Raw genomic sequence first — 114,920 nt, forward strand, 5'->3', positions numbered from 1 at the left:
GCCGACCCATTCGGCGGTGAACGGCGCCTCGCCGGCGGCGAGGTTGCGCTTTAGCCGCACCGCAATCTCGCATTCGACACCGACACGGACATAGTCGGCGACCGCGAGCTCCACGCCGCTGTCGTGCACACCCGTCTGGAACACACCCCCGCCGCAGGGGTGCGGAATGCCGATATACTCCTGCATGACCTGGCTGGTGCAGCCGATCTTGTAGCCGACCAGCGGCCCGACATGAGGCAGCAGGAGATCATGCAGCGCACGCTGGACCTGATAGCCCGCGGCCTCATCAGCAGGCGGAACTTCGAGCGCCGCGAGCGGCGCATGGTTGCGGCGCGCCAGCGCGATCGCCTTTGCGGCTTCAAGAATTTTGTCCATCGGCGCCGCCTCCCACGCGACCACAAGCATGGCCGGCACTTCAGCATCCCCGCCGGAGCCTGACAAGCGCCGGAGGCATGCGCCCATGCGGGTGGATTGCGCGCTGACGGATGCGGCCGACGGCCTCTTATCCGCCTTAAGGAAATATTGAGCTGGTCCAGGCTTCATGGGGATGCGCGTTGCAGCCTCGCACGAGGCCGGATTGCAGCGAGGCTTGATGCAGCTTGATCAGAGTCTCAGCATGCGAGTCGATCTCCTTGATGCGACTCGCAAAACCTCCCGCACCTGAAGCGAAGGCTATGTCTCATGTGAATTCACGTGAGCTTGCAGCAATGGACTCTAGCCCATTGATCGCGATTCGCTTTTCGCCATCGCGTACCCGTCAAGCACGCCGCGGCAAGCGATAGGCACAGCGCAGATTACGGCGCGAAACGGCGCGCCTTGCGTCCAAAAACGAAGAGCCGCATCTCTGCGGCCCGGACTCTATTCGTCGCGATAGACCTTCTCGCGTTTCTCGTGGCGCTCCTGCGCTTCCACCGAGAGCGTCGCGATGGGCCGGGCCTCGAGCCGCTTCAGAGAGATCGGCTCGCCGGTGTCCTCGCAATAGCCGTAGGTATTGTCCTCGATGCGCTGGAGCGCGGCGTCGATCTTGGCGATCAACTTGCGCTGGCGGTCGCGGGCGCGGAGTTCGATAGCACGGTCGGTTTCCGACGATGCCCGATCGGCAAGATCGGGGTGGTTCACGTTCTCCTCCTGCAGAGCCTGCAGGGTGAGCTTGGACTCTTTCAGGATCTCATCCTTCCAGGCGAGGAGCTTCAAACGGAAGTACTCCTTCTGCCGGTCGTTCATGAAAGGCTCTTTTTCGGTCGGTCGGTAGTTTTTCAACTTTTCCAAGGGCGGCCTATCTATTTAAGCAACGACTCGCAACGAAACGGGTCCGTTGAGCCGGGGCTTATATAGCTACCCCTTGTGACAGACAATATTTCCTTAATGGCGCAGTTACCGCCCCCAAGCCCTTGCACAGGAACGTTTATCCGCAAATACCCGGGGGGCGGCCAAAAGCCTAGTAGCCGACCGTGAAACGCTGCCGCAGATGCGCCGGCTTCTCGATCTCGTCGGCAAGCGCGATGGCGTAATCGGCGAAGCTGATCCAGCTCTTCCCGTTCGCATCTGCGAGAAGCTGGTCGGTGCCGAGCCGGAACTGGCCCGTGCGGGCCCCCTCGACGAACAATGCGGATGGCGAGATGAAGGTCCAGTTCAGATCGTTTTCCTGCCGCAACAGGTCGAGGAAGACGCCGCCAGCTTCCGCCTCGGCCTTGTACTGGGCCGGAAAACCCGGGGTTGTGACCAGTTTGACACCGGGAGCGACCTCCAGACTGCCAGCGCCGCCAACGACCAGATAGCGGCCAACTTTCGAATCCTTGGCCGCGCGGATCAGCTTGTGCGGGTCGCTCGCCAGGAAGTGGACGGAGCTCACCGCAACGTCATGCCCGGTCCAGAGTTTGGCGAGACCGACCTGGTCGAGCACATCGCCCTTGGTCGGCGTGACGTTTGGCAGTGCCGCAATCTTCTCGGGGTTCCGGGCGATGGCGGTAACCGCATGGCCGCGGCGGGACAGTTCCTTGGTGATTTCCGAACCGGCCCGGCCCGAGGCGCCGGCAACTGCGATTTTCATGGAAGGCTCCTTTGCTTCTAATAGTAACCACTGGTGACTAGATATCGCAAAGAATGCTGGTGTTAAGAGAGCACTTTGTGCTTACCTGCTTACGCGGGAGTAACCGAAGCCGAGCCAGGCGAGCGCAAGGAACCGAGATGAAACCCAATGTCTATGCCGCCGAGTGCCCGACACGCCAAATCCTCGATCGAGTCGGCGACAAATGGGCCGTGCTGATCCTGTTGCTGCTGCGCGAGGAGCCGATGCGCTTCAATCGGTTGCGCCGCACGATCGAAGGTATCTCGCAGAAGATGCTGAGCCAGGTTCTCAAGTCGCTCGAACGCGACGGCCTGCTCAAGCGCCGCGCCATCGCGACCGTGCCGGTGACGGTTGAATATTCGATCACGCAACTCGGCGTGACACTCGCCGCCGCGGTAGATCCATTGCGCGACTGGGCCGAGGAGAATCTGAAAGACGTGCTCGCCGCCCAGCGCCGCTACGACGCGCAGCAGCAGGAGGAAGCGGCGTAAAACGTGAGGCAGACCGCTAGAGGACCGTCATCCTGAGCTGCGAGTGGCGCGATGCAAAGCATCGCGCCGGGAGCCTCGAAGGATGAACGGCCGAGATACAGCCGGACCGTCGCCCTTCGAGGCTTGCCCTGCTTTGCAGGCGAGCACCTCACAGGGTGACGGATAACGACTACGCCTGCCCGGCCTTCGCCAGCTCGACCTCGACGCGCAGCTCGATCTCGGACAGCACGGAATCGAGACCGGGATCGCCGGAGGACGATTTCAGGTTTGCCGCCGCATCGCGCAGCCGCATCACCGTCGAGGCGTCGAGATTGCCGGACAACAGCCCCATCTTGAGATCGTCGAGCACGTCGAGCGCGGTCTTGCCGCGGGCGACCGAGCGCTTGCGGCGCTCGATGGGATCTTCCACGATGCCTTGCAGCGCGAGCAGCCCGTCGATGTTGGCGGTGGCCTTCGGTGCGGCGGCGCTGCGTGCCTCCTGCGCCGACGAGGTGTCGGGCAGCACGAAGGTGCCGGAGCTCGTTCGCCTGGCCTGGCTGGCCGGAGTCCCAAGCGTGGTGCCATTCGGTCCGTAGATGCGCATCGGAGCAATCCGGGTGATCGATGCGCCACATTCGCCGCTTTATGGTTAACGGGGCGTAAACGGCCCGGCAATATCTGCCGACAGGCGGCAGTTTCGCTCCTCAGGGCGAACGGCGGCTAGCCTCGATCTAAAGAGATTTATTCAACCTTTTCAATCGCCTAGTCCCTCTGCTCCGGGTTGGCACAGTGCTCGCAGGGAAAGCGCCGGACCAGCTCGTCATGGGAGTGTCTGGCAGGTCCGAGGTGTGAGGAGGCTCTTTGAGGAGCCTTGGGGAGCAGAGGATGCCAGGCGTTCGTTGGGTGAGGATTTTTGGGCTGGCCTGTGCCGCGCTGTCAGCGCTGGCCATTTCGGCCGCGTCCGCAAACGCGACCTCGCGCATCAAGGATCTCGCCAATATCGAAGGTGTGCGGCAGAACCAGCTCATCGGCTATGGCCTCGTCGTCGGCCTCAACGGCACCGGCGACACCCTCAACAACATCCCCTTCACCAAGCAGTCGCTGCAGGCGATGCTCGAGCGCATGGGCGTCAACATCCGCGGCGCCACCATCCGCACCGGCAACGTCGCCGCCGTGATGGTCACAGGCAACCTGCCGGCCTTCGCGACGCAAGGCACGCGCATGGACGTCACCGTATCAGCGCTCGGCGATGCCAAGGATTTGCGCGGCGGCACCCTGCTCGTCACCCCCCTGCTCGGCGCCGACGGCAACGTCTATTCGGTCGCGCAGGGCTCACTCGCGATCTCCGGTTTCAATGCCGAGGGCGAAGCGGCGAAGATCGTGCGCGGAGTTCCGACCGTGGGCCGCATCGCCAACGGCGCCATCATCGAGCGCGAGATCGAGTTTGCGCTGAACCGCCTGCCGAACGTGCGGCTCGCGCTGCGCAACGCGGACTTCACCACCGCCAAGCGCATTGCGGCTGCGATCAACGACTATCTCGGCGTCAAGAGCGCCGAGCCGATCGATCCCTCGACCGTGCAGCTGACGATCCCGCCGGAGTTCAAAGGCAACGTGGTCGCCTTCCTGACCGAGATCGAGCAGCTCCAGGTCGATCCTGACCTCGCCGCCAAGATCATCATCGACGAACGTTCGGGTATCATCGTGATGGGCCGCGACGTTCGCGTCGCCACAGTCGCGGTCGCGCAGGGCAATCTCACGGTCACGATCTCCGAGAGCCCGCAGGTGAGCCAGCCCAACCCGCTGTCACGGGGCCGCACCGTGGTCACGCCGCGCTCCAGCGTCGGCGTCACGGAGGACGGCAAGAAGTTCGCCGTGGTCAAGGACGGCGTCTCGCTTCAGCAACTCGTCGACGGCCTCAACGGCCTCGGCATCGGCCCGCGCGACCTCATCAGCATCCTCCAGGCGATCAAGGCCGCCGGTGCGATCGAAGCCGACATCGAGGTGATGTGATGCAGACGGGCATGCTCAACAGCGCGCGCGTCACCGCCGCCCTCTCCTCGAATCCGGCCTTCTCGGTCGAAAGCCGCAACGGCCGGCCCGACTTCGAACTCGCTGCCGCGCTTCAAAAGGTTTCGCCGCAGCAGCAAGCCAAGGCACAGAAGACCGCCACCGACTTCGAGGGCATGTTCCTCAACAGCATGTTCGCGCAGATGACTTCGGGCCTGAAGGGCGAAGGCCCGTTCGGGGATACGCCGGGCACTGGCGTGTGGCGCTCGATGCTGACCGAGCAATATTCCAAGAACTTCGCCAGCGCCGGGGGTGTCGGTATTTCCCGCGACGTGTACCGCACCCTGATCATGCAGCAGGCCAAAACCACTCTTCGCACGGCATAGGGTCAAACGAGATGAACCACTTCAACGCGTCACGTCAGCCGATGCCCGCACAGCGCCCGAACGACGCGCAGGGCAACGCCGAGGCGCGCAAGCTCGCCGAAGACCTGATGGATGCGATGAACGCCCTGCTCGGCTTGATCGAACGTGAGACCGAACTGGTCCGCGCCGGCAAGGTCCGCGAGGCGATGACGATGGAAGGCAAGAAGCAGGAGCTGTCGCGGCGCTACGTCGGGGCCGTCAGCCAGTTGAAGGCCAACCAGGACAGGCTGGCGAAATCCGCGCCCGAGCTGCTCTCGACACTGCACCGCCACCACGACGCTTTCCGTGCCATGCTTCAGGTCAACCTCACCGTGCTCGCGACCGCGCATGCGGTTTCCGAAAGCGTCGTGCGCGGCGTCAACGCCGAGATCCAGAAGCGCAACGTGCCGAATACCTATACTGCAGCGGGACGCCGCGCGACGCCCGGCCCGCGTCACATGACGCCGCTCGCGGTCAGTCGCACGCTCTGAGCGCGCACACAGAACTGTCTCCAATTTTACGAAAAACCGCACGCCAAAAGCGTTGCGCGGTTAGGTACGTTTCCTTACTGGATGTTCAATCCTGGTGTTCCATGGTTGCGTATTGAGAGGGGTTGGGATTTGACTCACATAAGGCAACCAGGAGGCTGCCATGAGTACAGATTTCAGCATCAGGCCGGTGGGGATACCGGCCCCCGTACAGATCGTAACGACGTCGAATTCGGCGGCGAACGATGCCGTACAAACCGATTTGCCGGTGAGCCAGACGGTCGCCGCAGGCGATACGACCGCGCCTGCGCGCAATGATCTTCAAAGCAGCAATGAGAACATTTCGCGGCAGGTCGTGTTCGACCAGGCGGCTGCATCCATGGTCTTCCAGGTCGTCAATGAAAAGACGGATGCGGTGGTGAACCAGTTCCCCGACGAGGCGATGCTGCGCCGGCGCGCCTATTTCCACGCAATTGATTTGAAATCGGAACCCAACCGTCCGCTCAATACGGACCTCAGCGCCTGACGATCAGGTACCGAGCGTGGCCTGCGCGGTGTCGAGATAGGTCGAGCCGGTCGCGGGATCGGTGACGACGTTCTTGATCTGCGCCTTTCCGACATTGGTCAGCGTGAACTTCGTGTTGCCGAATCGGAACGAGTTGTCCTTGATCAGCACCTGCTGATACTGCGACGTGCCGTTGCTCTGGTAGCGGATCTGCGCCCGAAATCCGTTGACCTGCGAGATGTTGAGCGAGAACTTCTTGCCGTCGGAATAGGTGCCGCTCCAGCTTCCCTGATAGAGCGTCGGGTCGACCGCCACATACCTTGTCTTGCTCGGCGCAGATACGCTTGCCGACTTGTACGCGCTCGACAGGATGCTCATGACGTCGGCCATGGCTGCGCTCCGCTCAGGGACGGCCGGACAGACCGGCAGCGATGTTGCGGTTGATCTCGATCAGCGGGCGGAAATGATCGAACTGCGGGCTCATCTGCAGCGCTGCGGTCTGGCTCAGCACGAACACGCTGATATTGGCGATCTTCTGCCGGACGTCGAGCGGCTGCGGATTGTTCTCGCGCATCGCTTCGCTGAGGAAGATGGTCCAGAGCTTGCGATTGAACATCAGCGCCTGTGTGGTCTGCTCGCTGAACGGATCGGCGGCGTTGATCGCGTCCTGGAGCTTGTTCGCGGCCTTCAACAAGGTCTGCGCCTCAACGTCGCGAGGAGATGCGGTGGTCGTTGCGACACGCGCGTAGGCCGAGGCAGCGGAATTCGACATCAATCACACCTTGGAATCTTCCTAGCCCGTTGAACGGACTTAAGGATTTCTTTCCCAACCCTATGCAGCGCCGCTTAAGATTTGCTTACATGTGCGCCTGGAAGCTCTCCGGATTATTACGGGTCACTTCCTGAGCGCGATGATAGAAGCGCAAGACGCAAGCTGTAAACCTGCACTGCATCATGCCCAGCGATCGCAGCTAATCCAGTCTTAGCGAACTCCCTCAAAACAACGGCGGGGCGTGGCCCCGCCGCGACTCATCGGCCGGCGATCTCGCGGCGAAATTACTTGAGCAGCTGCAGCACGCTCTGCTGCGACTGGTTCGCCAGCGACAGCGCGGAGACCGCGATCGACTGACGGGTCGACAACGCCTGGCTGTTGGCCGCTTCCTCGTTGGTGTCGGCCAGCGTCAGGTTGGACGAGCCGGTTTGCAGCACGTTGATCAGGTTCTTCGAGAAGTCCTGACGCACCTGCACGATCGACAGATTGGAGCCGAGCGCCGAGCCTTCCGAGCGCAGCGTGCTGGAGGCGGCGTTCAGGCTCGCGAGCACCTTGTTGGTCGCGCCATTGTCGATGAAGTCGACGCCGTTGACGAGGTTGCTGAGGCCGAGACCCGCCGCGTTGAACACCACGCCGTTGATGTTGAGCGTCGAGCTGCCGGTCTCGTTGAAGATGAGCTTCAGCGTATCGCCATTGAGCAGGTTGACGCCGTTGAAGGAGGAGTCCTGCGAGGTCGTATCGATCTGCGCCAGAATGTTGTTGAATTGGCCGACGAGACTTGAACGCGCCGTCTGCGCGACCGGATCCTGGATCGGCGGCTGCGCGGTCGTGAACGTGAGCGAGCTCGTGATGGTACCGCCGACCGCACCGCCGGCGATCGTGGAACCCAGCGTCGAGGACGCGTATTCGTTGACAGTGGAAACCGTAAGCACGCCATTGGCGTCGATGGTTGCCGTCAAGTGGTTCGCCTGAAGCTGCGCGTTGAGCTGGTCGAGCGTCTTGACCGTGCCGTTGGTGCCGTCACCGAACGTGACGTTGACCGGCGTTCCGCCGTTGAACGAGGTGAAGGTCAGGGTCTTGCCGCTGACGCCGCCAACGCCGCTCTGGCGGGCCGCGGTGAAAGCCGACGCGGTGCCGGTGTTGCCGGCCAGTCCGAGCGCGGCCAACGAATTCCCCGTGCCCGTGATCGATAGATCAGCATTGATGCCGGTCGACAGCTTGAGCTGGCCGGAGGTATTGATCGACGAAGCGCTCTGCCCCGACGCGGTCGCAAGCGTACCACCGCCACTGCCGTTCAGTGTGAAGGTCTGCACGCCGGTCGCGAAGTCGATCGCCTTCAGCACATCGGCGATCGTGCCGGTCTGTAGATAGACCGTCGAGTTGCCGTTGCCGTCGGTCTCGACGTGACCGCTGACGCCGAAGCCGCTCGGAACGGCCGGAGCATTCGTCGAACCCGGAACCGGTGCGTTCTTGAAGGTGATGACGTGCCCGTCGACATTGAGCGTCGAGCCGTCCTGGATCAGCGAACCGAGGGAGCCGGGAGCGGTCGCGCGCGCGATATTCAGCGTCGCGTTGCCGCCACCCGTTGCAGTGGTGAGGCCCAAGGCGTTGAGGAAGTCGGCCTTGCCCGTGATGGACACGTCGGCGCCCGTCGAGGTCTCGATCGTCGCGATACCGCTGGCAAGAGACGAAGGCGTCGCGCCGGAGGCAACGCCGATGGTCGCAACACCGCTGTTGTTGATCGAAGCGGTCTTCACGCCGCTGGCGAGGTCGATCGCACTCAGCAGGTCATTGACCTTCGCAACCGGTGCACCCGTCGTGCCGAGATAGACGGTCGAATTGCCGTTGCCGTCAGTGAGAATCGTGCCGCTGGCGTTGACGCCCGATCCGGCCGGAATGGCCGTGCCGGCCGGAGCAGAGCCGGCGCGGAAGGTAATCGTGTGACCGTTGACGGTCATCGTATCGCCGTCCGAGGGAGACGAGCCGACGAGGGTTGAAGCACCGCCGACGCCGATCAGGGTCGCAGTGCCGGCCAGCAACGTCGAGTTGTCGGAAGCCTTCACCGCAGACGCAGCGGGGGTGACGTAGCTGCCCTGGGTGGCGCTGCCCAGCAAGGTCGTCGCCAGAGCAGCCGTCGTACCACCGGCCGTGCCGTCGAAGAGAACATTGCTGGACGCCGTTGCGCTGCCATAGCTCGTGGTGCCGCGCAGGTCCGCAGGCGTCGCGCCGGGGATCGTGGTCGAAATGTTCGACTTCGTGGAATAACCGACGGTGGTCTGGAGCGCCTGATTGGCGATCGATTTCGCGCTGTCGATCAGCTTCTGCAGCGAAGTGATGCCGGTGTTCGCCGCCTGGAGCACCTGCACACCGTTATTGATGCCGTCGAGCAGGTTGCTGATGTCGCTCGCCCGGTTGTCCAACCCCTGCGCCGTGAAGAAATTCGTCGGATTGTCCAGCGCCGAGTTGACCTTCTTGCCGGTCGAAAGGCGCGACTGGGTGGTGGCGAGGAGGTCGGCCGTTGATTGCAGCGACAACAGGTTCTGGCGAACTGACGCCGAGAGAACGATGTTGGACATTGGCGGTCTTCCTTTTGAACCGGATACGAATCGGGCTCGCCGATCTGAAAGCGGGCTTTGGTCGAGTTTTAGGGTCTGTCCTTTAAAGTATGGTTAACGGCGACTTAAGGGATAGGGTTAATGCCGGGTTAGCGCCCTGCCCGCCAATTGGAGGCAACAAAAAGCGGCGGGACTGAAGCCCCGCCGCTCTCTTTTATGTTGTAATTTCAGTTGCTTACTAGCGAAGCAGCTGGAGCACGCTCTGCTGCGAGGTGTTGGCCAGTGACAGCGCGGACACCGCGATCGACTGGCGGGTCGACAGCGCCTGGCTGTTGGCCGCTTCCTCGTTGGTGTCGGCCAGCGTCAGGTTGGACGAACCGGTCTGGAGCACGTTGATCAGGTTCTTGTTGAAGTCCTGGCGCACCTGCACCACGGAGAGGTTCGAACCGAGGGTCGACGCTTCCGACCGCAGTGTGCTCGATGCCGCGTTCAGGCTGGTGAGCACCTTGTTGGTCGCGGAGTTGTCGATGAAGTCGGTGCCCTGCACCAGGCCAGCCAAACCCAGACCCTTCGAGTTGAAGGTCACGCCGGTGATGTTCAGGCTCGACTTGCCGGTCTCGTCGAACACCAGCTTGAGCTGATCGCCATTGAGCAGGTTTACGCCGTTGAAGGACGAGTCGACCGAGGTCGTGTCGATCTGCGACATGATGTTGTTGTACTGCGCAACCAGGTTCGAACGAGTGGCCTGAGCAACCGGATCGACGGTCGGAGTGGTCGCATTGGTCCACGTCAGGGCTGTGGTAATCGTGCCGCCGATCGCACCACCGGCAACAGCCGAGCCGATTGTCGAAGACGCATAGTCGTTGGTCACGGACACCGTGAGCAGGCCGTTGGCGTCGATCGTGGCGGTCAGGTTGTTGGCCTGAAGCTGCGTGTTGAGCTGATCGAGCGTCTTGACCGTGCCGCCGGTGCCGTCGCCGAAGGTGACATTGACCGCCGTACCGCCGTTGAAGGAGGCGAAGGTCAAGGTTTTGCCGGAGATGCTGCCGGGTGCGGCGGCACGGCTCGCGGTGAACGCTGTGCCGGTGCCGGTCGAACCGGTGAGACCGAGCGAGGACAGTGCGTTGCCAGAACCGGTGATCGACAGATCCGAGTTCGCACCGGTCGAGATGTGCAGCGCGCCGGCGACGATCGAGGAGTTCGTCGCGCCCGCGGTGGTCTGCAAGGTCGCCGTGCCCGAGGTGGTGGACTTGATCGTCTGCACGCCGGTGGCGAGGTCGATCGCGGTCAGCACGTCGGACACCTTGCCCGCCTGCAGATACACCGTCGAGTTGCCGTTGCCGTCGGTGACCACGTTGCTGCCGGTGCCGGCAATGCTGGAGCCGGTCGGAACGTTGGCCGCCGCAGGCACCACCGCGTTCTTGAACGTGATGGTCTTGCCGTTGACGTTCAGCGTCGAACCATCCGAGATCAGCGAGCCGAGGCTGCCCGAGGCGGTCGTTCGGGTCGCGGTGACCGTGGCGTTGCCCGAGCCGGTCGCACTGGTCAATCCGAGGGCACCCAGCAGGTCAGCCTTGCCGACGACATTCAGATCGCCGCCCGTCGAGGTCTCGAGCGTGATCTTACCGCCGGTGATCGAGGACGCAGTGTTGCCCGTCGGGGTCGAGAGAGCGGCAGTACCGGCGGTCGTGTTCACCACAGCGTTCTGCACGCCGCTCGCGAGGTCGATGGCGTTCAGAACGTCGCCCACTGTCGCGGTGGAGTTGGACGCACCGGAGCCCAGATAGACGATCGAGTTGCCATTGCCGTCGGTGGCGATGTTGCCGGTTTGGCCGTAACCGGCCGGCAGGGTGTTGGTCGACCCCGTAACACTCGGAAGGTCGCCGGACTTGAAGGTGATCGAGTGACCGTTGACCGTGAAGCTCGTGCCGTCCGTGAACTGCGTGGCTCCGATCAGTGACAGACCCGCGTTGGCTGGCGTGCCGCCGCCGGTGCCGTACAGCAGGGTGCCGGTGGTGATGGCCGTTGCCGTGGTCTGGTTGTCCTTCACCTGGCTGCCGGTCGTCGCGCCGATGGTGCCGCCGAGCGTGGTGCTGCCCGCAGCCGCCGTCGTGCCACCGGCGGTGCCGGAGAACAGCACGTTCGAGAGCGCGGTCGCGCTGGAATAAGTGGTCGTGCCGCGCAGATCTGCCGCGGTTGCGCCCGCGATCGTGGTCGAGACGTTCGACTTGGACGAATAGCCGACCGTGGTCTGCAGCGCCTGGTTGGCGATCGACTTTGCGCTGTCGAGCAGCTTCGACAGCGAGGTGATGCCGGTGTTGGCGGCCTGAAGCACCTGCACACCGTTGGCGATGCCATCGAGCAGGTTGTTGATGTCGCTGGCGCGGTTGTCGAGCGACTGGGCCGTGAAGAAGTTGGTGGGGTTGTCGAGCGCCGAGTTCACCTTCTTGCCGGTCGACAGACGGGACTGGGTGGTGGCGAGCAGGTCGGCGGTGGACTGGAGAGACAGCAGGTTCTGACGAACCGACGCAGAGAGAACGATACCGGACATAACTCTTACCCTTCTGGTTTACGCGTCTTCGTTCGATCGCTTCGGATCGAGTGACGCGCACAGCCTGCGCGGACATGGCTAACAAAGGGTGAAATCCAATCTCGAACCGTAAGCGCCGATTCACCATAAGGCGGCGGAAGTCCTTTTCACGCGATGATGATCCATTTGAAATCTCTCGGCTTTCTCTCGCGTTTGCTCCCCGTTAACCATAACCAGCGGTTACTTTTTGGCAGCTGCAAAAGCGCGTTTCGATTGCATGCGCACAAAGAAAACGGCGGGACCGAAGCCCCGCCGTCGATTTTCTTTCGTGATGTCAGCCGCTATTAGCGGAGCAGCTGGAGCACGCTCTGCTGCGACTGGTTGGCCAGCGACAGTGCGGAGACCGCAATCGACTGGCGGGTCGACAGCGCCTGGCTGTTGGCGGCTTCGACATTGGTGTCGGCCAGCGTCAGGTTGGACGAACCGGTCTGCAGCACGTTGATCAGGTTCTTGTTGAAGTCCTGACGCACCTGCACGACGGAGAGGTTCGAACCAAGGGTTGAAGCTTCAGAACGCAGCGTGCTCGACGCCGTGTTCAGGTTAGCCAGCACCTTGTTGGAGGCTGAGTTGTCGATGAAGTCGGTGCCCTGCACCAGCGAGGCCAGACCCAGACCCTTCGAGTTGAAGGTCACGCCGGTGATGTTCAGGCTCGACTTGCCGGTCTCGTCGAACACCAGCTTGAGCTGATCGCCATTGAGCAGGTTCACGCCGTTGAAGGACGCGTCCTGTGAAGTCGTGTCGATCTGCTGCAAGATGTTGTTGTACTGGGACACCAGGTTGGTACGGGTGGCCTGGGCAACCGCGTCAGCAACCGGCGCGGAGGCGTTCGACCAAGTCAGCGACGTCGTAACCGTACCGCCAATCGTACCACCGGCGGAGGCAGAGCCGATCGTCGAGGACGCATAGTCGTTGGTCGCGGACACCGTGAGCAGGCCGTTGGCGTCGATCGTGGCGGTCAGGTTGTTGGCCTGAAGCTGCGTGTTGAGCTGATCGAGCGTCTTGACCGTGCCGCCGGTGCCGTCGCCGAAGGTGACGTTGACCGCCGTACCGCCGTTGAAGGAGGTGAAGGTCAAGGTCTTGCCGGAGATACCGCCGGCTCCAGCGGTGCGGCTCGCGGTGAACGCTGTGCCGGTGCCGGTCGAACCGGTGAGACCGAGCGAGGACAGTGCGTTGCCCGCACCGGTGATCGACAGATCCGAGTTCGCACCGGTCGAGATGTGCAGCGCGCCGGCGACGATCGAGGAGTTCGTCGCGCCCGCGGTGGTCTGCAAGGTCGCCGTGCCCGAGGTGGTGGACTTGATCGTCTGCACGCCGGTGGCGAGGTCGATCGCGGTCAGCACGTCGGACACCTTGCCCGCCTGCAGATACACCGTCGAGTTGCCGTTGCCGTCGGTGACCACGTTGCTGCCGGTGCCGGCAATGCTGGAGCCGGTCGGAACGTTGGCCGCCGCAGGCACCACCGCGTTCTTGAACGTGATGGTCTTGCCGTTGACGTTCAGCGTCGAACCATCCGAGATCAGCGAGCCGAGGCTGCCCGAGGCGGTCGTTCGGGTCGCGGTGACCGTGGCGTTGCCCGAGCCGGTCGCACTGGTCAATCCGAGGGCACCCAGCAGGTCAGCCTTGCCGACGACATTCAGATCGCCGCCCGTCGAGGTCTCGAGCGTGATCTTACCGCCGGTGATCGAGGACGCAGTGTTGCCCGTCGGGGTCGAGAGAGCGGCAGTACCGGCGGTCGTGTTCACCACAGCGTTCTGCACGCCGCTCGCGAGGTCGATGGCGTTCAGAACGTCGCCCACTGTCGCGGTGGAGTTGGACGCACCGGAGCCCAGATAGACGATCGAGTTGCCATTGCCGTCGGTGGCGATGTTGCCGGTTTGGCCGTAACCGGCCGGCAGGGTGTTGGTCGACCCCGTAACACTCGGAAGGTCGCCGGACTTGAAGGTGATCGAGTGACCGTTGACCGTGAAGCTCGTGCCGTCCGTGAACTGCGTGGCTCCGATCAGTGACAGACCCGCGTTGGCTGGCGTGCCGCCGCCGGTGCCGTACAGCAGGGTGCCGGTGGTGATGGCCGTTGCCGTGGTCTGGTTGTCCTTCACCTGGCTGCCGGTCGTCGCGCCGATGGTGCCGCCGAGCGTGGTGCTGCCCGCAGCCGCCGTTGCGCCGCCGGCGGCGCCGGAGAACAGCACGTTGGTCAGCGCAGTCGCGCTGGTGTAGGTCGTCGTGCCGCGCAGGTCGGACGCGGTCGCACCCGCGATCGTGGTCGAGACGTTCGACTTGGTCGAATAGCCGACCGTGGTCTGCAGCGCCTGATTGGCGATCGACTTTGCGGAGTCGATCAGCTTCGACAGCGAGGTGATGCCGGTGTTGGCGGCCTGAAGCACCTGCACACCGTTGCCAATGCCATCGAGCAGGTTGTTGATGTCGCTGGCGCGGTTGTCGAGCGACTGGGCCGTGAAGAAGTTGGTGGGGTTATCGAGCGCCGAGTTCACCTTGTTGCCGGTGGCCAGATGGTTCTGGGTGGTGGCGAGCAGATCGGCGGTGGACTGGAGGGAGAGCAGGTTCTGGCGAACCGAGGCGGAGAGAACGATACCGGACATACTGTTACCTTTCTGGTAGCTACGCGTCCTGTCTGACCGACATTGATCAAACGACCGGCGGACGGTGCCTTCGAGCCTCTAACAATCCGTGAAATGAAACCGGTGGTTTGTCCGAGTCGACCTGCCGAATGCTCGCAGAACGTGCGACGACGGCATCAAAGAGCAGTAGACACCATTGAAATATTTGATGTTTCTGCCGCCGCCCAAATCGTTCACGACCCGTTAACTATGTTGCGCAAGGATTGGCTCCAGATCAGAGCTGATCGCCCTCGCCATCCGAGCCGCCGATCGGTCGTTAAGAACGAGTTGATGGAGAACAGGCATGGCTCTCAAGGTCGAGCTCAAACCGCACGAACGCATCATCGTCGGTAACTGCGTGATAACCAACACCGACCAGCGCGCCCGCCTTCTGATCGACGGCGAGAACGTGCCGATCCTGCGCGAGCGCGACATCCTCACCCCGGAGACCGCCGATACGCCTGCCAAGCTCGTCTATCTAGCGGTCCAGTTGATGTACATCTCGCCGGATCCGCAGACCCAGCACGGTACCTATTTCAACCTGGTACGCGACATCGTCACCGCGGTGCCGAGCTCCTGGTCGATCATCGAGGGCATCAACAACAACATCATGAGCGGCGATCTCTACCGCGCGCTGAAAGAAGCCCGCAAGCTGATCGCCTACGAAGAGAAGCTGCGGGACCAATACAAGGCCACGCATCCCGAGGCTGACGTGAGCTCTGCCGCCTGATCGCAAACCGCCTCAACGACGACGGCCCCGGCTCATCTCCGGGGCCGTTGTCGTTTCAGCCCAGCGCTGTCATTGCGCGGCGAGCGGCGGCGCCTCGACCTCGATCAATCCGCCTGTTCGCTGCGCGCCGAACTTGATCACGGCCGCCACCAGCGCGTCGATATCGATCTCCGCGGTGCGATGATTGACGATCGCGGCGCGGATCGCGAACTTGCCATCCAGCGTCGTGCTCGACGGCGCCGCGATGCCGGACTCCTGGACATCGGCGACGATCTCGCGATTGACCGCGTCCTCGGCGCGGTAGCGGAAGCAGACGATGTTGAGATTGACGGGCGCGAGCAGCTCGAGCCGGGGCTCGGCGAGCACACGCGCTTCCAGATATTTCGCGAGCGCGCAGCTTCGCGCAATCACCGCGCCCAGCCTGTCTGTGCCGAACGTCTTCAGCGTGAACCAAGTCTTCAACGCGCGGAAGCCGCGCGACAGATCGGGACCGAGATCGCACGGCCATACCGCGCCGGCCGCAAGCCCCCTCGCCTCGCGACCGAGATAGGCCGCCGGTTGCGCAAAGGCCTCCCTGTGACTTTCGCCGTCGCGCACCAGCAGAAAGCCGGCGTCATAAGGCACCTGTCCCCATTTGTGGAAGTCGAGCGCAATCGAGTCCGCAAGCTCGATGCCCTCGAGCATCGGCGCGAGCTCGGGCGAGAGGATCGCGAGTGCGCCGAAGGCACCGTCGACGTGAAACCAGATCCCCTCCTCACGACACAGCTCTGCAACCGCCTTGAGATCGTCGATCGCACCGATGTCGACGGTGCCGGCAGATGCGGTGACCAGGAACGGCTTGAGGCCGACATTGCGATCGACGGCGATCTGCGCGCGCAGCGCGGCGATGTCGATGCGATGATCGGCGTCGACATCGATCTTGCGGAGTGCATCGGTGCCAAATCCTGCAATGTCCATCGCGCGGGAGATGCAGCCATGCGCAGCCTTCGACGCATAGGCCGTGAGCAGCGCGCCATCGTTGCCGATGCCGTGCTGCCGTGCCGGCGCGCCGAGCGCGCTCGTGCGCGCCACCAGCACGGCCATCAGATTGGCCATCGACGTGCCCGTGACGAAGATACCGCTCGCACCTTGCGGAAAGCCGAACAGGCCGCCCATCCACGCGACGATCCGGCGCTCGACTTCGATCGGCATGTGATCGCGCCCGCCGAGATTGGCGTTGAGGCCGGCCGCAAGCATTTCCGCAACCATGCCGACGGCGGTGCCGCCACCATGCACCCAGCCCATGAAGCCGGGATGAACATTGCCGGTCGCGTAAGGCGCAACGTGCTCGGAGAATTCGCGATAGACCTCCGCGACATCGCTTGCCTCGCGCGGCAGGTCGGTTCTCACAGCGGCGCGAACCGCGTCGGGGATGGGTTGCCAGACCGGACGCCCGCGGACATTGGCGATGCCGTCGATCGCTTCGTCCAGCATGCGATGCGCCAGCGCGCGAAACTCGCTCCAGTCCTGCGGATCGAGCGATCCGTTCGCGACGCCGGTCAGCGTGTTGCGGATGATCTCGTTCATGCTGCGCTCACGGCGCCGGCCTTGTCAGTCGGCTTGGCATGCCGCGACAGCATCGCGGTGAATGCGGCAAAGATCTTGCGCATCTGCGGCGGCTTGTAGGGAAACACAAGTGGCGAATCCATGTTGTGGACGACCGCGGTGTTGTCGGCTTCGAACACCAGAAGCTCGCCGCTCTGGTCCTCGGCGCAATCGACGATGAAATAATCGAGCCCGACGCGCCGGCTCATTTCGTCGAGCGCGCCTTTGTGGCGTACCGCGAAGGAGTTGTCGAAATCCTGCATGAAGACCGCTTCTTCAGCGCGCTTCTCTTCACTGAACGCCATGTAGGCGTTGAGATACCAGATGTCCCAGCGATCGGCGATCGCCATGTGACAGGCATAGGGCTTGCCGTCGACCATGGCGAGCCGGATCTTGCGATAGAGGCCGTCGGGACCCGCATAGTCGACGAAACGTGCGACGAAAAAATCCTGCTCCTCCCGCGCGGCAAGATAGGCCGCGAGCGCCGCCGCATCGTCGAGCTTCGCAAGTCCGACGCCGGCATGGGTGCCGCGCGGCCGCGCGATCATCGGAAAGTGCAACTCGCCCGTGATCTCGTTGCAGGCGATCCGCCCCTCCGAGAGAGCAGTCAATTGCCCGCGGGTGGCGTGGGCGGTGACGGGAATGTCGAGACCCGGGATATCAGCCAACAGCCGAAACAGCTTGTCGCGATCGAGATTGCCGATCCGTTCCGGGCGATTGAGCAGCGGTCGCGGCCAGCGCGGCGCAGCCTTTTCGATCAGCGCAAGCGGTTCGCGGCATTCCTCGGAATCGGACGCAACCACGATGGCAACGTCATGATCGGGTAGCGTATCCGGCAGTCCGCTTGTCTTGGTCACATAGAGCGTCAACAGCTCGACATCGGAGCCTTCGAGCAGGAATTCGATCGGCGTGTTGCCGCCCATGTCGATGTCGGCCGCCAGCGCAAGCAGGCGCAGGCCCGGCTTCGGCGCGCTGGACGGCGTACGAAACAACTGATGGAAGGAGAGCACCTCGGACTGGATCAGGAGCCCGGCCTCCTTCTCGCCCTGAAGCTGGGCAATCAGCGACAGATCGAGTCCCTCGCCCGCCTGCGCCGTCCCCTCCGCGATCCGCGCCAGCAGATGCGCGCGCAAGGGGTGCAGATCGACGCCCTCGAAGGCCTGGCGCGTCAGATGCGCAAAGCCGATACGATCGGCATAATCAGGCGCGGCAAGCGGATGCAACATCTCACACCTCAAACAAGGCTATGCCGGCACGGCGGCGGTACGGTCGAGCAGCAGCTCGATCTTCACCAGGGCATGGGCGATGCGATCGAGAATGTGCTGCACATTGCGTTGCGCCTGCGCGCCGTCGGGCGACCAGGCGTCGGTTAGGAGCCGCGCACCGACGCATAGCCGCAGAGCAGCCCGCGGAACGCCATCGGGTTGCTCCAACCGCACCGGCTGGCCGAGGAGATAGCGCTGCGCTGCCACCTGCCGGTCGGCCGCGCTGCCGCCGATGGCATCATTCATATCGCGCGCCAACGCACGGTGAACAGCGCTGGTGTCGGCGATGGATACCGGCTTGCCATCGCGCAACGGCGTGAACGGAAAGATCGAACGCTGCGCAAATTCTTCATCATCCGGATCAGCGGTGTCAGCGGGCGCCGGGATGGCGAGCAGCGACGGCGATAACGCGATCATGCTCTCGATGCCGGACGCAAGCGCGGCGAGCGTCCTGGTGCGGAACGCGCCGGGCACGGCATAGTAGCTGCCGATCTCGGCGAGCGCCGCTTCCCAGCGCAGCCATTGGCCGAAATTCGGACGACGCTCGAAGCGCGAGCGTAGCGGCGTCCAGGCTATCGGCCAGTCGCAACGGCCCGCATAGTCGAGGAAACCAGGCGCGATCCCCTCGATCCGGTCGAGCGCCCGGGACAGTCCCTTCGGCATCAGCAGCGCGCCGCTGAAGGCGGGGCCACCAAAGAATTTCGAGCCCGTGATCAGCACCATGTAACCGCGATCGAGACAGGACCGCAGCCGCCGACGGCCGAGCCGCGCCTGGCAGGCATCGACGACCACCTGAACCTTGCGCGGCCAGCGCTGCGCGATCTCATCGAGACAGGCGGCGCTCGGCGCGCGCCAGCCGAGCTTTGACGAATCCATGACGTGCAACAGAACGCGCCGGCCTTGCTTCAGGCTGCTCTCGATGGCACGCATGACTTCCGCATCCGCGTCAATACGCATCGAACGGCCGGAGGCTGCATCGAGCAGCGGGATCGCGATGCTGTCGCCGGCGAGGCCCGCGATCGCAGCGTCCTTGCGCACGATGATGCCGCTCGCCGTCATCGTGCTGAAGTGGTGCCCGCGCGCGCTATGAACGGTGCCAGTGCCGGTCTGGTCGGCGCCAACCACGATCGTTACCGGCGCCGCACCGAGCACCGCGCGCGCGAGGAACAAGGCATGAAGCTGAGAGTCCGTGCCCGACGCCGAGAACACCACGTCAACGCTCGACGGCAGCTGAAAGTGGCCGCGCAGCTCGTCGCGCACATCCTCGCAGCGCCGATCGAAGGCGATCTCGACTTCGTCGAACAACGATTTGTGCACCAGCTCCTCGCGTGCCAGCGCGGCGCGGTCATAGGCCGCCTGCGAGATCGGCGATGCCGTCGACGAGGCGAAATTCCAGATCGCGGGTTCCGGCGACGCCGCGCAGCCATAGGCATTGACGCGGTCATGGGGGTCGAGCGCCAGTCGCCGATCTCCGCCGGAGACGAGCAAGGTATCCAGCGGAGTGAAGAGGTCGCGCAGGCGATAGCGCGAGCCGCGCTCGGACGCGCGGTCGATATCGGGGGGGCGGGACGCGCCGATGCTCATCCCGACACACTCACGCCGCGTCGGCCGCCGCCCCGGGGGCTGGCGCAAATTGCGAGGCGATATCGCCATGGAATACCGACGGCCCGACATGATCGAGCGAGCTCTGGATATCGGCCCAGATCTCGCCGCCGATATCGGTCCAGCGCTTGCAGAACGCGAAGTCCTCGGAGAGATACGTGCCGGTCGCAGGATCGATCATGCACTCGAACAGCGCGAACCGGTTCTGGCTCGCGGCGAGCGAGTCATGGGAATGCTCGCGGAAGAATTGCAGATTGGCGTAGTCGGGATGGCGGCACATCACCTCCAGCGCCTGGCGGCGGATCATCAGGAAACCCGTCCCGGCATAACGCACGCGGGTAAAGCCGTTGACCACCACGATGCGATCAGGATCCTCGATCTCGAGCACGTAGTCGAGCGAGGCCGCCGTCACGTCGGTGCGGCCGGCCTGGATCGCTCTCTTCGCCTTGTCCCAATTGACCCGCTTGATCGGATAGCAGCCGGCGACGACATCGGCGCCGGATTCGATCAGCCGGAACACCTGCTCGGGCCTGAAGCCGATGTCGGCATCGATGAACAGGAAATGCGTCGCATCGGGGTCGTCCAGGAACATCGCGACCAGATTGGCCCGTGCGCGCGTGATCAGCGCATCGCCGTCGCGCAGCAGCACCTTGAGCCCGAGATTGGACATGCCGTGCACGGCGCGCTGGAGCGCGAAGATGGAGCTCGCGTAAATGCTCGACACCTGGCCGCCGAAGCAGGGCGTGGCCACCACCAATTGCATCTTGTCCGACATTGACGGCTCCGCGCCCTGCTTAAATCCTCTCCAAGAGGTAAACAGGCATGGTTAATGGCGCCTTAATGCGCCGCTACAGGTACTTGACCAGCGAGAGCTGCGCGAGATTGGCGGTAGTTTGGTAGGACGCCTGCAGCGCGTTCTGAAGCGACAGGATTTCGCTCGCGACCTGATCGGGCGATGCGGACTCCGCCTGGTCGACGATGGTCTGCAGCTGCGCTTTGGCCTGGGTCTGGCGCGTGGTCGCGTCCTTCATGGTGTTCTGGGCCATCGCGATGTCGGTCTGGATGTCCTCGATCTTCTGCTGGCCCTGCTGCGGCGTCAGCGCCTGCGTGGTGCGCAGGCTCAGGGCTGCGACCGCCCCACCCGAATATTGCCCGGTCGGCGAGGTCGAGAACGTGCCGTACACGGCGATCGCCTGCAATTGCTTGCGGATCGCGTCCTCGTCGGCCTGCGCGCCATATTGTACCGTGACCGAATCGTCGACCCGTGCCACCGCGGTCGAGCGCGCCGAGCCCGGCCCGTCATTGCCGGTGTACCATTTCACCGTTGTGGCCGAGCCGTTCACCAGCGTCGTCGCCGAGCTCGCCGGCGATGAGCCGACCCGCAACGGCGGTTGCGTCGCGGCGATCGGCGAAGACGCGAAGCCCAGCGCGCCGAGCGCTGCGGTCGCGCCCGCCGTCGACCCGGAGATGCTCAAGGTCGCGGCATTGTCGGTGTTGATGGTGATCGAGCCGCCATGGATTGCCGATGGCTTCGAGGTGCCCGTGATCTGGTCGATCTTGCTCATCAGGGTCTGGATGCTGTCGGTGACGTTGAGCTGGTTGCCGGTCGCGCCTGAGGCAACGAAGCTCACCGTGGTGCCGTTGATGGCGATGCTGTCGCCGGCCGAGAAGCCCGGCGAGATCGAGTCGGAGGGCGCCGTGCCCGAGAGCGCGGTGGTGCCGCTGATCGGTGCCGCAGGGCTTGCCTGGTTGTTCTTGGCAGCGCCGATCGCCGAGCTGTCGGTGTTGAAGAAATTGTCGCCGGCGGTCACGGCCGATGCCGCCACCAGCGACGTGTTGGCGAGCTTCGTGATGGCGGTGTTCAGCGCGGTGTTGAAGTTCGTCGCCGTGGTGACCGGGTTGGGCGCAACCGGCGGAACGGCCGAGGGATTACCGGTGTCGACCGCAAAGCTGCCGACCGGCACCGGCGTTGCGGTGCTCGCGGTCAGGTCGACCTGCTCGGTCGAACCATCAGGCAGCGAGAACTGCACACTGATCTTGTCGCCGTTGCTGGGAGGCGTGGCGCCGAAATTGACCGAGAACGACACCGGCGAGCCGCTCGGACCTGTGACCGTTGCGCCCGTCAGGTTCGAGGAGACCGCTGAGATCTTCAACCCGAACGGCGATGCCGGGCTGTCCTCCGCCACCTGCACCGAGGTGGTGGTCGGTTGCGACTGCACCAGCCGCCCCATGCCGTTGGCGCCGAGATCAGCGGCCTGGCGTTCCGCCATCACCGTCTTCAGGCCCGCCTGCGTCGTGGTGCCGTTGATGATGTCGCCGGCATTGGCGACCGATTGGGTATCGTAGGCGGTGCCGGAGAACAGATAGCGGTTGCCTGACTGCGTGTTGAGCACGCCGACCATCGAGCCGAACTGCGCGGCGGCGGTGTTCTGCGCCACCGTCTGGCCGTTGACGTTGAGATCCTGCGAGCTGGTGGCCGAGCCCGTCTGCACCGTGTTGCGGATCGTCGTCAGCGACTGCAGCGCCGTGTTGGCGAGGTTGATGTTGACGTTGACGTTGGTGATCGTGTCGGTATAGGCGGCGATGTTCGAAAGCTGCGCGCGCGAGGCGATCGCAAAGCCCTCGTTGGTGCCCATGCCGGAGTAGTTCTGCGACAGCTTGCCGGTCGAGAGCTGCGTCGACAGGTCGGTGAGCTGCTGGTTGATGTTGCGGATCTGTGCGCCGAGGACCGACGAGCCGTAATTGATGCTGCTGATCGACATGTTTCAGAGCCCTACTGACTACCCTTGAGCCTGGATCAACGTATTCATCATGCTCTGCACCACCGACATCACGTGAGCGTTGGCGGCATAGGCATTCTGAAGCTGGATCAGGTTCGACATCTCCGAGTCCAGATTGACGCTGGAGGTCGAGTTGAACTTGGCCTGCAGCGTCGAGACGACGACGCTCTGGCCCTGCTGGAGCGCGGTCGCCTGGGTCGAGGCATTGGCCTGGACGCTCAGGAACTGCTGCAGGTAATTCGAGATGCTGCCGGTGAACGGCTGGCTCGCGGAGCCGAGACCGGTCTGCGGCGAATAGGAATAAGTCGTGGTGGTAAGCTGCGAGTAGAGATAGTCCGATCGTGTCGTATCGCCCGTGGGCGTCACCGGCGAGGTGCTGTAGATCGACAGCCTGGTGGGGTCGGCGGTGAGCTGCGTGTTCACGGCGATCCGGCCGGCAAGGCCGGTCATCTGCGAGCCGGATCCCGTGATCGCCCCGGTATAGAGTGCCTGGCCGCCGTCGGTGAACAGCGGCAGCTGCGGACCGCCCGAGGTCAGCGACGAGACCGTCTTGCTGCTCGACGCCGCTGTAACCTTGGCAAGGCCGGAATTGTCATCGGTGACGCGCAGCGTCGTCGCACTCGCAGGCGACGGCGCTGGGGAAAACGACAGATGCGAGCCCGGGAGCGCGCCGTTGAGCGCCGCTGCTATGGCGCCCATGCCGCCTGAAAAATTGATTCCGATCTGCACCGGATTGGCATTGGTGCCGTTCGGCAGCGGCAACGCCGTCGGATCGGTCACGTTCACCAGGGTAACCTGGCGCTGGGTGTTGGTGGAGTCGGTATAGGTGATGTTGACGGTGTTGCCGGGCTGCGCGCCGGCGAGATCGATATCGAAGCCGGCGGGCGGTCCGGCGACGGTGGTGCCCGCCGTGGTCTTGTCCGACAGCGCGCTCGACATCGTCGCGGCGAGCTGGTCGACCTGGTTCTGCGCCTGCACCAGCGTCTGGTCGCGCAGCTTCAGGTCGGCCGCGATCTGGCCGGAGGAGACGACATTGTTGCCGGCGACGTCGATGGACGAGCCGTTCGGCAGCTTGATGGTGAGCGCGCCGACCCCGGACTTGGCCGGGTCGACGTTGTAGAGCGACGTCGCCGACAGCGCCCCGACGGATGCGAACGAGAATTGCGAGGCGAGCCCCGCGCCGACCAGCTGGATGCCTGTGGTGGTGTAGATGTTGGCCTGGTTCGACCCGTCGGTGGTGACGCGGACATCGACATATTTCGAGAGCGAGTTGATCGCCTGGTCGCGCTGGTCCATCAGCGTCGCCGCGGACGGGTCGGTCGGCGCGAGGCCCTGAAGCTTGGTATTGATGTCGGCGATCTGGTTCAGCGCGGCATTGGCGGCTTGGGACGAGGTGCCGAGATCCTGCTCGACGTTCGAGCGCAGCGACTGGATGCCCTTGGTGGTGACGTTGAGCTGCGTTGCCAGTGACTGCGCCGCACCGAGCGCGACGGTCTGCGCCGACGAGGAGCCGGCATTGGTAGAAAGCGCCTGCAGCGAAGAGGTGAAGTTGTTCAGCGCGTTTTCGAGCGTGCCGCTGTTGCCGGGCGTGCCGTAGACACTCTGAAGCTGCTTCAGAATGTTGGCCATCTGATCGGCGTAGCCGCTGCCGCCGGTCTCGGTGCGCAGCTGGTTCTGCACATAGCTGTCGATGTCGCGGCTGACGCCCGTCGTCTTCGCCGTCGAGCCGAAGTCACCGGTGGTGACTTCGATCTGGTTCGGCGTCTGGGCGACGTAACCCGGCGTCTGCGAGTTTGCGACGTTCGACGACACGATCGAGAGCGCAGCCTGGTTGGCGCGCAGACCGCTCATCGCACTGGCAAGGGCTGAACTCAAACCCATCTTACTTGCCGCCTTCGGTTACGTTGCGCGCCGATCAGCGCAACACGTTCAGAAGATCCTGGACCATCGAATTCGCCGTCGTGATCACCTTGGTGTTGGCCGAATAGGCCTGCTGGGTCACGATCAGCTTGGTGAACTCGTCGGCGATGTCGGTGTTGGATCCTTCCAGCGACGAACCGCTGATGGTGCCCGAAGCACCGGCGATCGCCGGTCCCGACTGGTCGGTCACGGCATAGGCACCACCATCGAGTGCCTTGAGGTAGTTGGTGCCGTTGAAGTGCGACAGCGTGACCTGGGCGAGGTCGAGGTTCTGGCCGTTGGAGAAGGTGCCGACCACGATGCCGTTGTTGTTGACGGCGACCGAACGAAGCTGACCGGCAGCGTAGCCGTTCTGCGTGATGGTGTTGATGGTCACCGCGCCGCTGGTGCTCGCATATTGCGTCAGCCCGCCCGAGGAGATGTTGAAGGCGACCGAGCCGAGCGACTGATTGTCGACGGAGACATTGTTGAGGGTGATGCCCGAGCCGCCCGGCGAGGTCAGCGAACCGTCGCTGGCAAAGGTGAAGGCCTGGCCCGCGTTCGTCCATGCAGGATCCGCGCCGGTCGTGTTGCTCTGGTAGAACAGGTTCCACGTGTCAGCATGACCTGCACCCAACGAGGCACTATCGGTTTTGGCCCAGCGTAGTTGCAGGTTTACCGGCGTGCCCGCAGCGTTGTAGGCGGTGACGGCGCCGCCGCTAATGGATTCCTTCGTGAAGGTCGCAACCTCGCTGCTGAGCACAGTGCCTTGACCGGAGCCACCGCCGCCGCCACGATTCTTGGAGATGGATGACGTGAAGCCGAGGGCGGCGAAGGCAGCACTGGCGGTGGCCGAGCCAGACACCGATACTGACAGGTTATTGACCGTGCCGGTGTTCAGCGTAACGACCCCGCTAGAATTGACCGAGGATCCATTCGCACCGCTGAGCGCGTCGATCTTGCCCAGCAAGGTGTTGATGTCATCGCCGACGTTGATCTGGTTCGCCCCGGAGGCACCCGACGCCATGAAAACCAATGGTTTGCCGTCGACCGTAATCGTATCGCCCGCCTGAAAGCCCGTTGAGAGGACTTCCGGACCGCCGGCGGTCGCAGTACCGCTCAGCAACGTTGTGCCGGTGATCGCTGGATTGGACAGAACATTGCCGCCGCGCGTCACAGTGCTGAGGCCGAGCGTGGTTGCGGCCTGGCTGCTGAGGACTGTCACATCGGTGGCGGTGCCGGTAGCGATCTGGATCTTTCCACCGGCGGTCATCGTCACGTTGCCGGCGGGGACGCCGGCGGCTGACGCGATCGCACTCAGGACGTCTGACACCTTCGCGCCAGTGCCTGCGCCGAGGCCGATCGTGGAGCTTGTGCCGAGCGAGACGGTGGTGGTGTTGTTGAATTGTATGGTGTTGCCGTTAACCGTCAGCGTCTGACCAATGAGCGAGCTGAGGTCAAGATGCGGGGTCGTTCCGGTATCGAGGGACGTGCCGCTATTGGCTGCGGCCGAGGCGCTGTCCTGAAGCGCGACAGCCCCCGTCGCGGTGGTGGACGTATAGGCTGAGCGCAAGTTGCCGGTGGCAGCCGACCCGGTGACCGCCACGCTCGTATAGGGCGCGGGGGGCGTGCCAAAGATCAACGGGTTGTTTGTGAAATCGGATGGATTCAGCCCACCGGCCGCAAGCAACGACCCGCTCGCTCCCGTTGAGCTCGCCGGCGTGTTCGGCTGAGTCGGCAGGTTCGCCGCGTACTGGATCGACGACGTCGCCTGCGCCGGGACGAAATTATTCTGGAATTGCAGCACCGTCGGCACGTTCCCAGTCGGGTTGCCGGTCTTGGGGTCGACCGCGACGCCCATCAAATAATAGCCGGCGCCGTTGACGAGGTTGCCGTTGGAATTGATCTGGAAGTCGCCGCGACGGGTGTAATAGGAGACGCCGTCGAACACCGGCGCGTTGTCGACGGTGCCGGTGGCCTTCTGCACCGAGAAGAAACCGTCGCCCGTGATCGCCATGTTGGTGGCGACGGAGGAGGACGAGATCGTGCCCTGGGTGGTGATGGTCGCCTGCGCGTGCGCGGTGACGCCGCCGGCAACCTGCTTGCTCGGCACGGAGGCGTCGGGAATGAGATCCTCGAAGCTGGTCCCGATGCCCTTGTAACCGGTGGTCGACGAGTTCGCGATGTTGCCCGAGATGTTCTGAAGCGCGTAGGACTGCGCCTGCAGGCCACCCACCGAGGTGTTCATTGCATCGAAGATACCCATAACTTTGTCTCCAAATCCGATCTCGGCGGCCGGCAGACCAATGGCCGCAGTCGGAGGAGACGTCGCAAGGCCTATGCCAATGCGGGTATTCTCATGAAATCAACGACTTAAATAGATATGCCCCGATCCGATGACCGGGGCATAATTGCCGGACCGGCAACAATTGCCGGGAACAAACCTCAGGTCGCCGACGGCGTCGCGGGGTGGAAGACCAGCCCGAAACCGTCGATGCAATAGCGCAATCCCGTCGGCTTCGGACCGTCATCGAAGACGTGACCGAGATGGCCGCCGCAGCGGCGGCAGTGCACCTCGGTGCGCACCATGCCGAAGGTGCGGTCCTCGGTCTTGCCGACATTGCCCTCGATCGGCTGGTAGAAGCTCGGCCAGCCCGTGCCGCTCTCGAACTTGGTCTCGGACGCAAACAGCGGCAGGTCGCAGCCGGCGCAGGCGAAGATGCCCTTGCGATGCTCGTTCAGCAGCGGGCTGGAGCCGGGCCGCTCGGTGCCCTCCTTCCGAAGGATCTCATATTGCTGCGGCGTCAATTGCGCACGCCACTCGGCGTCGGTCTTCTCGATCTCGAATTTTTGCGCGGCTTTCTCCCCAGCCTGCGCCGGCGTTGCTCTCAGCCAGCGGAAGGCCGAAAGGCCAAACAGGCCGGCGACGGTCGTTAGCAGGATGCGGCGGTCAAACATCTCATTCTCCGTGCGCAGGGAGTCCATGCCCTGAGATACGGGCCCTAACGGCCGATGTTACACGTCCAGGCGGAATTTTTCGCGCCCTTATTGCGAGACGCCCTGCTCCTGGGCAACCGGTTCCGCTACCTCCCGCGCAGCCGGCTGCGGCGCCGGCGGGGCCACACGCGGCCGAACCCCTGAGGGTTGACGGCGCGGACCGATGCCAGCAGCCCGGTTGGCCTCAGCGAGCCTGGCCTCGCGTTTCCGGTCCTTTACCCGTGCCCGCTCGCGATAGCGCGCAAGCGACCCCGCGGCAGCGGAACTCGCCCTGCCCCATAGGCCGACCAATTGGCCGGCAACCCGCCCGGCGCTGCCGCCGGCCCAGACCAGTTCGAATGGCGAAAACAGTTTCCATCGGTCGTCGCCCGACAGGATGCCGCGCGCGATCAGCTGCCCGGACATGGCTGAAATGTTCATGCCCTGGCGGCCGAACCCGCTCGCCACCCACAGACCTTTGCGCAATTCTCCGATCTGCGGCATGCCGTGCACGGTCTGCCCGGTGGCGCCGCCGAACGTTTCTGATATCTCGACGTTGCCGAGCTCAGGGAAGATCGACCGGATCCGTCGCTTGACGCTGCCCGCAAAGCGCTGCGGCCGCACGGCCCAGGTCGTCTCCGGGCTCTCCCACATCAGGCGGTCACCATCGACGATGCGAAAATGATCGATGCCATCGGAATCCATCACCGATCCCTTGAAGCCGATGATCTCGTGCACGCGATCGCCGAGCGGCGCGGTGATGCCGGCATAGCGCCAGACCGGCAGCAGCGTCTCCGACAGCCGCCGCAACGGCGCGCCGAGATGAATGTTGCCGGCGAGCACGATCTGGCTGGCACGCAGCCGTGCCGAGGGCGTCACGATGCGCTTGCGGATACCGGAATGATCGATGCTGACGACGGGCGTATCCTCGAAGATGCGCGCACCCGCGCGCCGCGCCAGCGCGGCGAGGCCGTGGACATATCTGCGGCCGTCGACCTGGAACGCTTTGGGGTAGTGGACGCCGTGGAAATAACGATCGGTCTTGAGCGCCGCGCGAACGCGATCGACCTGCCAGCCCTCGGCCTCGGTGTCGAAATCCTCATTCAGCATCTGCAGCCGGCTGATCAGCCGATCGCCGGCATCGACGTTGGAGACCTCGAGCACGCCGTCGGTGAGGCCGATATCAGGCATGTTTTCTTCGCTGGCATTGGCGCGCACGAACTCGGCGCCCTGCTTGGAGAGCATCCACAATTCGATGGCGTCCTCGAAGCCGATGCGCTCGATCAGCTCGGTGAGCGGCAGCGCAAAACCGGGCATCACCGTGCCGAGCTGGTTGCCGGAGGCGTTCCAGCCGATATGGCGGCCTTCGAGCACCGCGACGCTAGCCCCGAGCCGGGCCGCCTCAAGCGCGATGGAAAGGCCCGCGAGCCCTGCCCCGATAATGCAGATATCGGCGTCAAGATCGAAGGACAGCCGGACACGCTCGCGAAAGCCGGCTTCTTCCTGGGACACGCTTGTGAAAGTCTCGCTCATAGCGTTTCTTAAGATACCAATCGGGCGCTTGTCACCTTGTCCTCAACGGGCGCCTGTACATTATTCAAGATGTGGAACGATTCGAGAATGCCATGCGCCGTTTGATGCTGCTGCGTCACGCCAAGACCGAGACGGACGCGCCGAGCGGCCGCGACCAGGACCGCCGGCTCGACGATCGGGGCCAGCGGGATGCCGCCGAGATGGGCGACTGGATCGCTGCCCATCAGCCAGTCCCCGAGATGGTGCTGGTGTCGCATGCGGTCCGCGCCCGGCAAACCTGGGACATCGCCTGGGAGGCAATGAAGGACCGCGTCGCAGCGCCTGAGGTCGAGATAATGCCGGAACTCTACGGCGCGGACCCCGCGCGGATTCTCGAAACCGTTCGCACCGCAACCGTCCCGGCCAACCCAAGGCAATTGCTGCTGGTCGGGCATAATCCAGGCATGCACGAGGCTGCCCTGATGCTGATGGGCGGCGGCGATCCGGCAGCCGCCAAGTCGCTCGCCGACAATCTGCCCACCGCGGGGCTTGCGATCCTGGACTTTGCCGTCAAGGATTGGAGTGACGTGGCCTACCGCCGCGGCAAACTGGTGCTGTTCGTCAGCCCCAAGTTGCTTCGACTGGGGTGAGACGCGCTGGCGCCTTCTCCATGTTGATCCAGCTTGGTCATTAGGGAGGCGCAGATGTTCAAGTCCATCCTCGTACCCATCGACCTCGCCGACACCGATCTGGCAAAGCCTGCGATCGCGACCGCGACGACGCTGTCGCAGAACTGGAACGGATCGATCCGGCTGCTCAACGTGCTGCCGATGACGCCCGTGATGCTGGCGGAATACGTCCCGGCCGATTTCGACGAGCAGCAGCGCCAGACCTCGGAGGAGGCACTCGCCATCGTCGCGCGCGAATCCGGCATCGACGCCTCCCATATCTCCAGCGTCGTTCGCCAGGGCGGCATCTATCACGAGATCCTGGAGGAAGCCGCGCAGATGAAGGCCGATCTGATCGTCATGACCTCGCACCGGCCTGCGATGCGCACCTATTTCCTCGGATCGAACGCCGGGCACGTGGTGCGTTACGCGAAATGCTCGGTGCTCGTGGTGCGCCATTAACCTCGGAGCAATATCGTGAAGCAGTGGTGGCGGAGATGGACCTACGGGGTCCCGCTCGCCGCAAGCCCGACCGGTCCGAGACCGATCGAGCGTGTGGAGGTTTGTGGGGTCAGGTCGCGTTGGCCTGATGCTGACAATGCTGGTCCGAGACCTCGCCACCCCGTCATTGCGAGTTTAGCACCGGCCGAAGGCCGACGCGCGCTTGATGTAACGGCTGCGCAGCAGCGTCAGAACGCTGCAGCGCATCCGGGACTCAGGCAAGGCGCCTCACAGATACCGCGTCAGTTCGGCTTTGAACTGGCCGTAGACGGCGTCTTCGATCTGGCTGCGGTTGATCCCGATGTCGCGCAAGGCGCGGTCGTCGAGTTCGCTCAGCGTCTTGATGGCGGTGCGGCGCTCAAGGCTGTCGAACAGCGCGTAGGCGGCGTTGACGAGCTTGGCAAAAAATCCGCTCGACGAGGATGGGCGTAAACTCCGCCCGGCAGTTTGCGAGATCATGGTCATGTTTCTTCTCCGGCCTGAAGTCCCGCGCGGCGATGCAGATGCCGTTGGCGCAAACGCTTGAGCGCTTGCACCTCATTTGCCGTCGGATTGCTCTCGCTCTCCCCGGCTAATCGCGGACCTTGATGGAACTTAAATGCTCCAGTACATTACTCGGAGCAAGAAAAACATTGCTCTCGGTGCAATAATGTCCAAGTTCGAGTACGTGAAGCTTGCGGATGCCATTGCCGCAGATATCTCTAACGGCACGTTAAGGGCCGGCGACCGGCTGCCGCCGCAGCGCAATTTTGCCTATGATCGCGGCATCGCGGTCTCGACCGCGAGCCGGGTCTATACGGAGCTGTTGCGCCGGGGCCTGGTGGTCGGCGAAGTCGGACGCGGCACCTTCATCTCCGGCGACATCAGGCGCGAAGTCGAGAGCATCGCCGAGCCGCGCGATGCGCGCATCGATTTCGAGGTCAATTATCCGCTGCTGCCGCAGCAATGGGCGATGATCGCCAAGAGCCTCGCCGGACTGGAGCGCGTCGACGCCCTGGAATCCGTGCTGCGCGCCTCGACCAGCACCGGCACGAAGAGCGCCCGCAATGCCGCCGCGGCCTATCTCGCGCGCAAGGATTTTGCGCCGCAGGCCGAGCAGATCGTGTTCACCGCCAACGGCAAGCAATCGCTCGCGGCCGCGCTCGCAGCTCTGGTTCCGACCGGCGGCCGCTGCGGCGTCGAAGCCCTCACCTACCCTTACATCAAGAGCATAGCCGCTCGGCTCGGCATCACGCTGGTGCCGATCCCGATGGACGAACATGGCGCGCGGCCCGACGCGATCCAGAAGGCGCACCGCGAAGCGCATCTGTCGGCGCTGTATCTCCAGCCCATCATCCAGAATCCGCTCGGCGTCACCATGAACGCGACGCGGCGCGCCGACATCATGCGGGTCGCCGAAAAGCTCGATCTCACCATCATCGAGGACACCGTCTACGGCTTCCTCGCAGACGACGCTCCGCTCGCAGCGCTCGGGCCGGACCGCTGCATCGTGCTCGACAGCCTTTCCAAGAAAGTGGCGCCGGGGCTTGCGCTCGGTATCCTCGTTGCGCCGCCTCATTTGCGCGAAAGCGTGATGAGCGCGGTGCGCACGGGCGGCTGGATCGCCTCGGGCCACGCGCTCGCATCCGGCCAGCGGTTGATGGCCGACGGCACCGTTGCCGAGTTGACGCGGCTGAAGCGCATCGACGCCGCGCGGCGCCAGCAGACCGCGGCACGGCTGCTCGCCGGCTACCAGGTCGCCGCCGACACGCGCTCCTATCATCTCTGGCTGACGCTGCCGCCGCACTGGCGTTCGCAGACATTCGTTGCCGCGGCAGCCCGGCGCGGCATCGCGCTGACCCCATCCTCGACCTTCGCGGTCGCGCATGGCCACGCCCCGAACGCGGTGCGCCTGGCGCTCGCCCCGCCCTCCTTCGAGCAGCTCGATTCCGGCCTGCGCACGATCGTGTCGCTGCTCGGCACCAAGGAGGAGGATTTCGACTCGACGGAATAACGCGCGGGAAGCGCTCAGCGCTCCGGCCATTCCGCGATGAATCCCCTCGCCTTGTACGGCTCGATCTTGTCCCATTCGTGCAGGATACGACGGCGAAACTCAGGGTCGGTGTGCCAAAGCGCGCGCGGTGTCGTAAAGCTATCGACGGTGAGCAGCAGTTTCGTCACCTCCGGCCAGTGCCGGTGCAGCGTCATCGGATAACGCCGCGCCGTCCAGGTGTTGCCGAGGCAGATCACGCTGCGGATGTTGCGCAGTCCCAGCGTCGCATCGATGATGGGCAGCGAGAAGATCACGTTCTCACCGGTGTTCGTGGCGCGATGCTCCTCGAGGGTCCGGTCCGCCGGAATGCCCGCAGCGACCATCGCCGCCTTGATGATGGTGCACTCGGATTGCTCCGAGCCTGAGGTGACACCGCCGCTGACAATCGACCAGCGGAAATACCCGTCACGCCACAGTTGGGCGGCGGTCTCGACGCGAAGCGCGACGTCCTCGCGGGTGCCGAACACGAACAGCAAATCGGCCGGCCGAAGCGGCGTATCGACGAGATGGGTGCGGTTGATCCCGGCGATCTCGTCCGCCGTCGGCAGGCGCATGCTGCGATTCCCAGATGTCATCGCACCACGATGCGGGACCGGCGCGCGGCTGCGAAGTCAATTTTCATTGCGGCGGATTGCAAGCCCTAAGGCAGCAGGGAGCGAGGCAGTTGGTCGAAGTTGTAGGCACGCGGCCTGTTGCGTTGCACGAAGCCCCCAACCTGCCAGGCGAACAGCGCGGCAAAGCCGAGGATGAACAGCACGCCGGCGAATTCGCCGATCAAGAGCGCGCGGATCAACAGTCCGGTCATCGCCACGGCCAGCAGCGCCAGGAATGCCAACACCGCCACGTAGGTCTTGACGCCGAGACCGGCGGTAAGCTCGGCGCGGCTGCCGGCCTTCGCCAACCGCGCGTGAAGCTCGACGAGAAAATCGCGAAACCCGCTGTCCTGCGGCGCCATCAGCGCCGCGGTCTGCCAGCTCGTCGACAGGATCGCAATGCGACCGCCTCCGACGCGGCTGATATCGGCGCGAAAGCGGTGCTGCTGCATCGAGACCGGGCGGAACGACAGCCTGATTGCACTGATCTCGTCATAGCGCCAGAGGCCGGAGCGCCCGGCGATGCGCCACGACAATCCCTCGTCGGTCAGCTCGAAGCGATGCGCCGAACCGATCAGCGACGCCTTGTAGGCATAGCTCGTGACCGCCCCGCCATACCCGTCCGACACCTGCATCGCTCAATCCCGTCCGCGATCCGCTTGCGCAATCGCCCTCCGCCATCCTACAAGCGAGGCATGGCTGAGACGATCTATTTTCCGCGCCGCCTGATTCTCGGAGCCGCCGTCATCGCGGGCGTGCTGCTCGCGCTCGCGGTGCACATGCTGGGTGCTCGCTACGGGCTCGACCTCGGCGGGCTCTGGCGCGCCGACACGCATGAGTTCATGCCGACCGGTGCTGCGATCGCCTGGTGGCTGATCGCATCTGTCGGATTCTCCGGCGGCTATTTCACGGCGACATTGATGCAAAGCGCCGTCTCCGGCCAAATTCCGCAGAGGATGCGGCAATTCCTGATCGCGGTCGGCGTGCTCCTGCTTGCCGGCGCCGGACAGGCCGCCGCGGCGCCGAGCCCGCTTCCGACCATTTCGGGCGTGCTTGCCGGTCTCGCGGCGCTGTGTCTCGGCGCGGTGATGGCGTTCTGTGGCGCGCATTTCGCGCTACGCCGCGGCTAGCTCCTCAGGCCGACGCGCGCAGCAGCGGCCGTTTCAGCATCATCGCGATATCGGAGGCCGGCCGCGGCTTGCTGAACAGGAAGCCCTGCGCCTGGGTACAGCCTTCCCGCCGAAGCAGCTCCAGCTGCGCGTCATTCTCGACACCCTCCGCCGTGGTGACGATGCCGAGGCTGCGGCCCAGGCCGGTCACGGCGCGGATGATCGCCACCGAATCCTCGCGCGTGGCGAGCTCGGACACGAAAGAACGATCGATCTTGATCTTGTCGAAGGGGAAGCTGCGCAGATAGCTCAGCGAGGAATAGCCGGTGCCGAAATCGTCGAGCGAGATCCGCACGCCCATGGCGCGCAGGTCGTGCAAGGTGGTCAGCGTCGCCTCGCTGTTCTGCAGCAGCACGGATTCGGTGATCTCGAGCTCGAGCCTGTTCGCCGCGAGCCCTGATTTCTCCAGCGCCTCCGTCACGGATGCGATCAGGTTCGGGTTCCGGAACTGCACGGGCGACAGATTGACGGCGACGCCGACGTCGTCAGGCCAGGTCGCGGCATCGGCGCAGGCGCCGTGCAACACGAGTTCACCGAGCTGGACGATAAGGCCGGTCTCCTCGGCAAGCGGAATGAAGCTGACAGGCGAGATCAGGCCGCGCTGCGGATGGTTCCAGCGCAGCAATGCCTCGAACGAGACGACACGATCGCTGGCGACGTCGCGGATCGGCTGGTAATAGGGCTGGAACTCGTCGCGCTGGAGCGCAGCCCGCATATCCATTTCGAGCAGGCGCCGCGCCTGCGCGCGCGCATCCATGCCTGTCTCGAAGAAACGATAGGTGCCGCGGCCGTCGGCCTTGGCGCGGTACAGCGCCAGGTCGGCGTTCTTCAAGAGCTCATCAGGATTGCTGCCGTCCTGCGGCGACAGCGAAATGCCGATCGAGACGCCGATCACGATCTGATGGTCGTCGATCTCGTAAGGCGCGGAGATCACCTCGACGAGGCGGCGGGCAAGCGCCCGCGCGGCAGCCTCTTCGGAGCGACCGATCTGGACCACGGCGAACTCATCGCCGCCGAGGCGGGCCACGGTGTCGTGCTCGCCGACGGTCGCCTTCAGCCTGCGGCCGACCTCCTTCAGCAGCGCGTCGCCGATCGGGTGACCAAGCGAGTCGTTGATGTCCTTGAAATGATCGAGGTCGAGGCAGAGCACCGCGAGCTGGTCGTTCGAACCCGCCCGGCGCAAGCCCTGTTCGAGCTGCTCGTGGAACTGCACGCGGTTCGGCAGGTTGGTCAGCGCATCGTGGCGCGCCATGTGCGAGATCTTGGCCTGCGCCTCCAGCCATTCCGTGATGTCCTCGAAGGTGGCGACCCAGCCGCCACCCTGCATCGGCTGGTTGACGACACGGATCGAGCGGTCGAACCGGCGAACGACGTCCGTCGTCGTGCGCCCCTGCCGGGCATCGGCGACGAGGCGCGCGAAGAATTGCTCGGGATCGCCATTCCACTGCCCTTTCGCCGCTTCCTCGCGGAGAATGTCGCGCAGAACACGGCCGGTGAGCTGCATGTCGGAGCGGCCAAGCATCGCCGCATAGCGTTCGTTGAACAGAATGATCTTGCCTTCCGCATCGAACATGCACAGTCCCTGCGACATGTTCTCGAGCGCGGTGTCGAGCACGACCTGCTGGCGCCCGATCTCGCCCTTGGAGCGACGGTCGAGCACGGCGGCCGCGAGCGCGATAACGATAATGGCGACGGCCGCGCTGGCGGTCAGGATGGACAATGAGGCCGGCGGGATCGAAAGACCGCCGATCGCAAGCGTCGGATCGGGCGTCAACTGCAGGGCGCCCATCGCGGTGAAATGGTGCGAGACGATGGCAACCGTCATCAGGGCCGTGGCGGCAAGCGCGTTGGACAGATTATCGCCTCGTCCCGCGACGAACAGGGCACTCGATCCAAAGACGACGCCGAGCAGGATCGATACCGCGACGGTTCCCGCAGTCCAACTGATATGGGCAGGAATCTCGAACGCCATCATTCCGGTGTAATGCATGGCAGCGACACCGCCGCCAACGACAGCCCCGCCAAGCGCGACCAAAGCTCCGCGCCTGGTCGAAACCGAAATGCTGAGACCGATGAAGGTGACCGCGATCGCAAAGATAAGCGAGAGGATCGTCACGGGAATGTTGTAGGCACCACCGGCGCCCGGCCCATAGGCCTGCATCGCGATGAAATGGGTTGCCCAGATGCCGCAGCCAGCGACGACGGCGTCGAGGGTGATCCACACGAGGCGAGCACCGCCGTTCGCCGCACGCGCCCGGTGAAACAGGCTGATTGCCGCCGCGCTCGCGAGCAGGCAGACCGCGCCGCCGAGTGCGACCAGACGCCAATCATGCTGGTCCGTGAGACAAAACAGAACTTGATACATTGCCGGCCCCTATCCTGCCGGGCACTAGAACCAGCAGAAATGGACAGTCGGTAACCGGCCGTGCGCCGGTTACCGGAATGGTGAACGGGGAGTGTGTCTGACCGCTCACATTGGTCGTGCAGGCACCCTCGCGCCCAGGCCGATCACGGCCGCCGCGATCAGAAGGACCGCCGCCGAGATGATGAGCGATTGGTGAAGGCCGCTCATGAAGGCGCCGTCGGAGGTGAGCAGCGAGCCGAACAGCGCGACGCCGAGCACGCTGCCGGTCTGCCGGGTCGCGTTGAGGACACCGGCCGCGATACCGGAGCGCGCTTTCTCGACACTTCCGAGCAAGGTCGAGGTTAGCGGCGGCACCAAAAGGCCAAGCCCGCCGCTGATCGCGATCATCTGGGCAAAGATCGCCCAATAGCTCGTCCCGGCCTCGATCCACACCATGCCGAGGCAGCCGAGCGCGGAGATCGAGGCACCGACGACGATGGTCGGGCACGGGCCGATGCGCTCGGCAATGCGCGGCGCCAGCAGATTGACCGGCAGCACCGCGCCCATCATCGGCACGAAGGCAAGTCCGGTCCACCACGCCGACAAGCCGTTGATCCGTTGGAAGTAGAGGCTCAGCACAAAGATCAGGCCGTAGATCGCGATATTGACGAGGAGACCGACGACCGTGGTCAGGGCAAACAGCCGGTGACCGAACAAGGACAGCGGCAGCATCGGCTGCGCCGTGCGGCTCTCGCGCCAGACGAACAGCGCCGCGAGGACGGCCGAGCCTACGAATGCCGCGATCACCGCGGGATGTGCCCATCCAAGCGCACCGGCTTCGATGATCGCACCAGCCAACGACCCGAGCGCACCGATCGCAGTGAGTTGGCCAGGCAGATCAATCTCCCGCGAGCGCGCCCGCGTCGTGTCGGTCCCATATCGCCAGCTCAGCCACAGGCCGGCGAGGCCAATCGGCAGATTGACCAGGAAGATGGCGCGCCAGCCGACCAGCGTGATCAGCGCGCCGCCGACGAAGGGACCTGCAGTCAGCGCCAGGCTTGCGCCGGCGGCCCAGACCGCGACCGCACGTCCGCGCGCACGATCATCCGCATAGGCGTGGTTCAGCAGCGCCAGCGAATTCGGCACCAGGATTGCCGCTGCCAACCCCTGAACCAGCCGTGCACAGATCAGCACAACGGCGTTGGGAGACAGCGCACAAGCCAGCGAGGCTGCGGTGAAGATCGCAAACCCGGCCATGAAGATGCGCTTGGCACCGATCCGGTCGCCGAGTGCGCCGGCGGTCAGGATGAAGGCAGCAAAGGCGATGGTGTAGGCGCTGACCACCCATTGCAACTCGGCGACGCCACCACCGAGCGACTTGCCCATCGCGTCGAGTGCGGTGTTGACGATGGTGACGTCGAGCTGCACCACACCATAGCCGAGGCTCATTGCAGTGAGTGTCAGAGCGGACGATGCTTGCGCACCTCGCCTGCTCCACGCTTTCGGAAAGGAATCCATCTGAAGAAATTCTGCCGACATGATCCACCTCGTGTTTGGAGGGGGAACGCCACCGTTAGGCCTTCGTTGCGTGACAACGCTTCGGTTCTGATCGAAACGTCGCCGCGAAGTCGATTGTAATCAGCCCCGGAAACTCGCGACGCTCTGCCCGCGATGCAGGTCCGCTCGGCGCAGAGGCATGGGAACAACGTCAGATTGCTTCGTGTTGAGCCGCCTGTCTGCTCGTCGAGGCAGCGACAGTCATGGAGCCGACGGTCATGGCAAGAGTTGGCAACACCTCGGTTCCCTCGGTTTTTTGCAGGATCACAGTTCGGCAAGACCGCAACCGTCATTGCTGTCTCCTGCCTGATCGGCGCACTGTTCGCCGGCAGCACGGTCGCAACCCCGCTCTACGTCATCTACAAACAACAGCTGGGTTTCTCGCAGATCACGTTGACCCTGATCTACGCCGTCTACGTCGTCGGAAACCTGACGGCACTCATGATCTTCGGCCGGATGTCCGATCAGGTCGGCCGGCGGCGCTGTCGAGCCGCGCCGCGATGCTGTGGTCGATCGGCCTGATGCTGCCGAGCCTAGCCCTGCTCGTCACCGCACAATTCGCAGAATCACTCGGCGTCATGATCGCGGCGACCGCGATCTGCGGCGTAGCAGCGGGCCTCGGTTATCGCGGCAGCCTTCAGGTGGTGAACCAGGTCGCACCGGATGACCGCCGCGCCGAAGTGGTCTCGGCCTATTTCATCTGCTGCTTTCTCGGCAACGCGCTTCCGGTGATCGGTATCGGCGTCCTCGCGACCCTGATCAGCTCGACTGTGGCGAGCCTGGTCTTCGCCGTGACCATTGCGATGTTCGCGCTGGTCGCGCTGGTGTTCGGCCTGCAATACCAGGCCGGCTAGGCGCAGCCGAAAAAAGCGACGCCGTGCGGAATGCACGGCGTCTCCAGGCGGAAGCTATCTCGCTGTTAGCTCGCTGCCCTCAGGTTCACCTTGCTCTCGGCCAGCGATGTCAATTTCTTGTCGGTCGCCTTCTCTTCCTCGAGTGTCTTGGCGAGCACAGCGGCGCAGTCGGTGCGGCCGAGCTGCTTGGCCCAGGCGATCAGGCTGCCATAGCGAACGATCTCGTAATGTTCGGCGGCCTGCGCCGCATTGATCAGGGCCGCATCGAGCACCGCCTTGTCGGCGACGTCGCCCGCGGTTTCATCAGCCTCCTCGATGATGCCGTCGATGGCCGGACAATCGACCGCCTTCAGTTGGGCGCCGTGCATCTTGAATACTTCCTCGAGCCGCGTGACGTGCTGCTTGGTTTCTTCAAGGTGCGTCAAAAAGCCCTGCTTCAGCTGCGGATCCGTCGCCTTATCTGCCATTTTCGGCAGCGCCTTGGTGAGCTGTTGCTCGGCGTAATAGATGTCCTGTAGCTGATGCACGAACAGGTCGTTCATGGTCTTGATGTCTTTTGTGAACAGTCCCATCGTTCTGATCCTCGCGGGTCTCGGGAACACGACGGGCACAGGCTTGCACGAAAGCCGCTTGTTTCGCCGTGTTCGGTTGCTGATGGGGCGCTAACCTGTCGACGGCGCCGTCGTTCCAAAGGAAACCCTCAGCCTTTTGCGCCGGAACAATGCTTGCAGCGGGGGGATGTGAAAACCATCTGAACATACCGACGCGCAATCGAAGCCTGACGCTCGACTCATATGCTTAACGTGCGCCCCATGTGAACCAGATATGACAAAACGAGCCGCTTCCGTGCGGATCCCGTCCTTGTCAAGGGCTGCACAAGTCTCTGTTTTTGCCTTAAATGAGCTACATCATGCCTAGCGATCGACGCCCAGTTCGGGCAGTGATCGCAACCGACCGTCCAATGTCTGGCCCGGTCGGCCTTGCCCCCTGCCGGGAGGATGAATGCACGGACTGCTGCCCGCGCTGAAACGCGGCTTCACGAGATGGATCGGCTGGCGACGGCTGGGCATTGCCGCGAGCGTGATGATCATCGCCTTCGCGGTCACCACGCTCGTGCGAACGCTCCATGGGATCGATCGGAACGCCATCCTCACGGGGCTTGCCGATATCCCTCGTGGCAATATCGGCCTGGCTGCGCTCTGTGTGTTCTTGGCGTTCTGTACGCTGACCTTCTACGATTTTTTTGCGCTGCGAACGATAGGCAAGAAACACGTGCCCTATCGCATCGCAGCACTCTCCAGCTTCACGTCCTATTCGATCGGCCACAACATCGGCGCCACCGTGTTCACGGGCGGTGCGATCCGTTTCCGGATTTATTCGGACTATGGGCTGAACGCGATCGACGTCGCAAAAATCTGCTTCCTCTCCGGCCTGACCTTCTGGCTCGGTAACATCTTCGTGCTCTCGATCGGCATGTCGATCCATCCGGATGCAGCTTCCTACATGGATCAGCTGCCATCGTCGATCAATCGTCTGATCGCGATCGGCGGCCTCGCCTCGATCGGCGCCTATCTGGTCTGGCTTTGCATGGGCGAGAAGCGCCGCGAGCTCGGCCAGAAGGGCTGGAAGGTGGTGCTGCCGTCGGCGCCGCTGACGCTGGTGCAGATCCTGATCGGCGTGGTCGACCTCGGATTTTGCGCGTTGGCGATGTACCTGTTGGTTCCGGCCAATCCGCCGATCGACTTCCTGTCCCTCGCCGTGGTGTTCATCCTGGCGACGCTCCTGGGCTTCGCCAGCCATGCCCCCGGCTCGATCGGCGTGTTCGACGCCGCCATGCTGGTGGCGTTGCCCGAATTCGGACGCGAGCAGCTGCTGGCGACGCTGCTGGTCTTCCGCATCCTCTATTTCGTGATCCCGTTTGGTCTCGCCATCTCCATCATGGGCACCCGCGAGCTCTGGATGAATGTGGTCCGGCCCTGGCAGGAGCGCCGTCGGCTGGCGGAAGCCTGCGCGCAGGCCAATCTGCCCAAGGAGGTGACGCCGATGGAGCGCGAGCGGCTGGTGCGTCAGGCCAGCAAGCGTTAAGGCCGGCCGACGCTTACGTTCCGGGAGCTCTGCAGACAAGAGGTTGCAGGCGGCGCAGCGATCTCTCTTATTTCCGCCTCAACTTTGCCGTTGAAGACGCGGGCCATGATCCCTGTTTCCCTTCGTACTTTTCTTCTAGCCGCCCTGCTGCTGGCCGGGTCCCTCGCCGTTTTGCCGCCCCAACGCGCAGTCGCGCAGGATGCCGGGGCCATGCAGATCAATTGGGAGGTCCGCAACCGCTTCCGCCTGTTCCGCGAGGAGCGCGATTTCCTGTTGCATGTCGAGAATGCGCGTAACCGCAGCATCCTCGCCGCCGAGCAGTCTCTCGAGCTGCAGAGCGAGGGCCGCGGCTGGGCCCGGAACATGGTCAACCGCCTCTGCATCGACCTGCAGGGCCGGGTTAACCAGCCCTGTACCCGCGACAACGTCAAAGAGAACTACCTCACGCCGATCGACCACCCCATCACCGTACGCCTGGCCGGCGCGGTGCCGGTCGGGGCCACTTGCGCCTGGTCGTTCGACGACGGCGACGGGCCGCAGACCTCGACTTTCGACTGCGCCGAGCCGGTCAATCTGCGGGTCCGCTACGGCAAGCAGACGGTCGCGACCGTCGACGTTTCCTCCGGCTCCGATCCGACCCAGCGCATCCAGACCGAGATCCAGGTCCGCGACATCTTTATCGCCGGCCTTGGCGACAGCATCGCCTCCGGCGAAGGCAATCCGGACCGACCGCTGGCGCTATCCGACGAGGGTTTCTGCTTCCGCTCCTATCTCGGCACCGCTGGCACACAATATTACCGGCCGAGCCGCGCCGGCTTCAAGGGCGGCCGCGCCTGCGAGGCACCGGACACGCTCGGCAACTGGCAACGTTTCGGCGCGCTGTGGTTCAACTCGCCCTGCCACCGCTCTCTCTACAGCTATCAGGCCCGCACGGCGCTCGCGCTCGCGGTGCGCTACACCCATATCGCCGTGACCTATCTGCCGCTCGCCTGCACCGGCGCCAGCATCAGCGACGGGCTGCTCGGCTCGCAGCGCGCCCGCGAATGCCCGCCCGGCAAGAGCGGCGTCTGCAACACCAGCGTGAATGCCCAGGTCGCCGAGCTGCGCGAAGCGCTGACCGCGGCGAAGAAGCGGCAGCCGGATCGCAATCTCGATCTCGTGCTGCTCTCGATCGGGGCCAATGACGTCTACTTTTCCGGCCTGGTCGCCGACGTCATCGTCGAGACCGCGACCGAGCGCGCGCTGTTCCGCCGCTCCGGCGTGATGGCGAGCGTCGACGAATCCCGCGACGCGCTACAACGCGAGCTGCCGCAGAATTTCGTCAAGCTGCGCGAGGCGCTGAAACCGCTGGTCGGCGGCGATCTCTCGCACGTGGTCTACGTCTCCTACGCCAACCCGGCCCTTGCCGACGGCGGCGTGCCCTGCCGCGGCGGCCGCGCCGGTTTCGACATCCATCCCGCCTTCAACGCCGACCCACAGCGCCTCGCCCGCGTCTCGACTTTCGTCGACACCGAGTTCCTGCCGCAACTGAAGGGGCTGGCCACCTGCACGCGGGGCGCGCTGTGCCGTGATCCCGAGGCCGACCGTATGACCTTCGTCGATGCGCACCAGTCCGCATTCGCCGATCACGGATTTTGTGCTCACTCCGGCAACGATCCCGAGTTCGACCGCACTTGCTTTGCCGAGAACGGAGAGAGCTTCAACCCTGACATCGTCAGCGCGGCGAGCCAGCCGATGGTGTGCGGCCGCGGCGCGTCGGAGTACCGCGCCTATCTGCCGCGCGCACGCTGGATTCGCGACGCCAACGACAGCTATTTCGCGGCGATGACCTATCCGCAGGGGTTGCCGGCGGCGAGCCAGCCGACCGACATCCACGACGCGACCTGGGGCGTGCTCTCGGCCGTCTATGGCGGCGCCGTGCATCCGAGTGCCGAAGGCCATGCCGCGATGGCGGATGCCACTCTCCCGGCCGCAAGCTCCGTGCTGGGGCTGGACGCCGTGCCGCCCGGCTTCACGCGCAGCCTCTTGGCTCCGCTCCTGCCGGGCGCGCAGAAGTAGGAAACCGGAAACAGCGCACTGTCGCCGCTCGCTGGAATTTGATGGCACTACCGTGAATTGAGTCCATTCCATTCAGGGCAGGTTCAGCCGCACCGCGCATGATATGCACGCGTCATGGGACGGGACCTATCGTGGATAGCAGAAGCGCATATCGTCGGCTGCAATGGTCGCGCATCGCGGCGCTCGTGGCGTTAGCCACAGGCCTGACACCGAACATCTCCCGTGCCGACGATCTCAATCCGCACGATCTCGCTCTGCTCGATCGGCTGAGCTTCGGTGTCAGCACCTCGAGTGCCGCACACATGCAGGGGATGGGTGCGGAACGCTGGCTGCAGGAGCAATTGCACCCGGCCGGCAACCCTCCCTTGCCCGACGCGGCCAAGGCGCAGATCGAGGCGATGCCCGACGTCCACAGCTTCCCGTTCGACATTGCGGTCGCCTTCGAGCAGCAGTCCAAGAGCGCCAGCCAGGTCATCGACCCCGAGCAGAAGAAAGCGGCGCAGCAGGTGTTCCAGCAGGCGATGAACGATCGCGCCAAGCAGGCGGCGGCGCGCACCATCCTGCGCGCGCTCTACGCGCCCGACCAGCTGCGCGAGCGCATGGTCTGGTTCTGGTTCAATCATTTCAACGTCCACCAGTACAAATCGAATCTGCGCGTGCTGGTCGGCGACTACGTCGATCATGCCCTTCGTCCCAACTCGCTGGGCAAGTTTCACGACCTGCTCGCGGCGACCGTTCGTCATCCCGCGATGCTGCGCTATCTCGACAATGCCGACAACGCGGCGGGCCATCTGAACGAGAACTACGCCCGCGAGATCATGGAGCTGCACACCATGGGCGTCGGCTCCGGCTACACCCAGGCCGACGTGGAAGCGCTGGCGAAGATCCTCACGGGCGTCGGCATCGACACCAAGCCGGAAGACCCGAAGCTCAAGCCGGAATTGCAATCCCAGCTCGTGCGCGAGGGCGCCTTCGAGTTCAACCCGTCCCGTCACGATTACAGCGACAAGGCCTTCCTCGGTCACACCATCAAGGGCCGTGGGCTCGCCGAGGTCGACGAGGCCATTGACATCCTGGTCCACCATCCCGCGACCGCAAATCATGTATCGCGCAAGATCGCGACCTATTTCGTCTCCGACAATCCGCCGGAAGCGCTGGTACAGCGGATGGCGCAGACCTTCAAATCCACTGGCGGCGACATTGCCGCGATACTCGCCACGATGGTCCATTCACCCGAATTCGAGGCCGCGCTGAAGCCGGGCACGCGCTTCAAGGATCCCGTGCAATACGTGCTTTCGGCGGTCCGTCTCGCCTATGACGACCGGGTCATATTGAACACGGCGCCGATCCAGGGCTGGATCAATCGCCTCGGCGAAGGCCTGTTCAACCACGAGACGCCGGACGGCTACCCGCTGACCTCGGCGTCGTGGAACGGCCCCGGTCAGATGATGGTTCGCTTCGAGATCGCACGCCAGATCGGATCCGGATCGTCCGGCCTGTTCAAATCCGACGGGCCGAATCCGGTCGAGTTGCCCGCGTTCCCGCAACTGCAGAACGCGCTCTACTTCAACGGCCTTCGCAAGACTCTCGGCCCCGCAACGCTGGCATCGCTCGACAGGGCGATCTCACCGCAGGACTGGAACACGCTGTTCCTGTCGTCACCGGAATTCATGCACTGAGCACGGGAGATTGCCATGAACCGTCGCGAGCTGATCAAGACCTTTGCCGCCCTCGCTCCGCTCACCGTGGCAGGCCGCGTCTGGGCAGCGCCCGCGACCGATGCCCGCATGCTGGTCGTGTTCTTGCGCGGCGCCTATGACGCGGCGAATGTCGTCGTGCCGGTATCGAGTGATTTCTACCGTGTCTCGCGACCAACGCTCGCCATCGCCAGGCCCGATGTCGGCAACCCCAACGCGGCGCTGGCGCTCGACGCCGATTGGGGACTGCATCCGGCCCTGCGCGACAGCATCTATCCGCTCTGGGCCAGGCGCGAGATCGCCTTCATTCCGTTCGCCGGGACCAGCGACGATCTGACCCGGAGCCATTTCGAGACCCAGGACACGATCGAACTCGGCCAGTCCGCGGGGGGGACGCGCGACTATCGTTCCGGCTTCATGAGCCGGCTCGCAGGCGAGCTGACGCGGGTCAAGCCGATTGCGTTCACCGACCAGCTTCCGCTCATCTTCCGAGGCAAGTCGCAGGTGCCGAACACTGGGATCAGCAACGTCGGCAAGCCCGGCGTCGACGATCGTCAGGCCGATCTGATCAAGAAGATGTACGTCCAGTCCAACCTGGCGGCCTCGGTGTCGGAGGGTTTTCGCGTACGCGACGACGTCTATCGCTCGGTCTCCGAAGAGATGAATGCCGCCAACCGCGGCGCCGTCTCGCCGCGCGGTTTCGAATTATCGGCACGGCGCATCGGCCGATTGATGCGCGAGCAGTTCAATCTTGGTTTCGTCGACGTTGGCGGCTGGGACACGCATGTCAACCAGGGCGCCGCCAACGGCTATCTCGCCGACCGGCTCGGCGAGCTCGGACGCGCCCTCGTCGGCTTCTCCGAGGAGGTCGGGCCGACGGCGTGGCGCGATACGGTGGTGGTCGTCATCTCCGAATTCGGCCGCACCTTCCGGGAAAACGGGGACCGCGGCACCGATCACGGTCATGGCAGCGTCTATTGGGTGCTCGGTGGCGGCATCAACGGCGGCCGCATTCTCGGCGAGCAGGTCAAGGTCGAGCAGCCGCATCTGTTCCAGAACCGCGACTATCCGGTTCTGACCGACTATCGCGCGCTGTTTGCAGATCTGTTCGGCCACGTCTTCGGTCTCGGCAACGACAGCATCCAGCGCATCTTCACCGGCGTGCACCCGACGAACCTGGCATTGGTATAGCCAGCCCGGACGAGACCCATTCGGCGTGCTCGCACCGGGACGGCCACCGGCCTGCCGTTCCATCAATTTAAAAACGGCATCAATCGATACTCCCTTGAACTTGGACACTTTCCCGCGCGCGCCTCTAGGAGTCGCCGTGAGGAAACATTTCAAGGTCCAAGGAGGCGCACGATGAGCGCAGTGGTGTCCGCGACGGACGTGAGGAGGTCTCGCGTCAGGCTGTTCATCGTGACCATGCTGTTCCTGGTCACGACCGTCAATTACGCCGACCGCGCCACGCTCTCGATCGCCGGCTCCGCGCTGTCCAGGGAGCTCCGTCTCGATCCCGTCGCCATGGGCTGGATCTTCTCGGCGTTCGGCTGGTCCTATGTCGTCGCGCAGGTACCAGGCGGCTGGCTGCTCGACCGTTACGGCTCACGCCTCGTCTATGCCTTCAGCATCATCGTCTGGTCCCTGTTCACGATGATGCAGGGCTGGATCGGCTTCCTCAGCGCCGGCGCTGCCGTCGTCGTGCTGTTTGCGCTTCGGCTTCTCGTCGGCGTCGCGGAAGCGCCGTCCTTCCCTGCCAACGCCCGCATCGTCGCGGCCTGGTTTCCCGGCAACGAGCGCGGCACCGCATCGGCCTTCTTCAATTCGGGGCAATATTTCGCCACCGTGATCTTCGCACCGCTGATGGGCTGGATCGCCCATGACTACGGCTGGCGCTACGTGTTCTCAGTGATGGGCGGGCTCGGCATCATCATGGGCCTCGTCTGGATCAAGACCGTCTACAGTCCGAAGGAGCATCCCTCGATCAACGAGGCCGAGTTCGATTACATCAAGGAAGGTGGCGCGCTGGTCGATCTCGATGCGCCCAAGAACGATCTGAAGGACGCGCGAGCGGCGAACTCCGGCCCGAAATGGGACCATATCCGCCAATTGCTCTCCAATCGCATGATGATCGGCGTCTATCTCGGCCAGTACTGCATCAACACGCTGACTTACTTCTTCCTGACCTGGTTTCCGGTGTACCTGGTCAAGGAGCGCGGCCTGTCGATCCTGCAGGCCGGCTTCGTGGCGACGCTGCCGGCGCTCTGCGGCTTCATCGGCGGCGTGCTCGGCGGGGTCATTTCCGACGCCATCCTGCGCAAGTCCGGTTCGCTGACCATGGCGCGCAAGATCCCGATCGTCGGAGGAATGCTGCTGTCGATGTCGATCATCGCCTGCAACTATGTCGACGGCCAGGCGCTGGTGGTCGGCTTCATGGCGCTCGCCTTCTTCGGCAAGGGCATCGGCGCGCTCGGCTGGGCTGTTGTCTCCGACACCTCGCCCAAGGAGGCCGGCGGCGTCTCCGGCGGCCTGTTCAACTCCTTCGGCAACCTCTCCTCCATCACCACGCCCATCGTGATCGGCTACATCGTGGCCGCGACCGGCTCGTTCAACGGGGCTCTGGTGTTCGTCGGCATCAACGCGCTGGTGGCTGCGGTCGCCTATCTCGTGGTCGTCGGCAAGATCGAGCGGGTGGTGCTCAAACGCTCCTCCTGAGCGCTCCGAGTCATCGGAGTGGGACAGGCAACTCAACGGCGGCTCTAAAAGGCCGCCGTCTTTGTTTTGGGGATGATCGATGCTAGAAGTGCCGGGGAAACGCCTTATTCATCTAAGACATGTATCGATGTTCGACCTCAACCAGCTCCGCTGTTTCGTCACGGTGGCGGAAGAACTGCATTTCGGCCGCGCCGCCGCGCGGCTGAACATGACTCAGCCGCCGCTGTCGCGGCAAATCCAGGTGCTCGAGCACATCATCGACGCGCCGCTGCTGGAGCGCACCAGCCGCTCGGTGCGCCTGACCCCGGCCGGCCGCAGCTTCCTCCCCGAGGCCCGCCGCATCCTGAAGCTTGCGGAAAGCGCCTCGCAGGTTGCCCGCCGCATCGCGCTCGGCAAGACCGGCTCGCTCAAGATCGGCTTTACCGCGGCCGCCGCCTACGGCTTCCTGCCCGAACTGGTCGCGGCCTGCCGTGCCAAGCTGCCGGAGGTCGATTTCTCGCTGAAGGAAATGGTCTCCGGCGACCAGTTCGAGGCGCTGACCTCGGGCCAGATCGACGCCGGCCTGCTGCGGCCGCCGATCGCGCGGCCCGAGGTTGCCAGCCGCCGCGTCGTCGCCGAGCCCCTGCTCGCCGCGATCCCGAAGAAGCATCCGCTGGCCAATGCCGACAGCATCACGATCAAGGATTTCGACGGCCAGCCCTTCGTGATGTATTCGCCCTATGAGAGCCGCTATTTCCACGATCTGCTGGTGGCGCTGTTCACCCGCGCCGACATCCTGCCGCGCTACGTCCAGCACCTCAGCCAGATCCACTCGATCCTCGCGATGGTGCGCGCCGGCCTTGGCCTCGCCATCGTGCCGGCCGCCGCCGCCGGGCTGAAAATCTCCGATGTCCGGCTGCGTCCCCTGAAGCTGCGCACCCGCGTTCCGGTCGAGCTTTTCATGGTGTGGCGCCGCGACGACGAGAATCCGCTGCTGTCCGCGCTGGTCAAAATCGCGAGCGAATTGTCCTCCGCGGACGTCATGGAAGATTGATGCTGAATCCGTATCAGTTGATATAGGCTTTGGCTTGGACGCGCATCGAACCGTCTCCTAAACACCAGCGCATGGACGCGCGGATTTCACTTGCGTCCCCGACAACACGAGAGCAGGGAGCAGCGCCCGTGAGCAAGATGACCCCGCAGGAAATGGCCCAGAAGATCGGTTCCGGCCTCCTGTCCTTCCCCGTCACGCCGTTCAAGGCAGACTATTCGTTCGACGAAGCGACCTACCGCGCCAACATGGATTGGCTGTGCGGCTATGACGTTGCAGGCCTGTTCGCCGCCGGCGGCACCGGCGAGTTCTTCTCGCTGACCCCGACCGAAGTGCCCGCCGTCATCAAGGTCGCCGTCGACGAGACCAAGGGCCGCGTGCCCGTGCTCGCCGGCACCGGCTATGGCACTGCCATCGCCCGCGAGATCGCAATCGGCGCGGAAAAGGCCGGCGCCGACGGCCTGCTGCTGCTGCCGCCTTATCTGACCCATTCCGAGCAGGAAGGCCTTGCCGCCCACGTCGAGGCCGTCTGCGCCTCCGTGAAGATCGGCGTCATCGTCTATAACCGCGACAATGCCATCCTCCAGCCCGACACGCTCGCCCGCCTCGCCGAGCGCTGCCCGAACCTCGTCGGCTACAAGGACGGCATCGGCGACATCGAGCTGATGACGCGCGTTTACACCAAGCTCGGCGACCGCCTCACTTATGTCGGCGGCCTGCCGACCGCCGAGACCTTCGCGCTGCCCTATCTCGACATGGGCGTGACGACGTACTCGTCGGCCGTATTCAACTTCGTGCCTGAGTTCGCCACCAAGTTCTACGCCGCGGTGCGCAGCCGCGATCACGCGACCATCCGCGCCGGCTTGAAGAATTTCATCCTGCCGCTGATCGAGATCCGCAACCGCAAGAAGGGCTATGCGGTCTCGATCATCAAGGCCGGCATGAAGGTGATCGGCCGCGATTCCGGCCCGGTCCGCTCGCCGCTGACCGATCTCACCGAGCAGGAGATGGCGGAACTGGCCGCGCTGGTGAGGAACCTGCCTGCCGCAGGATCGACACAACAGGCCGCAGAATAACTCGAGGATGCAGGGAGGAGCGTGCAATGGCCCAGACTGAGATCTCCGGGGTGCCGATCCCCGGCGCGCCGGTCGTCGCAACGATGCAGGTGATCCCGGTCGCAGGCCGCGACAGCATGCTCCTCAATTTGAGCGGGGCGCATGCACCGTTCTTCACCCGTAACATCGTCATCCTCACCGACAATGCCGGCCACACCGGCGTCGGCGAGGTGCCAGGCGGGCAGAAGATCTGGCAGACGCTGCAGGACGCCAGGGATCTCGTGATCGGCAAGACCGTCGGCGCGATGAACAACATCCTCGCCGACGTCAGGACGACCTTTGCCGACCGGGATGCCGGCGGCCGCGGCAAGCAGACCTTCGATCTGCGCGTGATGATCCACGCCGTCACTGCGATCGAATCCGCCCTGCTCGATCTGCTCGGCCAGCATCTCAATCTGCCGGTCGCAGCGCTCCTCGGCGAAGGCCAGCAGCGCAAGAGCGTCGAGACGCTCGGCTATCTCTTCTTCGTCGGTGACCGGAACAAGTCCAAGCTCGACTACGTCAAGGGCGAGACCGGCAAGCCCGACTGGTTCAACCTTCGCCATCAGGAGGCAATGACGCCGGAGGCGGTGGTACGGCTGGCGGAAGCCACGCAGGACCATTACGGCTTTGCCGATTTCAAGCTCAAGGGCGGCGTGCTCCGCGGCGAGCAGGAGATCGAGGCGGTCACGGCCATCGCCAGGCGCTTCCCCAATGCCCGCGTCACGCTGGATCCGAACGGCGCCTGGTCGCTCGATGAGGCCATCGGCCTCTGCAAGAACATGCACGGCATCCTCGCCTATGCCGAGGATCCCTGCGGCGCCGAGGCCGGCTTCTCCGGTCGGGAGATCATGGCCGAGTTCCGCCGCGCCACCGGCCTTCCCACTGCGACCAACATGATCGCGACCGACTGGCGTCAGCTCAGCCATGCGCTGCGGCTCGGTGCGGTGGACATTCCGCTCGCCGACCCCCATTTCTGGACCATGCAAGGCTCAGTGCGCGTTGCCCAGACCTGCCGTGACAACGGCTTGACTTGGGGCTCGCACTCCAACAACCATTTCGACATCTCGCTCGCGATGTTCACCCATGTCGGCGCGGCCGCCCCCGGCAAGGTCACTGCGATCGACACCCACTGGATCTGGCAGGATGGCCAGGCACTGACGAAGGAGCCGCTCCGGATCAAGGGCGGCAGGATCGCGGTCCCGGATCGTCCGGGCCTCGGCATCGAGATCGACCGTGCGGCCATCGAGGCCGCGCATGAACTCTACAAGCAGCATGGACTCGGCGCCCGAGATGATGCCATGGCCATGCAGGACCTGATCCCCGGCTGGACGTTTGACGACAAGCGGCCCTGCCTCGTGCGTTAAATAACTCTGGAGGAAGAGATGACTGCGATCCTGAAAAACTTCATCGGCGGTGAATGGGTCGACGGCTCCGGCGTCACCAAGAACATCAACCCCTCCAACACCAACGACCTCGTCGGCGAATATGCCAAGGCCGACAAGGCGCAGACCGAGAAGGCGATCGCGGCAGCGAAAGCCGCCTTCCCCGCCTGGGCGCAGTCGACGCCGCAAGTGCGCTACGATGCACTGAACAAGATCTCCACCGAAATCCTCGCCCGCAAGGAAGAGCTCGGCCGCCTGCTCGCCCGCGAGGAAGGCAAGACGCTGCCCGAGGGTATCGGCGAGGTCGCCCGCGCCGGCCAGATCTTCGCGTTCTTCGCCGGCGAAGCCCTTCGTCTGATCGGCGAGAAGGGCGCGTCCGTCCGTCCCGGCATCGACGTCGAGCTCACGCGAGAGCCGGTCGGCGTCATCGGCATGATCACGCCCTGGAATTTTCCGATCGCCATCCCGGCCTGGAAGATTGCGCCCGCGCTCTGCTACGGCAACACGGTGGTGTTCAAGCCGGCCGAGTTGGTGCCCGGCTCGGGACACGCGCTCGCCGAGATCATCACCCGCTCAGGCCTTCCGGCCGGCGTGTTCAACCTCGTGGTCGGCTCCGGCTCCGTGGTCGGCCAGACCCTGCTCGACCATCCCGATGTGGCCGCGATCTCTTTCACCGGCTCGGTGCAAACCGGCCGCAAGATCGCGCAGGCCTGCGTGCTCTCCAACCCGATGAAGAAATTCCAGCTGGAGATGGGCGGCAAGAATCCGCTGGTCGTGCTCGATGACGCCGACCTGAAGACTGCTGTCGAAGTCGCCGTCAACGGCGCCTACTTCTCGACCGGTCAGCGCTGCACGGCATCGTCTCGGCTGATCGTCACCGAAGGCATCCATGACCGCTTCGTTGCCGCGGTGGCCGAGCGCCTGAACAGCCTCTCGGTGGACGACGCGCTCAAGGCCGGCGTGCATATCGGCCCCGTGGTCGACCAGAGCCAGCTGGACCAGGACCTGCGCTACATCAAGATCGGTCAGGACGAGGGCGCCAGGCTCGCCTTCGGCGGCGAGCTGCTCAAGCGCGACAACCCCGGCCACTACCTGCAACCGGCGCTGTTCACCGAAGCCAACAACAACATGCGCATCGCGCGCGAGGAGATATTCGGGCCCGTCGCCGCCGTCATCCGCGCCAAGAACTACGAGGAAGCGCTGGCGATCTCCAACGACACCGAGTTCGGCCTCGCCTCCGGCATCTGCACATCAAGCCTGAAATACGCCTCGCACTACAAGCGCAACAGCGAGTCCGGCATGGTGATGGTCAATCTGCCCACCGCCGGCGTCGACTATCACGTGCCGTTCGGCGGCCGGAAGGGCTCGAGCTACGGCGCCCGCGAGCAGGGCTCCTACGCACGCGAGTTCTATACGACGGTGAAGACCGCCTATACCTATCCGGGTTGACGGGCCACGATCGCAGGGTGGGTTGGCGCAGCGGCTGCGCAAAGCGCGGTCCGCCGGCGTAACCGACCTCTTCTGCTTCCGCGGACAGAGACCTTGGTGGGTTACGCCCTGCGATTGCGCTCCGCGCAATCGCAGGGCTAGCCACCCTACACTTTGGAGTCCTCCATGGACCAGGACGTCGCAGCGAAAGAGCAGCCCCGCTACATCAAGCTCAACGAGCGCGACAATGTCGCGATCGTCGTCAATGATTTCGGGCTCCCTGCCGGCTCCCGCTTCGCGTGCGGGCTGACGCTGCGTGCCTTTGTGCCGCAAGGGCACAAGACCGCTCTGGTCGACATCGCGCAGGACGCGCCGATCATCCGCTACGGTGAGGTGATCGGCTACGCGCTCTCGCCGATTCTGGCCGGTGAGTGGGTGGATGAGGCGCGCATCCGCATGCCTGAGGCCCCTGCCCTCGACAAGCTCGAAATCTCCACCGCCGTTCCCGCACCGCTGCCGCCGCTCGAAGGTTTCACCTTCGAGGGCTTTCGCAATCCGGACGGATCCGTCGGCACCAAGAACATCCTCGGCATCTCCTCCTCGGTGCAATGCGTCAAGGGCACGATGGAATATGCGGTGAAGCGCATCCGCGCCGAGCTGCTGCCGAACTATCCGAACGTCGACGACGTCGTGCCATTGACGCATGCTTATGGCTGCGGCGTCGCCATCACCGCGCCCGATGCCGTCGTGCCGATCCGCACGCTGCAAAACCTCGCGCTCAATCCGAATTTCGGCGGCGAGATTCTGGTCATCAGCTTGGGATGTGAAAAACTCGCGCCCGAACGGCTGGTGCCGGAGGGCGTCAGCGATGCCATCGTCCGCATGCAGGACGAAGCCTTCGACGGATTTGGCGCGATCGTCGATGCCATCATGACGCAAGCCGAGGCCCGCCTGAAGATCCTCGACAAACGCACCCGCGAGACCTGCCCCGCGTCCGATCTCGTGGTCGGCCTGCAATGCGGCGGCAGCGACGCTTTCTCGGGCGTCACTGCGAACCCCGCGCTCGGCTTCGCCGCCGACCTCTTGGTGCGCGCCGGCGCCACCGTGATGTTCTCGGAAGTGACGGAGGTGCGCGACGCCATCCAGCTCCTCACCCGCCGCGCCATCAACGAAGACGTCGGCCGGGCGCTGGTGCGCGAGATGGCCTGGTACGATTCATATCTCGCCCGTGGCGGCGCCGATCGCAGCGCCAACACAACCCCCGGCAACAAGAAGGGCGGCCTCGCCAACATCGTCGAAAAATCTCTCGGCTCGATCGTCAAATCAGGCTCATCAGCGATCACCGGCGTGCTCTCGCCCGGCCAGAAGGCGACGCAGAAGGGCATGCTGTTCGCGGCAACGCCGGCGTCAGACTTCATCTGCGGCACGCTCCAGCTCGCCTCCGGCATGACCTTGCAGGTGTTCACCACCGGCCGCGGCACGCCCTATGGCCTGGCGGCCGCGCCCGTGATCAAGGTCGCAACCCGCACCGAGCTGGCGCGCCGCTGGAAGGATTTGATCGATTTCGACGCAGGCGGCATCGCCACCGGCGCAAAGACCATCGAGGAAACCGGCTGGGACCTCTTCCGCCTGATCCTCGAGGTTGCCTCCGGCCGCACCAAGCCGTGGTCGGATCGCTGGGGCATCCACAACGACCTCACGCTGTTCAATCCGGCGCCGGTGACCTGAGCGCCCGACACCGCGTCCGTCCAGGGCGAACAGGTGCCTCGAAGGCTCGGCCGGGCGGCCTACTTCTTCGCCGCTGGCGCCATCATCATCGCGCCGCCCTTCTTGACCGCGGGTGCGGCCTTCGGCGCGGGCGCGGCGGCCTGCGCGGGGAGATATTTGGCGATGATCGCGGGATCGACCTCGGCCATGCTGGAATCCGGCAGGCGCTGCCAGGTCTCGTCCTTGCCGAACAGAGAGATGCCGAGGAAGCCGCGCATGGTCAGGACCTGACCGTCCGGACTCACCGTCATCTTGGCCTTCCAGATGTTGCCGTCGCGCGGATTGACGACGTTGCCGCCTTCATATTTCAACCCGTCACGCTTCATGTCGCGGATGAAAGAGAGCCCGAGCACCGGCTGATTCTTGCGATCGTCCGTGCACTTCGCGCAAACCTCGCTCGGATTGTCGCCGGGGCGCGGAAACGTCTTGGCAATCACGCCTTCGAAAATGCCGTTATGGTCGATGAAGAGGAACCAGCCCACGGGCTTGCCGTCCTCGACCTTCTGCCACAAGCCCGCAGCCGTCGGCTGCTGTGCGGCAGCCTTCCCTGTTGCGCCGAGCGACAGCACGAGACCCAGCGTAAGCAGCGAGAGCAGCCGAAAGCTGGAAACGAGATTCCGCATTATGATCACCTTGCTAAGCCGCCACTGCAATGGCCGCAGACTACGGCGATTTCGCGAACGGTTCCAGCACCAGAAACATGGGACGCTCGGCCCCGTTCGCGCCGCGGTCAGTTGACACCGAGTTTCTTTTGCAGGCTCGAGGATGAGGTCGTGTACTGGAACACGAGCCGCTTCTCCGGATAGACGTAGCGGTGGGCTTTTTGCGACATCAGCGCGCCTTCGTGGAAGCCGCACAGGATCAGCTTGATCTTGCCCGGATAGGTGTTGATGTCGCCGATGGCGAAGATGCCCGGCACGTTGGTTTCGAATGCCGACGTCTCGACCGGCACCAGATTGTTCTCGAGCGCAATGCCCCAATTCGCGACCGGACCGAGCTTCATGGTCAGGCCGAAGAACGGCAGCATGGCGTCGCAGGCAATATCGCTGACGGCGTTGTCGTTGCCCTTGACGGTGGCGCCGGTCAGCTTGCCGTCGGCGCCGGAGAGCGCGGTGACCTGACCGAGCCGCAGATCCATCTTGCCGTCGGCGACCAGCGCGCGCATCTGCTCGACGCTGTGAGGGGCAGCGCGAAAATCGTCACGACGGTGCAAGAGCGTGATGCGCTTGGCGACCGGATGCAGATTGAGCGTCCAGTCGAGCGCGGAATCGCCGCCCCCGACGATCAGCACGTTCTTGTCGCGGAACGTTTCCATCTTGCGCACGGCGTAGTGCACCGAGGTGCCTTCATAGACTTCGATACCCGGCACCGGCGGACGCTTGGGCTGGAACGAGCCGCCGCCGGCCGCGATCACCACGACCTTGCATTCGAACACCTTGCCCGCGTCGGTGGTGCAGCGAAACAGGGGATCGCCGATCTTTTCGACGGTCTCGACCATCTCGCCGAGATGGAAGGTCGGATGGAACGGCTTGATCTGCTCCATCAGCGCGTCGGTGAGACCTTGCCCCGATACCTGCGGAATGCCGGGAATGTCGTAGATCGGCTTTTCCGGATAGAGCTCGGCGCACTGGCCGCCGACCTTGTCGAGGATGTCGATGAAGTGCGCCTTCATGTCGAGAAGGCCAAGCTCGAAGGCGGCGAACAGACCGCAAGGGCCGGCGCCAATAATCAGCACGTCGGTTTTGATCACGTCGCTCATGTCGTCTCTTTATCGGTCATTATCGGTTGGACGGCGCCCGGCGGGCCGAGGTGACCCTGCCTGTCTAGCCAACGGGAATGGATCAGGGAAGGCATAAAAGCGGGAGCGCACCGCAAGCACACCCACTTGCCGGGTCAAAATAACTGGGCTGTAACGAGGCTGGATATGACGGAGATCATCAGGTGAACGCACCAAGCCGCCTCGATACGACGCCACGCCTCGAGGACTTCCCGTTTCGCCTCAGCGACAACGTCCGCTTCGGCGATCTCGACCCGAACCAGCACGTCAACAACGCGGTCTATGCCACCTATTTCGAGACCGGCCGCGTCACGCTGATGAAGAGTCCGGAGTACGGGCTGACACCGCCGGGCCTCGCCTGGATCATGGTGCGGCTCGACATCCATTTCCGCGCCGAGCTGCACTGGCCGAACACGATCGAGCTCGGCCTCGGCGTGGTGAAGCTCGGGCGCACGTCGGTGACCTTCGAGCAGGTCGTGTTTTCGGAAGGGAAGTGCATCGCTTCGGCGACCTCGGTCGGCGTCTTGCTCGACGAGGCGACGCGCCGGCCAGCACCGCTGACTGCGGAAGTGGTCGAGAAATTCAGGCCCTGGCACAAGCGCGGCATCGAGGTCGCGCCGCCGCGCACTTGAGCAGCAAGGATCAGGCCTGACGTTCCGGCGTGCCCACCACGAGCCCGTCGAGTTCGTCGGAGACCTTGATCTGGCATGACAGGCGCGAGTTCGGGCGCACGTCGAAGCCGAAGTCGAGCATGTCCTCTTCCATCGGCGTCGGGCTGCCGACCTTCTCGCGCCAGGCTTCGTCGACATAGACATGGCAGGTCGCGCAGGCGCAGGCGCCGCCGCACTCGGCCTCGATGCCGGGAATGCTGTTACGGATGGCGGCTTCCATCACGGTCGCGCCGTTCTCGATTTCCACCGTGCGGGTTTCGCCCTTGTGGTCGACAAAGTGAATTTTGGCCATTGTGCTCGTGCTGCCGCGATCTGGGGAAAAGGAGGTTCGGGTTGTCCTATAACGGGTCGATCCGGACCGCGCCATAGCGTTTTCAAGCGAAGTGGATACCGGTTCGCGGGCGGAAAATGCGTCGAAACACAAGACGGGTGTGTGCGCAGCCCGGACCGGCTCCGGCGAGATCCGGCTCAGTGCTTGAGCATCGCGGCAATAGCCGCGCGAACCTCGGCGACCGCCTCTTTCAGCGCGGCGAGGGCGTGGGGCTGATTCTGGCCGATCCGGATCGCGGTCTCCAGGCTGGCGGCCGCATCGGCGACCGCAAAGGCGCCGATCCCGCGTGCCGAGCCCTTGAGCTTGTGCGCAAGCGCCCCGGTCTCGGCCGGCAACGCCGTCATCGCGGCGATCAGGCGGACCGCCTGCTCTGCGAACATTGCAAGCACTTCCTGCTCGATCTCGGAATCGCCCAGCGTCATGCGCGAGAGATGGTCGAGATCGAGGGGGCTGTCGAAGGGCGCAAGCGGCGGCGAGGGCATCCAGTCCATCCGTTGCAGTTCAGGCATCATGGCGCAGGCCCCGGCATCGCGCGATAGTCCGCCGGTCCGGCGGTTCCGACCACCGAAGCATGGAAATGGTTAACGAAGCGTTTCGGCCGATTTACGCAAAACCGCCCGTTTAATGACGAAAAGTTGCCGCAATCGGCTGAGTCCGGTGGAGAATTTCATTTAGGGCTAAGGCGTTACGGCCTTTTCCTGTTAACGATGATTAAGAATGTCTTAATCGCGGGCATTTCATTCGCGACGCTCTGCCAATAGGATGTTGCGGAAATTGGCGGACAAGCCGTCCGGGTGGGGACGGCTTGGAGATCCGCCCAAGCGGCATGATCCGGTCTGTGGGCTTGCGTAGCGCGCAGGGCTCGCGGGGGAACGCGTAAAAGTAACGAGGGCTCGGACTGAACATGGCCAATACTCCCAAAAAGGTCAAAGACCCCACAGAAGTTGCGCTTTCTGCGATCCAGGAAGCCCTCAACATCAGCGACACGGCTGCCGATACCAGCCGCAACGCCTCGATGCGCAACGAAACGGCGCCGCCGGTCCCACCGCCCGCGCCCCCCGTGTTCGACGGCGAGCCCGCCTTCGAGCCGCGGCCTGCCGCCAACGAGCGCGCCGTGTTCGATCCGATCGAGGAACCGCGCACCTCGCGCCGCGCCGCCAACGACGACCGCGCGACCATCGGCCAGCTGCTCCAATCGCTGCAAACGGGCCGCCCCGCGCGCAACATCTACACCGGCGCGACCATCTTCACCGTGATCTGGCTCGCCGCCTGTGCCGCCCTGACGGTCGGCTTCCTGCCCTCGATCCGGGCCGCCATGGGCGAGAGCGGCGGCGTGCTGGCGATCGCCGGCCTCGTCACCATGTTCTTCGCGCCGATCATGCTGTTCTACTTCCTCGCCAGCCTGGTCTGGCGCGGCCAGCAGATGAGCCAGGTCGCGCAGGCGATGGCGCAGGTTGCGATCCGCTTCTCCGAGCCGGAAGGTTCGGCGTCGGATTCCATGGTCACGGTCGGTCAGGCCATCCGCCGCGAGGTCGCGGCAATGGGCGACGGCATCGAGCGCGCCATCGCGCGGGCAGGCGAACTCGAAACACTCGTCGCAAACGAGGTCGCCGCGCTCGAACGCGCCTATTCCGACAACGAGGTCCGCATCCGCGCCCTGCTCCAGGACATCGCGCATCAGCGCGACAACCTGGTCGGCCAGGCCGAGCAGGTCCGCAGCGCCATTTCCGGCGTGCAGATCGACCTTCGTCACGACATCGCGCTGATCTCGGACGCGATCGCCTCTCGCGTCGACGAGGTCGCGAAATCCATCACCGGCGCGCTGGAAGAGCGCGGCGCTCACATCACGGGCGCCCTGAGCCACGCCGGCGACAACATGATCCTCGCGCTGGGCGAGCGCGGCGGCGACCTGCTCGACCGGCTCGAGGAAGCCAGCGCCGAGACCACGCGCGCGGTGCTCGACGCCAGCGAGCGACTGACCACCAGCCTCAACTTCAAGACCGGCCACGTCCACGACGAGTTCGTCGACCTCGCCGACCGCGTCCACGAGATGCTGAACGAACGCATCGACCGCATCACCGGCGAGTTCGAGCAGCGTTCCGCCGCGATCGTCGACGGCATCTCCGAGCGCACCGAGCAGGTGCACGACAGCCTGAAGAACTCGTCGGACTCGCTGCTGCTCGAGCTCGAGCTGCGCTCCAACGACATCTCCGCCAAGATCGACGACGCCGGCAACCGCCTCGCCGGCCAGATCATGACCTCGGGCGACAAGGCGAGCGAGGCGCTCGACGCCACCGTCAACACGCTGGTCGCCAAGGTCGTCAGCCAGACCGAGACCGCGCACGATTCGCTGTCGCTGCAGATGAGCGCGTTCGACGAGCTGGTGAAGAACCAGGGGTCCGAGCTGGTCGAGAAGTTCGCCCGCGATTCCGGCACCCTGGGTGCCCTGATCACGCGCCACATCTCCGAATTCGACCGCACCGTGAAGACCTTCGGCGGCGAGATCGTCGAGCGCTTGGGCCAGCGCACCCAGGACATCCACGAGTCGCTGAAGACCTATGTCGATAATTTCGACACTCGCTTCACCTCGAACGGCGGCGCCATCACGGCCGTGCTCGACGAGCGCCTGGTGCAGTTCGAGACCACGATCGGCGAACGCGTCGCCAATCTGGACGCCTCGCTGAATGACAAGATCGCCAGCCTCGACGGCACCATCGAAGGCCACATCAAGACGTTCGACCAGCAGCTCGGCGGGCGCGTCGGCGCGCTCGAGCAGTCGTTCGACGCGCGTGCGAAGTCGGTAACCGAAACCATCGACGAACGCCTCAACACGCTCTCGACGTCGCTGACCGATGGTGCGGCCCAGGCGATCCAGTCGGTTGATACGCGCTTGACGCATCTCACGACGACGCTCACCGGCGGCGCGGCGCAGGCGCTCGAATCCATCGATGGCCGCCTCACCCACCTCACGACGACGCTGACCGAGGGCGCCTCGCAGACGATCCAGGCAATCGATACGCGCCTGACGCATCTGACGACGACGTTCAACAGCGGTGCATCGCAGGCGCTGGAGTCCGTGGACAGCCGCCTCAGCTATCTGACGAGCGCCTTGACCAGCGGCGCCTCGCAGGCGGTGCAGTCGATCGACACCCGCCTCACCCTGCTTACCTCGACGCTCACGGACGGTACGGCGCAGGCGATCGAGGCAGTCGACCGCCGCATTACCAGCGTCGCCGACCTCATCGACGGCCGCAGCATGCACCTGACCGACACGGTCACGGCGCGCTTCCAGGACATCCAGCAGGCGATCGAAACCAAGGTCGGTTCGGTCGCGAGCGACATCGACGTCCGCGTGGCGCAGTTCGAAGACCTGCTCGGCTCGCGTGTCGAGGCCGTCGCCGGCCGCATCGAAAGCAGCGGCCGCCAGGCCAGCGAGGACATGATGTCCCGGGCCGAGATGATCTCGACCGCGATCCGCTCGCATGTCGAAGACGCCGAGCGTTCGCTCACCAATCTCGTGGTCAACACCAGCGAGACGATCCAGACCGGTGCGCGCACCGCGCAGCAGTCGCTCATGACCGTCTCCTCCGACGTCAACGCCCAGCTCAAGATGACCTCCGCCGAGGTCGAGCGCGCGCTGACCGCCGTCGGCACGGGTGCCGCGAACTCGATCCTGACCAGCGCCCGCGAAGCGCAGTCGTCCCTCGTCGCCGCCTCGGGCGATGCCGCCAACCAGATCAAGGGGCTCGCGGCCGACGTCGAGCGCACTCTGTCCGCGGCCGGCTCGGCCACCGCGGCCTCGATCCTGGCCGGCGCCCGCGAGGTGCAGACCACGCTCGTCAGCGCCTCCTCGGATGCGGCCAACCACGTCAAGTCGCTCACCGCCGACGTGCAGCGCTCGCTGTCGATGGCCGGCACCTCCACGGCGGAAGCGATCACGGCCGGCGCCCGCGACGCGCAGGGCATGCTGATCACGGCCTCGACCGAGACCGCCAACCAGATCAAGGCGTTGTCCTCCGACGTGCAGCGCTCGCTCTCGATGGCCGGCACCTCGACCGCCGAGACCATCATGACGGGCGCGCGCGAGGCCCAGAGCACGCTCGTCGCCGGATCTGCGGATGCGGCAAACCAGGTCAAGGCTCTTACCGCCGACGTGCAGCGGTCGCTCTCCATGGCTGGCACATCGACAGCAGAGAGCATCCTGGGCGGCGCCCGCGAGGCGCAGAGCACCCTGGTCAACGCGTCCGCGGAGGCGGCGAGCCAGGTCAAGTCGCTCGCGGCCGAAGTGCACCGCTCGCTTTCGCAGGTCGGCCAGACCACGGCCGAGACGATCACGGCCAGCGCCCGCGACGCCCAGAGCACCCTGCTCGCGGTTTCGGCGGAACAGACCGGCCAGGTCCGCTCGCTCGCAGCCGAAATGCAGCGCGCGCTGGCGACCGCCGGCGGAGCCACCATCGAGGCGCTCACCAGCGGCGTGCGCGAGGCCCAGGGCACGCTCATCACCGCCTCGACCGACGCGGCGAGCCAGATCAAGTCGCTGACGACGGACATCGAGCGTACCCTGACCTCGGTCGGCGCCGACACCGCCTCCACCATCCTCAACAGCGCACGCGAGGCCCAGACCTCGCTGACCTCGACCTCGGCGGACGCCGCAAGCCAGATCCGCATGATCTCGACCGAGATCGAGCGCGCGCTGAGCACGGCCACGGCGAATGCGACCAACGACATCCAGACCAGCGCGCTCAACGCCCAGAACGCCCTGATCTCCGCCTCCAACGAGGCGAGCTCGCGGGTCAAGTCGAGCTCGGCCGACGTCGAGCGCTCGGTGCTCGCCGCCAGTTCCAGCTTCGGCCAGGCCATGACCGGCAAGACGGACGAGATCGTCACCTATGTGCAGCAGCAGGCCGACCGCCTCTCGAACATGATCGACGCCAAGCGCGGCTCGCTCGTCGACGCGATCGGCTCGAAGACCAGCCAGCTCACGCTCGACATCGACCGCGTCACCTCCGACGCGCTGAAGTCGATCGAGACGCGCGGCCAGGCCTTCTCGCAGACCATGATGGGCAACGGCAACGAAGTCGCCCGCACCATCAACGCGGCGAGCGAGATCGCGACCGGCGCGGTCAGCAAGTCGCTCAAGGACCTCGAGTCGGCCTCGCGCGCGGCGATCGACCAGTCGCGTCAGGTCTCGATCGCGGCCGTCACCGAGATGCAGGAGACCAGCAAGATCCTGCGCACCGACACGGTCGCGCTGTTCGAGCGCCTGCGCGAAGGCAACATCCTGCTCCAGGAGGTGCTGACCGGTGCGCACGACAACCTGAACTCGCTCGAGCGGGCGCTGGTGACGCGCGTTGCCGACTTCGTGTCGGCGATGAACGACGTCACCTCGCGCAACGGTGCTGCGACGCAGAACCTCGAAGACCAGCTCAACGTGTTCAACAGCAAGACCACCCGGGCGCTGCAGGATCTCGGCGAGCTGTCGACCCAGTTCGACGCACACGGCAAGGCGCTGGTCGATGCCGCTCAGGTCGTCGAGCAGAGCAACAAGAACACCACCGCCTCGCTTGCCGAACGCAAGGCGGCGTTGGAATCGCTCGTCACCACCATCGACCTGCGGACCGCCGATCTCGACCAGCGCCTGTCGCGCTTCACCGGGCTGCTCGACGAGTCGCTCGCTGCAGCCGAAGAGCGTGCGCGCGACATCGCCCGCGTGGTCGCCGAGACCGCCGGCGCAGGTTCGGCCGCGATCACCCGCCAGTTCGAGGCAGTGCGGGCCGCCTCCGAAGAGGAGCACCGGCAGACCCTCGACGCCATGCACGACATCTACCGCCAAACCACCGACGAGGCGGATGCGATGTTCAAGCAGTCGACCGAGAAGTTCAGCAACCTCGTCTCCAGCATGAAGCAGATGGCCTTGGAGATGCACAACGAGCTCGAGGCCACCCGCAACGAACTGCGCCGCGGCGTGCTCGAGATGCCACAGGAGGCCGCCGAGAGCACCGCGCAGATGCGCAAGGTGATCGTCGACCAGATCGAGGCGCTCGCCGAGCTCAACCGCATCGTGGCCCAGCACGGCCGCGGCCTCGACGTCACCACGACGGGCCGTGCGTCCGTCGCCGTCCAGCGGCAGGAAGAGCCGGTGATGGCGACTGCAGCTCGCGGCACCGAGACCCGCATGCGCGACACCGGCAGTGCCTCGACGCTGCCGCCGCCGGACCTCGGCATGCCCGCCGCCTCGCGCCGCGCCGAGGCTCCGCCGGTCGCCCCCGGCGGCAACGACCAGGGCCGCGACGGCTGGCTGTCGGACCTGTTGAACCGCACCGATGCCAACCCGCCTGCTCCGGCCGGCCGTGAGGCTCCGCGCGTCCGCCAGGCTGCGCCTGCTCCGCTGCCGCAGGCCGCGCAGAGCAGCGGCAATCCGCTGGAATCGCTGTCGCTCGACATCGGCCGGCTGATGGACCGCAATCTCGCCGCCGAGATGTGGGACCGCTACCAGCGCGGCGAGAACAAGGCCTTTACCAAGCGCCTGTACACGCCCGCCGGCCAGAAGGCGTTCGACGAGGTCGCCCGCAAGTACCGCGCCGATCGCAACTTCAAGGGCACGGTGGACCGCTACATCAGCGAGTTCGAACGCCTGCTCGACGAGGTCGCCAGCGATGGCCGTGGCCCGCAGGAGCTGCGCAGCCACCTGACCTCGGAGACGGGTCTGGTCTACACCCTGCTCGCGCATGCGGCGGGACGGTTGGGGTAAGACGCGACCCCCAGCGAATAGCGAATGCAAACGGAGGCCTCACGGCCTCCGTTTTCGTTTCAGCCCGTCATTGCAAGGCGAGCAAAGAACCCGGATTGGGGTCATGGCCCGAGGTCCGCCGATGAAACTCTACTGCCGCCTGCCACTCGCGGCCGGCGCCGGCTTCGCCGGTTCGGCCGGCGGCGGCGCCGGTTGTGCGCTGCTGTTGCTGGCGCCGAACAGCACGCGGGTCGGGTTGCGGTCGAAATTGTTCACGGCGCGGCTGATGTCGCCGAGGGTGCGACGGCCGTCCGTCATCAGCGCGCCGGAGCGCTTGTCGAAATCCTCGGCGAGCTCGCGGATCGATTTGACCGTCAGGAACAGCTCGCCGCCATCCTTGCCGCCGGCAAGGGTGTTGAGGCCGAGCATGAGGTTGTCGGCCTTGAGCATCACACCGTCGGCCTTGAGAATCACGCCGTCGACCTTGGCCATCACGCCGTCGATCTTCTCGGAGTTGCGCGCGAGCGAGTTGGTGAAGGTCTCCAGATTTTTCAGCGAGTTCTTCACCGACTCCTGATTGTCGGCAACGATCTTGTTGATGTTCTGCAGCGTGCCGCGGATCGCCTCGGTGACGTCCTGGAGCTTGTTCGGATCGGCCGTCAGCGTCGGAATGCCGTCCTCGTCGAGCGGCGGCGGCGGTGCGGCTTCCTCGCCGCCCTTGAGCGAGATCGCGGCGACGCCGGTCAGGCCCTGGAATTCGAGGCCGACCAGAGTGTCCTTGCGCAGCGGCGTGTTGTTCTCGATCATGGCGAGCGCGACGACCCGCCGCGGATTGTCGAGCTTCACCGAGACCACCTCGCCGACCCGGATACCGTTGAAGTTGACGCTGCCGCCGTTGCGCAGGCCCGCGGCCGGTCCCTCGAACACGACGCGGAAGGGCATCCGCTGCTTGGTGGTGTGCAGCGACTGGAACCACAGCACGAAGCCGATCGCAGCTGCGATCACCGCCAGCGTGAAGGATCCGATCAATACGTAGTTCGCCCGCGTTTCCATCAGGTGCTCCGGCTACTCAACTCATTACCGCGCGGGCGCGCTTGCCATGGAAATATTGCCTCAGCCAGGGATGCTGCGAGGCCTGCATGTCGGCAATCGACCCTGCCGCAATGATCTTGCCGTTCCCCAGGACGGCGATGCGGTCGCAAGCTGTGTAAAGGCTGTCGAGGTCGTGGGTTACCATGAAAACCGTCAGTCCCAAAGTCCGCTGCAGCGTCCTGACCAGCTCGTCGAAGTCCCCGGCGCCGATCGGATCCAGGCCCGAGGTCGGCTCGTCGAGAAAGACGAGATCGGGATCGAGCGACAACGCGCGGGCCAGCGCGACACGTTTGATCATGCCGCCTGAGAGCTCCGACGGAAAACGCTCGGCCACTTCGGGCTTGAGACCGACCATGGCGAGCTTGGCCATGGTGATCTCGTCCATCAGCCGCTGCGACACCCGCAGATATTCGCGCATCGGAAACTGGATGTTCTGCCGCACGGTGAGCGAGGAGAACAGCGCGCCCTGCTGGAACAGCACGCCCCAGCGCCGCTCGACGTTGCGGCGCTGCGACGTATTGGAGGAATCCAGATCGACGCCGAACACTTCGATCGAGCCTGCGACCTTCGGCACCAGGCCGATGATCGTGCGGGTCAGCACCGACTTGCCGGCGCCTGAAGGACCGACAAAGCCCAAAATCTCGCCGCGCTTGACGTCGAGGTCGAGACCATCGAGCACACGTGTCGCGCCGAACTGCACGGTGATGTCGCGAACGCGGATGATGGGGTTCTGAATTTCGTTTTGAGTTTCTTGCGCCATCGTCACATCCCGATCGAGGCGAAGAAGATCGCGAACACGCCGTCCATGACGATGACGAAGAAGATGCCCTTCACCACGGAGGCCGTGGTGTGCTGTCCGAGCGATTCCGCGCTGCCTTGCACCGCAAGTCCCTCGACGCAGGCGACGATGCCGATCACCGCGGCCATCACGGGCGCCTTCACCATGCCGACGATGAAATGGTCGATCGAGATGGCATCGCGCAGGCGCAGCAGGAACGCTTCGGGATCGACGCCGCCATAGAGCCAGGCGACGAGGCCGCCGCCATAGAGCGCGGCCATGGCGCCGAGAAAGGCGAGGATCGGCAGCGCCAGCACCAGCGCCAGCATGCGCGGCAGCACCAGCACCTCGATCGGGTCGAAGCCCATGGTGCGCAGCGCGTCGATCTCCTCACGCATCTTCATCGAGCCGAGCTCGGCAGTGTAGGCACTGCCCGAGCGGCCCGCGACCATGATCGCGACCAGGAGCACGCCGATCTCGCGCAAGACCAGCACCCCGAGCATGTCGACGACGAAGATGTCGGCGCCGAAGCGGCGGAAATGGAAGATGCCCTGCTGGGCGATGATGCAGCCGATCAGGAAGGTGATCAGCACGATGATCGGCACCGCGCGCCAGCAAACCTGCTCCAGATGGTGCACGGTCGAGGTCAGGCGGAACGAGCGCGGATGGATCAGCACATGTGCGCCCGCCGCGAGCACCGCACCCAGCATGTCGACCAGGCTCGCGATGGTGCCGCCAAGGCCCGCGACGCCGCGGCCGATCTGTTCCAGCATGCCGGTGATGGTGATCGCGGAGGTTTCGACCACCGGGGTCGCCCGGACCCGGCGCACCTCGTCGACGAGGCTCGCATAGTTCGCGGACAGCCCCGCGATCTGGGCCTCGACGGCGCCTTTGGTCAGGCTGCGGCGCAGCCGCTCGATCAGCCAGGCGCCGAACGTGTCGAGCTTGGCGACCTCGGAGACGTCGATGAAAATGCTTTGCGGGCCGCCGGCAAGTTTCTCGGCGTCGGCCACCATCCGCTCCAGGACCGGCGCGAAGCTCGCGGTCCAGGTTCCGGTGGCGCAGAGGGCCAGCTCGTTGCCTTTGGCAATCCGTTCCAGCTTCGGATCGCCGCTCAAGGTATCCGCTCCCATACCAGGGCGGAGGAAATCAGATCGTTGCGCACGCGCCCTTACCCAGAAAAGGTATCCCCAACTGGTTAATGTTAGTTGTTAGAGGTAACCAGCAGGTTCAGTTTTCGCCAGAGTTCAAAATGACCAGCAAAGTTCCCGTCCTCGCCGCGCGAATCGAGCGGTTTCCCATCGCCGGCAGTTTCACGATCAGCCGGGGCGCCAAGACGGAAGCGGTCACCGTCGTGGCCGAAGTGAGGCAAAATGGCCTGACCGGCCGCGGCGAATGCGTGCCTTATCCCCGCTATGGCGAGACGCCCGAGGCGACCCTGGCCGCGATCCAGGCCATGCAGGCGGCCGTGGCGGATGGGCTGACGCGGCAGGCCCTCCAGGCCGCCATGCCGCCCGGAGCCGCTCGCAACGCGCTGGATTGCGCCCTGATCGACCTCGAGGCCAAGGCATCAGGCCGGCGGGCCTGGAGCCTGCTGGACCGCCCCGTGCCCGGGGAGCGCACCACCGCCTATACAATCTCGCTGGGCACGCCCGAGGCCATGGCTGCGGCGACCGCCAAGGCTGCACACCGGCCGCTCCTCAAGATCAAGCTCGGCGGCGACGGCGATCCACGGCGAATCACCGCGGTGCGCATGGCAGCGCCCGAGTCCGAACTGATCGTCGATGCCAACGAGGCCTGGACCGAGGCCAATCTGGAAGCCAACCTCGCCGCCTGTGCCGCTGTCGGCGTCACCCTGGTGGAGCAGCCGCTGCCGGCGGGGAAGGACGATGCGCTGGCGCGGATCAAGCGACCGCTCACCGTCTGTGCCGACGAGAGCGTGCACGACCGCAAGTCGCTTGCACCGCTGCGTGCGCGCTACGACGCCGTGAACATCAAGCTCGACAAGACCGGCGGCCTCACCGAGGCGCTAGCCATGGCCGATGCCGCGCAGGCGCTCGGCTTCGAGATCATGATCGGCTGCATGGTCGCGACCTCGCTGTCGATGGCGCCCGCCATGCTGGTGACGCCGCAGGCACGCTTCGTCGATCTCGATGGTCCCTTGCTACTGGCGCGCGATCGCGATCATGGACTGCGTTATGACGAGAGCCTGGTCTATCCGCCGGACGCTTCGCTCTGGGGCTGAGCGATCAGCCGGTGCCGCGCCGACCAGATCACGAGCGCGCCGGCGCCGGCCATCGCGGCCATGACGTAATACAGGCCATCGCCGATGCGGGCATAGATCGCGCCTGACGCGATCGACGTCGTTGCGCTCAACAATCCGCTGCATGCGGCGTAATAGCCTTGTCCGCGCGCGATCTGATGCGACGGCACGCGCTGCACCAGCAGATTCATGGTGCCGACGATGGTCATGCCGAACGTGAGGCCATGACCGAACTGGGCGATCGCGAGCAATGCGAGCGGCGGCTCGTTCGCGGTCACGATCCAGCGCAGCACGGCGCTCAAGCCCCCGATCGCCATCAGCGATGACGGATGAAGCGAGAAGCGCGGCGACAGCGCGAACACGATGATCTCGGCGATCACGCCCAGCGTCCACAATCCCGCGATCGTCAGCCCGCTCAAGCCGTGGAGTTGCCAGTTGATGGCGGAGAACGTGTAGTAGGCGACGTGGCTGCCCTGGATCAGCGCAGCTGATGCGATCACCGCCCACAAGCCGCCATCGCGCAGCAGCGCATTATCGGCTTGCGTCCCGGTCGTCTTGCGCCTGGCATCGTCGAGCGGTTGCAGCAGCAGGCTGACCAGGACCGTGACGACGGCCCACGCAACGATGATCCAGATCAGATCGCGCGCCGCGATGATGTCGACGAGATAACCGCAGGCGAGCGCCGCGGCCGCAAACGCCGCCGAGCCCCACAGCCTCAGGGGACCGTAGTCGAGCCCGTAACGCGCAACGCCCCGCAGCGCATAGGCATCGGTGAGCGGCGTCGTCGGCGTCCACATCATGCAGGTGAGTGCGTAGATCACGAACAGCTCCAACGGCTGCTGCTGCAAGCCGACGGCAGCAAAGCCGATTGCCGTCCCCAGCACCGAGATCATCATGCCGCCGCGAATGGCATGCCGCTTTTCGGCAATGGCGGTGACCTGCGGCAACGTGGTGAAGCGCGTGAGCGCCGGCAGCGCATTGATGAGGCCGATCCAGGAGGCGTCGATGCCGATCGCCTTGAGCCAGAGCGGGAAGAACGGCAGATGCGTCCCTGATACCGCGAACACTGCCGAATAGAACAGCGCGAGCCGCACGGCGAATCGCCGCTTGACCGAGGCTGCGATGGGGATTTGTGATTCGGGTAGCATCAAACCAATTGCGATTCGGTCGATATCGTGGTGATCGTTACAGCAACGCGCAGTGATTTGCGCGACGAGATTGACATGGCCTCTGAAGCATTCGCCCTTTCGCCTATGTCTGCCCGCGCGGCCGAGCCGAACGAGCAGGATTACGACGCGATCCGCGAAGCCTTCATGGAGACCGCGCGCGGACGCTGGTTCCTCGGCGAATACGCCAAGCGCAACCGCAACGCCGACACGCGCATGGTGCTCGATGCGGTCGCGAAAATCGAGGAAACCCTTGCGGCACAGCGACAACCCGTCGTGGTGGACCGCCTGCCCGAAGCCCTGGCCGCGATCCGCCGCGCGGTCGAGGACGCCGAGAGCGCCGCCGGCAAGGCGTTCGATCCTGCCGCGATCGAAGCCGGCCTCGCACCTGTCACGCGCGGCGTGCGCATCATCAAGGAGATCTCCTGGCGCTGGCGCGAGATCGGCGCCGATGGGCGAATCTGCGACCTGATTGATTCTCAGCTCGCCTCGATCGAGGCGGCCTGCGCCCAGGTGTCGGCGATCGACCCGCGCGGCGACCTCAAGGCTGCCTTCGATCTGCTCAAGGACCGGATCGAGCAGACCGAAGCAGATGGCGTCGCGGTGCCGCAGGCCGCGGCGCGACCTGCGCCCGCCCAGTCCACAGCGCCGGTGGCAGAAGCCCCAATTATCGAGGCGCCGGCTGCGATGGCGGGTGAAGCGCCCGTGGCTTTTACGGAGGCGCCACAGGAGATCGCACCCGAGCCCGAGGCCGCCGCCGACCTGAGCGGCGCCGCCGGGGAGACGATGGACGTCGCCGGCGCGCCCGAGATCGCCGAAAGCCACGCCGTCGCGGAAGAGAGTCTTGCTGCGCTCGAGGACAGCCTCGCCGATCCCGTGGGCGTCGCCGGGGTCACCGACGAATTCCCGCTCGATGCTGCCGCGGAAGCCGAGGACGAAGCCATCCTCGAGGCGATCGCGCTGGAGATGGCCGCGCCCGATCCGGAGTTCGACGCGATCGCCGAGCCCATGGAGGTGGGAGCAGCCGTTCCCGAGCCGATGATTGCGGAGGTCGCGGAGCCGGTCGCCATGGAGGCGCCGACCGCGCCACACGTTGAGGAGCCGGTCGCCGAGCAGCCGGTCACCGACGCCCCGATCGCGATGGAATCGCTCGCGCGCCTCACCGAGGCCATCGCGGAAGCCGCCGCCGAAATGATGGAGCAGCCGGCGCCCGCGATGGCGGCCGTGGCTACCTTCGCCGCAGCGCCGTCCGCGAGCCTGCCGATGCCGTCCCCCCTTCCCGAGCCCTCGCTCGGCGCCACCATCCTCGCCAGCGGCATCGTGCAAAAGCCCCGCCCCGCCGCAAACGATGCGTTGGCGCCGATCCGCCGCATGACCCAGGCCGAGAAGATCGCGTTCTTCTCGTAAGGGGGACGCGCTCTCCGCCGAAGCAATCCAGAGTCTTTCCGCGGAGGGATTCTGGATTGCTTCGCTGCGCTCGCATGACGGAGTGTGAGGGAAAGTTTTGGAGCGCACCGGAGCGTCGGCACTCATCCCGCTGGTGTTCTGTGCCGAGCTGGCAAGCCGCCGGAAGATCGATCTCTACGCGGAGAACGACAGGGCGATCCAGCGCCTCGCCGAATTGATCATTCGCGCGGTTCAAAACCAGCAAAGTTTCAGCATGCTGACTCACGATCCACAGCAGCTCTTCCCGTGGACCTTTCAGGGAGATCTCGCCTGGATGGAGCCGTACTACGCCCGCTTTCACGATCCGCGCCTGCTGCCCATTCTCAATGCCAGGAGACCCCTGACCAATCCACGTCTCGGCGGCAACGACACGGCAAGTTGGGGCCTGCACTTCCAAGCTGAATGAACATGCCGGCTCCCGAGTGTGATTCAGATCACGCAGCGCGCCATCGTGATTGCGATCACGGACCAGGATTCGAACGCGACCTAGCTTCCTCGCAACCAATCTCGCATCGAGATCAGCCCCGAGGGAGCACACCCCATGTTCCGCATGACATCCGCCCTGATGACGGCTGGCCTGCTGGGAAGCCTGTTCGGCTTCGCCTGCGGCCCGGCTTCCGCGCAAGTCGCCCCTGTCGAACCCGCCCCGACCACGCTGCAAGGCCCGGAACAGCGCGTGGCGCTGGTGATCGGCAATTCGAACTACCAGAACGCGCCGCAGCTCGCCAATCCCGACAATGACGCGCAGTCGATGGCGCAATTCCTCAACTCGGCCGGCTTCGAGGTGATCTCGGCCACCGACCTCGGCCAGAGCGACATGCTGCGCGTCGTGCAGGATTTCTCGGCCAAGGTGTCCGCGCGCGGCCCGAACACGGTGGCGATGGTCTATTACGCCGGTCATGGCGTGCAGCTTGCCGGCGAGAACTACCTCGTCCCCGTCGACGCGAAGGTGTCGAAGCCAACCGAGCTCGTCAACGACTCGGTCCGCCTGGTCGACGTCATGTCAACGCTCGAGACGATCCCGAGCCGGATGCGTATCGTCATCCTCGATGCCTGCCGCAACAACCCGTTCCCCGGCGTCAACGACGCCGGCCGGGGCCTTGCCATCGTTGACGCGCCGAACGGCTCGATCGTCGGCTATTCGACTGCGCCGGGCGCCGAGGCGCTCGACGGCACCAATGGCCACAGCCCCTACACGCAGGCCTTCCTGAACATCGCGCGCGAGCCCAACGTGCCGATCGAGCAGTTGTTCAAGCGCGTGCGCCTGGCGGTCAACCAGACCACCAGCGGCGCGCAAGTGCCCTGGGAGAGTTCCTCGCTCACCTCCGACTTCACCTTTTTCGGCGACACGGCCGTCGCCGCCAACCGCGCGCCGGTGCATGCGCCTGTCGTGCAGATGGCATCCAACCTGCCGAGCCGCACGGCGCGCCAAGCATATGACTATGTGCTGTCGGAGGGCAAGCCTGAATACTATCAGGAGTTCGTCGCGATGTATCCGCACGACCCGCTGTGCGATCACATCCGCTGGCTGCTTGCGAACCTCTTGCTCACGCAGGCCTGGCACCAGGCGGTGCTGGCGAACTCGCCGCTCGACTACAAGGCCTTCTACGACAGCTACGGCAACAGCCCCTACGCGCAAGTCGCGCTGAAGCTCGAGGCACAGCCGAAGCTGATTCCCCTGATGCAGGCGACGAAATTCCTCGCCCCGCAGAACATTGCCCCGACGCTCAAGATCGGCAATCTCGGCCAGCCCAAATACATGCCGCTGATCCAGCAGGGCAATGGCGCGCAGACCAACGTGAACCTGCCTGTCGTGCAGAAGCCGGTCGAGGGCAACCTCGGCAAGATCGTCACCCTGCCCGCACCGACCAACACGGCAGCAAACAACAACAGCATCGGCAAGATCGTGACGCTGCCGGTGACCAACACCAATACCGGCGCGGCGGGCAAGGTCGTGAGCATGCCGGTGACGATCGGCAAGGCCGGCACGACGGTCGGCGCGAAGCCCGCGAACGTCCCGACGCAGAACAACCCGATCCATATCAACAACGGCGTCGGGCTCAACAACAACCCGGTGAACAAGGTGCAGGTGCAGAACACCCGCCCGCAGCTCAACGCGACCAACCGGATCGTGAGCGGCGGCAACAATGTCCGTCAATCGATGAACCAGTCAAACATGAACGGCGGCAACAACCACCGCGGCTTCATGCACTGATGCCACGAAAAAGGTGCGCTCCCTCTCGCGCTTGCGGGGAGGGCCGGGGTGGGGTGTCTCCACAATGGGACAATCCCCAAGAGGAGACATCCCCCACCCGGCGCTTCGCGCCGACCTGCCCCGCAAGCGGGAGAGGTTGCACCGCGCAAGCGGCAAGCTCGAACTCAACACGTACAAAGGGGCAGAGCGGAAACGCTCTGCCCCTCGTTTGTCTCACGAAATTGGGAAAATCACGCCACCAGCTCGGCAAACAGATCCGCATCGACATTGCCGCCGGAGAGCACGATGACGACGTTCTTCCCGGCGACATCGAGACGCCCCGCGAGCAGCGCGGCGAGGCCCACGGCGCCCCCGGGTTCAACCACGAGCTTCAGCTCGCGATAGGCAAAGGCGACCGCCGCGCCGACCTCCTTGTCGGACGCCGTCACGCCGCGCGCGAGCAGCTTGCTGTTGATCGCAAACGTCAACTCACCGGGGATCAAGGCCATCAGCGCGTCGCAGATGGTGCGGCCCGCGGGCGGATGCGGCTCGCGATGGCCTGCGGTCAGCGACAGGCCGTGATCGTCGAACGCCTCGGGCTCGGCCACCACGATCTCGGCTTGCGGATAGCGTGCCTTCACCGCCGTGGCGACGCCCGCGATCAGGCCGCCGCCGGAGGCCGGTGCCACCACGACATCGGGCGCAAGGCCGAGCGCAGCCATGTCTTCCGCGATCTCGCGGCCGGCGGTGCCCTGGCCAGCGATCACGAACGGATCGTCATAGGGCCGGACCAGCGTCGCGCCGCGCTTCTCGGCGATGCCGCGCGAGATCGCCTCGCGGTCGTCGCGGTCGCGATCGTACAGCACGACTTCGGCGCCATAGGATTTGGTGCGCTCGCGCTTCGACAGCGGCGCGTCCGCCGGCATCACGATGGTCGCCTGCATGTCCAGGATCTTGGCCGCCGCCGCCACGCCCTGGGCGTGGTTGCCGGAGGAGAACGCGACGACGCCCCCCGGGCGCTTGTCCTGCGGGATCGAGAACACCTTGTTGAAGGCGCCGCGGAATTTGAAGGAGCCGGTGCGCTGGAGCATCTCCGGCTTCAGGAAAACTTTTGCACCCACGCGCTCGTTGAGCACGGGCAAGGACAACAACGGGGTGCGGACGGCGAAGGGCGCGAGCACGCGCGCTGCGGCGTCGATATCGGCGGGGCCGACCGGAAGGGGCTGTTCGGACATGGCGTGATTTTATCGCGGCGGACGAGCCGCGGGCAAGACACCTCCGGGCGAGGATCCTCTGCGCTCAGGCGACGAACCGCGGCCGTTCCGCTCCAGCCCGGCCAGGCAGCACGGCGCCAACGGCGCGGATGCGCTCGACAAAAGCCCGCGCCGAGGCCTCCCAGGTATAGGCGGCGGCGAATTCGACGCAGGCCTGCCTGGAGATGTCGAGCGCCGCAAGGCAGGCGTCACGCAGATCATCCTCCAGCGCGCCGACAGGTGCATCGCCGATGACGTCGCGGGGCCCCTTCACCGGGAACGCCGCGACCGGCAGTCCGCTCGCGAGCGCCTCGAGCAGGACCAGGCCGAACGTGTCGGTCTTGCTCGGAAACACGAAGACATCGGCCGCCGCATAGATGTCGGCCAGCTCCTCCCCGTGCTTTTCGCCCAGGAAAATTGCATCGGGATAGGCCTCTTCCAGCGCGTTGCGCGCCGGGCCGTCGCCGACGATGACCTTGGTGCCGGGCAGATCGAGATCGAGGAACGCCTCGAGATTCTTCTCCACCGCGACGCGGCCGACCGAAAGGAAGACGGGGGCCGGCAGGCAAAGATCGATGGCGCGGGGGTGGAACAGATGCGTATCGACGCCGCGTGGCCACAGCACGACATTGTCGAAACCGCGCTCGCCGAGTTCGCGGGCCAGCGCTGGCGTCGCCGCCATCACGGCCCGGCTCGGGCCGTGGAAGCGGCGCAGCGCCCGCCAGATCAGCGAGCCCGGAACCGGCACGCGGGCGCGGACATATTCGGGGAAGCGGGTGTGGAAGCTGGTCGTGAACGGCAGCTTGCGCTGGCGGCAATAGCGGCGGACCATCACGCCGATCGGTCCTTCCGTCGCGATGTGGATGCTGTCGGGCCGGGCTTCCTCGATCAGCTTCGCAATGCGCGCCGGGCGCGGCATCGCCAGCCGCACGTCGCGATAGCTCGGCATCGCAAAGGTGCGGAACGATTGCGGCGTCAGGAACGTGAACTCGACGCCAAGACCTTCGACTTGAAGCGCCTTCGCGGCGTCAGCGAGCTTGGTCAGCGTCCGAACCACACCGTTGACTTGCGGGTGCCAGGCGTCGGTCGCGACCAGGATGCGCATCAGGCAGCTCTCATCAAGCAGCTCTGGCTGCCACCTGCGGCACTTCTGCCGGCTTCTGCAGGTGATCCGCCCAGGTGATGATCTCGAAACGGCCGTCGTCGTGCTCGACCAGCGCAGTGCAGCTCTCGACCCAGTCGCCGCAGTTCATGTAGCGGATGCCGTTCTCGTCGCGGATCACGGCGTAGTGGATGTGGCCGCAGATCACGCCATCGGCGTCGTGGCGCCGTGCTTCGGCGGCGAGCGCCTGCTCGAACGCGCCGATATAGTTGACCGCGTTCTTGACCTTCTGCTTGGCCCATTGCGACAGCGACCAATAGGGCACCTTGAACATGCGGCGGAAGAAGTTGACGAAGCGATTCATCTGGATCGCGAAGTCGTAGGCCTTGTCGCCGAGATGGGCGAGCCAGCGCGCGTTCTGCACCACGAGGTCGAAGATGTCGCCGTGGATGACGAGATATCGCTTGCCGTCCACGCCGGTGTGGACGGTGTTCTCGACGACGTCGATGCCGCCGAAATGCGTGCCGTAATAGTTGCGTAGGAACTCGTCGTGATTGCCGGGCACGTAGACGACCTTGGCACCCTTGCGCGCCTTGCGCAGCAGCTTCTGGACGAGGTCGTTATGCGATTGCGGCCAATGCCAGCTCGATTTCAACGCCCACCCATCCACGATGTCGCCGACGAGATAGATCGTGTCGGCATCGTGGTAACGCAGGAAGTCCAGCAGAAGATCGGCTTGAGAGCCGCGGGCTCCGAGATGGACGTCGGAGATGAACAACGTGCGAAAGCGCCGCTCCGGGCTTTCGTCACTCACATCGTAACTTCCCATGCGACAGCCTGTAACAATGTCCCGTGACAGGGGGATGACGATTGAACCTTTGAGGCACCCTCGGATACGAATCGGACCTTGCCTCGCCCTCCCCGCGATTATCAGCCGCATGCGACAAACAGGCGACATGGCCCGCGATGGGGCCCCGCAAAATGCCGGGAAGCCATGGGTCCCGGCGGGTGCTTGCGAGCCGCGAAATGAGCGTCAGTAAAATCGGTGGAAATGATGGATCGGCCCGTGGCCGTGACCGACGCTGAAGCGGTCGGCAGAAGCGATCGCCGCGCTGATCCAGCTCTTGGCATTGCGCACGGCCGTTTCGAGATCTTCGCCCTTGGCAAGACCCGCCGCAACCGCTGAGGATAGCGAGCAGCCGGTGCCGTGGGTGTTGCGGGTCGCGATGCGCGGTGCAGCAAGCGCGATCATGGCGGTGGCGCTGATCAGATAGTCGGTGCTCTCCGCTCCCTCGCCGTGCCCGCCCTTGATCAGGACGGCGCGGCAGCCGAGGCCAAGCAGGCGACGCCCCTGGCTTTCGACATCGCTCTCGCTTCGCGCGACCGGCTCGTCCAGCAGCGCAGCCGCCTCGGGCAGATTGGGCGTGATCACCGACGCGAGCGGCATCAGTTTCGTGCGCAACGCTTCGACGGCCTCCGCGGCAAGCAAGCGATCGCCCGAACTTGCGACCATCACGGGATCGAGCACGACATGGCGCGGCCTCCAGTACGACAGCGCTGAGGCGATCGCATCGATGCTGCCTGCCTGCGCCACCATGCCGATCTTGACGGCGCCGACGTCGAGATCGGAGAACACCGCATCGATCTGCGCGGTGAGGAAATCAGCGGGCACCGGGTGAATGCCGGTGACGCCTTTGGTGTTTTGCGCGGTCAACGCGGTGATCGCGGAGGTGCCGTAGACGCCGAGTGCGGCAAAGGTCTTCAGGTCGGCCTGGATGCCGGCGCCGCCGCTCGAATCGGAACCGGCGATGGTGAGCGCCACTGATGTCGTCATCGCGGGACACGCTTGCTTGAACAAAACTCGGCCATCGCCTGTCCTAGCGCCCTCCCACAGCCCCAGCAAGCCGCCGAATCTCGCGGCGCCGATGACCTCGTGGCCCTTGTCGCGACCGCTGGCGGCTTGCTAAATCGGGCCGGTTTTGGCCTATTGGCCGGGAACAGGCCTTCGGAGTGACTGCTATGGTTCCTTTTTTCGTCCAGATCAAATGCAAGCTCGGCCAGTCCTATACGGTGGCCAACGCGCTCGCCGAAGCCGAGATCGCCTCCGAGATCTACTCCACGGCAGGCCAATACGATCTGCTGGTGAAGTTCTATGTCGACAAAGACACCGATATCGGCCACTTCGTGAACGAGAAGGTGCAGGTGCTGCCGGGCATCCAGGACACCCTCACCATCATCACCTTCAAGGCGTTCGGCGCCAGCTAGCCGCCACCTTCCCTGCGCTTGGGCGGCGTCGGGCCATCGACGGGCGGCAGCGACTTCAGATAGGCGGCCATCGCCGCGCGGTCCTCAGGCTTGAGCTGCGCGAGGTTCTTGATCACCGGCCGCATCGAGCCCGATGCGCTGTCGCCCTCGGGCATGTCGCCGGTCTCGAGGAAGTCGGCGATGTCGCTCTCACTCCAGCTGCCCAAGCCCTTCTGAGTGATGTTCGGCACCCAGCCCTCGCCTTCGGGATTGGGGCCGCCGGCGAAGCGCTGCGAGCCGATGACGCCGCCGAGAACATTGCGCGGGCTGTGGCACTCGGCGCAATGGCCAAAGCCGTTGACGAGATAGGCGCCGCGATTCCATTGCGCTGAACGTGCCGGATCTGGCACGAACGGCCTGACATCCATGAACAGCCATTTCCAGATGCCGACATTGCGGCGGATGTTGAACGGAAACGGCAGATCATGGTCGCGCAGCCGGCCCGAGACCTGCGGCAGCGTCTTCAGGTAAGCGAAGAGATCGCGGACGTCGTTAATATCAGCGATGTGGTAGGACGTGTAGGGAAACGCCGGATAGTAGTGTGTGCCCTCTGGCGAAATGCCGCGTGTCACCGCATTGACGAAATCGGCCTCGCTCCAGCGTCCGATGCCGTCATTGGGATCGGGCGAAATGTTCGGGACATAGAACGTGCCGAACGGCGAGCCGAGCGCCAGGCCGCCACCGAGCCGCAGACGATCCGGCTGGTTGGGCACGGCATGGCAGGACGAGCAGCCCCCGGCGTTGAACAGCTCCTGCCCGTTGGCGAGATCGGGCCCGCGCGTCGGCGCCGGCAAGGCCAGCGCAGTCGGCGCGGTCAGCCACCAATAAGCGGCAACAGCTGCAACGGTCGTGACGAGAATGACATAAATTGTTCGTCGCAGCATTGCGGATCCCATCGTGCTCCGGCGAATTTACGGATCAACCCGCAGCCGCTCCAGCCACGAATAATTTAGATGGTTCGATCGGAATCCGGGAATAAACTTGCAATCGCACTGTTTGCAAGTTGACCGCAATCAGGCGTCAACAGGGAGAGACCCATGAACAAAGCCCTTTTTGCCACGCTGGCACTCGGAGCCGCCGTCGCATTCGCAGGCTCGGCCAGCGCGGAGAAATTGAAGGCGACGCTGGACGGCAAGTCCGAAGTCCCCGCCAATGCCAGCGCCGGTACCGGCACGGCTGACATCGACTATGACGCCGCCAGCAAGAAGCTCTCCTGGAAGCTGACCTATTCCGGGCTCTCCGGCCCCGCCACCGCCGCTCATTTCCACGGTCCGGCCGAGCCTGGCAAGAACGCCGGCGTCATGGTGCCGATCCCCGGCGCCGCGAACAGCCCGGTCGAAGGCTCGGCGACGCTGACCGACGCGCAGGCCTCCGATCTCCTCGCCGGCAAGCTCTATGTCAACGTCCACACGGCGGCAAATCCGGGCGGCGAAATCCGCGGCCAGGTGACCAAGTAAGTTCATAGCAATCGCATCGGCGAGGGCCGGGCGCGAGCAGCGCTCGACCCCTTCTATTCTGAATCTGCCGTAGCTCAGGCCGCGCTCAATGCGTGCTCGAGGTCGGCGATCAGGTCGGAGGGATTTTCGATGCCGATCGACAGCCGGATGGTGCAATCGAGCACGCCGATCTTGTGCCTGATATCGGCGGGGACACCGGAATGGGTCATCGTCGCCGGGAGGCTGGCGAGCGACTCCGTTCCGCCAAGGCTCACGGCGAGCTTGAAGATCTGCAAGCCGTTGAGGAATTTCTCCGCCGCCGCCTGGCCGCCGACGATGTCGAACGAGAATGTCGATCCCGCCCCCAGGCATTGCCGTGCGAACACGCGCCCCGAGGGTGAGTCCTCCTCGTGGTGACCGAGATAATGGACCTTCGCCACCTTGGCGTGACCGCGTAGATAATCCGCGACGAGGCGCGCGTTGCTGTTGGCCTTCTCCATGCGCAGGCTCAAGGTCTCGAGCGAGCGGTTGATCATCCAGCAGGAATGCGGATCGAGCTGGGTGCCGATGGCGCCGCGCAGCGCCTTGACGCCCTTCATCACCGCCTTGGTGCCGAGCGCGGCGCCGGCGATCAGGTCGGAGTGCCCGCCGACATATTTGGTCAGCGAGTACAGCGAGATGTCGGCGCCGTGCTCGATCGGCCGCTGAAACACCGGGCCGAGCAGCGTGTTGTCGCAGGCGATGATCGGCGTCTGGCCCTGGGCCTTGCCGATGGCATCGGCGACGCGGCGCATCAGCGCGATGTCGACGAGGCCGTTGGTCGGGTTGGCGGGGGTCTCGACCAAAATCATCGAGACCCGGCCCTTGCGCATCGCCTCCTCCGCGGCGCTATTGACCGTCGCTTCGTCGATGCCATCGGCAAAGCCGACCGCGCCGATCGAGAACCGCGACAGCGTGTTCGTCAGCAGCGTCTCGGTGCCACCATAAAGCGGCTGTGAATGCAGGATGACGTCGCCGGGCCGCACGAACGCCAGAATCGTGGTCGAGATCGCCGCCATGCCTGAGGAGAACAGCGCGCAGCCCTCGGTGCGCTCGTAGACTGCGAGCCTGTCCTCGACGATCTCGCTGTTGGGATGGTTGAAGCGCGAATAGACCAGGCCCGCGCCCATGCCCGCCGGCGGCTCGCGCCGGCCGGCGACGTAGTCGAAGAAGTCCTGGCCGTCCTCGGCGGTCTTGAACACGAAGGTCGAGGTCAGGAACACCGGCGGCTTGATGGCGCCTTCCGACAGCTGCGGATCGTAGCCATAGGTCAGCATCAGCGTTTCCGGATGCAGCATATGGTTGCCAATATGGGTTTTCGACGGGAACGGTTTTGCCATGGCCTGTCTCGCTGTTGACTGCGATCGCCGCCCGCGCGTCGGAGCTCCGAACCTGAGGCATCGACGCCGCTCGGCGCAAGCAAACATAACCATTCTGACGACGATCCGTCAGACTATGGAGGAGAATTAGCTGATGGAATCAGAAAGGCATGATGCCCGTAGACGGAGTAACGGGCTGTGCCGCAGACGGAGTAACGGGCTGTGCCGCCCTACTTCAGCTTCACCCGGTACGTCTCGTGGCAATCATTGCAACGGTCGTTCATCGCGGTGTAGGCGGCCTTCAGGCTCGCCACATCGTGGATCTTGCCCTTGACGTCGGCGATCGCCTTCTGCACCGGCGGGATCTTGGAATCGAAATCGGCCTTGTTCTGCCAGACTTTCGGCGACGATCCATAGGTCGCGTTCACGACGGCCTGCTTGGGATTCACCTCGAAAGTCTTGGCGATCTTGGCGACGTCGGCCTCCAGATTGGCGATCGCCTCGTCGGCGGCCTTCTGGTTGTAGGGAATCTCGCCCTTCGCCATCTTGAGGATGACGCCGTACATGCTCTTGGCCTGCGAGCGCATCAGATTGTCCTGCTGCACGGCAATCTCCTGCTGCGCCATCACGGCGCCTGCCCCCAGAACAAGGGTGCCCACGACAATCAACGTTCGTTTCATCGGCTCGTGACTCCGGCTCGCAAGTCGGTTTTGGGGGATGCTCATGAGGATAGAACCCGGCCGAGGGCCGTTAATTCCCGCGGGCGATGCGCCGCCTCACAGCCTGTGGCGGCGATGGTGCTCGTTGATCGCGATCCATACCCGCTCGGGTGTCGCCGGCATGTCGATATGATCGATCTTGTACTCGCGCCAGAGACCGTCAACGATCGCGTTGACGACGGCCGGACAGGAGCCGATCGCGCCGGCCTCGCCCGCACCCTTCACGCCCATTGGGTTGGTCGTGCAGGGAATGTTGTTGGTCTCGAACACGAAGGACGGACCATCAGCGGCGCGCGGCAGGGCGTAGTCCATGTAGGTGGCGGTGATGAGCTGGCCGTCGGTCGCGCCATAGACCACCTGCTCCATCAGCGCCTGGCCGATGCCTTGCATGGCGCCGCCATGCACCTGGCCCGCCAGCAGCAGCGGATTGAGCGTCTTGCCGAAATCGTCGACGATCACGTAATTGACGATTCTGATGATGCCGGTCGCCGGATCGATCTCGACCTCGGCGACATGCGTGCCGTTGGGATAGGTGCCGTCGGCGCTGGCAAAGGTCGCGCTGGCGTTCAGCTTGGATGGATCCGCGCCGGGGCGCTTGGCGAGATCGGCGAACGAGATCGAACGGTCGGTGCCGGCAATGCGCACGAGGCCGTCTGATATCTCGAGGTCGCCGGCGCTGGCTTCCAGCGCCTGCGCCGCGATCTCTTTCAGCTTCTGGCCGAGCTCACGCGTGGCGCGCTCGACGCTCACCCCGCCCGACGGGATCGAGGCCGAGCCGCCGGTGCCAAGACCGGTGGCGATCATTGCGGTGTCGCCCTGGTGGACGTGTACACGCTCGGGCGCAACGCCGAACTGCTCGGCCACGATCTGCGCATAGGCAGTCTGGTGGCCCTGCCCGCTCGACTGCGTGCCGATCAGGACGGTGATGTCACCATTGGGGTCCATCCGCACATTGGCGGTTTCCTCTCCCATGGTGCCGCAAACCTCGACGTAGCTTGCTAGGCCAATGCCGCGGATCAGACCGTTTTTCTTGGCCGCCTTGGCGCGCTTCGAAAACTCCTTCCAGTCGGCGATCTCCATCGCGCGCTTGAGATGCGCGGCGAAATCGCCGGAATCATAGACCTTGCCGGTCGCCGTCTTGTAGGGCAGCGCCTTCGGCGGAATGAAGTTCTTGCGGCGGATGGCGTCCGGCGTCATCTCCAGTTTTCGCGCGCACGCGTCGACCAGGCGCTCGATGACGTAAGCCGCCTCCGGCCGGCCCGCGCCGCGATAGGCATCGACGGGCACGCTGTTGGTGAAGATGGTGCGCACCCGGCAGTGGAAGTTCTGGATGTCGTAGAGGCCCGGCAGCATGCCGGCGCCGCCATGCGGAATGTAGGGCCCGAAGGTCGACAGATACGCGCCCATGTCGCCCATCAGGTCGCAATCCATCGCGAGGAATTTTCCGTCTTCGGCCAGCGCCATCTTCGCGGTGGTGACGTTGTCGCGGCCCTGCGCGTCGCCCATGAAATGCTCTGAGCGGTCGGCCGACCACTTCACCGCCTTCTTCAGCTTGCGCGCCGCGACCGCCATCAGGGCGTATTCGCGATACGGAAACAGCTTCGTGCCGAAACCGCCGCCGACGTCGGGGCAGATCACCCGCATCTTGTCTGTCGGGATGTTCAGCACGTTCTGGCACAGGATGTCGCGCAGCCGATGGCTGCCCTGGCTGCCGACGGTCAGCGTCAGATGATCGGCCTTCGCATCGTATTCGCAGACCGCCGCGCGCGTCTCCATGAAGCTCGCGACCACGCGCGGATTGACGATGGAGATTTCGGCCACCGCATGCGCCCTGGCGAACGCAGCCTCAGTCGCCTTCTTGTCGCCGATCGAGACGTCGAACAGCACATTGCCCGGCTTGTCCGGCCAGACCTGCGGCGCGCCCGTCTTGACGGCGTTGACGACGCCGGTGACGGCAGGCAGCGGGCTCCATTTGACGTCGATCGCCTCGATGGCGTCGCGGCCCTGGTCGATGGTCTCGGCGACGACGAAGGCGACGGAATCGCCGACATGGCGCACCTCGTCCTTGGCCAGGATCGGGTACGGCGGTCCGGTGAACGGATCGGTCTCGAGATTGAACAGGCAGGGCAGATTGCCGAGATCGGCGACCTCGGCGGCGGTCAGAATCAGCGCGACACCAGGAAGCGAGCGGGCGCGGCTCGCGTCGATGGTGAACTTGGCATGGGCATGCGGCGAGCGCAGCACCAGGCAGCGCAGCGCGGCCTGCGGCGCGTAATCGTCGGTATAGCGGCCCTTGCCGCGGATCAGCGCGTCGTCCTCCTTGCGGAGCACGCTTTGGCCAACGCCGAACTTGATGGGGGCTGCCATTCTATCTTCCCGTTTCTCATGGTTGTTTTGGCGGCATATTGCCGTGGAAAAACTGGCAAGGCAAACGGGTTTAGGCAGGCGGGACCCGCGAAAAAATGCCCAGGACCTCGAGCGTCGCAGCCGGCGCGGTCATTTCCCTGTGAAGATCGATGATTGGTCGGATGCGCTCGCGCCGGCGAGCCGGATGGTCGCCGAGCACGCAGGGCCGGGCACGCCTGAGAACAAGCGGCCGGGCTGACCGCCGCTTGGTCTCGGAATGCGCGTCCAAATCTCGCGGCTGATCATCTACATCCCACCGCCATTCCAGAAATAGCGCGTGCTGTCCCTCAAATTATCGATCACGCGCTGGGGCGAGAGGTAGTCAACCTCGCTGCGCGTCAGACCGATATCCATCAGCTCCCTGTCACTCAAATCCTGCAAACTGAGGTGCCGGCCCCGGCGCCGCTCCCAAATCGCAAGCCAGGCCCGCTTGAGCAGGCTGAGGACGCTTCGCGCCGGTAGTTGGGCAGCATTCCTTTCGGACAGGGCGTCGTCCAGCGCCGCAGCGGACGCCTCGAGGCGCGCCGCCAACGCCGCGTCGACTGCGCTCTTGGCCGACACGATGGAAAGGTTGACGCCGCGCCTTGCGGCCGCGCCCTCAAGTCCGGGTGAAATATCCGTTAGTTGTGGTGGCATCGTACGCTCCTGCTGTTGTGCCGGCAGGGAGCGTGGCCAAACAAAAGGCCCCGTCCGATGCCGGCGGGGCCTGGTGGAAAAGATGTCGTCGTCGAGATGCTAGCGCACGACTCCTTCCACGGCCCAGCCGAAGCGGGTCATGTTCCAGAAGTTCATTTTGCGCGAGCATTTAATCATGCGCTGCCAGTAGCACGGCAACCGCGCAAAATCAAGAGATGCATCGGAGCCAAGCACTCCTTTGAGGCGAGTCGCAACAGGTGTTCGCGAGCACCCAAAATGGCGTTGCAGGGACCGGTCAAGGCAAGCCTCTTTTCCGCGGCCGCACGCCGCGGAAAAGAGATCGCCAGCCGACGAGACGGCCGCTCTTGCGCAGGAGCTCAGCTGAGATCATGAAGGATCGCTATTCAGAAATGGCGACACCTGAGCCTCCGAACTCGGCAGGAAAATCCTTCAGTTTCGGGAGGCCGTCCCTGATCGGCAACACCGTCTCGGAATAGTTGACGTGCACGCCCGGCGCGAACTTCAGCGTCGGCAATGTGGCTGCGTACACGTCGACGAGCCCAAGCGGCGGATGGTCGCACATGAGATGCCCTCCGCAGCGCTTGCAGTATTGCCGATGGCTCAGCTCCGATTGTGCGTAGGTGGCGACGTGTTCGGCGCCTTTGGTCACTCGCACGTTCTGCGGCTTCCACAATGTGAATGCGTTCACCGGGGCGGCCGACCAGGAGCGGCACGACGAGCAATGGCAATATCCCATTGCCTCCGGTGCTCCCTCCGCTTCGATTTCAACCGCGCCACAAAAGCACTTGCCGCTGAAAATCGTCATGATGTCGATCTCCTTGATCCGATCGGTTGGACGTCCGAAGCTTCGGCCCTGTTTCGCGAACCTTGTCTGGATTTCAGCGAGGCCCGCTTCATAGACCCCGAGCAACGCATCACTGGCGGCCTTCTCCTGCCCTCGCTCGGGAGTATAGCCGTTCCAGGTCACGGTGGAAGAGCCATTGGCTTTCGCGGTCACCTTGATCGTTGCGGTGTGGTTCGAGACGGGAAGAGGGCTCGTCAGAAACTTGTAGGAGTAGCTGTACTCGGCTTCAGTCCGAGCAACTTGCGTCTCGACGAAAGCGGCCATCCCGTCCTTCGTGACGAGAATGCGCGTCGATGGCGCCTTGCCGTCCTCGATGCACTGACCCACCGCGGGCAGCCAATCCTTGATCGCGCAGAACGGCCCGATCAGCGACCAACCGTCCCGGGCCGGCGCTTTGCCATTCGCTCGCGACTAGCCGCGCACCAGCGAGACCAGCCAACTACGGCCGAACAGCACGAGGATGGCGAGGGCATAGACGATCGTGCCCCCGATGGCGAGCAGCACCAGCGTCACCTCATCGTGGAAGCGCATCGCGCCGAGCGACGCCCCGCTGACGCGCGCGATCAGCCAAAAGGCGGCGGCGAGCACGATCCCGGTCAGCAGGAATTTGCCGAGCGACATCAGCCAGGCGCGATCGAGCACGAGAAAGCCGCGCCGCACGGCGAAGAACAGCACCAGCAGCAGATTGGTCCAGACGCCGACGGCGGTTGCCAGCGCGAGGCCGATCTGGGCGAGCGAGCCCATCAAGGCAACTTTCAGAGCGACGTTGACGGCGATGCCGGTCAGCGACGCGCGAACCGGCGTCGCGGTATCCTTGCGGGCATAGAAGGTCGCGACCGCGCTGCGGATCAGCACGAAGGGGATCAGGCCGATGGCGTAGGCCGCGAGCGTGCCCCCGGCGGCAACCGCATCGGCCTTGGAGAACGCGCCGCGGGCGAACAGCGCGCGCATGATCTCGTCGGGCACGGTGAGGAAGGCGGCCACGAAGGGGATCGAGAACAGCAGCGTGAAATCGAAGGCGCGGCGCTGCGCCTTCATCGCGCCGTCATGGTCGTTGGCGGTGATCCGTTTCGACATCTCCGGGAGCAGCACCGTGCCGATGGCGATGCCGATCACGCCGATCGGCAATTGATTGAGACGGTCGGCATAATATAGCGCCGACAGTGCGCCCGCGGGCAGGAAGGTCGCGATGATGGTGTCGGCGAACAATGCGACCTGCGTGCCCATCGAGCCCAGCGTCGCCGGCCCGAGCGCCCCAAAGAAAGCGCGGACATCCTCGTCGAGCTTGAGCGGCGCAAAGCGCGGCAGGCCGCCATGACGCGCGAGATCGCCGGCGAGCAGGAAATACTGCAGGAAGCCCGAGATCAGCACGCCCCAGGCCGCGGCGTGGCCCGCGGTCGGAAACCAGGCGGCAAGCGCCAGCGTCATCATCATCGCGGCGTTGAGGAAGATCGACGCGGCAGCCGCGCTGGCAAAGCGCTGCATCACGTTGAGCATGCCGCCGTAGAGCGTCACCAGCGTGATCAGCAGCAGATAGGGAAAGGTGATCCGGGTCAGCTCGATCGCGAGCTTGCGCTGCTCGGCATCCTCACTAAAGCCCGGCGCCAAAATGCTCATGGCCTGCGGCATGAACAACCACGCGACGATCAGCAGCACCACTTGGGAGGCCAGCAGCAGCGTGAAGATGCGATCGGCGAACAGCCGTGCCGCCCCCTCCCCGCGCTCGCCATGGACGTGGGCATAGGCCGGCACCCAGGCGGCGTTGAAGGCGCCCTCGGCAAAGATCGCGCGGAAATGATTGGGCAGCCGCAGCGCCACGAAAAAGGCATCGGCCACCGGACCCGCGCCGAGGATGGCCGCGAGCATGATGTCGCGGGCAAATCCCGTCAGCCGCGAGAGCAGCGTGTAACCACCAACGGTGAAGATGCGTCCGAGCATGCGTCTGTTTTAGAGCATGGCGCGATTAGGTCTAGGTGCCAACCACGGCGGAGGTTTGCTCCCTCCCCCGCTTGCGGGGGAGGGTTGGGGAGAGGGTGTCTCGACGACGAAGATCCCCCCAGAGGAGAGAACCCTCACCCGGATCGCTTGCGGGATCCGACCTCTCCGCAAGCGGGAGAGCGAACCAAACTCACCCCGCGAGCGCGCCGCGGACGGCGGCGATGACCCGCTCCTGATCGGCTTCGGTCAAATAAGCGTGCATCGGCAGGCTGATGACGTCCTGCGACAGGGTCTCGCAAATAGGCAGGCCACCCTCGGCGATTGGATATTGCTTGTAGGCGGACTGCTGATGCATCGACTTGCCGTAATAGACCGCGGTCGGCACGCCCTGGGCCTTCAGCGCCGCGGCGAAGCCGTCGCGGTCGGTGCCTTTGGGCAAGCGGATCGTGTACTGCGCCCAGACCGAGGTATTGCCGGGGCTGAGGCGCGGCACCGTGACCACGTTGGACAGACCGCGTGCGTAACGCTCCGCGACCTTGTTGCGGGCGGCGATCTCGTCGTCGAAAATCTTCAGCTTCTCGATCAGGATCGCGGCCTGCATGGTGTCGAGCCGGCCGGTCAGGCCGAGGCGGACATTGTCGTATTTGTCGACGCCCTGCCCGTGCACGCGGATGCTGCGCAGCGTCGCTGCGAGCTCGTCGTCATCGGTCAGAATCGCACCGCCGTCGCCGAAGCAACCGAGCGGCTTTGCGGGAAAGAAGCTGGTCGTGGTGGCGAGCCCGAAGGTGCCGAGCTTGCGACCCTTGTAGCTGGCGCCGAAACCTTGCGCGGCGTCATCGATGATGAACAGGCCTTCGTCCGCAGCGATCTCGGCGATGGCATCGTGGTCGGCGGGCTGGCCGAACAGATCGACCGGAATCACCGCGACCGGCCTCAATCCGGCCTTGCGCGCGGCCGCAATGCCGCGCCTGAGCGATTCCGGGCTCATGTTGAAGGTCGTCTCGTCGACGTCGACATACACAGGCGTCGCGCCGGTGCGTGCCGCCGGCGATGCAGTCGCAATGAAGGTGAAGGAGGGACACAGCACGGCATCGCCTGGCCCGACATTTTTCGCCATCAGCACCATCAGAAGCGCATCGGTGCCGTTGGAGCAGCTGACGACATGCTTGGCGCCGCAATAGGCCGCAAGCTGCTTTTCAAGCTCGAAAACCTCGGGGCCATTGACGAACTGGCAATGGTCCATCACGCGCTTGACGGCTGCATCGAGCGAGGCGCCGAGCCGGACGCGCTGCGAGGCGACGTCGATGAAGGGAATGGGTTCGGAACGAAGATGCTGGTTCATGGCGCCTTCTTCAATGATCGACATGGAAAGGGTTTTAGCCGGCGACGCGGCGCGGCGCCTTGCTGGCGGGCGATGTGGCCGCGGGCCGTGAGGGCGCCTCGAGGCATTGCGTCGCGATCTCGAGGCTGGCGACGCCCTCGTCGCCGGTGACCGCCGGCGTCTCGCCGTTACGCACGGCCTTGAGGAAGGCGATCAGCTCGGCCCGCAGCGGCTCGTCATGGCCGACCGGCAGGTGCCGCATCGAATAGCTGCCGTCGGGCTTGAAGCCGAAGCATTCGGTGACCTGGCGCGTCAGGAGATCGCCCATCACGTATTTGCCGCGGGTCGCGACCGTGACGCTGCGCGCCTTGAACGGCGTCAGCCAGTTGGTGTTGATGTGCGCGAGCACACCGCTGGCGGTGCGGAATTGCAGCAGCGCGATGTCCTCGCGTTCGGCGACCGCGCTCGACAGCTGCGGCTGCACGTCGACGATGTCGGATTCGGTGAACCAGCGGATCAGGTCGATGTCGTGCACGGCCAGATCAATGACGACGCCGACATTGGACATGCGCGGGGGGAACGGACCGACGCGCGTGATCGCGATCGAGAGAATGTCCTCGCCCGCGATCGCCTGCTTCACGGCGGCGACCGCCGGATTGAAGCGCTCGACATGGCCGACCATGAGCGTGACGCCGGCCTTTTGCGCGGCGGCGACGATGTCGCGGCCCTCTTCCACCGTCGAGGCGATCGGCTTCTCGACCAGCACGTGGATATTTTTGGCGATACAGGCGAGCGCGACCTCGTGGTGCAGATGGGTCGGCGCCGCGATGGTGACGGCTTCGACGCCCTCGGCAAGGAGCTGGTCGAGCGTCTCAAAGCTGTTGCATCCGGCAAGCTCGGTCGCGCGCGCGCGATGAGCCGGCGAAGGATCGACCACGCCGACCAGGCTGACGCCGGGCAGGCCGCTCAGCACGCGCGCGTGGTTGCTGCCCATCACGCCGGCGCCGATCACACCGACGCGCAAGCCGGCCCTTGCCGGCTGTGATCCCATGGAACTCATCTGATCGAACCCCGATTCAACGCAAATCCCCGGGCGCTTCTAGCACGGGTGCCACAGATGTGGCGAATGTCGGCCTGACTGACCGGACACGATTTGATTCAAAAAATTACACGTTCTCCGGGCCTTAGCCGCCAGAAGCGGGTTTTTGGAGCCCGGATCGCGTGATTCGGAGTTTGCTGGTTACGACCTTTGATAGTCGTCTTCAATCCGGATGATGTCGTCTTCCCCGAGATAGGATCCGGTCTGGACCTCGATCAGTTCCAGCATGATCTTGCCGGGGTTCTCCATCCGGTGCACCGCGCCCATCGGGATGTAGATGGATTCGTTCTCGTGCACGGTCTTCACGATCTCGTTCACGGTGACACGCGCAGCACCTCGGACCACGATCCAGTGCTCGGCACGGTGGTGGTGCTTCTGCAACGACAATCGCCCGCCGGGTTTCACCACGATGCGCTTGACCTGGTGGCGCTCGCCATTGTCGACCGACTGGTAGCTGCCCCAGGGGCGATGCACCTTCAGATGCTCCTCGGTGACCTTGGGCGCGACCGCCTTCAGCTTGGTCACGAGACGCTTCAGGCCGTCGGCATCCTGCTGGCGCGAGACCAGAACCGCATCCGCGGTCGCGACCACGACGAGATCGTCGACGCCTTCGAGCGCGACCAGCGCGTGATCGGTCGTGACGTTGCAGTTGCGCGAATTCTCGAACACGGCGGCGCCGTGCGCCGCATTGCCTTGCGCGTCCTTGTCGGACAATTCCCACACCGCGCGCCAGGAGCCGACGTCGGACCAACCGCAGGACACCGGCACGACAGCCGCGCGCGAAGTCTTTTCCATCACGGCGTAGTCGATCGAGATCGCCTTGGCCGCGCCGAACGCCTCAGGCTCCAGCGTGACGAAGCCGAGATCGCGCCCCGCGCTGGTCACCGCATTGGACACCGCCTCCACGCTCGCCGCGTCCACCCTGCGATATTCGTCGAGCAGCAAGGCGGCCGGAAACATGAAGTTGCCGCTGTTCCAGAGATAGCCCGAATTGACGTAATCCGCGGCCTTCACCGCATCCGGCTTCTCGACGAAGCGCGCCACGGCGTGAACCTCGCCTGATATCACCTCGCCCGGGCTGATATAGCCGTATTCCGTCGCCGGCCGCTCCGGCTTGACGCCGAAGGTGACGATGCGTTCCTTGCTCGCGGCCGCGAGGCCTTCGCGGCAGGCCGCGACGAAGGCGGCGTTGTCCCGGACCACGTGGTCGGCGGCGAGCGCGAGCACGATCGCTTCACTCCTGCGGGCTTGCGCAAACGCCGCGCCAGCGCCGATCGCAGGACCGGAGTCGCGGCGCATCGGCTCGAGGATCACGTCGGCCTCGATACCGATCTCGGCGAGTTGCTCCAACACCATGAAGCGGTAGGCGGCGTTGGTGATGACGACAGGGCGGTCGAACAGCGCGGCGTCGGAGACGCGCAAGAGCGCGTCCTGGAAGGTCGAGCGCGACCCGAACAGCGGCAGGAACTGCTTCGGGCGCACCTCACGCGAAGCCGGCCACAACCGCGTGCCGGCGCCGCCGCACATGATCAGGGGGATAATGCGTTTGTCCATCTTCGTTTCAAACCTTGTAGTGGTCGCGGTACCAGGTGACAAAATTGTGGACCCCGCGCTCGATCGGCGTTGACGGTGCAAAGCCGGTGTCGCGCATCAAATCCTCGACATCCGCGAACGTTTCCACCACATCTCCAGCCTGCATCGGCAGCAATTCTTTGATCGCCGTCCGACCCAGCTCCCGCTCCAGAAGCTCGACGACATGCATCAGCTCTTCGGGGCGGTGATTTCCGACATTGTAGACTTTAGACGGCGCATTTGCGGCAGCCGGATCGTCCACAGGAACGAGATCGATCAGTTTGGATACGACACGGGTGACGTCGTCGATATAGGTGAAGTCGCGGCGCATCCTGCCATGGTTGAAAAGCCGGATCGGCTTGCCAGCCATGATGGCGTTTACGAACAGAAACATGGCCATATCAGGCCGTCCCCAGGGACCGTAGATGGTAAAAAACCGCAAGCCCGTCACCGGCAGCCGGTACAGATGGCTGTAGGACTGCGCCATCACCTCGTTCGCCTTCTTGCTCGCGGCGTAGAAGCTGACGGGATGATCGGTCCGGTCCCGCTCGGAAAATGGCAGTTTCGTGTTGGCACCATAAACGGACGATGACGAGGCGTAGACGAGATGACGACAGCCGTTGTTGCGGCAGCCTTCGAGCACGTTGAGAAAGCCCTGCAGATTGGATTCGACGTAACTCTGCGGATGCTCGATCGAATAGCGCACGCCGGCCTGGGCGGCGAGATGCACGACCTCCGCAAAGCGATGCCGTGCAAACAGCGCAGCCATCGTCTCGCGGTCGGCGAGATCAGCCTGCACGAAGGAGAAGCGGGACTCGTTCCCGAGCAGCCCCAGACGCGCCCGTTTCAACGCTGGATCGTAATAGCTGTTCAGATTGTCGAGGCCGACCACCGCCCGCCCCTCCGCCAGCAGCTGGCGGGCAACATGAAAGCCGATGAAACCGGCCGCCCCCGTGACCAAAATCGCCTGATCCGTCATCCTGTTCCCAAGCGATCACCAAGCCCGACCCGCCGCGGCCAGTTTAGCCGGTATCGAGGGGGCGCAATAGCCCTCAGACGTTCACAACCGCTTCCATGGGCGCCCTTTCATCAGCGCCCTTTTCATCAGCGCCCATTTTCATCAGCGCTATTGCAAGATCGGCGCCAAAACCATACCAAAGCGGCCGAATTCGGCGCCCGGCGTCGGGTGAACTTCAACCTACGCCAACCCAGTTCAATGCGGGCGAGATGCGCAGAATCCTGCTGTCGACGGCTAAAATCCTGATCTCTGCGGCGCTGCTCTATCTGGCGCTGCGCAAGGTCGACCTGACCGAGCTGGTCTCGCGCTTCACGGCCACCAGCCTGTTCTGGATCGGCGTGGCGATCGCGGTGGCGTTCCTGCAGATCTTCGTCGGCGTGTTGCGGTGGCGCGAGGTCAGCGCCGCATGCGGAGCGCCGCTCGAGCTCGGCCGCGCCATGCGCTATAACGTGATCGGTTCCTTCTTCAACCAGACCCTGCCGTCCGCGATCGGTGGCGACGCGGTCCGGCTGTGGCTGGTCGCGCGTGCCGGCGCCGGGTGGCGCGCGGCGACCTATTCGATCTTCGTCGATCGCGCGATCGGCCTCGTCGCGCTCGCCGTCCTGATCGTCGCAAGCCTGCCCTGGAGCTATCAGCTCATCACCGATTCCAGCGGCCGCTCGGCGCTGCTGCTCGTCGACTTCGCTGCACTCGCGGGCGGCATCGGCTTCTTGATCTTCGGCGCGCTGAAGTGGCGGTGGCTGAAGACGTGGTGGGCCACTCACCACCTCCACGCCTGCGCCGTGATCGCCAACCGCGTGATCTTCAATCCCGGGCGTGGACCGATGCTCGCAATCCTGTCGCTGCTGGTTCACGTGCTCGCGGTCGTCATCGCCTGGTGCGTGGTGAAGTCGATCGATGCGCCCGTCAGCTTCGCGCAGGTCTTCCTGCTGGTGCCGCCCGTGATGCTGATCACGCTGATGCCGATCTCGATCGCCGGCTGGGGCGTGCGCGAGGCGAGCATGGGCCTGGCCTTCGGCTTCGCCGGGTTGGCCGCAAACGAAGGCGTCAACGTCTCCCTGCTATTCGGCGCGGTTTTCTTCATCGTCGGGGCCGTCGGCGGCCTGGTCTGGATCCTCAGCGCGGAGAAGGCCGCACAGGGCTCGGCGCAGCTCGGGGTCCCGGAGTGAACGCGCTTCCAATCGCGCCGTCGCTGCTTGCCGTCGCGATCGCCGCGCTGATCTCGGCGCTCATCACCTGGATCAGCCGCCCCCTGCTGCAGCGCTACGCATTGGCGCGGCCGAATGCGCGTTCCTCGCATCGTATCCCCACCCCGCAAGGCGCGGGCATCGCGGTGATCGCGGCGACGCTCGTCGTCGCTTCCGGATGGGCGGTATGGGCGAACGTTGCCATCCCGCCGGCGCTGGTGATTGCAACTATCATCATCGCGCTGGTCGGGTTCGCCGACGACATAGTCTCGCTGCCGGTGCTGGTGCGGCTCGTGCTGCAGGCCGCTTGCGTCGGCGCTGTCGTGTTCACCGCGCCTGACGCTGCGCGCATCGTGCCTGCCCTGCCGCTGGCGCTGGAGCGCGGCCTGATCGTGCTCGCCGGTGTCTGGTTCGTGAACCTCGTCAACTTCATGGACGGGCTGGACCTGATGACGGTCGCCGAAATGGTGCCAATCAGCGCCGCACTGTTGCTGCTCGGACTGCTCGGGGACTTGTCCTGGCCGGCCGTACTGCTCGCAGCGGCACTCTGCGGCGCAATGCTCGGCTTTGCGCCGTTCAACAAACCGGTCGCAAAAGTCTTTCTCGGCGATGTCGGCAGCCTGCCGATCGGCCTTCTGCTCGGCTGGTGCCTGCTTGAGCTTGCCTGGCAGGGACAACCGGCCGCGGCGCTGCTGCTGCCGGCCTACTACCTCGCGGATTCCACCATCACGCTGTTCCGCCGGATCGCACGGCGCGAACAATTCTGGTCGGCGCACCGCTCGCACTTCTACCAGCGCGCGACCGATAACGGCTTCAGCGTCCCGCGCGTGATCGGCGAGGCGTTCGTGCTCAATCTCTTGCTGGCGGCGCTGGCCATCCTCAGCGTTCACGCCGGCTCGACGACGGTCACGCTGCTCGCCCTGCTCGCCGGCGCGATCGCCGTCGCTGTCGTGCTGCGGCGGTTCTCCCGCCCTCAGGCGTCCTGAGCCGCCAGCGCCAGCTGCAAGCCCTCGTCGAGCGACACCGCTGGCTGCCATCCCGTTGCGATCGCCTTGGAGACGTCGAGCTCGAGCGAGCCGATCAGACTGTCATGCGTTTCCTGCCGACCGAGCATGACGAGCAGGGAGCTCAGCAGCTTCGGCGACATCCCGAACAGACGGGGACTCTTGCCGGACGCCCTCGCCAGACGCTCGACAAATTCCGGCGTCGAGACCTGCTCCCGGTCGGCCACCAGGAATATCTCGAAATTGCTCGCGTGGTCGCCTTGCGCGAGCCGGCGCTGGATGAAGGACGAGAGGTTCTGCACGGCCAGGAAGGCACGATGGTTGTGGATCGCGGCAAAGGGCAGCGGCAGTCCCAAATTCACCGCGCGGGACAGCAACGCGAAATTGCCCTTGGCACCCGCGCCGTAGACCAGCGGCGGCCTGATCACCGAGATCTTCATGTTGCTGTCGCGCGCCAGCGTCCTCAAGCCCGCCTCGGCCGCGGCCTTGGACATGCCATAGAGGCCGCGCGGCGTCAGGATGTCGTCCTCGCTGAACGGGGCCCGGCCCTCGTTGCTCCGGCCATGGACGAGAACGGTGCTGATGAAGATGAAGTGGCGCACGCCCGCCATCGCGGCGGAGCGTGCCAGGTGCAGCGTGCCGGCGATGTTGACGTTGCGGTAGAGCTGGACCGCGTGCTCCTCGTACTTGTGATGCACGCGGGCGGCGAGGTGAACGACGGCATCGACGCCGTTCAGCGCGGCCGTCCAATCGGTATCGGGGCCGATCGATTTGATCACGACCTCGTTGTCCATGCCCCCCGGCCTGCGGACCGCGCGCCGGACCGACCAACCTTCGCCCGCGAGCGTCGGCGCAACGTGGCGGCCGACGAAGCCGCTCGCCCCCGTTACCAACACGACCGGTTTTCGCGCGCTCATGGTTGCTCCGAAAGAACAGGGTTGCGCAACAGCTCGTTGATCACGCCCGCATAGGCATTCATCGCAACGCTGCGATCGAACCTCGCGGCCGCCTTCACCGCCCGCGCGGCCATGGCGTCGTCATCGGAACGGGACGCCGCCCGGATCGCTTCTGCGAGCTGATCGGCCCGGCCCGGTGTCACCACCCAGCCGAGCCCGCTCTCGACCACCGTCAGGGCGGCCTCGGCCTCAGGCTCCGAAACCAGCACGACCGGGCGGCCGACCGCCAGCAGATTATAGAAACGGCTGGGCACCGACACCCCCGCCACGTCCTTCCGGTAGGGAATAATCCAGAGGTCGGCCGCAGCCAGGAATGCCTCGAGCTCCGCATCCTCGACCCGCGCCACGAAGGCGACGTTGGGCAGGTTGGCTTCGGCCTGCAATTGCTTCAGCCGTTCGAAGCCGATGCCCCAGCCCGAGAGCAGGAAGCCGATATCCGGTTCATCCCTCAGCAGGCGCGCCGCCTCGAACACGATGTCGGGATCATGGGTGAAGCCGAGATTGCCTGATAGCCCGACGATGAAGCGCGCCCTAAGCCGCTCGCGGAACGGATTGTCCGATGTCACCGGCCGCGCCGCGGGCACGAGCGTCGCCCAGTTGGGGATGAAGCGGATCTTGCTCCGCGTCATGCCGGAATAGCCGAGCAGCGGCGCTTCCGCATCGCGGCCGATGGTGATGACGGCATTGAGCGCGCGGAACATCAGGCCGTTGGCGGCGCGCATCGCGCCCGTCACGATCGAGTGCGGCTTCAACAGGCCGGCCATCACCAGCACGTCGGGAAAGAGGTCGTGCAGGATCAGCGCCGAGCGCGCGCCTTTGAGCCACGCAGCCGCCGCGACCACATAAGGCAGCATGAACGGCGCGGTGACGGTGAGGACGACGTCGCCACGCCGCAACTGCCGCAACAGCGCGATGAAGATGCGCAGCACGAACAGCAGCTCGGACAGGCCGCGCCGGACCAGCGCCGCCTTCCCCGCCATCCGGTTCCTGACGGTGATGACGCGCGGTTTGCCCGGGCCGGTCTGTGAGCCCGGCAGCGCGCCGGGCGAGCCCGAGAGCACGACGACATCGTGCTCGGTGACAAGGCGGCAGGCGATCTCGGCCATGATGGCCGCGGTCGTGCTCGGATCCGGCGGATAGTGCTGACTCGCGACGACGATCTTGCCAGCGATCTTGTCCTGCGGCTGCATCGTCAGGCCGCGGTCGACCCGAATTCGGGGACCGCATCCTTCAGGATGGTCTTGATCGTTGCCCGATCGTCGCGTGCGATCGCCTGGTCGAGCGCCGCGATCCACTTGCGCAGGGTCTGCATCGGCGGCTCGTTCGGCTGTGCGGCCATGATGCCGGCGACACCGATCTCGCGGGTCGGCTCTTCGGAGGCGAACAGGATCTCGTGCAGGCGCTCGCCCGGCCGCATGCCGGTGAACACGATCTCGATGTCGTAGCCGGGCTGCAGGCCGGAGAGACGGATCATGCGTTCGGCGAGATCGACGATCTTCACCGGCTGCCCCATGTTGAGGACGTAGACCGACACGTCCGCGCGCGCTGTGCCGAGCGCATGCGTTGCCGCGGTGATGACGAGATCGCAGGCCTCGCGGATGGTCATGAAGTAGCGGACCATGTCGGGATGGGTCACCGTCACCGGGCCGCCGGCCTCGATCTGGGCCTTGAACTTCGGCACCACCGAGCCGTTCGAGGCCAGCACATTGCCGAACCGGACCGAGATCAGGCGCATCGGCGGCTTGGCGCCGCCGCCCGTCGCAAGATCATGGTCGAGCGCCTGGCAGTACATTTCGGCAAAACGCTTGGTGAGGCCGAGCATCGACACCGGCTCGATCGCCTTGTCGGTCGAGATCATCACCATGGCTTCGGCGCCGGCGGCAAGCGCCGCGTCGGCCACGTTGATCGAGCCGAAGATGTTGGTCTTGACGCCCTCGCTCCAGTCCCGCTCGAGGATCGGCACGTGCTTCAGCGCGGCCGCGTGGAACACGATATCAGGCTTGAACTCGGCCATCAGGCGCATGACGCGCTCGCGATCGCGAATGTCGGCGATCCGCCCTTCGATCGTGGCCCCCGCGTCCTGCGCAGCGAGTGCCTCGGTGACCGCGTAGAGCGCCGGCTCCGAATTCTCCAGGATCAGCAGGCGCGCGGCACCGAAGGCGACCACGCGCTCGCAGATCTCCGAGCCGATCGATCCGCCGCCACCGGTGACGATCACGGCCTTGCCCCGGATCAAGCCCTCGAGGCGCGCATAGTCGATCTTTTCGCTGGGCCGCAGCAGCAGATCCTCGACCGCGACCGCGGTCAGCCGCGGCGCGTCGCCGCTCTCCAGCGAGGGCATGCGGTTGACGATCACACCCAGTTTGCGCGCGCGCATCAGGATCGATTCCGGATGGGCCTCCGGCTCGAACGCCGACGGCGTCATCACCACGCGCGCGATCGGCTTGCTGCGCTTGGCGAAGTCGGCGACGATGTCCTCGATGTCGTCAATGTCGCCCAGCACCGGCACGTTGCGGATGAACTGGCCGCGATCGGAACCCGACGGCGACAGCACGCCGACCGGCCAGATTCGCTTGATGGCGCCACTCTCGATGCCGCGCAGAAGCACCTCGGCATCGGCCGCGCGGCCGATCAGCAGCGTCGGCGCGGCATCCTGGGTGCGGGCATGGCGCCGCACCCGCGTGTAGCGGAAATAGCGGTAGGCCATACGCAACGCGCTGAGGGAGGTGATCTCCAGGAACCAGTAGAGGACGATCGTCACCTTGCCGAGGAAAAAGGCGCCGCGAACGTTGGGAGCGACGAAGACGTAGTCGAGCACCAGCAGCGCAACCGTCAGCACGCTCGCGACGCGGATGATGTTCAGCGCGTCGGGCAGCGATATGAACCGCCATTTCGTCGTGGTCAGGTTGAAGATGAAGAACACGACCACGCTGAAGGCGAGGAAATAGGGCAGGATCTGAAACAGCAGCGGCAAACGGTCGTAGAAGCCCTCGCCGCCCTCGAAACGCAGGTAGAAAGCCGCAAACAGCGCCGCCGTGGTCGCCAGCAGGTCGTGGAGTGCAATCAGAAAATTGCGCAATGTGAGATGCGAAAGACGCGTCATCCGACGACCGATGAATATCCCGATGGGTGCAACCTGACCGCGCTGATAGCCCATCTCGGCAAGACTTTCTAGCAACAAGAGTTGCCAGTCGGAGGTTGCCGGCCGCGCGACCGTTCAGGAACCGGCTTGCCCCACCTTCGCCGCCTTTCCTTGTGCCCGGATCACCATGCCGCCGGCGACCCCGACGCCGATGACGTACATCCAGCCCTCGTGGAAATCGAACAGATGGGAGTTGAACAGCGAGGTGAAGATGTTCTGCACCACCACCAGCAGCCCGATCCAATAGGCCAGTCCGTCGCCGCGGAACAACAACAAATGCAGGATCCAGATCGCGTAGAGAACGACGATGCCGATGACGCCCCATTGCACGGCGACGTTCAGCGTCTGGTTATGCGGATTCCCGATCACCTCGGCGGACGCCAGGTATTGGCCGCTCGGGGTTGCGACCTGCTCGAACAGGCCGCGCGTCGAACCGGTCCCGTGCCCCTTGATCGGGGCCTCCGCGAAGAAGCCGAGGGATTTTCGCCAGAATTCGAGCCTCAGGCCAATCGAGGTCGGCTCGCCCTTCTCCTTGTAGCGGGTGTAGTCGCTGACAAAGGTGTCAGCGGTCCTGCGCAATTGCGGCGAGGCCTGCCAGGCGACCGCCGCCCCGGCGACCAGGGCGATCGAGATCAGCGCGATGCTGCGCCACCTCAAATGAAGCAGCGCGAACACGCCGAACATGATCGGAATGGTGACCAGCGCGGTGCGCGATACCACCACGAAGGCCATGTTGACGAAGAAGCTCAGGGCCAGTGCGGTCAGCAATCCGGCAAGCCAGTGGCGCTTCTGGCGCAGCAGCAGCACGATCGGATAAGCGAGCGCGACCGCGCAAAGCGTGAATTCCTGGCTCTGGTCGATGTAGTTCTTGACGAAGATGCCGCGCTCGAGCTGGTCGTGCCGGAGCGTCAAATCGGGATAGAAGGCGACCAGCCACGACATCACCGACAGCAGGGCACAGGAGACCAGGAAGGCGATGAAGATCCAGCGCCCGCGCGGCGAACGCTCGAAATGATAGAGCAGCACCGGCAGCACCAGCAGCTTGACCGTCGGATTGAGCGCATAGAGACGCGCCCCCCACGCCGCGTCCGACCACAGCGTTCCCACCAGCGCCAGCAGAACCAGCGCGATCGGCGCCGCGCAGATCGGGCGTGTCAGCGATCGCAGGAATGCCGTCCAGTCGAGAAACGGCACCAGGCAGACCAGGAACAGGACGTTGAAGATCGCCGTGAGCGACGTCGACCACGGCAGCGAGACCACCGTGAGAATCGCGAACAGGTCGGCCGTCTCGCTCCACGCTGCCGGACTGCGGAGACGCCGCCACAGCATCGGGGCGGTCGTTTTTTCCGTCGGCGCGATCACTTGGCGCCTCCCCGCGCACGATGCACCAGCGCGGTGGTGCTGAAACCCTGGAGGATGTCGACCAGCACGACGGTTCCGCCGGCGGCCTCGACGACCTCGTGGCCGACCACCTGCTCGCGGGTGTAGTCGCCGCCCTTCACCAGCACGCTTGGTGCGATCCGCCTGATCAGGTCGATCGGCGTGTCCTGTTCGAAGATGACCACGAGATCGACCGCTTCGAGCGCCGCCAGCACCTCTGCACGCGCGCGCTCGTCTTGCACCGGACGCTCCTCGCCCTTGAGCCGCCGCACCGAGGCGTCGCTGTTCAGCCCCACGATCAGGCGGTCGCAGGCGGCGCGCGCCGCGGTCAGCACCTTGACGTGGCCGGGATGCAGGATGTCGAAGCAGCCGTTGGTGAAGCCGACGCGCAGCCCCTGCCCCTTCCATTCGGCGAGCCGGGCGTCCAGCGTGTCGGGCGCGCTCACCACCTTCTCCTCGGCTGCGAGCGTGGCATGCGGCAGGATCTTTCGCCGCAGTTCGTCGGCGCTCACGCTGGCGGTGCCCTGCTTGCCGACCGCGACCGCAGCGGCCGCGCTCGCCACGCGCAGCGCCGTGTCCCAGTCCGCCTCCGCCGCGAGCGAAACCGCGAGCGCGGCGGCCACGGTGTCCCCGGCGCCGGACACGTCGCGCACCTTCACCGGGAAAGCCGGCACGTGAACGGCTTCGTTGCTGCGCGGGACCAACGTCATGCCGTGCTCGCCCTGCGTCACCAGGATCGCCTCGCAATCGGCAAGCCGCATCACGTCCTCGCTGGCATCGACGATGCTCTGCGGCGTGTCGGCGCGGCTGCGGGTGGCCTCCGAGAATTCCTTGCGGTTGGGCGTGAGCAGTGTGGCGCCGCGATAGATCGCCCAGTTCAGGCTCTTGGGATCGACGATCACGCGCTTGCCGAGATTGCGCGCGGCGTCGATGGTGTGGCGGATCACGCGTGCGGTGAGCACGCCCTTGGCATAGTCGGAGAGCAGCACGATATCGGCGCGGGCGATCTGCGGCAGGATCGCTTCGATCAGCCTGGTCTCGACCTCTTCGGAGGCGGCGACCGCCTGCTCCCAATCCGCGCGCAGCATATGCGTGGAAAAATGCTCGGAGACGAAACGGACTTTTCGCGTGGTCGGCCGCGACGGATCGCGCACCAGCGCGCTTTCGATGCCGGCATGGTCTGCCAGCGCGGCGGCGAGCCGCTTGCCGGCCTCATCCTCGCCGACGAGGCCGACGAAGATGCAGCGCGCGCCAAGCGCAGCGACGTTGCGCGCGACATTGCCGGCGCCGCCGATGTGGATCTCGCTGCGCTGGGCCGCGATGACGGGTGTCGGCGCTTCCGGCGAGATCCGCGACACCTCGCCGTAGACGAACTCGTCCAGCATGATGTCGCCGATGCAGAGCACCGTGCGGCGCGCAATATCGTGCGCCAGGGCATCAAAATCGAGGATGGGCGTCGGCATGGTGATGGGCCTCAGCGGAAACGGTCGGGCCGGTCGAGATAATCCCCGACATAGGCCTTCACCGCGTCTTCGAGCGGGGTGAAGCCGCCGTTATAGCCGGCACGGCAGAGCCGATCGACCTTGCTCTCGGTGAAATACTGATAGCTGCCGCGAATCTGCTCGGGCATGTCGATATAGTCGATGTTCGGCCGGGTCCCGAGCGCGGCGTAGGTCGCGAGCATCAGATCCCTGAAGCTGCGCGCCTTGCCGGTGCCGACGTTGAACAGCCCCGACACCGCAGGCGTCGCGAGCAGCCACATGATGACGCGCACGACATCGTCGACATAGATGAAATCGCGGCGCTGATCGCCGTCGGCGATGCCGTCGCGATGCGACTTGAACAGCTGCACGACGCGGCCCGCCTTGACGTCATCGAAGCGGCGCGCCAGCACGCTCATCATCGTGCCCTTGTGGTATTCGTTCGGACCGAACACGTTGAAGAATTTCAGTCCAGCCCATTGCGGCGGCATCGAAGCGCCGTTCGCGACGCGCTCGGCGACCGCGAGATCGAACAGCTGCTTGCTCCAGCCGTAGAGATTCATCGGCCGCAGCCTCTTCAGCGCCGGTAGCGATGCATCATCGTCAAAACCCTCGGCGCCGTCGCCATAGGTCGCAGCCGACGAGGCGTAGATCAGCGGCACCTTGTTCGCCGTACACCAGTCGAGCAGGCGCGTCGAAAAGCGAAAATTGGTCTCTATCACGAGATCGCCGTCGGTCGCGGTGGTCTCGGAAATCGCCCCGAGATGGATCACGGCATCGAGCTTGCGGCCCTTCAACCATCCTGGCAGTTCCGCCGGCGGAACGATATCCACAAGCTGGCGCTTGGCGAGATTGCGCCATTTGCCGTCGCTGCCCAAGAGGTCGCAGACCACGACATCGCTGCGCCCCGCCAGGTTCAGCGCGGCGACGACATTCGATCCGATAAAACCGGCCCCGCCGGTCACCAGCAACATTCCAACATCCCTGCCTGATTTTGACGGCCCGATACCTGCCGTAGCGCATCATCCGCCAAAGTGTAAGCATTTTGGGCAGACGCTTTGGACTCGCTTCTGCCGGCTTTACCTGCCGGCCCGGAGCGGCTAACCGAACCACCACATCAAGAGCGTTTGCGGCCCCATTAACTGATGAATATTGATTCGCAATTTGGCGGGAACGACGAGCGGAGCGACACCCGCCCGATTCTCATCGTCCCCTATATGTGGATCGGCGATTTCGTCCGGAATCACACCGTGGTCCGGGTGCTGAAAGAGCGCTGGCCGAACCGGCCGGTCGATCTGCTCACCACGACCCTTTGCGCCCCTCTGGTCGACTACATGCCCGGCGTGCGCCAAGGCATCGTTTGGGACCTGCCCCGCAGTCGCCTGGCGGTACGCCGCCAGTTCGGCCTGGCAAAGCTCCTGCGCGAGCGGAACTACGGCACGGCCCTGGTGCTGCCCCGCACCTGGAAGGCAGCCATTGCGCCGACGCTGGCCGGTATTCCCGAAAGGGTCGGCTGGGTCGGCGAGATCAGGTTCGGGCTGATCAACCAATGGCGCTGGGGCGAGAGCAAGCTTCCCCGTTTCATCGACGAGAATGCCGCCCTCGGCCTGCCGGACGGCGCCCCGTTGCCGCCGGAATGGCCGGTGCCGCAATTGCGGGTCTCGCCCGAGGAGATCGCCCGCTGGCGCCAGGCCAACGGCCTCAGCGCGGGCGCCGCCGTCGCGCTCGCCCCCGGCTCCGTCGGGGTCTCCAAACGCTGGACCTACTATCCGGAGGCCGCCCGGTTGCTGATCGAGCGCGGACTGGAGGTCTGGGTGGTCGGCGGCCCCGCGGAAAAAGGCCTCGCGCAGGAAATCGTCGCGGCGGGAGGCCCCGGGGCCGCTGGCGGCCCAGGGGTGCGGGACCTCACCGGCAATGATTTGCGCAACGGCGTGCTGGCCATGGCCGCGGCCGGCGTCGCGATCTCGAACGACTCAGGCCTGATGCACATCGCGGCCGCGCTGGGCACGCCCACCATGGGCATCTTCGGCCCGACCAGCCCCTACCTCTGGGCTCCCCTCAACGGCCTCGCCGCAACCGTGGTGCAGGACAAGAGCGTGCTCTCGTGCCAGCCCTGCCAGAGCACGATCTGCAAAATGAACGACCACAGGTGTATGCGGGACATCGCGGCCGAAGAGGTGGCGGCGATTGCGGAGAGGGTGCTGGCTGAGGTGGCGGGCTGACCAGGACGCGGACTCATCAGGGCGGAGCCACAGCCTGCTGAAGACCTGCAAGGCCGCGATGTCGTCCGCAGTTGTTCCGTTCGCGACCGGCTTCCTTGAACCTATGCGGCCGCCACTGCTTCGATCTCAATCAGCAAGCTCTCCAAATAGAGGTGCGAAACCTCAACCAGGGTGACCGCGGATGCGACGGCCGGCGTCACCGAGTTGAAGAAGCGATCGCGTGCCCGCCTGTAGTCCGCCAACCTGTCCATGTCGCGGACGAAGACCGTCAGCTTCACCAAATTCGAGGCGGCGCAACCAGCGCTCTCCAGCGCAGCCGAGAGATTGCGGAATGCCTGCTCAGCCTGTGCCTCTATGTCGTCACCTCCAACAATCGCGCCGGTAGCGTCAACACCGGCCTGTCCGGCAATGAAGATCAGACGGCCGCCGCGCACGTCGACCACGTGGGAGTAGCCAGGCGGCCGTTCGAGAGCGGGCGGGTTCAGGTAGCGAACAACGGCGGCGTCGGTTGGCATGAGGCAGCTCCATTCATTGACTGCACAAACTATGTCTCATGATCCCCGGGCACGTCTTTGCGAATTAGGCTATGAGAGGGCCAGATCGCGCAATAAATCGCCCCACAGGATCGAAGAAGTGAGCACCTATGCCAAATCCAGAGCTGGACGAGATCGATCGCCGCATTATTGCCGAACTGCAGGCGGATGCGCGACTGACCAACATTGAGTTGGCTAACCGCGTCGGACTTTCCGCGTCTCCGTGCCTGCGCCGGGTGCGACGATTGGCTGACGAAGGTGTCATCGCCGGATATCGCGCCGTGCTACATCGCAACCGCGTCGGTCTTGGCCTCACGGTCTTCCTCGCCGTGAAGATCGATCGCCACGCCAACGATCGTGCCCTCGACTTCGAGCACGCCGTAACCGCTATGCCCGAGGTGGTCGGATGCCATCTCGTGGCAGGCGAGGCTGACTATGTCTTGGAAGTCGTGGTGCCCGACATGGAGCGCTATCAGCAATTTCTTGTCGGCAAACTTCTGGAGTTGCCAATCGTTCGCGACGCGCGCAGCAACATCGCCATTCAATCCCTCAAAGCTGATGCGCCTCTTCCGCTCGGGCACTTCGGTCCTGACGGCCAGTGAATGTCGGCTGTGATCCCAACCGCAACGAAATGTCCGTCGACCGGAATGGCTCAAAGTGGCCCACAGGCGAAGTCCGGCGATGTCCGGTTTTGCGCCGCTACTGGAGTGTGAGCAGACATCCCCCAGCCGTGCCCCGTTTATGAGTAGGCGACCTCGTTCAGGTCAAAAAAGAACCTTCGTCACCGAAAGGAAAATCCGCGCAGAACGGATCGGCGGCTTTTGCAGGGGTCGTGCCCAACCCAACTTATGTTGGATACACGCATCGGAAGAATTGGCATTCTCTCACCTTCGGGGGAAAAGCCAATGGACGAAGACTTCATCAAGGAACGCGCTCAAGACATTCGCGAGCTTGCGGCGAAGGCGGACCCGTTCACCCGAAAGCGCCTGCTCGATCTTGCCGACACTTACGAGCGCAGGCTTCGCCCGGCGCCGCATGCCGCGCCAAGACTTGCAGCTCGGCATTCGCAGACGCAGATCAAGCACTAGGCATGCCCGAGGGGAAGGAGCGCGAGAGCGCCAGCGGAAGCTCGTCCGCTATTCTTGGAAGATGCCAATCTACACCTGTTTTGCCCGACGGAACAAGCGAAATTCGCAAAATCCGCATTCCGGCCGCACGCGCCCGACAAGCCATTGGTTTTGCTTGCACCGGCTACTGTGCATGGGGTTGTTTTCACGCTTGGGAAAAGCGGCTCAAAGCAACGGCCGATAGACCTCGCCGATCCGGGCCGCCTCGGCATCGAGGCTGAACTTTTCCAGCACCCGCGCCCGCCCGCGCTCGCCCATCGCGGTCGCGGCAGCCACGTCACGCATCAGCGGTTCGAGCGCGGCGACCAGCGCATCGGCGTCGCCGGTCGGGATCAGCACGCCGCTTAACCCATCCTCGACCACGAGCTCGGCAGCACCGGCACGCGCGGCGACCAGCGCGCTGCCTGATGCCATCGCCTCGATCAGCGTCAGGCCGAATCCTTCGTTGCGCGAGGTGAAGGCGTAGATCGTCAGCCGCTGATACCAGCGCTGCACGTCTTCGATCGCAAGCTCGCCGGTGATGACGATGCGCGATTGCAGGCCAGCCGCTTCGATGCGCTTCTTCAGGTCGTTCGCAAAGGGCGCCTGTTCGGCCGTGACCTGGCCGACGATCACGGCCGTAAATTCGGGATGGCGCGGCAAGAGGCGGCACATCGCCTCGACGAACACATCGGTGCCCTTCTGCGCGCGCACGCGGCCGAAACAGCCGATGGCGTAACGGCCGGGCAAGCCGCTTTCCGCGAAGGCGGCTGCGCGATCCGATGGCGGCGCATAGACGTCGGTGTCGACGCCATGCGGGATCACCTTCGCTTCGACTTTGAGGAACGAGGCCGAGACGTCCGATGTCGCGATGATCGCGTCCATGCGGCGGATCAGCCAGCGCGTGATCCAGGTGTGACGCCGCTGCCCTGCCGAGGTGAAGACCAGTTTCAGCGGCCAGCCCAGGGTCCGCAGCAGGACGCCCGCGATCATCTCGTTGTTGCGGCGCGCATGCCAGATCAACGGCATCTTGCGCCCCCATAGTTTCAGGAGATCGGCGACGCCCAATCGCGCAATCCCCTCCGGAGCGTCCGAGCCAAACCAGGCCGAGCGATAGAGTTTCGCCAGCCGCGGCGCCACCATCCGGTTGGTCGCGGTGACCCCGGAATAGCGCCTGTGCAGATTTGGCACGATCACTTGCAGATCGGCTGGGAAATTTGCCACGTCATGCTCCGTTCGGTGAGCCCCTATACGCAACATTAAGCATAGTGACCAGTTCAGCGGCGCCGAAACCCCCTCTTCACCGCGCAAACGTTAACTTGGCACGTTGATCGAGGACGGGTGAGATCATGACTGTGCTAGTCACCGGCGGCGCCGGCTATATCGGAAGTCACACGGTCCTGACGCTGGCGGAAGCCGGCGAGGACGTCGTCGTGATCGACGATCTCTCCACGGGTTTCTCCGCGTATCTGCCCGAAGGCGTGCCGCTGTTCATCGGCGATGCCGGCGACGAGAACCTGCTCGAAGGCGTGATCGCCCAGCACGACATCGAGAGCATCATCCATTTTGCGGGCTCCGTGGTCGTGCCGGATTCGATGCGCGATCCGCTCGGCTACTACCACAACAATTTCACGACCGCGCGCAACCTGCTCAACGTCGCCGTCAAGCGCGGCATCGGCCGCTTCATCTTCTCCTCGACCGCTGCCGTCTATGGCAACCCGGACCAGGTGCCGGTGCCCGAGCACGCGCCCACCCGGCCGCTCTCGCCCTATGGTTCGTCCAAGCTGATGACCGAGATCATGCTGCACGACGTCGCCGCCGCCTACGGCATGCAGTACGTGGCGCTGCGCTATTTCAACGTCGCAGGCGCCGACCCGCAGGCGCGTATAGGCCTCGCCACCGTCGGCGCCACGCATCTGCTCAAGATCGCAGTGGAGGCCGCGACCGGCCAGCGCGCCAAGATCGACGTCTTCGGCACCGACTATCCGACCCCGGATGGCAGCTGCATTCGCGACTTCATCCACGTCACGGACCTGTCGCAGGCGCATCGCTCGGCGCTGGCTTATCTGCGCGATGGCGGCGCCTCGACCACGCTGAATTGCGGCTATGGCCGCGGCTATTCCGTGCTCGAAACCATCGATGCCGTCCGCAGGGTGTCCGGTCGCAGCTTCGCCGTGCAATACGCCCCGCGCCGGCCCGGCGACATCATGACCATGGTCGCCGACACCAGCCGCATCCGCGGCCTGCTCGACTGGAAGCCGCAATACGAGGATCTGGAGACCATCGCCGCCCATGCCCTGGCCTGGGAGGACAAGCTGTTCCGCGAGCGCCACGGCGAGCTCCGCCGCGCGGCCTCGGCCTAGAATCCGTCCGGGCGCAAGCCCTTAATTGGGCTTGAAAACCGCAGCTTTAGCGGGCACAGAGGCCCTTCGATCCCTGACGCGCGGGCAGGCTTTTCGCCTTGGCCGTCAATGGACCCCGGATGGCCCAGTTTCCAAAGAAAATCACCGACGATCCCTATGCGGCAGCGATTCTGATTCGCCGCCTGATCCTGGAACAGGGAGTCGTCTACTGGCGGCGCTACCTCGTTGCCTTTGCGCTGATGGCGGCTGCCGCAGGCTCAACCGCCGGCGCGACCTACGTGCTCGGCCAGGTCATCAACCAGGCCTATGTCGACAAGAACATCCCGGGCATCGCGATGTTCTCCGGCATCACGGTGATCCTGCTCTTCATCAAGGGCGTGGCGACCTACGGCCACATGGTGATCATGACCAAGATCAGCAACGCCATCCTCGCCACCAACCAGCGCCAGCTGTTCGCCAAGCTGATGCGCGAGAGCGTCGGCTTCTTTTCCGAGCGGCATTCGTCCGAATTTCTGGCGCGGCTGACTGCTGGTGCGAAATCCATCACCGACGTCCTCAATATGCTGGTCAACGCCGTCGGGCGCGACCTCATGATGCTGCTCGCCATGATCGGCGTCATGGTGTGGCAGGATCCGCTGATGTCGCTGATCGGCCTCGTCGCGGTGCCGCCGGCGATGCTGGTGCTGCGCAAGCTGGTCAAGCGCATCAAGGGTCTCGCCCACAATCAGTTCACCGGCACCGCCGACATCCTGGAGACGATGCAGGAGTCTCTCCAGGGTATCCGCACGGTGAAGGCGTTCACGCTCGAAGACACCATGCAGAGCCGCATCGACGAGAACATCGCGATCGTCGAGCGCAACGCCAACAAGATGGCCCGCGTCGCCAACCGCTCCAACCCGCTGATGGAAATGCTCGGCGGCTTCGCCGTTGCCGGCTGCCTGCTCTATGGCGGCTACAGCGTTGTCGCGCTCAACGCCACGCCCGGCGCGTTCTTCTCCTTCATGACCGCTTTCCTGATGGCGACCGAGCCGGCCAAGCGGCTGGCGCGGCTCAACATCGATCTCAACAGCCAGCTGGTCGGCGCGCGTATGCTGCTCGAAGTGGTCGACAGCCCGGCGAGCGAGCATTCCGACGACGACAAGCCCGCACTGAAGCTGTCCGACGCGCGGATCGAGTTCCGCGACGTCAGCTTCGCCTACCGCACCAACGAGACCGTGCTCAACCGCATGAGCTTCGTTGCCGAACCCGGCAAGGTCACGGCGCTGGTCGGCCCCTCCGGCGGCGGCAAGTCGACCGTGCTGGCGCTGCTCTTGCGCTTCTACGAGCTGACGCAAGGCGACATCGTGATCGACGGCCAGTCGATCGGCACGATCTCGCGCAAATCGCTCCGGGCGCAGACCGCCTATGTCGGCCAGGACGTCTATCTGTTCCGCGACACCATCCGCAACAACATCGCCTTCGGCAAACCGGGCGCGAGCGAGGACGAGATCATCGAGGCGGCGAAGGCCGCTTGCGCGCATGATTTCATCATGGGCTTCCCGCTCGGCTACGACACGCCGGTCGGTGAGCACGGCACGCAGCTCTCCGGCGGGCAGCGCCAGCGAATTGCGGTCGCCCGCGCGCTGATCAAGAACGCACCGATCATCCTGCTGGACGAAGCCACCGCCGCGCTCGACTCGGAGTCCGAGCGGCAGGTGCAGGAGGCGATCGAGCATCTCTGCCAGAACCGCACCACCCTCGTGATCGCGCACCGCCTGCACACCATCATGCACGCCGACGCGATCGTGGTGGTCGAGGGCGGCGAGATTGTCGAGCAGGGTCGGCATGACGAGTTGCTGCGCCGCGGAGGTCGCTACGCGTCGTTCTTCCGCCTGCAGCATTACGATGCCGGCGCGCTGGCGCCGATCAGCGCAACCGCATAGAATTCCCTCCACCCCAAGAGCAGCGAGACTTCTTCATGAACGCCGCCTCCTACGTCATCCCGCTTCCCCCTCAGGCTTCGCTCCCCGTCGTCGGCGAGACCGGCCGTTATCCGGTGCGCCGCATCTGGTGCGTCGGTCGCAATTATCTCGAACATATCCGCGAGATGGGCAATGACGAGCGCGCGCCGCCGTTCTTCTTCGCCAAGCACGCCGACATGCTGGTGCCTGACGGCGCGACCATTCCCTATCCGCCGCTGACCAAGGATCTGCATCATGAGGTCGAGCTGATCGTGGCGATGAAGAGCGGCGGGCTGAACATCCCCGCCGACAAGGCGCTCGACCACGTCTACGGCTATGCCGTCGGCATCGACCTGACCCGCCGCGACCTCCAGATCGCCTCGCGCAAGAAGGAGCGTCCCTGGGAGGTCGGCAAGTCGTTCGACGGCTCCGCGCCGTGCTCCGCGGTGCAGCCGGCTTCGAAGATCGGCCATCCCGCCAAGGGCAAGATCTGGCTCACGGTCAACGGCAAGGAAGCTCAGAAAGGCGATCTGACCGAGCTGATCTGGAACGTGCCCGAGATCGTCTGGCAGCTCTCGCAACAGGTGAAGCTTGCCGCCGGAGACATCATCATGACGGGCACGCCGGCTGGGGTGTCGCAGCTCCAGCCCGGCGACAAGCTCGAATGCGGCGTCGACGGCGTCGGCACGCTGAAGGTCTCGATCGGGCAGCCGGAGTAAGGCTGATCTCGAGATCACGGGAAAGGCAGAGCCCCGGACATCGCGTCCGGGGCTTTTGTGCTCTCAAGTTCGCCGCTCGTGCGCGCCCGCTGCGTTGATGTCCTTCCCGGTGTAATCGGTCATCATCGCGGTCGCGACCAGCGTCATGACTGCGCAAATCGCGATGTAGACGGCAATGGCGGTCGCCGACTGGAACTTGCCGAACAGCCAGGTGGCGATCAGCGGCGCGGGACCGCCGGCGATCACCGATGCGAGTTGATAGCCGAGCGAGGAGCCGCTGTAGCGCAGGCGTCCGGTAAAGCTCTCGGCAATCAAGGCGGCTTGCGGCCCGTACTGCATGTCGTGCGGAATCAGCGACAGAATGATTGCCAGGAAGATGATGCTCAGCGAGCCGGTATTGAGCATCGCGAAATAGATGAAGCCGAAGATGCCCGTCGCGGCAGCGCCGAGCATATACATGTTCTTGCGGCCGATCTGATCGGAGATGTGCCCGCACAGCGGGATCGAGACGAACGACAGCACCGACGCCGAGAGCACCGCGGTCAGCAGGAAGTCGCGTGAAACGTGCAGGGTACCGATGCCATAGGAGAACACGAAGGCGGTGAAGATGTAGAACGGCGCCTGCTCGGACATGCGGGCGAAGGCCGACAGAAGAATTTCCTTCGGGTATTCCCGGATGACGGTCAGCATCGGCGTGCGGTCGACCTGACGTTCAGCCACGAGCTTCGAGAATACAGGCGTTTCGAGAATGCCGAGCCGGATGTAGAGGCCGACACCGACCAGGATGATGCTGAGCGCAAACGGAATGCGCCAGCCCCACGCCAGGAACTGATCGCCCGCCATCTGGCTGAACGCCAGCACGGCGAGATTGGCCAGGAACAGGCCGCAGGGCACGCCGAATTGCGGCCATGATGCGACCAATCCCCGGGAATGGTCGTTGCGGGCCCACTCCATCGACATCAGCACCGAGCCACCCCACTCGCCGCCGACGCCGACGCCCTGAATGAATCGCAGCACGGTCAGGATCACCGCGCCCCAGATGCCGATGCTGGCATAGGTCGGCACCACGGCCACTGCGGCGGTCGCCAGTCCCATCAGGAGCAGCGTCGCGATCAGCGTCGATTTACGTCCGATGCGGTCGCCATAGTGCCCAAAGATTGCCGCGCCGATTGGGCGCGCGACGAAGCCGACCGCATAGATCGCAAACGCCTCTAGCGTACCAACCCAGGGATCGGAGTGCGGAAAGAACAGCTTTGCGAAAACCAGACCCGTGACGGTGCTATAGAGAAAAAAATCGTACCACTCGATCGCAGTCCCGATCGTGGAGGCGATCACGGCGCGACGAAGCTGGAGCTGATGCTCGGATGCAGTGAGTCGGGTGGCGTCGAAGCCGAGTGTTGCCATGGGAATGTTCTCCCGGACAGGCCCCCGGTTGCGCGTTTCATCGGTTATTCGTTGCGGAACCAACGATATCGGGTTCCAAGGGTTCCAGCCGGGGCGGAATGAGCAGCTAACACTTTAGTCGGCCGATAAATCCGGCAATGGCTGCTGTACTACCGGGCCTTCACCGCCCGATTGGCGTAGCTCGCCTGCGGCACACCGCGGTTGAGCGACATGTGCGAGTGCACGCACAGCCAACCAACGGCATTCCTCGAAAAGATCATGGTCGCCCGGCCCGGGCGGGGAAATACGCTGCCGTCGGGATGATAGCCAGTGCTCGTCCATGGCGCGATCACTGTCGCCATCGCGCCGTCAGGCGATGCCAGAACCGAGATCTGATCAAGCACGAAGCGGAAGTCGGTCGTCTTGGGCCAGACGTTGTCCCATTGCGTGGTGACCCATTGGTCCAGGCCCGGGATGACGTCATTATGCGTACCGAAGGCCAGCACATCCGGATGGAAGAGCGGCCGCGCCGAAGCATAGTCGACCTCGCGGACATAGCGAGCAAAGACATCCAACCACTCGCGGAAGAATTGGACAATCTCGGTGTTCGCAATTGGCAACGGGCCCATTGCCTGCTCCAGGTTTGGCGGCTAAATCGCGGCAACCTTGTTGCCATGGACCGACGCGTGCAGCAAGATTCGGTCGCACAGACTGCATCAAAACACGACACGGATGTCTCGGATGTCGTGCCGCGGTTTATCCGGTCCTTCCGGCCATTTTTGAAGGACGAGTAGAGGCCCCAATCGTTGTTCTTGGCGGCCGCCGATAAAACCTCCGTCGAACAGGCCAACGGCTTCGTCGCGCATGGTCTCCCAATTCTGGCTGAGCGGCTTGAGCTCGGGAAACTGCTCGACCGGGATCACCGGCCCGACCGTCGAGACCAAGTAGATTCGATTGCGCGTGTTCGGTCACGCCCGGGACAGTGCCTGGAGACCCTTGAAAGTCAGGCGCTTGGGGTCCGTAACGCCAGCGAGATAGAGTTGGCGAATAAAGGCGATGACGGCGTCGCGGTCGCAATCGGTCAGCGCGACGACGGCGTCGACCGCAATCTTCTGGGCTTCCATTGGGCTCACCTCGGCCTTGCGAGTAACCCGGCCGAAACAGGCTAGGACACATCCGTTAATCAGGCGTTAACCGTTCCGCGAGGATGCCCGATTCCCCCCGGTGGCCCTATACGCAAAACAGCGCTGCATTCCTGAGCCGCTGGTGCTCGGGCGCATCCACGAGGTTGTCCCGCACTCGGCTGAACAGCAACGCGCGACTTGGAGCCACGCCACGACAAGCCTTGCGTTGCTCCAGGCGGCCGCCGCCTGCGGCTTCTCCGGGATTTACGCGGCAGACCGGCGGCGACTATCTCGTCTTGTTCGCCCCGGTGGCGGCGCCGTGGTGCTGGCGCTCGCGATCGACATTGGCCTCGCCCTCATTGTCCCGCGCAGATCCCGAGCGCGATGACGCCAGGCGCGCGGTGCTATCTGGGCCCGGGATTCATCATGTTCTGAGCAACCGATTTCAGCAACTCGGCTTGCTTCAGGACCAACTCACATTGCTTTCGCGCATGCGTGCTCGACAGCTCGACCAACTCCGCCAGCGTTCTCGCCCGGCCCAATTCCCGCGCATACTCCAAGGTCGCACCCGCATTGATTTTCATCAGTTCGAGCACGACCAGACGACACTCAGCTGCCGTTCCAATCGCCTCGATGAGGTGACTTTCCGTGGCGCCGGTTGCCTTGGCATCCGATGTCGTACCGTCAAGCCGCGGCTTTGCGAGGTCCTTTGCGAGGTTCTTGGCGAAATCCAGCGCAGCGTGAGCACCAGTTTTCATGCCGTCCAGAGCGCGGGCCTGGCACTCCTTGGCCAAGTCCACGATGAGATCAGTGCTGGTGCTGTCCGGAGGTTCCGACCTTGCAGCGATAACGCTGGCCGGTTCTTGTGCCGGAACAGGCATCGGAGCGGGTACTGCCTGCGCGATCTGCGGCGCATCTTGAACGGTTGCGGTGACCGAGCCCGGCGCCATCGCCAAGCCCTCGTCGACGGCGCGGCTCACTTCGGCCGCCAGTTCCAGCAGTGAGCGACGCCCGGTGCGTGCAATGTCAGCAGGCTGTCTTGAGCGCGGCTTGCCCATGATCATTCGACTCCACGGTAAGACGCTCCGAGATCCACCCCCATAGCGCCACAATTTCCTCCGAGGCTTTTCCCTCCGGCGCGAACTCGGTCACGCCCAGCCCAGCCCCGAGCGCATCCTGGTGGTCGTTACGCTGCCCGATGAAAGGAAGCGCAAGCACGCCGAGCGAGTTGAGCGACGCGGCAGCTTCGCTCAGCCGAGACCCCCGTGTGGGCGTTTGATTGAGGACGAAGGCAAACCGGCGATTGAGCCTGCGAATAGCGATTAGCGTAGGTATTGCGGCTTCGATATCGGCCGGACTCGGACGCGCCGGGATGAGACAAAGATCGGCACAGGCGATGGCGCGCGTCGCCAAAACGTTGTTCGTGGCAGCGGTGTCGATGATTGCGAGCCAAATCCCGTCAGCCTGCAGACGAGATATCACCGGCTCGATTTCGGCGGCATCCGCAACGCGCTCGACGCGAGGATAGGGATTCTCGCGGCGTTCTCTCCATTTCGAGATCGTACCTTGCGCGTCCGCCTCGATGAGAGCGACGCGCTCAGAGCGCCGCATCGCTGCCATCGCCAGGCCAACGGACAGGGTGCTCTTACCGCTTCCGCCTTTTTGCGTGACCACAGCAAGGACGTGCATGTCGCGCGCTCTCCCTAAGACGGCAACGAACCGGAACTCATGCGTTGTCGGAAATAAATTGCATTGCGACGCAGCAACACTACCGGAGGTCGCGATTCGTCTCAAGAGATCGCGAGGCCTCGCCGGTAACATGCGGAGCGGGATCAGGAATACTGCATCACGCCGTCGTCGATTCGGCCGAAGCGCAAGGAAACGATGTCGAGGGCGTAGTTCTGGTACAGCCGCCACGGCTGCTTGGAGCCCTGCTTGGGCATCTTCGCGACCGAACGCTGCACATAGCCCGAGGTAAAATCGAGCGACGGCTGCGCGGTAATATCCGGGTCGGCATTGTGCGGCATGCACTGGCGGAAATTATGCCGGTCCATGTAGTTGATGAGCCGGCAGACATATTCGCAGGTGAGATCGCATTTCAGCGTCCAGGAGGCGTTGGTGTAGCCGAAGGCGGACGCGATGTTCGGCACGTCGGCATACATCATGCCCTTGTAGGTCAGTGTGTTGGCGAAATCGACGGCGCGGCCGTCGACGCTCACCTCGAGGCCGCCGACGACCTGAAGCACCAGGCCCGTCGCCGTCACGATGATGTCGGCGCGGAGTTCGCTGCCGTCCTTCAGACGGATGCCGTCGTGCGTAAAAGTGTCGATCTCGCAGGTGACGACGGTGGCGCGCTTTTCTCTGATCGCCTTGAAGAGGTCGCCGTCGGGCACGAGACAGAGCCGCTGGTCCCAGGGATTGTAGCGCGGCGTGAAATGCGTGGCGATGTCGTAATCCGGCCCGAGCGCAGCGCGCACCCCGCCGAGGATCAGGTTCTTCACCTTGTCCGGTCGCCGCCGGCTGAGCTGGAAGAAGAACATCCCCCACAAGACGTTGCGCCAGCGGATCACATGATAGGCAAGCCGCGTCGGCAGGTTGCGGCGCAATTTGTTGGCGATCGGATCCTGCGCGGGGCGCGACACGACGTAGGTGGGCGAACGCTGGAGCATGGTGACCTGTGCGGCTTTCTTGGCGAGCTCCGGCACCAGGGTCACCGCGGTCGCACCCGAGCCGATCACGACAACGCGCTTTCCGGCGTAGTCGATATCCTCCGTCCATTTCTGCGGATGCACGATGCGGCCGGCGAAATCCGCAACGCCCGCAAACTCCGGTGTGTAACCTGCCTCGTATTTATAGTAGCCCGCACACATGAACAGGAAATTGCAGGTGAAGCGCACAAGCTCCATCGCTCCCTCGCCTGCCGTGCGCTCGACCTCCACGGTCCATCGCGCCTCAGCCGTGGACCATGCCGCACGCTTGACGCGATGACGGAAGCGAACGTGCTTCTCGATGCCGTTCTCCACTGCCGTCTCGCGGACGTAATTCAGGATCTGCGGTCCGTCGGCGATCGCCTTCGGATCGGTCCACGGCTTGAAGGAATAGCCGA

99 protein-coding genes and 3 pseudogenes (2 of these 102 cut by a window edge) are annotated in these 114,920 nt (G+C 64.7%); 39 read left to right on the plus strand and 63 right to left on the minus strand.

Annotation, left to right across the window (positions count from 1 at the left end; genetic code table 11):
• From ACVW16_RS06635 to ACVW16_RS06645, 3 genes are all read right to left on the minus strand, one after another.
• Positions 1-375, minus strand: the 5' portion of a protein-coding gene (locus ACVW16_RS06635; RefSeq protein ID WP_456738194.1) for a 2-keto-4-pentenoate hydratase. Its footprint begins 405 nt before the window's first position; the window shows 375 of its 780 coding nt (coding positions 1-375); the start codon lies at positions 373-375; its stop codon lies off the left edge, out of view.
• Between the two features lie 483 nt (positions 376-858).
• Positions 859-1,224, minus strand: a complete 366-nt coding sequence (gene dksA / locus ACVW16_RS06640) for an RNA polymerase-binding protein DksA (RefSeq protein WP_008554760.1) — start codon at positions 1,222-1,224, stop codon at positions 859-861.
• 214 nt (positions 1,225-1,438) lie between these two features.
• Positions 1,439-2,050, minus strand: a complete 612-nt coding sequence (locus ACVW16_RS06645) for an NAD(P)-dependent oxidoreductase (protein ID WP_456704524.1) — start codon at positions 2,048-2,050, stop codon at positions 1,439-1,441.
• A 137-nt stretch (positions 2,051-2,187) separates the two neighbouring features.
• Here ACVW16_RS06645 and ACVW16_RS06650 point away from each other — a divergent pair, with 137 nt between their 5' ends.
• A complete protein-coding gene (locus tag ACVW16_RS06650; protein WP_456704525.1) occupies positions 2,188-2,559 on the plus strand; it encodes a winged helix-turn-helix transcriptional regulator in 372 nt (123 codons plus the stop codon).
• Positions 2,560-2,728: 169 nt separating this feature from the next.
• Here ACVW16_RS06650 and ACVW16_RS06655 read toward each other — a convergent pair whose 3' ends face one another.
• Positions 2,729-3,142: a flagellar assembly protein FliX gene (locus ACVW16_RS06655; RefSeq protein WP_456735672.1), complete on the minus strand. Its 414-nt coding sequence runs from the start codon at positions 3,140-3,142 to the stop codon at positions 2,729-2,731.
• Positions 3,143-3,423: 281 nt separating this feature from the next.
• On the opposite strand from ACVW16_RS06655, the gene ACVW16_RS06660 reads away from it, so the two are divergent.
• The 4 genes from ACVW16_RS06660 (at position 3,424) to ACVW16_RS06675 (ending at position 5,963) form a co-directional block, all read left to right on the plus strand.
• A complete protein-coding gene (locus tag ACVW16_RS06660; protein WP_456704527.1) occupies positions 3,424-4,548 on the plus strand; it encodes a flagellar basal body P-ring protein FlgI in 1,125 nt (374 codons plus the stop codon).
• Entirely contained in the window at positions 4,548-4,931 is a 384-nt protein-coding gene (flgJ, locus tag ACVW16_RS06665; protein WP_456735673.1) for a flagellar assembly peptidoglycan hydrolase FlgJ, read from the plus strand. The genes ACVW16_RS06660 and flgJ overlap by 1 nt, the downstream gene beginning before the upstream one ends.
• A gap of 11 nt (positions 4,932-4,942) precedes the next feature.
• Complete coding sequence (locus ACVW16_RS06670; RefSeq protein WP_456735674.1) at positions 4,943-5,440, plus strand: hypothetical protein; 498 nt, start codon at positions 4,943-4,945, stop codon at positions 5,438-5,440.
• A 160-nt stretch (positions 5,441-5,600) separates the two neighbouring features.
• Positions 5,601-5,963 carry a hypothetical protein gene (locus ACVW16_RS06675; protein WP_456704530.1) on the plus strand — a complete coding sequence of 121 codons (363 nt, stop codon included), beginning with the start codon at positions 5,601-5,603 and terminating at the stop codon, positions 5,961-5,963.
• A 3-nt stretch (positions 5,964-5,966) separates the two neighbouring features.
• Here the strand turns inward: ACVW16_RS06675 and ACVW16_RS06680 are convergent, their stop codons facing one another.
• The 5 genes from ACVW16_RS06680 to ACVW16_RS06700 form a co-directional block, all read right to left on the minus strand.
• Positions 5,967-6,332: a hypothetical protein gene (locus ACVW16_RS06680; protein ID WP_456704531.1), complete on the minus strand. Its 366-nt coding sequence runs from the start codon at positions 6,330-6,332 to the stop codon at positions 5,967-5,969.
• A gap of 13 nt (positions 6,333-6,345) precedes the next feature.
• Entirely contained in the window at positions 6,346-6,714 is a 369-nt protein-coding gene (gene flaF / locus ACVW16_RS06685; protein WP_027534793.1) for a flagellar biosynthesis regulator FlaF, read from the minus strand.
• A gap of 284 nt (positions 6,715-6,998) precedes the next feature.
• Positions 6,999-9,290, minus strand: a complete 2,292-nt coding sequence (locus ACVW16_RS06690; protein WP_456735675.1) for a DUF1522 domain-containing protein — start codon at positions 9,288-9,290, stop codon at positions 6,999-7,001.
• Between the two features lie 217 nt (positions 9,291-9,507).
• Positions 9,508-11,820 carry a DUF1522 domain-containing protein gene (locus tag ACVW16_RS06695; protein ID WP_456704533.1) on the minus strand — a complete coding sequence of 771 codons (2,313 nt, stop codon included), beginning with the start codon at positions 11,818-11,820 and terminating at the stop codon, positions 9,508-9,510.
• Between the two features lie 323 nt (positions 11,821-12,143).
• On the minus strand, positions 12,144-14,456 hold the full coding sequence (locus ACVW16_RS06700) for a DUF1522 domain-containing protein (RefSeq protein WP_456704534.1): 2,313 nt from the start codon (positions 14,454-14,456) through the stop codon (positions 12,144-12,146).
• A gap of 322 nt (positions 14,457-14,778) precedes the next feature.
• Between ACVW16_RS06700 and flbT the strand changes: the two genes are divergently transcribed.
• Entirely contained in the window at positions 14,779-15,204 is a 426-nt protein-coding gene (flbT, locus tag ACVW16_RS06705; protein ID WP_456704535.1) for a flagellar biosynthesis repressor FlbT, read from the plus strand.
• A gap of 69 nt (positions 15,205-15,273) precedes the next feature.
• Here flbT and ACVW16_RS06710 read toward each other — a convergent pair whose 3' ends face one another.
• From ACVW16_RS06710 to ACVW16_RS06750, 9 genes are all read right to left on the minus strand, one after another.
• Positions 15,274-16,770, minus strand: a complete 1,497-nt coding sequence (locus tag ACVW16_RS06710; RefSeq protein WP_456735676.1) for a pyridoxal phosphate-dependent decarboxylase family protein — start codon at positions 16,768-16,770, stop codon at positions 15,274-15,276.
• Positions 16,767-18,014, minus strand: coding sequence for a hypothetical protein (locus ACVW16_RS06715; protein WP_456735677.1), 1,248 nt, complete (start codon positions 18,012-18,014; stop codon positions 16,767-16,769). Before ACVW16_RS06715 ends, ACVW16_RS06710 begins: the two co-directional genes overlap by 4 nt.
• A gap of 18 nt (positions 18,015-18,032) precedes the next feature.
• Complete coding sequence (locus ACVW16_RS06720) at positions 18,033-19,637, minus strand: hypothetical protein (RefSeq protein WP_456738714.1); 1,605 nt, start codon at positions 19,635-19,637, stop codon at positions 18,033-18,035.
• A gap of 10 nt (positions 19,638-19,647) precedes the next feature.
• The gene (locus ACVW16_RS06725) at positions 19,648-20,430 is read right to left on the minus strand and encodes a hypothetical protein (protein ID WP_456735678.1); all 783 of its coding nucleotides are present in this window, start codon (positions 20,428-20,430) and stop codon (positions 19,648-19,650) included.
• Between the two features lie 73 nt (positions 20,431-20,503).
• Complete coding sequence (locus tag ACVW16_RS06730) at positions 20,504-22,417, minus strand: flagellar protein (protein WP_456735679.1); 1,914 nt, start codon at positions 22,415-22,417, stop codon at positions 20,504-20,506.
• An 18-nt stretch (positions 22,418-22,435) separates the two neighbouring features.
• Positions 22,436-24,316 carry a flagellar hook-associated protein FlgK gene (flgK, locus tag ACVW16_RS06735; protein WP_456735680.1) on the minus strand — a complete coding sequence of 627 codons (1,881 nt, stop codon included), beginning with the start codon at positions 24,314-24,316 and terminating at the stop codon, positions 22,436-22,438.
• Between the two features lie 34 nt (positions 24,317-24,350).
• Positions 24,351-26,600, minus strand: coding sequence for a flagellar hook-basal body complex protein (locus tag ACVW16_RS06740; RefSeq protein ID WP_456735681.1), 2,250 nt, complete (start codon positions 26,598-26,600; stop codon positions 24,351-24,353).
• A 179-nt stretch (positions 26,601-26,779) separates the two neighbouring features.
• Positions 26,780-27,292 carry a peptide-methionine (R)-S-oxide reductase MsrB gene (gene msrB, locus ACVW16_RS06745; protein WP_456704543.1) on the minus strand — a complete coding sequence of 171 codons (513 nt, stop codon included), beginning with the start codon at positions 27,290-27,292 and terminating at the stop codon, positions 26,780-26,782.
• Positions 27,293-27,379: 87 nt separating this feature from the next.
• Positions 27,380-28,843: an NAD(P)/FAD-dependent oxidoreductase gene (locus ACVW16_RS06750; protein WP_456704544.1), complete on the minus strand. Its 1,464-nt coding sequence runs from the start codon at positions 28,841-28,843 to the stop codon at positions 27,380-27,382.
• A 92-nt stretch (positions 28,844-28,935) separates the two neighbouring features.
• Between ACVW16_RS06750 and ACVW16_RS06755 the strand changes: the two genes are divergently transcribed.
• Together ACVW16_RS06755 and ACVW16_RS06760 are read left to right on the plus strand one after the other, a co-directional pair.
• Entirely contained in the window at positions 28,936-29,472 is a 537-nt protein-coding gene (locus ACVW16_RS06755) for a SixA phosphatase family protein (protein ID WP_456704545.1), read from the plus strand.
• Positions 29,473-29,526: 54 nt separating this feature from the next.
• Complete coding sequence (locus tag ACVW16_RS06760) at positions 29,527-29,952, plus strand: universal stress protein (protein WP_092228165.1); 426 nt, start codon at positions 29,527-29,529, stop codon at positions 29,950-29,952.
• A 267-nt stretch (positions 29,953-30,219) separates the two neighbouring features.
• Here the strand turns inward: ACVW16_RS06760 and ACVW16_RS06765 are convergent, their stop codons facing one another.
• Positions 30,220-30,456: a DUF1127 domain-containing protein gene (locus tag ACVW16_RS06765; RefSeq protein WP_456735682.1), complete on the minus strand. Its 237-nt coding sequence runs from the start codon at positions 30,454-30,456 to the stop codon at positions 30,220-30,222.
• A 184-nt stretch (positions 30,457-30,640) separates the two neighbouring features.
• Between ACVW16_RS06765 and ACVW16_RS06770 the strand changes: the two genes are divergently transcribed.
• Complete coding sequence (locus ACVW16_RS06770; RefSeq protein WP_456735683.1) at positions 30,641-31,984, plus strand: aminotransferase-like domain-containing protein; 1,344 nt, start codon at positions 30,641-30,643, stop codon at positions 31,982-31,984.
• A gap of 14 nt (positions 31,985-31,998) precedes the next feature.
• Here the strand turns inward: ACVW16_RS06770 and ACVW16_RS06775 are convergent, their stop codons facing one another.
• Entirely contained in the window at positions 31,999-32,577 is a 579-nt protein-coding gene (locus tag ACVW16_RS06775) for a YdcF family protein (RefSeq protein ID WP_456735684.1), read from the minus strand.
• Between the two features lie 86 nt (positions 32,578-32,663).
• Positions 32,664-33,251 (minus strand): hypothetical protein, encoded by a 588-nt coding sequence (locus tag ACVW16_RS06780; RefSeq protein WP_456735685.1) that lies wholly within the window; start codon positions 33,249-33,251, stop codon positions 32,664-32,666.
• A 60-nt stretch (positions 33,252-33,311) separates the two neighbouring features.
• Here ACVW16_RS06780 and ACVW16_RS06785 point away from each other — a divergent pair, with 60 nt between their 5' ends.
• Positions 33,312-33,746 (plus strand): hypothetical protein, encoded by a 435-nt coding sequence (locus ACVW16_RS06785; protein ID WP_456704550.1) that lies wholly within the window; start codon positions 33,312-33,314, stop codon positions 33,744-33,746.
• A gap of 4 nt (positions 33,747-33,750) precedes the next feature.
• Here ACVW16_RS06785 and ACVW16_RS06790 read toward each other — a convergent pair whose 3' ends face one another.
• Together ACVW16_RS06790 and ACVW16_RS06795 are read right to left on the minus strand one after the other, a co-directional pair.
• On the minus strand, positions 33,751-36,150 hold the full coding sequence (locus ACVW16_RS06790) for a bifunctional diguanylate cyclase/phosphodiesterase (protein WP_456735686.1): 2,400 nt from the start codon (positions 36,148-36,150) through the stop codon (positions 33,751-33,753).
• A 105-nt stretch (positions 36,151-36,255) separates the two neighbouring features.
• On the minus strand, positions 36,256-37,647 hold the full coding sequence (locus ACVW16_RS06795; RefSeq protein ID WP_456738195.1) for an MFS transporter: 1,392 nt from the start codon (positions 37,645-37,647) through the stop codon (positions 36,256-36,258).
• 195 nt (positions 37,648-37,842) lie between these two features.
• Between ACVW16_RS06795 and ACVW16_RS06800 the strand changes: the two genes are divergently transcribed.
• Positions 37,843-38,208, plus strand: a complete 366-nt coding sequence (locus tag ACVW16_RS06800; protein ID WP_456735687.1) for a hypothetical protein — start codon at positions 37,843-37,845, stop codon at positions 38,206-38,208.
• Positions 38,187-38,540 carry a hypothetical protein gene (locus ACVW16_RS06805; protein WP_456735688.1) on the plus strand — a complete coding sequence of 118 codons (354 nt, stop codon included), beginning with the start codon at positions 38,187-38,189 and terminating at the stop codon, positions 38,538-38,540. The genes ACVW16_RS06800 and ACVW16_RS06805 overlap by 22 nt, the downstream gene beginning before the upstream one ends.
• A 65-nt stretch (positions 38,541-38,605) precedes the next feature.
• Here ACVW16_RS06805 and ACVW16_RS06810 read toward each other — a convergent pair whose 3' ends face one another.
• Positions 38,606-39,112, minus strand: coding sequence for a YciE/YciF ferroxidase family protein (locus ACVW16_RS06810; RefSeq protein WP_456704553.1), 507 nt, complete (start codon positions 39,110-39,112; stop codon positions 38,606-38,608).
• Positions 39,113-39,542: 430 nt separating this feature from the next.
• On the opposite strand from ACVW16_RS06810, the gene ACVW16_RS06815 reads away from it, so the two are divergent.
• From ACVW16_RS06815 to garD, 10 genes are all read left to right on the plus strand, one after another.
• Positions 39,543-40,625: a lysylphosphatidylglycerol synthase transmembrane domain-containing protein gene (locus ACVW16_RS06815; RefSeq protein WP_456704554.1), complete on the plus strand. Its 1,083-nt coding sequence runs from the start codon at positions 39,543-39,545 to the stop codon at positions 40,623-40,625.
• 105 nt (positions 40,626-40,730) lie between these two features.
• The gene (locus tag ACVW16_RS06820; protein WP_456738715.1) at positions 40,731-42,683 is read left to right on the plus strand and encodes a hypothetical protein; all 1,953 of its coding nucleotides are present in this window, start codon (positions 40,731-40,733) and stop codon (positions 42,681-42,683) included.
• A gap of 98 nt (positions 42,684-42,781) precedes the next feature.
• Positions 42,782-44,362, plus strand: coding sequence for a DUF1800 domain-containing protein (locus ACVW16_RS06825; RefSeq protein ID WP_456735690.1), 1,581 nt, complete (start codon positions 42,782-42,784; stop codon positions 44,360-44,362).
• A gap of 15 nt (positions 44,363-44,377) precedes the next feature.
• Positions 44,378-45,571: a DUF1501 domain-containing protein gene (locus tag ACVW16_RS06830; RefSeq protein ID WP_456735691.1), complete on the plus strand. Its 1,194-nt coding sequence runs from the start codon at positions 44,378-44,380 to the stop codon at positions 45,569-45,571.
• A 171-nt stretch (positions 45,572-45,742) separates the two neighbouring features.
• Positions 45,743-47,095, plus strand: coding sequence for an MFS transporter (locus tag ACVW16_RS06835; protein ID WP_456735692.1), 1,353 nt, complete (start codon positions 45,743-45,745; stop codon positions 47,093-47,095).
• A 127-nt stretch (positions 47,096-47,222) separates the two neighbouring features.
• Positions 47,223-48,128, plus strand: a complete 906-nt coding sequence (locus tag ACVW16_RS06840) for a LysR substrate-binding domain-containing protein (protein ID WP_456704559.1) — start codon at positions 47,223-47,225, stop codon at positions 48,126-48,128.
• 128 nt (positions 48,129-48,256) lie between these two features.
• Positions 48,257-49,201, plus strand: a complete 945-nt coding sequence (kdgD, locus tag ACVW16_RS06845; protein ID WP_456735693.1) for a 5-dehydro-4-deoxyglucarate dehydratase — start codon at positions 48,257-48,259, stop codon at positions 49,199-49,201.
• A 26-nt stretch (positions 49,202-49,227) separates the two neighbouring features.
• Positions 49,228-50,586, plus strand: coding sequence for a glucarate dehydratase (gene gudD, locus ACVW16_RS06850; RefSeq protein WP_456735694.1), 1,359 nt, complete (start codon positions 49,228-49,230; stop codon positions 50,584-50,586).
• 18 nt (positions 50,587-50,604) lie between these two features.
• On the plus strand, positions 50,605-52,053 hold the full coding sequence (locus ACVW16_RS06855; RefSeq protein ID WP_456735695.1) for an aldehyde dehydrogenase family protein: 1,449 nt from the start codon (positions 50,605-50,607) through the stop codon (positions 52,051-52,053).
• 165 nt (positions 52,054-52,218) lie between these two features.
• Positions 52,219-53,760, plus strand: a complete 1,542-nt coding sequence (gene garD / locus ACVW16_RS06860) for a galactarate dehydratase (RefSeq protein ID WP_456704563.1) — start codon at positions 52,219-52,221, stop codon at positions 53,758-53,760.
• 59 nt (positions 53,761-53,819) lie between these two features.
• Here the strand turns inward: garD and ACVW16_RS06865 are convergent, their stop codons facing one another.
• Positions 53,820-54,422 carry a DUF2147 domain-containing protein gene (locus ACVW16_RS06865; protein WP_456704564.1) on the minus strand — a complete coding sequence of 201 codons (603 nt, stop codon included), beginning with the start codon at positions 54,420-54,422 and terminating at the stop codon, positions 53,820-53,822.
• A gap of 107 nt (positions 54,423-54,529) precedes the next feature.
• On the minus strand, positions 54,530-55,558 hold the full coding sequence (locus ACVW16_RS06870; RefSeq protein WP_456738716.1) for an NAD(P)/FAD-dependent oxidoreductase: 1,029 nt from the start codon (positions 55,556-55,558) through the stop codon (positions 54,530-54,532).
• A 182-nt stretch (positions 55,559-55,740) separates the two neighbouring features.
• Here ACVW16_RS06870 and ACVW16_RS06875 point away from each other — a divergent pair, with 182 nt between their 5' ends.
• A complete protein-coding gene (locus tag ACVW16_RS06875) occupies positions 55,741-56,208 on the plus strand; it encodes an acyl-CoA thioesterase (RefSeq protein ID WP_456704566.1) in 468 nt (155 codons plus the stop codon).
• Between the two features lie 10 nt (positions 56,209-56,218).
• On the opposite strand, the gene ACVW16_RS06880 is transcribed toward ACVW16_RS06875, so the two are convergent.
• Together ACVW16_RS06880 and ACVW16_RS06885 are read right to left on the minus strand one after the other, a co-directional pair.
• Positions 56,219-56,539, minus strand: coding sequence for a 2Fe-2S iron-sulfur cluster-binding protein (locus ACVW16_RS06880; RefSeq protein ID WP_092228188.1), 321 nt, complete (start codon positions 56,537-56,539; stop codon positions 56,219-56,221).
• Positions 56,540-56,715: 176 nt separating this feature from the next.
• Positions 56,716-57,090, minus strand: a complete 375-nt coding sequence (locus ACVW16_RS06885) for an Hpt domain-containing protein (protein WP_456735696.1) — start codon at positions 57,088-57,090, stop codon at positions 56,716-56,718.
• Positions 57,091-57,482: 392 nt separating this feature from the next.
• On the opposite strand from ACVW16_RS06885, the gene ACVW16_RS06890 reads away from it, so the two are divergent.
• Positions 57,483-63,329: an apolipoprotein A-IV repeat region-like domain-containing protein gene (locus tag ACVW16_RS06890; protein WP_456735697.1), complete on the plus strand. Its 5,847-nt coding sequence runs from the start codon at positions 57,483-57,485 to the stop codon at positions 63,327-63,329.
• Positions 63,330-63,458: 129 nt separating this feature from the next.
• On the opposite strand, the gene ACVW16_RS06895 is transcribed toward ACVW16_RS06890, so the two are convergent.
• The 3 genes from ACVW16_RS06895 to ACVW16_RS06905 are packed head-to-tail and all read right to left on the minus strand — an operon-like array spanning position 63,459 to position 66,296.
• Positions 63,459-64,361 (minus strand): MlaD family protein, encoded by a 903-nt coding sequence (locus tag ACVW16_RS06895; RefSeq protein WP_456704569.1) that lies wholly within the window; start codon positions 64,359-64,361, stop codon positions 63,459-63,461.
• 16 nt (positions 64,362-64,377) lie between these two features.
• On the minus strand, positions 64,378-65,160 hold the full coding sequence (locus ACVW16_RS06900; protein WP_456704570.1) for an ABC transporter ATP-binding protein: 783 nt from the start codon (positions 65,158-65,160) through the stop codon (positions 64,378-64,380).
• A gap of 2 nt (positions 65,161-65,162) precedes the next feature.
• The gene (locus ACVW16_RS06905) at positions 65,163-66,296 is read right to left on the minus strand and encodes an MlaE family ABC transporter permease (protein ID WP_456735698.1); all 1,134 of its coding nucleotides are present in this window, start codon (positions 66,294-66,296) and stop codon (positions 65,163-65,165) included.
• A gap of 134 nt (positions 66,297-66,430) precedes the next feature.
• On the opposite strand from ACVW16_RS06905, the gene dgcA reads away from it, so the two are divergent.
• Positions 66,431-67,423 carry an N-acetyl-D-Glu racemase DgcA gene (gene dgcA / locus ACVW16_RS06910; RefSeq protein ID WP_456735699.1) on the plus strand — a complete coding sequence of 331 codons (993 nt, stop codon included), beginning with the start codon at positions 66,431-66,433 and terminating at the stop codon, positions 67,421-67,423.
• Here dgcA and ACVW16_RS06915 read toward each other — a convergent pair.
• Positions 67,393-68,589, minus strand: coding sequence for an MFS transporter (locus ACVW16_RS06915; RefSeq protein WP_456735700.1), 1,197 nt, complete (start codon positions 68,587-68,589; stop codon positions 67,393-67,395). The two genes, dgcA and ACVW16_RS06915, sit on opposite strands and share 31 nt — an antisense overlap.
• Positions 68,590-68,664: 75 nt before the next feature.
• Between ACVW16_RS06915 and ACVW16_RS06920 the strand changes: the two genes are divergently transcribed.
• The 3 genes from ACVW16_RS06920 (at position 68,665) to ACVW16_RS06930 (ending at position 72,268) form a co-directional block, all read left to right on the plus strand.
• Positions 68,665-70,014, plus strand: coding sequence for a hypothetical protein (locus ACVW16_RS06920; protein ID WP_456735701.1), 1,350 nt, complete (start codon positions 68,665-68,667; stop codon positions 70,012-70,014).
• Between the two features lie 97 nt (positions 70,015-70,111).
• Positions 70,112-70,459, plus strand: coding sequence for an alginate lyase family protein (locus ACVW16_RS06925; RefSeq protein WP_456735702.1), 348 nt, complete (start codon positions 70,112-70,114; stop codon positions 70,457-70,459).
• Between the two features lie 135 nt (positions 70,460-70,594).
• On the plus strand, positions 70,595-72,268 hold the full coding sequence (locus ACVW16_RS06930; RefSeq protein ID WP_456735703.1) for a caspase family protein: 1,674 nt from the start codon (positions 70,595-70,597) through the stop codon (positions 72,266-72,268).
• Between the two features lie 230 nt (positions 72,269-72,498).
• Here the strand turns inward: ACVW16_RS06930 and ACVW16_RS06935 are convergent, their stop codons facing one another.
• The 4 genes from ACVW16_RS06935 to thiD form a co-directional block, all read right to left on the minus strand.
• Positions 72,499-73,482, minus strand: a complete 984-nt coding sequence (locus tag ACVW16_RS06935) for a threonine/serine dehydratase (RefSeq protein WP_456704577.1) — start codon at positions 73,480-73,482, stop codon at positions 72,499-72,501.
• A gap of 64 nt (positions 73,483-73,546) precedes the next feature.
• Entirely contained in the window at positions 73,547-74,605 is a 1,059-nt protein-coding gene (locus ACVW16_RS06940; protein ID WP_456704578.1) for a glycosyltransferase family 4 protein, read from the minus strand.
• 13 nt (positions 74,606-74,618) lie between these two features.
• The gene (locus ACVW16_RS06945; RefSeq protein ID WP_092239754.1) at positions 74,619-75,431 is read right to left on the minus strand and encodes a UDP-2,3-diacylglucosamine diphosphatase; all 813 of its coding nucleotides are present in this window, start codon (positions 75,429-75,431) and stop codon (positions 74,619-74,621) included.
• Positions 75,432-75,635: 204 nt separating this feature from the next.
• Positions 75,636-76,436, minus strand: coding sequence for a bifunctional hydroxymethylpyrimidine kinase/phosphomethylpyrimidine kinase (gene thiD / locus ACVW16_RS06950; RefSeq protein ID WP_456735704.1), 801 nt, complete (start codon positions 76,434-76,436; stop codon positions 75,636-75,638).
• Between the two features lie 185 nt (positions 76,437-76,621).
• Between thiD and ACVW16_RS06955 the strand changes: the two genes are divergently transcribed.
• The gene (locus ACVW16_RS06955; RefSeq protein WP_018317369.1) at positions 76,622-76,867 is read left to right on the plus strand and encodes an Lrp/AsnC ligand binding domain-containing protein; all 246 of its coding nucleotides are present in this window, start codon (positions 76,622-76,624) and stop codon (positions 76,865-76,867) included.
• Here the strand turns inward: ACVW16_RS06955 and ACVW16_RS06960 are convergent.
• Positions 76,864-77,790, minus strand: a complete 927-nt coding sequence (locus ACVW16_RS06960; protein ID WP_456735705.1) for a c-type cytochrome — start codon at positions 77,788-77,790, stop codon at positions 76,864-76,866. The two genes, ACVW16_RS06955 and ACVW16_RS06960, sit on opposite strands and share 4 nt — an antisense overlap.
• Positions 77,791-77,943: 153 nt before the next feature.
• Here ACVW16_RS06960 and ACVW16_RS06965 point away from each other — a divergent pair, with 153 nt between their 5' ends.
• Entirely contained in the window at positions 77,944-78,363 is a 420-nt protein-coding gene (locus ACVW16_RS06965) for a CHRD domain-containing protein (RefSeq protein ID WP_456704581.1), read from the plus strand.
• Between the two features lie 74 nt (positions 78,364-78,437).
• Here ACVW16_RS06965 and ACVW16_RS06970 read toward each other — a convergent pair whose 3' ends face one another.
• The 11 genes and pseudogenes from ACVW16_RS06970 to ACVW16_RS07020 all read right to left on the minus strand — a co-directional run bounded on the left by ACVW16_RS06970 (position 78,438) and on the right by ACVW16_RS07020 (position 91,235).
• The gene (locus ACVW16_RS06970) at positions 78,438-79,721 is read right to left on the minus strand and encodes a cystathionine gamma-synthase family protein (RefSeq protein ID WP_456704582.1); all 1,284 of its coding nucleotides are present in this window, start codon (positions 79,719-79,721) and stop codon (positions 78,438-78,440) included.
• Positions 79,722-79,930: 209 nt separating this feature from the next.
• Positions 79,931-80,380, minus strand: coding sequence for a c-type cytochrome (locus ACVW16_RS06975; RefSeq protein ID WP_456704583.1), 450 nt, complete (start codon positions 80,378-80,380; stop codon positions 79,931-79,933).
• 96 nt (positions 80,381-80,476) lie between these two features.
• Positions 80,477-82,786: a xanthine dehydrogenase family protein molybdopterin-binding subunit gene (locus ACVW16_RS06980; protein WP_456735707.1), complete on the minus strand. Its 2,310-nt coding sequence runs from the start codon at positions 82,784-82,786 to the stop codon at positions 80,477-80,479.
• A gap of 285 nt (positions 82,787-83,071) precedes the next feature.
• Positions 83,072-83,461, minus strand: coding sequence for a DUF1127 domain-containing protein (locus ACVW16_RS06985; protein WP_456735708.1), 390 nt, complete (start codon positions 83,459-83,461; stop codon positions 83,072-83,074).
• A gap of 400 nt (positions 83,462-83,861) precedes the next feature.
• Positions 83,862-84,287 carry a GFA family protein gene (locus ACVW16_RS06990; RefSeq protein WP_456705331.1) on the minus strand — a complete coding sequence of 142 codons (426 nt, stop codon included), beginning with the start codon at positions 84,285-84,287 and terminating at the stop codon, positions 83,862-83,864.
• Positions 84,288-84,356: 69 nt separating this feature from the next.
• Positions 84,357-84,707, minus strand: a pseudogene (locus tag ACVW16_RS06995) (SRPBCC family protein); the annotation flags it as partial.
• Between the two features lie 30 nt (positions 84,708-84,737).
• Positions 84,738-86,264, minus strand: coding sequence for a murein biosynthesis integral membrane protein MurJ (murJ, locus tag ACVW16_RS07000; RefSeq protein WP_456704586.1), 1,527 nt, complete (start codon positions 86,262-86,264; stop codon positions 84,738-84,740).
• 190 nt (positions 86,265-86,454) lie between these two features.
• Positions 86,455-87,606: a DegT/DnrJ/EryC1/StrS family aminotransferase gene (locus ACVW16_RS07005; RefSeq protein WP_456735709.1), complete on the minus strand. Its 1,152-nt coding sequence runs from the start codon at positions 87,604-87,606 to the stop codon at positions 86,455-86,457.
• 34 nt (positions 87,607-87,640) lie between these two features.
• A complete protein-coding gene (locus ACVW16_RS07010) occupies positions 87,641-88,645 on the minus strand; it encodes a Gfo/Idh/MocA family oxidoreductase (protein ID WP_456704588.1) in 1,005 nt (334 codons plus the stop codon).
• A gap of 180 nt (positions 88,646-88,825) precedes the next feature.
• Positions 88,826-90,238 (minus strand): mannose-1-phosphate guanylyltransferase/mannose-6-phosphate isomerase, encoded by a 1,413-nt coding sequence (locus tag ACVW16_RS07015; protein WP_456735710.1) that lies wholly within the window; start codon positions 90,236-90,238, stop codon positions 88,826-88,828.
• 7 nt (positions 90,239-90,245) lie between these two features.
• Positions 90,246-91,235, minus strand: a complete 990-nt coding sequence (locus ACVW16_RS07020; RefSeq protein ID WP_456735711.1) for an NAD-dependent epimerase — start codon at positions 91,233-91,235, stop codon at positions 90,246-90,248.
• Between the two features lie 248 nt (positions 91,236-91,483).
• On the opposite strand from ACVW16_RS07020, the gene ACVW16_RS07025 reads away from it, so the two are divergent.
• Both ACVW16_RS07025 and ACVW16_RS07030 read left to right on the plus strand, forming a co-directional pair.
• A complete protein-coding gene (locus tag ACVW16_RS07025) occupies positions 91,484-92,443 on the plus strand; it encodes a lysylphosphatidylglycerol synthase transmembrane domain-containing protein (protein WP_456704591.1) in 960 nt (319 codons plus the stop codon).
• Positions 92,440-93,447, plus strand: a complete 1,008-nt coding sequence (locus ACVW16_RS07030; protein WP_456735712.1) for an MraY family glycosyltransferase — start codon at positions 92,440-92,442, stop codon at positions 93,445-93,447. Before ACVW16_RS07025 ends, ACVW16_RS07030 begins: the two co-directional genes overlap by 4 nt.
• On the opposite strand, the gene ACVW16_RS07035 is transcribed toward ACVW16_RS07030, so the two are convergent.
• The 6 genes from ACVW16_RS07035 to rfaD all read right to left on the minus strand — a co-directional run bounded on the left by ACVW16_RS07035 (position 93,435) and on the right by rfaD (position 101,398).
• Positions 93,435-94,382 (minus strand): NAD-dependent epimerase/dehydratase family protein, encoded by a 948-nt coding sequence (locus ACVW16_RS07035; RefSeq protein WP_456735713.1) that lies wholly within the window; start codon positions 94,380-94,382, stop codon positions 93,435-93,437. The two genes, ACVW16_RS07030 and ACVW16_RS07035, sit on opposite strands and share 13 nt — an antisense overlap.
• Entirely contained in the window at positions 94,379-95,611 is a 1,233-nt protein-coding gene (locus ACVW16_RS07040) for a glycosyltransferase family 4 protein (RefSeq protein ID WP_456735714.1), read from the minus strand. The genes ACVW16_RS07035 and ACVW16_RS07040 overlap by 4 nt, the downstream gene beginning before the upstream one ends.
• A gap of 2 nt (positions 95,612-95,613) precedes the next feature.
• A complete protein-coding gene (locus tag ACVW16_RS07045) occupies positions 95,614-97,524 on the minus strand; it encodes an SDR family NAD(P)-dependent oxidoreductase (RefSeq protein WP_456704595.1) in 1,911 nt (636 codons plus the stop codon).
• A 114-nt stretch (positions 97,525-97,638) separates the two neighbouring features.
• A complete protein-coding gene (locus tag ACVW16_RS07050) occupies positions 97,639-98,892 on the minus strand; it encodes an O-antigen ligase family protein (RefSeq protein WP_456705332.1) in 1,254 nt (417 codons plus the stop codon).
• 29 nt (positions 98,893-98,921) lie between these two features.
• Positions 98,922-100,406 carry a D-glycero-beta-D-manno-heptose-7-phosphate kinase gene (rfaE1, locus tag ACVW16_RS07055; protein WP_456704596.1) on the minus strand — a complete coding sequence of 495 codons (1,485 nt, stop codon included), beginning with the start codon at positions 100,404-100,406 and terminating at the stop codon, positions 98,922-98,924.
• An 11-nt stretch (positions 100,407-100,417) separates the two neighbouring features.
• On the minus strand, positions 100,418-101,398 hold the full coding sequence (gene rfaD / locus ACVW16_RS07060) for an ADP-glyceromanno-heptose 6-epimerase (protein ID WP_456704597.1): 981 nt from the start codon (positions 101,396-101,398) through the stop codon (positions 100,418-100,420).
• Positions 101,399-101,569: 171 nt separating this feature from the next.
• Here rfaD and waaF point away from each other — a divergent pair, with 171 nt between their 5' ends.
• Positions 101,570-102,646: a lipopolysaccharide heptosyltransferase II gene (waaF, locus tag ACVW16_RS07065; RefSeq protein WP_456735715.1), complete on the plus strand. Its 1,077-nt coding sequence runs from the start codon at positions 101,570-101,572 to the stop codon at positions 102,644-102,646.
• 101 nt (positions 102,647-102,747) lie between these two features.
• Here the strand turns inward: waaF and ACVW16_RS07070 are convergent, their stop codons facing one another.
• Positions 102,748-103,161, minus strand: coding sequence for a RidA family protein (locus tag ACVW16_RS07070; RefSeq protein ID WP_456735716.1), 414 nt, complete (start codon positions 103,159-103,161; stop codon positions 102,748-102,750).
• A gap of 128 nt (positions 103,162-103,289) precedes the next feature.
• Between ACVW16_RS07070 and ACVW16_RS07075 the strand changes: the two genes are divergently transcribed.
• The gene (locus ACVW16_RS07075) at positions 103,290-103,781 is read left to right on the plus strand and encodes an Lrp/AsnC family transcriptional regulator (RefSeq protein ID WP_456704600.1); all 492 of its coding nucleotides are present in this window, start codon (positions 103,290-103,292) and stop codon (positions 103,779-103,781) included.
• A gap of 303 nt (positions 103,782-104,084) precedes the next feature.
• A complete protein-coding gene (locus ACVW16_RS07080) occupies positions 104,085-104,267 on the plus strand; it encodes a hypothetical protein (protein ID WP_456704601.1) in 183 nt (60 codons plus the stop codon).
• A 204-nt stretch (positions 104,268-104,471) separates the two neighbouring features.
• Here the strand turns inward: ACVW16_RS07080 and ACVW16_RS07085 are convergent, their stop codons facing one another.
• Positions 104,472-105,509: a glycosyltransferase family 4 protein gene (locus tag ACVW16_RS07085; protein ID WP_456735717.1), complete on the minus strand. Its 1,038-nt coding sequence runs from the start codon at positions 105,507-105,509 to the stop codon at positions 104,472-104,474.
• Between the two features lie 125 nt (positions 105,510-105,634).
• Between ACVW16_RS07085 and galE the strand changes: the two genes are divergently transcribed.
• From galE to ACVW16_RS07100, 3 genes are all read left to right on the plus strand, one after another.
• On the plus strand, positions 105,635-106,648 hold the full coding sequence (galE, locus tag ACVW16_RS07090) for a UDP-glucose 4-epimerase GalE (RefSeq protein ID WP_456704603.1): 1,014 nt from the start codon (positions 105,635-105,637) through the stop codon (positions 106,646-106,648).
• 119 nt (positions 106,649-106,767) lie between these two features.
• The gene (locus ACVW16_RS07095; protein WP_456735718.1) at positions 106,768-108,570 is read left to right on the plus strand and encodes an ABC transporter ATP-binding protein; all 1,803 of its coding nucleotides are present in this window, start codon (positions 106,768-106,770) and stop codon (positions 108,568-108,570) included.
• Between the two features lie 35 nt (positions 108,571-108,605).
• Positions 108,606-109,307, plus strand: coding sequence for a fumarylacetoacetate hydrolase family protein (locus ACVW16_RS07100; RefSeq protein ID WP_456735719.1), 702 nt, complete (start codon positions 108,606-108,608; stop codon positions 109,305-109,307).
• Positions 109,308-109,370: 63 nt separating this feature from the next.
• On the opposite strand, the gene ACVW16_RS07105 is transcribed toward ACVW16_RS07100, so the two are convergent.
• The 4 genes and pseudogenes from ACVW16_RS07105 to ACVW16_RS07120 all read right to left on the minus strand — a co-directional run bounded on the left by ACVW16_RS07105 (position 109,371) and on the right by ACVW16_RS07120 (position 111,814).
• Positions 109,371-110,711: an MFS transporter gene (locus ACVW16_RS07105; RefSeq protein ID WP_456704606.1), complete on the minus strand. Its 1,341-nt coding sequence runs from the start codon at positions 110,709-110,711 to the stop codon at positions 109,371-109,373.
• A 149-nt stretch (positions 110,712-110,860) separates the two neighbouring features.
• Positions 110,861-111,319, minus strand: coding sequence for a YybH family protein (locus ACVW16_RS07110; protein ID WP_456735720.1), 459 nt, complete (start codon positions 111,317-111,319; stop codon positions 110,861-110,863).
• A 137-nt stretch (positions 111,320-111,456) separates the two neighbouring features.
• A pseudogene (locus tag ACVW16_RS07115) lies at positions 111,457-111,616 on the minus strand (lipid A hydroxylase LpxO); the annotation flags it as partial.
• A gap of 42 nt (positions 111,617-111,658) precedes the next feature.
• A complete protein-coding gene (locus ACVW16_RS07120; RefSeq protein WP_177243599.1) occupies positions 111,659-111,814 on the minus strand; it encodes a hypothetical protein in 156 nt (51 codons plus the stop codon).
• A 136-nt stretch (positions 111,815-111,950) separates the two neighbouring features.
• Between ACVW16_RS07120 and ACVW16_RS07125 the strand changes: the two are divergent.
• Positions 111,951-112,202 (plus strand): annotated as a pseudogene (locus ACVW16_RS07125) (YbfB/YjiJ family MFS transporter); the annotation flags it as partial.
• Positions 112,203-112,218: 16 nt separating this feature from the next.
• Here ACVW16_RS07125 and ACVW16_RS07130 read toward each other — a convergent pair.
• The 3 genes from ACVW16_RS07130 to ACVW16_RS07140 all read right to left on the minus strand — a co-directional run.
• Complete coding sequence (locus ACVW16_RS07130) at positions 112,219-112,878, minus strand: phasin family protein (protein WP_456735721.1); 660 nt, start codon at positions 112,876-112,878, stop codon at positions 112,219-112,221.
• Positions 112,841-113,503 carry a nucleotide-binding protein gene (locus ACVW16_RS07135; RefSeq protein WP_456735722.1) on the minus strand — a complete coding sequence of 221 codons (663 nt, stop codon included), beginning with the start codon at positions 113,501-113,503 and terminating at the stop codon, positions 112,841-112,843. The genes ACVW16_RS07130 and ACVW16_RS07135 overlap by 38 nt, the downstream gene beginning before the upstream one ends.
• Positions 113,504-113,646: 143 nt before the next feature.
• On the minus strand, positions 113,647-114,920 hold the 3' portion of the coding sequence (locus ACVW16_RS07140) for a flavin-containing monooxygenase (protein ID WP_456738717.1). 187 nt of this gene lie beyond the right edge of the window; the window shows 1,274 of its 1,461 coding nt (coding positions 188-1,461); its start codon lies beyond the right edge, outside the window — the gene reads right to left on this strand; its stop codon occupies positions 113,647-113,649.

It is taken from the genome of Bradyrhizobium sp. USDA 4474 (assembly GCF_054057515.1).

Coding starts and splice junctions, on each gene's coding strand:
- msrB (WP_456704543.1), bottom strand. CDS start 27,292: ATGTTTGACCGCCGCATCCTGCTAACGACCGTCGCCGGCCTGTTTGGC.
- ACVW16_RS06790 (WP_456735686.1), bottom strand. CDS start 36,150: ATGTATCAAGTTCTGTTTTGTCTCACGGACCAGCATGATTGGCGTCTG.
- ACVW16_RS06825 (WP_456735690.1), top strand. CDS start 42,782: ATGATATGCACGCGTCATGGGACGGGACCTATCGTGGATAGCAGAAGC.
- ACVW16_RS06675 (WP_456704530.1), top strand. CDS start 5,601: ATGAGTACAGATTTCAGCATCAGGCCGGTGGGGATACCGGCCCCCGTA.
- ACVW16_RS06835 (WP_456735692.1), top strand. CDS start 45,743: ATGAGCGCAGTGGTGTCCGCGACGGACGTGAGGAGGTCTCGCGTCAGG.
- dksA (WP_008554760.1), bottom strand. CDS start 1,224: ATGAACGACCGGCAGAAGGAGTACTTCCGTTTGAAGCTCCTCGCCTGG.
- ACVW16_RS07005 (WP_456735709.1), bottom strand. CDS start 87,606: ATGAACCAGCATCTTCGTTCCGAACCCATTCCCTTCATCGACGTCGCC.
- ACVW16_RS07040 (WP_456735714.1), bottom strand. CDS start 95,611: ATGCAGCCGCAGGACAAGATCGCTGGCAAGATCGTCGTCGCGAGTCAG.
- ACVW16_RS07110 (WP_456735720.1), bottom strand. CDS start 111,319: ATGGGCCCGTTGCCAATTGCGAACACCGAGATTGTCCAATTCTTCCGC.
- ACVW16_RS06940 (WP_456704578.1), bottom strand. CDS start 74,605: ATGCGCATCCTGGTCGCGACCGACGCCTGGCACCCGCAAGTCAACGGT.
- ACVW16_RS07080 (WP_456704601.1), top strand. CDS start 104,085: ATGGACGAAGACTTCATCAAGGAACGCGCTCAAGACATTCGCGAGCTT.
- ACVW16_RS06795 (WP_456738195.1), bottom strand. CDS start 37,647: ATGGATTCCTTTCCGAAAGCGTGGAGCAGGCGAGGTGCGCAAGCATCG.
- ACVW16_RS06870 (WP_456738716.1), bottom strand. CDS start 55,558: ATGAGCGACGTGATCAAAACCGACGTGCTGATTATTGGCGCCGGCCCT.
- ACVW16_RS06680 (WP_456704531.1), bottom strand. CDS start 6,332: ATGGCCGACGTCATGAGCATCCTGTCGAGCGCGTACAAGTCGGCAAGC.
- ACVW16_RS06810 (WP_456704553.1), bottom strand. CDS start 39,112: ATGGGACTGTTCACAAAAGACATCAAGACCATGAACGACCTGTTCGTG.
- ACVW16_RS06930 (WP_456735703.1), top strand. CDS start 70,595: ATGTTCCGCATGACATCCGCCCTGATGACGGCTGGCCTGCTGGGAAGC.
- ACVW16_RS07035 (WP_456735713.1), bottom strand. CDS start 94,382: ATGAGCGCGCGAAAACCGGTCGTGTTGGTAACGGGGGCGAGCGGCTTC.
- ACVW16_RS06900 (WP_456704570.1), bottom strand. CDS start 65,160: ATGGCGCAAGAAACTCAAAACGAAATTCAGAACCCCATCATCCGCGTT.
- ACVW16_RS06660 (WP_456704527.1), top strand. CDS start 3,424: ATGCCAGGCGTTCGTTGGGTGAGGATTTTTGGGCTGGCCTGTGCCGCG.
- thiD (WP_456735704.1), bottom strand. CDS start 76,436: ATGACGACATCAGTGGCGCTCACCATCGCCGGTTCCGATTCGAGCGGC.
- waaF (WP_456735715.1), top strand. CDS start 101,570: ATGAATATTGATTCGCAATTTGGCGGGAACGACGAGCGGAGCGACACC.
- ACVW16_RS06830 (WP_456735691.1), top strand. CDS start 44,378: ATGAACCGTCGCGAGCTGATCAAGACCTTTGCCGCCCTCGCTCCGCTC.
- ACVW16_RS07010 (WP_456704588.1), bottom strand. CDS start 88,645: ATGAGTTCCATGGGATCACAGCCGGCAAGGGCCGGCTTGCGCGTCGGT.
- ACVW16_RS06780 (WP_456735685.1), bottom strand. CDS start 33,251: ATGCAGGTGTCGGACGGGTATGGCGGGGCGGTCACGAGCTATGCCTAC.
- ACVW16_RS06985 (WP_456735708.1), bottom strand. CDS start 83,461: ATGCCACCACAACTAACGGATATTTCACCCGGACTTGAGGGCGCGGCC.
- ACVW16_RS06890 (WP_456735697.1), top strand. CDS start 57,483: ATGGCCAATACTCCCAAAAAGGTCAAAGACCCCACAGAAGTTGCGCTT.
- ACVW16_RS06755 (WP_456704545.1), top strand. CDS start 28,936: ATGCGCCGTTTGATGCTGCTGCGTCACGCCAAGACCGAGACGGACGCG.
- ACVW16_RS06865 (WP_456704564.1), bottom strand. CDS start 54,422: ATGCGGAATCTCGTTTCCAGCTTTCGGCTGCTCTCGCTGCTTACGCTG.
- ACVW16_RS06935 (WP_456704577.1), bottom strand. CDS start 73,482: ATGTCCGAACAGCCCCTTCCGGTCGGCCCCGCCGATATCGACGCCGCA.
- ACVW16_RS07045 (WP_456704595.1), bottom strand. CDS start 97,524: ATGACGCGTCTTTCGCATCTCACATTGCGCAATTTTCTGATTGCACTC.
- ACVW16_RS06885 (WP_456735696.1), bottom strand. CDS start 57,090: ATGATGCCTGAACTGCAACGGATGGACTGGATGCCCTCGCCGCCGCTT.
- rfaE1 (WP_456704596.1), bottom strand. CDS start 100,406: ATGCCGACGCCCATCCTCGATTTTGATGCCCTGGCGCACGATATTGCG.
- ACVW16_RS06740 (WP_456735681.1), bottom strand. CDS start 26,600: ATGGGTATCTTCGATGCAATGAACACCTCGGTGGGTGGCCTGCAGGCG.
- ACVW16_RS06670 (WP_456735674.1), top strand. CDS start 4,943: ATGAACCACTTCAACGCGTCACGTCAGCCGATGCCCGCACAGCGCCCG.
- ACVW16_RS06880 (WP_092228188.1), bottom strand. CDS start 56,539: ATGGCCAAAATTCACTTTGTCGACCACAAGGGCGAAACCCGCACGGTG.
- murJ (WP_456704586.1), bottom strand. CDS start 86,264: ATGCTCGGACGCATCTTCACCGTTGGTGGTTACACGCTGCTCTCGCGG.
- ACVW16_RS07130 (WP_456735721.1), bottom strand. CDS start 112,878: ATGATCATGGGCAAGCCGCGCTCAAGACAGCCTGCTGACATTGCACGC.
- ACVW16_RS06965 (WP_456704581.1), top strand. CDS start 77,944: ATGAACAAAGCCCTTTTTGCCACGCTGGCACTCGGAGCCGCCGTCGCA.
- rfaD (WP_456704597.1), bottom strand. CDS start 101,398: ATGTTGCTGGTGACCGGCGGGGCCGGTTTTATCGGATCGAATGTCGTC.
- ACVW16_RS07020 (WP_456735711.1), bottom strand. CDS start 91,235: ATGACGGATCAGGCGATTTTGGTCACGGGGGCGGCCGGTTTCATCGGC.
- ACVW16_RS07120 (WP_177243599.1), bottom strand. CDS start 111,814: ATGGAAGCCCAGAAGATTGCGGTCGACGCCGTCGTCGCGCTGACCGAT.
- ACVW16_RS06945 (WP_092239754.1), bottom strand. CDS start 75,431: ATGGGAAGTTACGATGTGAGTGACGAAAGCCCGGAGCGGCGCTTTCGC.
- ACVW16_RS06855 (WP_456735695.1), top strand. CDS start 50,605: ATGACTGCGATCCTGAAAAACTTCATCGGCGGTGAATGGGTCGACGGC.
- ACVW16_RS07105 (WP_456704606.1), bottom strand. CDS start 110,711: ATGGCAACACTCGGCTTCGACGCCACCCGACTCACTGCATCCGAGCAT.
- flgJ (WP_456735673.1), top strand. CDS start 4,548: ATGCAGACGGGCATGCTCAACAGCGCGCGCGTCACCGCCGCCCTCTCC.
- ACVW16_RS06775 (WP_456735684.1), bottom strand. CDS start 32,577: ATGCGCCTGCCGACGGCGGACGAGATCGCCGGGATCAACCGCACCCAT.
- garD (WP_456704563.1), top strand. CDS start 52,219: ATGGACCAGGACGTCGCAGCGAAAGAGCAGCCCCGCTACATCAAGCTC.
- ACVW16_RS06960 (WP_456735705.1), bottom strand. CDS start 77,790: ATGCTGCGACGAACAATTTATGTCATTCTCGTCACGACCGTTGCAGCT.
- ACVW16_RS06785 (WP_456704550.1), top strand. CDS start 33,312: ATGGCTGAGACGATCTATTTTCCGCGCCGCCTGATTCTCGGAGCCGCC.
- ACVW16_RS07025 (WP_456704591.1), top strand. CDS start 91,484: ATGCGCAGAATCCTGCTGTCGACGGCTAAAATCCTGATCTCTGCGGCG.
- ACVW16_RS06650 (WP_456704525.1), top strand. CDS start 2,188: ATGAAACCCAATGTCTATGCCGCCGAGTGCCCGACACGCCAAATCCTC.
- ACVW16_RS06730 (WP_456735679.1), bottom strand. CDS start 22,417: ATGTCGATCAGCAGCATCAATTACGGCTCGTCGGTCCTCGGCGCACAG.
- ACVW16_RS07050 (WP_456705332.1), bottom strand. CDS start 98,892: ATGCTGTGGCGGCGTCTCCGCAGTCCGGCAGCGTGGAGCGAGACGGCC.
- ACVW16_RS06840 (WP_456704559.1), top strand. CDS start 47,223: ATGTTCGACCTCAACCAGCTCCGCTGTTTCGTCACGGTGGCGGAAGAA.
- ACVW16_RS06920 (WP_456735701.1), top strand. CDS start 68,665: ATGGCCTCTGAAGCATTCGCCCTTTCGCCTATGTCTGCCCGCGCGGCC.
- dgcA (WP_456735699.1), top strand. CDS start 66,431: ATGACCAGCAAAGTTCCCGTCCTCGCCGCGCGAATCGAGCGGTTTCCC.
- ACVW16_RS06915 (WP_456735700.1), bottom strand. CDS start 68,589: ATGCTACCCGAATCACAAATCCCCATCGCAGCCTCGGTCAAGCGGCGA.
- galE (WP_456704603.1), top strand. CDS start 105,635: ATGACTGTGCTAGTCACCGGCGGCGCCGGCTATATCGGAAGTCACACG.
- ACVW16_RS07100 (WP_456735719.1), top strand. CDS start 108,606: ATGAACGCCGCCTCCTACGTCATCCCGCTTCCCCCTCAGGCTTCGCTC.
- ACVW16_RS06690 (WP_456735675.1), bottom strand. CDS start 9,290: ATGTCCAACATCGTTCTCTCGGCGTCAGTTCGCCAGAACCTGTTGTCG.
- flgK (WP_456735680.1), bottom strand. CDS start 24,316: ATGGGTTTGAGTTCAGCCCTTGCCAGTGCGATGAGCGGTCTGCGCGCC.
- gudD (WP_456735694.1), top strand. CDS start 49,228: ATGGCCCAGACTGAGATCTCCGGGGTGCCGATCCCCGGCGCGCCGGTC.
- ACVW16_RS06750 (WP_456704544.1), bottom strand. CDS start 28,843: ATGAGCGAGACTTTCACAAGCGTGTCCCAGGAAGAAGCCGGCTTTCGC.
- ACVW16_RS06980 (WP_456735707.1), bottom strand. CDS start 82,786: ATGGCAGCCCCCATCAAGTTCGGCGTTGGCCAAAGCGTGCTCCGCAAG.
- ACVW16_RS06955 (WP_018317369.1), top strand. CDS start 76,622: ATGGTTCCTTTTTTCGTCCAGATCAAATGCAAGCTCGGCCAGTCCTAT.
- ACVW16_RS06805 (WP_456735688.1), top strand. CDS start 38,187: ATGCTGTGGTCGATCGGCCTGATGCTGCCGAGCCTAGCCCTGCTCGTC.
- ACVW16_RS06975 (WP_456704583.1), bottom strand. CDS start 80,380: ATGAAACGAACGTTGATTGTCGTGGGCACCCTTGTTCTGGGGGCAGGC.
- ACVW16_RS07075 (WP_456704600.1), top strand. CDS start 103,290: ATGCCAAATCCAGAGCTGGACGAGATCGATCGCCGCATTATTGCCGAA.
- ACVW16_RS06715 (WP_456735677.1), bottom strand. CDS start 18,014: ATGTTGCATCCGCTTGCCGCGCCTGATTATGCCGATCGTATCGGCTTT.
- ACVW16_RS06770 (WP_456735683.1), top strand. CDS start 30,641: ATGTCCAAGTTCGAGTACGTGAAGCTTGCGGATGCCATTGCCGCAGAT.
- ACVW16_RS06700 (WP_456704534.1), bottom strand. CDS start 14,456: ATGTCCGGTATCGTTCTCTCCGCCTCGGTTCGCCAGAACCTGCTCTCC.
- ACVW16_RS07070 (WP_456735716.1), bottom strand. CDS start 103,161: ATGCCAACCGACGCCGCCGTTGTTCGCTACCTGAACCCGCCCGCTCTC.
- ACVW16_RS06725 (WP_456735678.1), bottom strand. CDS start 20,430: ATGTCGGACAAGATGCAATTGGTGGTGGCCACGCCCTGCTTCGGCGGC.
- ACVW16_RS06720 (WP_456738714.1), bottom strand. CDS start 19,637: ATGAGCATCGGCGCGTCCCGCCCCCCCGATATCGACCGCGCGTCCGAG.
- ACVW16_RS07135 (WP_456735722.1), bottom strand. CDS start 113,503: ATGCACGTCCTTGCTGTGGTCACGCAAAAAGGCGGAAGCGGTAAGAGC.
- flaF (WP_027534793.1), bottom strand. CDS start 6,714: ATGTCGAATTCCGCTGCCTCGGCCTACGCGCGTGTCGCAACGACCACC.
- ACVW16_RS06710 (WP_456735676.1), bottom strand. CDS start 16,770: ATGAACGAGATCATCCGCAACACGCTGACCGGCGTCGCGAACGGATCG.
- ACVW16_RS06895 (WP_456704569.1), bottom strand. CDS start 64,361: ATGGAAACGCGGGCGAACTACGTATTGATCGGATCCTTCACGCTGGCG.
- ACVW16_RS07095 (WP_456735718.1), top strand. CDS start 106,768: ATGGCCCAGTTTCCAAAGAAAATCACCGACGATCCCTATGCGGCAGCG.
- ACVW16_RS06990 (WP_456705331.1), bottom strand. CDS start 84,287: ATGACGATTTTCAGCGGCAAGTGCTTTTGTGGCGCGGTTGAAATCGAA.
- ACVW16_RS06645 (WP_456704524.1), bottom strand. CDS start 2,050: ATGAAAATCGCAGTTGCCGGCGCCTCGGGCCGGGCCGGTTCGGAAATC.
- ACVW16_RS06760 (WP_092228165.1), top strand. CDS start 29,527: ATGTTCAAGTCCATCCTCGTACCCATCGACCTCGCCGACACCGATCTG.
- ACVW16_RS06820 (WP_456738715.1), top strand. CDS start 40,731: ATGATCCCTGTTTCCCTTCGTACTTTTCTTCTAGCCGCCCTGCTGCTG.
- ACVW16_RS06765 (WP_456735682.1), bottom strand. CDS start 30,456: ATGACCATGATCTCGCAAACTGCCGGGCGGAGTTTACGCCCATCCTCG.
- ACVW16_RS07015 (WP_456735710.1), bottom strand. CDS start 90,238: ATGGACAAACGCATTATCCCCCTGATCATGTGCGGCGGCGCCGGCACG.
- ACVW16_RS06815 (WP_456704554.1), top strand. CDS start 39,543: ATGCACGGACTGCTGCCCGCGCTGAAACGCGGCTTCACGAGATGGATC.
- ACVW16_RS06655 (WP_456735672.1), bottom strand. CDS start 3,142: ATGCGCATCTACGGACCGAATGGCACCACGCTTGGGACTCCGGCCAGC.
- ACVW16_RS06970 (WP_456704582.1), bottom strand. CDS start 79,721: ATGGCAAAACCGTTCCCGTCGAAAACCCATATTGGCAACCATATGCTG.
- flbT (WP_456704535.1), top strand. CDS start 14,779: ATGGCTCTCAAGGTCGAGCTCAAACCGCACGAACGCATCATCGTCGGT.
- ACVW16_RS06695 (WP_456704533.1), bottom strand. CDS start 11,820: ATGTCCGGTATCGTTCTCTCTGCGTCGGTTCGTCAGAACCTGCTGTCT.